This window comes from Corallococcus sp. AS-1-6, from assembly GCF_020037015.1.
Taxonomy (GTDB): Bacteria; Myxococcota; Myxococcia; order Myxococcales; family Myxococcaceae; genus Corallococcus.
This window is the reverse complement of sequence record NZ_JAIQDE010000023.1, coordinates 1-112,368: the sequence shown is the minus strand read 5'-3', so window position 1 is coordinate 112,368 and position 112,368 is coordinate 1. Positions and strand designations below refer to the sequence as shown.

Here is a 112,368-nt window from a genome sequence, read left to right as displayed (position 1 = left end):
GCAACTGTTGCCAGCGCAGCAGCCATTGCAGGTGGACGGGTCACAGCGGCACGCGCCATCGATGCACGCCAGTCCCGGGCCGCAGGCGTTGCTGCTGTTGCAGTAGCACCGGCCTGCGTCGCAGCGGTTGGCGTTGGTGCCGCAGGCGGGGCCGGTGCCGCAGCCGCAGGCGCCGCGGTCGGTGCAGGTGTCGGCCCGGGCCGTGTCGCAGGCCTCGCACGCGACGCCGCCCACGCCGCAGGTGCGCACGGTGCGGGACGTGCACACGCCGTCGCGGCAGCAGCCGTCCGGGCAGTCCACGCAGAAGGTGCCGCCGTGGGAGGCGGTCAGCCGCACGGTGACCTCCACCTCGTAGCCGTCGCGCACGGTGGCGGTGGCCTCGCCGGTGGCGACCATGGCGTCGTCGCGCAGGCCGTCCACGCGGACGGTGGCCCGGGTGCCGTGGGCCGCGCCGTCCAGGAGGACGCGGAACGTCTCGCCGTTCACGAGCGCGCGGCTGGAGTCCTCGGGCAGCAGGGTCGTGGGCACGGAGGCGCCGTCCGCGGTGGCGGCGACGCGCAGCCGGGTGAGGTTGAGGGAGGGCTCGAACTCGGCGGTGACGAAGAGCGCGGTGCCCGCGGCGGCGGCGGGGTCCCGGCAGGCGGCGAGGGACACCAGCGCGAGCAGGCCGCTGCACAGGAGGAGCCGGGCAGGTGTCCGGCCGGGGGTTGCTCCCACGGAAGTCATGATGGCGTGGGAGGGTAATGGTTCCTCCGTCGTGAAGTGGAAGTCATCTGGGACGCGGGGGTGATGGCGTTGGACAGCGGACGCTCACCTCCGGTGTGTCACCGGCCGTGCATCTCGCGTGGCACGCGGAGCGGGAAGGCCGCAGCATGAGGGAGCGCGCGAGACCCGAGGGAGGCGGCAACGGCATGGTGGTCATCGTCATGGGGGTGTCAGGCACCGGGAAGTCCACGGTGGGCCGGGCGCTCGCGGACCGGCTGGGGTGGACGTTCGTGGACGCGGACGACCTGCACTCGGTGGAGAACCGCCGGAAGATGGCCGCGGGCACGGCGCTGACGGACGTGGACCGGCAGCCCTGGCTGGAGCTGTTGCGCGCGAGGATGGAGAAGGCGCTGGAGGCGGACGAGGACCTGGTGCTGGCCTTCTCCGGCCTCAAGGCCCTCTACCGCGCCAGGCTCACCGTGGATGCGACGCGCGAGCGCTGGGTGTACCTGCACGCGCCCGCGTCCGTCATCCGCGAGCGGCTCCAGCGGCGCGAGGGCCACTTCATGCCGGCGTCGCTGCTCCAGAGCCAGTTGGAGACGCTGGAGGCGCCCGGCGACGCGTTCACCGTGGACGTGACGCCGCCGCCGGAGGACGTCGTGCAGCACGTCCTGGACGGGTTGGCGCTGAGGCCTGGGGTGGGTGTGCGCGCGGGAAAGTGACTTGGTTGCTGAATGTCAGCAGGGGAGTGCAGAATGGCCGCCTGCTTACGCTTGACCACATCCCGGTCGTAGGGGGTGCTGGTTGCCGCTACTGACGTTATATTGCACACGCCCATGTCGACTTCCGCAGCACTCCCTTCCGCTTTATCTCTGCCCAGTGGGCCCGGGCTTCTGGCGCTCGTGGAGCGGGTCATTGCTCTCGTGACGCGGGAGCGGATGACCGCACAGGAGCGGGCGTTCATCGAGCAGATGCGTGAACTTGGGGGCACCTTCGGTGCCTATGTCCTCGAAGCTGAAGACCGGGATGACCTGATCACCCGGATCGATGCAGTGGTTGGAGACCCCCGGTTTTACGTGGCACAGCAAAACATCAGGGAAGGCGACGCCTTTGGAGGGCTTCCTGAACTGGTGGGTGAGTTCGAAGAAATAGTGGCGGAGGATGAGATCCCAGACGCGATGGTGCAGGCCTTGGGCCCTGCATCGACTCCTTTTCTGCGCGACCTTCATCGGAACCTCTCGGAAACCTTCAGATGCTTGGTGCACCTGCTGGAAACCATGCCTCCGGACGCCGAGGCGCCTCCTGCTGTAGAGACGTTCGTTGATTTGAACGAGGATGGAGATCCGCTTGCGTTCATCAGCTCGCCAGATGTTCCAATCCCAGTAGCGGAGGCCCTGCTCGCATCAATGAGGCTCAACGCCCTCTTCTTGGCGTTGGTGGCTCTGTTGTTCAAACAGGGGGCGGCCGAGCCCTGGCTCAAGCTCGCTATTTCTGAATTGCTGGCCAGCTCAAGCAAGCAGGGGCTGGCGCTCGCAGCAGTCATGTCCGGCGCCGAGGTTTCGGTTGATCTCCTGCCGATGGATGAGCGGCTCGACCTGACGGGGCTCGAACAGCATTCGAAGGCCGTTCAGTCGGCCTATGCGCGATTCAACATGGCCGCGGAGCGCTCGGGTGAGCCGGTATTTCCCTCCTCCTCCTAAGCCTCAATTGCGCAACCGTGGAGTGGTGATGGTGGATGTGGGTGGCAAGCCCCATCCCGCCATTGTCGTCCAGATTTTTCCTGACGAGGAGCGTGTGGTCGTTCTGTGTGGCACCGGGACCAAGCGCTATGAATTGGCTGGCATTGAAGTGCAGAGCAGTTCTGCCGCAGGCAAGGCCTTGAGGCTTTCCAAGGACACGTTCTTCTACGCCACGAATCTGCGCAGCGTTCGTCTGGGACATGCCGAGGTCAAAGAGGGCTCTTGCCCTCCTTCGCTCTTCCTGCAGGTGAGGTACTTGGTCGAAGGCGCGCTGAGAATCCTCACCTCAGCCGAGAAGGAGAAAGATCTCTCCGAGGACGCACGTCCCCGTCCTGCCGCGACCTCCGAGCAGACCTGAGCGCGGCGGACAATCCTCTGCTTGCTTCAGCGCACGGGCTCGACGGTGGCGCCCAGGCGCTCCAGCAGCTCGCGGTACCAGGTGAAGGCGCGCTCGGCGTGGCCCTTCAACTCCTTCGTGCCCCACAGCAGCGTGAGGGTGCGGCGCGTGGTGCCGTCCGTCTTGGTGCGCTGCGCGTCCTTCACCGCGTTGGCGCACGGGCCCTGCGCGTCGAAGAGACACAGCAGGCCCTCCAGGTCGATGGTCTGCCCGGAGGCGTTGAAGACGTAGCGGTCGCCCTGGATGGCGGTGGAGACGCGGAACGGGGCCTGGGCCTTGTCCAGGTCCACCACGCTGATGGGCAGGCCGCTGTGCAGCGACACGGCGTTGCACGCGTCCACCGCGGCGTTGATGGTGCCCAGGGTGCCGTCGCCGGAGGCCCGCACCAGGTACTCGGACGCGGGCTTGCCCCGGCCCGTGGGCTTGTAGCCGCCGTGGCGGAGCAGGTCGCGCACGGCGCCCCGGACGGCGTCGTCACTCTGGAGGGGCGCGGTGGCGCCGGGCTTCAGCAGGGCCTGCAGCCAGTCGGGCGCGGGCAGGTCCCCCAGGGGAGCGGGGAAGGTGGAGGTGAAGGCGACGAGGTCGAGGAGGGGATGGGGGTCGACGGTCAGCACGGCTGCACTCTACGTCACGCGCTGATAGGGTAGGGATTGCTGCTTTTCCCTCCATCACGACCTGGAGCATGCGCATGCCCACGCTCATCCCGAAGCCCATCCGTGTGACGGCCGTGGGCAACAAGCCGAAGCTCATCGACGAGTACGTGGGCCGGGTGAACTCCAAGACGTCCAACATCAGCGTGGCCCACATGCGCAGCCCCGGCGGGTGGGAGGAGCCCGGCCAGACGCCCGAGTTCCGGGAGATCACCATGGTGCTCGCGGGCACGCTGCGGGTGGAGCACAAGGGCGGGGTGATGGACGTCCACGCCGGCCAGGCGGTGGTGTGCGAGCCCGGCGAGTGGGTCCGCTACAGCACCCCCGACGAGGAAGGCGCGGAGTACGTGGCCATCTGCACCCCGGCGTTCTCCCCGGGCACGGTGCACCGGGACGCCTGAGCCTCACGTTTCAAGCCGGGCGGAATCCCGGGCGGGGGCCTGCCTGCCCGGTTGCGTGGAAGGACCTGGGGCCGTTGGGGGTTCGGAAGCATCCCTCCGGCGGGCGGCTCGTGGCATAAGGGCGCGCCGCCTGATTCCCCGGGCCTTTTCGGTACGCACATGATCCGTCTCGACAACATCGGCAAGCAGCACGGTCAGCAGCTCCTCTTCGTGGAGGCGTCGGCCGCGCTCCACAAGGGCGAAAAGGTGGGCCTGGTGGGCCCGAACGGCGCGGGCAAGACGACGCTGTTCCGGATGATGACCGGCCAGGAGTACCCGGACGAGGGACAGGTCTCCATCGACCGGGGCGTCACCATTGGCTACTTCAGCCAGGACGTCGGTGAGATGAACGGCCGCAGCGCGGTGTCCGAGGTCATGGACGGCGCGGGCCCGGTGAGCACCGTGGCGGCGGAGATGAAGGCGCTGGAAGCCGCCATGGGGGACCCGGACCAGGCGGACAACATGGAGAAGCTCGTCGAGCGCTACGGCGTCGTGCAGGGCCGCTTCGAGGAGCTGGGCGGGTACGCGCTGGAGGGCCGCGCGCGCGAAATCCTCGCGGGCCTGGGCTTCAGCGAGGAGATGATGGACGGCGACGTGGGCAAGCTGTCCGGCGGTTGGAAGATGCGCGTGGCGCTGGCCCGCATCCTCCTGATGCGCCCGGACGCCATGTTCCTGGACGAGCCCTCCAACCACCTGGACATCGAATCGCTCATCTGGCTGGAGAGCTTCCTCAAGGGGTACGAGGGCGCGCTGCTGATGACGTCGCACGATCGCGAGTTCATGAACCGCATCGTGACGAAGGTGGTCGAAATCGACGGCGGTTCGCTGACGACGTACTCGGGCAACTACGACTTCTACGAGCAGCAGCGCGCGCAGAACGAGGCGCAGCAGCAGGCGCAGTACGAGCGCCAGCAGGCGATGCTCGCGAAGGAGATCAAGTTCATCGAGCGGTTCAAGGCCCGTGCGTCGCACGCGGCGCAGGTGCAGAGCCGGGTGAAGAAGCTGGAGAAGATTGAAAAGGTGGAGCCGCCCAAGCGCCGCTCCACGGTGCTCTTCGAGTTCCAGCCGCCGCCGCGTTCCGGTGACGACGTGGTGAACCTGAAGAACGTGAGCAAGGGTTACGGCAAGCGGACCATCTACGACGGCCTGGACTTCCTGGTGCGCCGCGCGGAGCGCTGGTGCGTGATGGGCGTGAACGGCGCGGGCAAGTCCACGTTGCTGAAGCTGGTGACGGGCACGACGCAGCCGGATGAAGGCACGGTGGCGCTGGGTGGCAGCGTGAAGATGGGCTACTTCGCGCAGCACGCCATGGACCTGCTGGACGGAGAGAAGACGGTCTTCGAGCAGTTGTCGGACGCGTTCCCGAGGGCGGGGCAGGGTTCGCTGAGGGCGCTGGCGGGCTGCTTCGGCTTCAGCGGCGACGAGGTGGAGAAGAAGTGCCGGGTGTTGTCGGGAGGAGAGAAGGCGCGTCTGGTGATGGCGCAGATGCTCTACGACCCGCCGAACTTCCTGGTGCTGGACGAGCCCACGAACCACCTGGACATGGGCACGAAGGAGATGCTGATCACGGCGCTGTCGCGCTACGAGGGCACGATGTTGTTCGTGTCCCACGACCGGCACTTCCTGGGAGCGCTGTCCAACCGCGTGCTGGAACTGACGCCGGACGGCATCCACAAGTACGGCGGCGGCTACACGGAGTACGTCGCGCGCACGGGCCAGGAAGCCCCGGGCCTGCGGAGCTGATGTACCGGGCGCCCAGGGCGTGGAGACGCTCTGGGCGTTTGTCTTTCAGTGGATTCCATTGCTGATGTCGAACTTCTCATGGGGAGAGAAGGACTTGATCGCCGTCAGGAGCATCCAGCCGGTTCCGCCGTCCACCGGGCTGGCTTGTCTGCAGCAGATGCGAATCGCTGAGTCACTGAGGGTCCAGTTCTCGCACTGCTTTCCTTCCACCTCACGATCGGTGGAGGTGGGAGAACCCAATGCAGAAACTACCTCATCGTGGAGGGCCTTGAACGCCGTTGCGCAGCGCGCTTCCCGGTGGAAGGCCGAGATCCTGAAGTTCTCAAGCTGCCCATTGGGGGAGAACCCGTAGGTCACCTTCCCCGGGTATCCGCCCAGTGTGGCGCCTTGTCCGAGCGCTTCCGCTTCGGCTCGTGTCATGCCCTGGCGGAGTCGAGCGAACAGGGATGCATCCGGTGCGGCTGGGCTCGCCGAGCTCATCCAAAACCATGCACCTGACCACATCAGCATGCAGTGCCAGGCCCATCGCCTGTCGGTCGTCAGCCGGCCAGGTCGCGGCGGTGCGTTGTCGGAGCTCATCGTGCCTCCCAGCCTATTCGAACAGCTTGCTCGCGAGTCGGGCTAGGCGCTGGGCCTTGCCCCGGTAGGGTGGGAAGAAGAGGTTCGTGAAGGCCGTACGGCCCTGCCGCACGACCGCGCGCTCGTGGCTGAAGGCCTTGAAGCCCGCTTCGCCGTGGTACGCGCCCAGGCCGCTCTGGCCCACGCCTCCGAATGGCAGGTGCGGGTTCACGTTGTGCAACACCACGTTGTTCACCACCGTGCCGCCCGCGCTCGTCTCCTTCAGCAGGCGCTCCACCGTGGCCTCTTCGTGGCTGAAGACATACAGGGCCAGCGGCTTGCCCCCCGCGCGCACCTGCGCCACCACTTCATCCAGGGACTCGAAGCGCAGCACCGGCAACAGCGGCCCGAAAATCTCTTCATCCATCACCGCGGACTCCGGCGTCACGTCCGCCAGCACCGTCGGCGCGATGTAGCGCGTCTCCGCGTGCACGCCGCCCCCCGCCACCACCCGCGCGCCTCCCGCCACGGATTCATCCAGCAGCCGGCACACGCGCTTGTACGCGCCGTCATCCACCATCCGGCAGAAGTCCGGCGTCGCCCGCCGCGCCTCCTCCGTCTTCCCGTAGAAGCGCTCCAGCGCGGACTTCATCCCGGACAGCAGCGCCTCCTCCTTCGACGCGTGCACCCAGACGTGGTCCGGCGCGATGCACGTCTGCCCCGCGTTCAGGAACTTGCCCCAGACAATCCGCTCCGCCGCCGCGTCCACGTCCGCTGACGCGTCCACGATGACCGGCGACTTGCCACCCAGCTCCAGCGTCACCCCCGCCAGGTGCCTCGCCGCCGCCTCCATCACCCTCCGCCCCACGCGCGGCCCGCCCGTGAAGAAGAAGTGGTCGAACGGCAGCCGCAGCAACGCCTCGCCCACCTCCGCGCCACCCTCCACCAGCGCCACCTCGTCCTGCGGAAACACGTCCCGCAGCAACTGCGCCAGGAAGCGCGCCGTGCCCGGCGTCTTCTCGCTCGGCTTGCACAGCACGGCGTTGCCCGCCGCCACCGCCGCCACCAGCGGCGACACCAGCAGGTGGAACGGGTAGTTCCACGGCGCCAGGATGAGCACCACGCCCCTGGGCTCCGGGTGCACCTCGCTCTTGGTTCCCGTGAGCAGCAGCGGCGCGCCCACCCTGCGCGGCTTCATCCACGCCTTCAGGTGCTTCTGCACGTGCGCCAGCTCCAGCAGCACGGGCAATATCTCCGTCGCCTCCACCTCCGCGGGCGGCTTGCGGAAGTCCTCGTGCAGCGCGTCCGCCAGCTCCTCACGCCGCTCCAGCAGCAGCGCCTTGAGCTTCTCCAGCCGCGCGAGGCGCTCCTTCGGCCCTGTCTTCGCCAGCTCCCAGCGGCGCGCCTGGAGGCGGTCGAACACCGCCTGCAGGTCTCCCGGGACCAGGGCCTCCTCCACTGACACCACGCGCATGCCGGTTCCTCTCTCCCAGCCCGGGACCTACTCCAGCATCCGGGTCGCCTTGGAAGCCCATTCCTGGGTCTTTCCCCGATACGGCGGGAAGAACACCGCGGCCAGCGACTTCATCCACTGGACCATCACGGCCCGCTCGTGGCTGAACGTCTTGAAGCCGTAGTGCCCGTGGTAGTTCCCCAGCCCGCTCATCCCCACCCCGCCAAACGGCAGGTTCGGGTTCGCCACGTGGATGAGCACGTTGTTCACCACCACCCCGCCGGACGTCGTGTGCTGGAGCACCTCCTCCACCACCTTCGAGTCCTGCGAGAACACGTACAGCGCCAGCGGCTTCCCGCCTTCGTTGATGTGCGCGTAGACCTCCTCGCGCCGCTCGTACGTCAGCACCGGCAACACCGGCCCGAAGATTTCGGCCTCCATGATGGGCATCTGCGTCGTCACCCCGGACAACACGGTGGGGGCCACGTACCGGGACGGCCCGTCCGCCGTGCCGCCCGCCTCCACCTTCGCCCCCGCGGCGACCGTGCGGTCGAGCACCTCCTTGAGCCGCCTCCACGCCGCCGGGTCCACCACCCGCGCGAAGTCCGGGCTGGCCTGCCGCTCGGCCTCCGTCGCGCCGTAGAAGCGCGTCAGCACCGCCTTGAACGCCTCCAGGAACGCCTGCTGCTTCGACGCCGGCACGTAGATGTAGTCCGGCGCCACGCACGTCTGGCCCGCGTTGACGAACTTGCCCCACGCCAGCGCCTCCGCCGCCGCCTTCAGGTTCGCGGACTCATCGATGATGACCGGCGACTTGCCGCCCAGCTCCAGCGTCACGCTGGACAGGAACTTCGTCGCCGCCGCCATCACCTTGCGGCCGATGTTCGGGTTGCCCGTGAAGAAGAAGTGGTCGAACGGGTGCTGGAGCAGCGCCTCCGCCACCTCCGCGCCGCCCTCGAACACCGCCACCTCGTTCTCCGGGTACACGTCCCGCACCAGCTTCGCCAGGAAGCGCGACGTGTGCGGCGTCTTCTCACTGGGCTTGAGCATCACCGCGTTGCCCGCGGCGATGGCCGCGATGAGCGGCGCCGCCAGCAACTGGAACGGGTAGTTCCACGGCGACAGGATGACCACCACGCCCTTCGCCTCGAAGCGCACGTGGCTGGACGCGCCCTTGAGCGTCAGCGGCGTCGCCACCCGCTTGGGCTTCATCCACGACTTCAGGTGCTTCACCGTGTGGTTCAGCTCCTCCAGCGTCGGGTGGATCTCCGTCAGCTCCACCTCCATCGCCGGCTTGCGGAAGTCCTGGTGGATGGCCTCCGCCAACTGCTCGCGCCGCGCGATGATGGCCTCGCGCAGCTTGCGCAGCCTCGCGATGCGCTCCGCTGGAGTGCTGCGCGACAGGTTCCAGCGGTTCGCGCGCTGCGACTCGAACACCGCGCGGATGCGGTCCACTTCGACCGAGGCCTGGGGAAGGAGGGACGCGACGGCTTCCAGCATGACAGGGCTCCGTTTCAGGAAATGCGCAAAGGGTCAGCGGGCCCCGAGCCCGCGAAGAAGGGTGGTGATGGCCGCCGTCAGCTCGGCGGTGAAGTCCACGCGCAGCGGCGCCATGTGCGGCAGCGTCAGCACCTCGCGCGCCACGGGCGCGATGTCCGCCATCTGCCGCAGGCCCGTCACCAGCGCGTGCACGTAGCGGATGAGCTGGCCCGCCGTCTCCGGCGTGAGGAAGGGCAGCCGCGCCTGGAGCAGCGCGGACGTCGTCCCCATGGACACGAGCACGCGCTCCTTGAAGGCCTGGGCCTGCGCCACCGTCACGTTCTGCTCCAGCACCGTCTGCGCCAGCGCCAGCAGCCGCGTGAAGGTCTCCTCGCCCTCCAGCGACCCGGCCACCGCGCGCGCCAACTGGTGGGCCGTCCACGTGCCGCCCTCCGCCAGGCACCCGTTCAGCTTCGCGAACCACGCGGTGAGCAGGTCGTCCAGGAGCGCCAGGAACAGCGCCTCCTTCGTCGGGAAGTAGAGGAACACCGTCCCCTTCGCCAGGCCCGTGCGCGCCGCGACGTCCGCCATCTTCACCTCGGCGAACGACGTGGCCTCGAACAGCGCGCGCGCCGCGTCCAGCAGCTCCCGCCGCCGCGCTTCCTTGTCCTCGTCCCGCCGCGCCCGCAGCGGCACGACCCGCTTCGCGGCCAGTGCTCCCGCCATGACCTGGAGTTAAATGACCGCCGGTCATCGGTCAAGCCGGTGTCCGGGGCTCCTTCCACCGCAGGACGTTCGCCAGGGGAGGGGGATGGAATCGTGTAATCCCGTGTGCGACGCTGGGTGACATGATGAGGCCCATCGACGCGGAGCTGCTGTCGGGGAGCGCGCTCTACCAGGAGGTGGTGCTGCGCAAGCTGGCCCACGCGCGCGAGTCGGTGTGGATGGCCACCGCCAACGTGAAGGCCATGTACGTGGAGCGCTCGAAGGGGGCGTTCGTGCCGCTCCTGGAGGTGCTGGACGGGCTGGCCGCGCGGGGCGTGGCGCTGCGGCTGTTGCACGCGGAGCTGCCCAGCCGGCCGTTCCGGGCCGCGTTCGACGCGCGCTCCCGGCTGGTGAAGGGCGGGCTGGAACTGAAGGTGTGCCCGCGCGTCCACTTCAAGGCGGTGGTGGTGGACGGCGCCTGGGTCTACCTGGGGAGTGCCAACCTCACCGGCGCGGGACTGGGCGCCAAGGGCGATGATGTCCGCAACTTCGAGCTGGGTTTCGTGACGGAGGACTTCGACACCATCGACCGGACCACCGCCCTCTTCGAGGCCGTGTGGAGTGGCGCCGAGTGCCGGGGGTGCCGGCTCCGCGCGGTGTGTCCTGACCCCATCTTGCCCTCCGGCGGCGGACAGGCGAAGAAACGGGGACGGGACGCGGTGCGTTTGGGGAAGTCCCGCCGGCTGCGACGTCCACGGGAGGACTCGACATGACGCTGTACCTCGCGCCGCGCAACGCGCCCGGGCGGACCGGTCCGGGGTGACGCCTCCAACCTCCAGCGCGTGGGATGACGCGAACGCGGATGTCCGGGCCCGCCGGCGGGTCCGGCGGCGCACGTATTGGTGGTGCGCGCTGCTCATCCTGCTGGGCTCGCTGGCGCACCCGCTGGTGCTGGGCGGCTTCCGCGCGGACTTCCTCGCGGTGCACTGGGTCTGGGCCGCGGCGTTCCTCGCGCTGGGGACCCTGGTGGGCGCGGGGTGGCTGCGCCCGCCCTTCAGCGGCATCGCGGCGGGCACCGTCAGCCTGTCGGCGCTCACCGTGTGCATCCAGCTCACCGGGGGCCCGGAGAGCCCGCTGTTCCCGTCGTTCTACACGGTGCCCCTCTTCGTCGCCGTCTTCATCCCCGGGCAGCGGCTGCCGGTGTGGTCCGCCATCGGCGGCACGCTGGTGGCGGTGGTGCTGATGATGTGGCTGGCGCACGTGCCGTCCACGGCGTTCGTCAGCCAGTGCTTCAGCCTCCTCTTCGTGTTCGCGGTGTCCGCGCACGGCGCGGAGACCTTCCGCAAGCTGCGCGCGGCCGAGCGCAGCGCGCACCTGGAGCGCGTGGAGGCCCTGCGCCAGTTGGCGGAGAGCGAGTCGCGCCGCGCGCGCGTGGAGCGCCAGCGCGCGGACGTGGAGCGGCTGGTGGTGGTGGGGCAGTTGGCCGCGGGCGTGGCCCACGAGGTGAACAACCCGCTCGCGTACGTGAAGTCGAACCTGCACTACCTCCAGGAGGAATGGGCGCACGGCGCGCCCGACGACCTGGAGGACGTGCGGCGCGTGCTGGAGGAGACGCAGCAGGGCGTGCTGCGCATCCATCAAATCGTCACCGACCTCCGCCAGTTCTCCCGCGAGGCCCCCGACGAGCAGGAGTCCTGTGACGTCGCGCAGGCGCTGGCCGAGGCCCAGCGGCTGGCCTCGGTGCGCCTGCGCAGCCTGGGCGTGGTGGAGCGCGACGTGGCGCAGGGGCTGTCCCCCGCGCGCGTCACGGCCCGCCACCTGGTGCAGGTGCTGGTGAACCTGCTGCTCAACGCCGCGGACGCGCTGGAGGCTGCCCGCTCCAGCAAGCCCGCGCACGTGACGCTGCGCGCGCGCATGGAGGACGGCCGCGTGCGGGTGGAGGTGGAGGACAACGGGCCGGGCATCCCCGAGGCCGCGCTGCCGCGCCTCTTCGAGCCCTTCTTCACCACGAAGCCGCCCGGCAAGGGCACCGGCCTGGGCCTGGCGCTCTGCCGCGACTACGTGGCGCGCGCGGGCGGCACCCTGGACGCGGAGAACCGCGCCGAAGGCGGTGCGCGCTTCATCCTCCGGCTGCCCGTCGCCGGAGCCGCCTCCCCCCCTGTGCACCGCGAAGCGCCGGCGCCCGTGGACGCGAACGCGGAGCCCGCGGCCGAGTAGCCCCTTCCGTCAGCGCTCCAGCCCGCGCCTCATCGCTCCAGCGCGTGCGCCACCTGCCCCAACAGCCGCAGGCGCGGGGAGTCCAGCTTGCGCACGGTGCGCATCAGCCGCCGCACCTCCGGACGCTCGCGGTACTCCGGCGGATCCTCCGCGAGCTGCGGCGCGCCGTCCTCCGTCACCGCCGCCGTCGCGCTCAACCCGAGCAGCACGTCCGACGAGCAGCTCAGCACGAGGCACAGCTTCCGCAATGTCCGCACGCTGGGCAGCATGTGCCCGCGCTCCAAACGGCCGTACACCTCGGTGGCGATGCCGACGCGCTCGGCGACATCGGCCTGCGTCAGCTCCAGCCGCTGCCGGGCCACTCGCACCGCGTTTCCAATGAGGGTTGCCAGTCGCTGTTCCATGGCGTGCAAAACCTGTCGAAAGAGGAGCTTCTCCCCCCGCTTTTCAGACGGAGAGGTACCGGGGAGAAGTCGCTGCCTTGCGTGACCTCGTGAGACACAGATTACGAGTGGGGTCTGACATCCCCGGGCGTGCGGACAGGGCCCGCAAACCCTCGACAATCCGCCGTTTCCGCCGTTCCCGCGCGCGCGTCTGGCAAGGCTTCCCGGGTGTTTTTTCGCGCGTGACACGCGCGCCGAACCGGGGTGGTAGGCGCTCGCGCCTCCGCCCCTCCCAAGACGTCACGGGAAGGCCGTGAGGGGTCGCCCGACGTGCCAGGTTGCTTCGTGCGCTTCGCGACGGCCGCGAGGGTCCGGGCAGACCGCGCGCTTCCGGCGACAGGTGCCGGAAGCGGGGCTCGATGCCCGGGGGGCTTCAGCGCTGCTTCAGGACTCGGACGGCAGCGCGGCGCGGGCTTCGGAGTACTCGCGCACCATGCGCTCGACGACGGTGGCGGCGGGCAGCACGTCCTTCACGAAGGCCACGCCCTGGCCCGCGCTCCAGGTGTCCTTCCACGCCTTGCCCTGGCCCGCGCGGAAGCGCTCCAGCGCGCTCTTGATGAAGTTGCCGTGCACGCCGGTGACTTCCTTCGTGTACTCCAGGTCCTCGGGCCCCGAGTCCACCAGCGCCTGCTTGTAGTCGGGCGCGGCGCCGGCCTCCTCCGTGGCCAGGAAGCGCGTGCCCACGTACGCGCCATCCATTCCCAGCGCGAGCGTGGCGGCCAGGTGGCGCCCCGTGGACAGCGCGCCCGCGAGCACCACCGGCACGCCCAGCTCCGCCTTCAGCCACGGGCCCAGCACCAGGGGGCTCAGGTTTCCCGCGTGGCCGCCCGCGCCGCTGCCCACCGCGACGAGCGCGTCCACGCCGGCCTTCACGGCCTTCTCCGCGTGGCGCAGCGAAATCACGTCGCTCCACACCTTGCCGCCGTACGCGTGCACGCGCTCCACGATGGGCGTGGGGTCGCCCAGGCTGGTGATGACCAGCGGCACCTTCCGCTCCACCGTCGCGGCCACGTCCTCCTCCAGGCGCTCGGCCCACTTGAGGATGAGGTTCACGCCGAAGGGCACGTCCTGGGGGAACGTGTTCAGGAAGTCCCGGTACGCCTGCGCGGTGCGGTAGTTGAGCGACGGCACCGCCCCGATGGCGCCCGCGCGGCCGGCGGCCTCCAGGAGCGCCGCGTTGGACACCAGGAACATGGGGGCGGCGATGATGGGATAGCGGATGCCCAACATCCGGGTCACTTCGGTGTCGATGCGCGTCGGGGCCATGCGCCGCATTGGAGCATGCGTGCACGCGAGCGCGAGGCCGAAAAATCGGCCCGGGCGGCGTTGTCAATCATGGCGTGCCCCGGCGGGGGAAAACCCCTGGTGTTTCCGTGGTTTACGTAGCACGTAGGGCTGACATAAGGTGCCCGCCCCGGCGGCGAGCCGGGATACCGGGGAGTCCCTTCGGTGAAGCGAACCGGGGAGCGCCGCCGAGCGCCTTCGCGGGGAGGCCAGAGCCAGTCGTGAGTGACGAGCGTCCGGACGCGCTGCTCAAGAGCGCACTCGAAAAGATCGTCTACTTCGAGGCCCGTGCGCAGCAGTTGCATGGCGAGCTGGCGTCCACGCGCGACGAGCTTTCGCACCTCAAGGAGGACCTGGCGGCGGGGCACCAGCGGGAGCTGGACCTGCGCCGGGAGGTGGCCTCGCTGGAGGTGAAGAGCGCCCGCGCGCAGGCCGAGCGCGAGGAGCTGTCCCGGCTCAACCACGCGCTGCGGCTGGAGCGCGACCAGTTGATGGCGAAGCTGCTGGACGCGAGCCGGATCCACTCCTCCGGGCAGGCGCGCGCGGTGGCCGAGGACGACGCCGACGAGCTGGGGTTCGACCTGGCGTCGTTCATCTCGCAGTTGCGCAGCGAGGTCATCCTGCGCGGGGACGTGCCGGCGGTGCGCACGCCGTACAGCGGGCCCGCGGTGCCGCTGAAGGCCTCCGAGCCGAGCGTGCCGTGGACGGAGCGTCCCGCGCCGGCCATTCCGCCCCGGGCTTCGGCGGTGGCGGCGGATTCAGGGCTGTCGCCGGTGGCGCGCGAGGCGCAGCGGCTGCAGAGCGAGGGCCGGCTGCGGGTGAGCGCGGAGCAGATGGCGGAGCTGTCCGGGCACTCGGGCAGCACCACGGACGAGACGCTGTTCGGGTTCTCCGTGCGGGAATTGTCGGCGGCGGACGCGGCGGCGCGGGTGCGGGCGGCGGAGCGGCTGAAGGCGCTGGCGCATCCGGCGGCGGCGCCCGCGTTGGCGGCGGCGCTGCACGCGGAGACGGACGCGACGGCGCAGGTGGCGCTGGTGCAGGCGTTCGCGGGGCTGTGCCGGGAGGAGGGCGCGTCGGTGGTGTCGCCGCTCCTGTCGTCGCCGGTGCCGGAGGTGCGCATCGCGGCGTTGAAGGCGCTGCTGGTGTTGGCGCCGAAGGACGCGGCGCCGCACCTGGCGCAGGCGATGAAGGATTCGGACCGGTCGGTGCGCCGGCGCGCGTCGCTCCTGGCCCTGGGGTTGGAGGGGGAGACGGCGCGGCGGCTGGGCGAGGACGCCATCCACGACACGGATCCGGAGGTCCGCGCGCTGGCGGCGCTGGCGCTGGGCGCGGGCCGGGGTGAGAACGCCCGGACGCTGCTCCTGGGCGCGCTGGACGACGGTGAGGCGCGCGTGCGCAAGGCGGCGGCGCAGAGCCTGTCGCGCATCCTGGGCCACGACGTGTCCGCGGTGGTCGCGCTGGATGATGCGCACCGGCGCCGGGAGATCCGCCGGCTGGCGACGCTGCCCGTGAAGCCCGTGCGCGCGACGCTGGAAGTGAAGCCCGCGCCCGTGGCCGCGGAGGTGGCGCAGCCCACGGCGGTGCAGGCCGCGCAGCCAGTGGCAGCGAGTGCCGCGCAGCCCGTCGCGATGAACGGTGCGCAGCCGGTGGCTCAGTTGCAGACGGTGGCCGCGATGGGCGCTCCGGCCTCCGCGCCGCAGGCCCTCCCTTCGATTCCCGATCACACCGCCGTGCCGGTGTCGCTCGCGGACGTCGCCGCGAACAGCTCGCAGTGGACCGCGACTCCGATGGCCGCCCCCGCGCTCGCGGTCGCCACCGTGGGCGCGGCCCGCTCCGCACCGGCCGTGATGCACGGCGCGGCTCCTGTGCCTGCCCGGGTCTCGAACGGTGGGCCGGTGTCCTTTGCTTCGGGTCCCGTCGCGCCGCCGTCCCGCCCGGTGGCCCCCGCCGCGCCCGCGCAGCCCGCCGTGCGGCGGACGCCGGTGCAGGCCGCGCTGGTCGCCATGGGCGCGCCTCCTCCCGCCCGGGCCCCCGCGCCTTCCGCCGCGCCTCCGGTTCCTCCCAAGCGCGGCCCGTCTCCCGTGGAGGCGCTGTGTGGGGCGATGTTGCAGGAGGTGCGGGTCGCGGTCCGGGGACGCTCGCTCGCCGAGCTGACGTCCGGGCTGTCCGCTCCCGCGGAGCTGGCCCAGGAGGCTGTTGCCCTGCTGGTGGCCCGAGGGGCCATCGTGCGAAGGGGGCACAAATACTTCGCCGCTTGAGGCAAGGTGGGACTCGCCCAGGCCTCACACGTCATCCGAAGGGTCGTTCATGGAAGCGCCGACGTACAGCTCGAAGCAGGTAGCCGAGATGCTCGGCGTGACTCCGAAGTCCATCCCCGCGGAGCTGCGCAAGGACGCCTACGGCCCGGAAGACGTGTGGGAGCTGCGCACGACGCTCAACAAGTTCCCGCCCACCGCGGGCCTGCGCAAACAGCTCTTCCTCAACTTCAAGGGCGGCACCGGCAAGACGTCCCTCTCCACGTCCTACGCATGGCGCCTGGCGGAGCTGGGCTACGCGGTCCTCCTCATCGACCTGGACAGCCAGGGCCACGCCACCAAGTGCCTGGGCTACGAGGGCGAGGACTTCGAGAAGACGCTCCTGGACGTGCTGGTGCGCAAGACGCCGCTCGCGCAGGTGGTGCAGAAGTCCACCCTGCCCAACCTGGACTTCATCCCGTCCAACCTGAGCATGTCCACGGTGGACCTGGCGCTGATGCCCATGGCCGGCCGTGAGTTCAAGCTGCGCAACGCGCTCAAGGACGTGGAGGCGCAGTACGACTTCATCGTCTTCGACGCGCCGCCGTCCTTCGGCCTGCTCAACCTCAACGCGCTGATGGCCGCGAACGACCTGTTCGTGCCGGTGCTCGCGGACTTCCTGTCCTTCCACGGCCTCAAGCTGCTGTTCGAAACGGTGCAGAGCCTGGAGGAGGACCTGAACCACGTGCTGGACCACGTGTTCATCGTGGTGAACTCCTTCAACGCGACGTTCAAGCTGGCGAAGGAGGCGCTGGAGGCGCTCCAGACGCACTACCCCGAGTACCTGCTGCCCACCATCATCCGGCAGTGCACCAAGTTCGCGCAGGCCTCCAGCGAGGGCCGCCCGGTGTTCGTGGCGGACCCCACGTCCAAGGGCGCCAACGACATCCAGGCCATGCTGGACAACGTGCTGCCGCGCCTGGTGGCCGCGCACGCCGCGGCGGTGAAGGCCGGCACCGCGACGAAAGCCGGCTGAGATTTCCCCATGAAGAAAGCCTTCGAACAGAACGTGTCCCGCGCGAAGCCGCGCCTCCGCCTGGGGGCGCTGACGGGTGCCCTCGACCCGGCCGACCCCACGGGGACCGCCGCCGCCACGCCGGAGCCCGCCGCGCCGGAAGCGCCCGCGCCCGTCGCGGAGTCGCCGGACCTGTCCTCCGAGGTGCGCTCGCGCATCGAGCGCCGCGCCGGCCCGCGTCCCACCGCCGCCGAGGCGATGGAGGCCGCGCTGAACGCCCCGCCCCGGCACGCCGCGCCGCCCCCCGCCGCGCACGGGCTGCCGGCGGTGACGGCGCCGTCGTTCTCGCCGGTGTCCCACGCGCTGTCCGCGCTGGTGTCCCCGGAGGCCGCGCGCGTGGAGGAGGAGGCGCCGCCCGCGCCCTGGCTGGACGCTGAAGCGCAGGAGACCGCGGCGGATTGGAACGTGGCGCAGGCGCCCGCGCCCGAGGAGTCCGTCTGGGACGCGGAAGCCGTGCCGCCGGTGTCGCACCGCGAGGTGGCGGAGGCCGTGGCCGCGTCCGCGTGGAACGTGTCCGTCGCGCAGCAGCGGGAGTCCGTGGTCGAGGCCTTCGGCCGGGAGCCCCTGGGCGCCGAGCCGACGCCCACGCACGTGGAGTCGCCCCCGCCCGCCGCCGCGCGCTGGGATTCGCTGACGGCGCGTCCGGAGGCCGCGACGCACGTGGACGCGACGCGCGTGGCGCCCCTGGCCCACGCCGGGACGCACACGGAAGCCGCCGCGCCGGTCACGTTCGCGTCTCCGCCCCCGGCGATGGCGCAGGCGGAGGCCCCCCGGGGGATGCCGGCCACCTTCGCGGGCCCGCCTCCCGGAGTACAGTTCGATGGACGGATGGGCGTTCAGGCCCTCCGCATGCCTTCCGAGGCCGAGCCCATGACGACGTACGCTGCCGTCCAGGCCTCCACCGTCACCACCACCGAGACGGTGGCCCGACAGGAAGCCGCGCCCGCCCCCGTCGAGGTGCAGACGCCCGCGCCTCCCCGCGAGGACGACTCCGAGTCCCGCCGGGAGAAGCTCAAGGCCCGCCTCAAGGCCGTGCGCGAGAACCCGCGCCCGGAGCCGCTGCCCGCCACCGTCGCGGAGGCCGGCCAGCGCGCCGTGGAGCGCATCACCCACCTCCAGGCGGAGCTCACCAAGCTCAAGGCGCTCAACCTCACGCTCACCCAGGACCTCGAGGTCGCCCGCCGTCAGGCGGAGAAGGCCACCGAGGAGGCCCGCCTGCGCATGGACGAGGCCCGCCGCCTGTCCGCGGAGATGGAGGGCCGCGTGAAGCTGCTCGCCGACCTGGAGCGCGAGCTGGCCTCCCTGGAAGGCGAGCGCGATGAGGCGCTCCTGTCCCTCCAGGAGTCCCGCCAGGCCCTCCAGGCCGCCGCGAAGGAGCATGAGGCGCTGGAGCAGGTCGTGACCAAGGGCAAGCAGGCCCTGGCCGACAGCCTGGCCGAAGAGGAGCGCCTCGCCGTGGAGCTGGAGGGCGCCAAGGACGAGTCCGCCTCCCTGCGCCGCGCCGTGGAGACGCTCCAGGGCGAGCGCGACGTGCTGGCCCAGCAGGTCGCGTCCCTCACCGCCGAGCGCGCCGAGCTGCTGGAGGCGCGCAAGGCCCTGGAGTCCGTGCACCGCGCCCTGAGCCAGGCCACGGTGCGCTGAAGGGCCCTCCCGCCTACTTCGCGTCCTTCGCCACGCCCGTGGCCTTCTTCACGGGCCCCACGACGGCGAAGGCCGCGGGCAGCGCCGGCCGGTGGAGCGACGCGACGTCCACCCGCGCGAGCGGATCCTCGGTGTTCCGCCGCGCCTGGAGCAGGTCGGCGATGCGCTCCTGGCGCTCCTCCTTCCTCGGGTGGTTCGCCAGGATTCCGCCGCCCCCGGTCGTCTGGCCGAGCAGCCGCGAGTACGCCTCCGGGTCGTAGCCCGCGGACAGCAGCAGCTCCACCGCGAGCGCGTCCGCCGCCAGCTCCTCGTCCCGGCGGTGGCCCTTGCCGGCCAGCTCCACGGTGCCTTCGACCATCTTCCCCATCAGCCCCGTGTCCGAGTCCAGGTCCAGCCGTCCGTCCGCACGGCTCGCGCCCACGACCTTCGAGGCCACCGTCGACACCACGGCGCCCGCCACCGCGGCGCCCTTGCACGTGCTCACCTTCACGTCGACGTACTGGTGCAGCGCGTGCTTGAGCACGACGTGGGCAATCTCATGCGCCAGCACGCCCGCGAGCTGCGCCTCGTCGTCCACGCCCTGGAGCAGCCGGCGCGTGACGAACACATAGCCACCGGGCGCGGACAGGGCGTTGAAGCTGTCCGCGTCCTTGAGCACGCCGAACGTCCAGCCCAGCTCCGGCCGCGGGGACTGCATCGCCAGGTTGCGGCCCACCGTGTTGACGTAGGTGCTCAGCTTCTCCTCCGCCGCGCCGGACAGCATCAGCCCGCCGCCCTGGCGCGCCCAGTGGATGGCCAGCGCGCTGCCCAGCGCGTACTCCTCCTGGATGGCCGGCTCCACCTTCAGCTTGTCGCAGGACTGCACCTTCTCCGCCGCGGCCGCCACCCGGTTCGCGTCCTCCCCCAGGTTCGCGGCCTTCAGTCCCTTGGCCATCTGGGCGCAGGACGTGAGGCACAGCCCCAGGCCCGCGGCCACCAGCATCCCCATGCGCGAGCGCATCACTTCACCGCCTTCTTCGCCTGGGGACCCAGCTTCGTGTGGGGCGCCACCACCGGGAACAGCCCGGCCTGCTTCACGTGCGCGTCGATCTCCACGGGCGTGACCTTGAGGGCCAGGCCCTCCAGCTTCTTGAGCTGGGTCACCGCGTCCGCGTAGCCGCCGCCCTTCTCCTTGCCGTACTTCTCCGCGCCCGGGCTCAGCGCCTTCACCGCCGCGCCGCTGGACACGAAGGCGGCGGGGTCGATGCCGCGCGCCTTGCCGTCCTTGGCGACCAGCTCCATGTCGGGCGGCTTCGTGGACAGGTTCGTCTGGAACACGTAGCCGGCCTTGCCTCCGGGCTCCGTCACCTGGTGCCACTGCGCGTTCTTCGGGTCCGCGCCCCTCCACGTCACCTGCTGCCCGGGCTGGAGCACGGCCACCACGTCCGCCGTGGGCACCGCGCTCTTGAGCACGCGCGTGTTGCGCGCCTTCACGTAGAGCTTCTCGTCCTTCTTCACCGCCCACGCGGCCGTCGCCGGCAGCCCCAGCGCCAGCAGCACGACGCCCCAGGTCCATCGTCTCATCGTCATCCTCCCCACCCTGATACGCCGTCACTTCTCCAGATTCGCGACGCCATCGAACTTCTCCGGAGGTGACGCCAGGTATTCGCGGCAGCGCTCCAGCAGCTTCGCCGTGGGCCCGTCCTCCGGCGACCGGGCGGCCTCCGCCTCCAGCACCGCCGCGGCCTCCGCGAAGCGCGCCTCGCGGTACAGCCCCAGGGCCTCGTGGTAGCGCGCCACCGTGTGCCGCGTGGACGCATCCCACTGGCCCTTGAGCGCGAGCAGCTCGTACACCGTGACGGCCTCCGTCTTGCCCGCCACCCGCACCCGGTCCAGCTCGCGCACCTCGATGTGCTCCTTCGCCAGCTCGTACGTGCGCGGGCCAATCATGATGACCGACCCGTAGGCCTTGTTCGCGCCCTCCAGGCGCGCGGCCAGGTTCATGCCGTCGCCAATGGCCGTGTAGCTGAAGAGTTGGTCACTGCCGAAGTTGCCCACGAAGTTCACCGCGCTGTTCACGCCGATGCGCGTGTACACGTCCGGGAACCCCTTCTCGCGGAAGTCCACGCGCAGCGCGTCCACCGCCGCCTTCGCCGCCAGGGCGCCCCGGCACGCGCGCACGGCGTGGTCCTGCTGGGCCATGGGCGCGCCGAACAGGCACACCACCGCGTCGCCGATGTACTTGTCCAGGCACCCGCCCTCGCGCAGGAGCGCCCCGCTCACCGCCGTGAGGTACGTGTTGAGGATGCGCACCAACTGGCGCGGGTCCTCCTTGAAGCGCTCGCTGAAGGTGGAGAAGCCGCGGATGTCGCTGAAGAACGCGGTGATCTCCTTGTTCTCCCCGTCCAGGCGCGGCAGTTGCCGCGAGCGGATCATCTGCTCCACCAGCTTCGGCTCCATGAAGCGGTGGAACGCCTGCCGGATGAACTGAGTCTCGCGGTTCGCCACCAGGTGGTTGAACGCCAGCGCCGCCACGCTCGCGCCCACGCCCGCCAGCGCGGGCATCGCCATCCGCACGTGCGTGTGCGCTGACTTCAGCAGCAGGCCCGTGAGCACGTGCAGCCCCAGCACCAGCGCCACCGGCCAGGCCACCTCCAGCGGCGTCCAGCGCGCCGTCATCAGCAGCACCGCGGACACCAGCGCCACGAGGAACGTCAGGCCCAGGTCCACGGCCAGGGGCGCGCGGGTGATGAACGTCCCCGCCAGCAGCGTGTCCACCACCGTGGCCTGCTTCACCAGCCCGGGCTGCGTGGCGGAGAAGGGCGTGGCCTTGATGTCGTTGAGGCCCACCGCCGTGCCGCCAATGACGACGACCTTGTCCCGGAAGAGGGCCGCGGGCAGCTCCGGCGCTTCCCCCCTGGAGCGGTGGATCCAGTCGTTCAGCACGGCGAAGAGGGTCACCATCTCGAAGCGCTCGGGCAGCGAGCCGCCGTAGTCCAGCGCGGCGCTGCCATCCGCGTCCACGGACCACGTGCGCTCGCCCAGGCGGAGCGTGCGGCCGGAGAGCGTGACCTCCTTCGCGCCCAGCAGGTCCGCCACCATGCGCACCGGCAGCGTCACGTAGGGGTTGATGCCGTCCGTGTACGCGAAGGACGTGCGGCGCATGGAGCCGTCCCCGTCCGCCTCCGTGTCCACCAACCCGAACCCGCTCACCGCGCCCACCAGCGCGGGTGTCGGAGGCACCGGGTGGTGCCCTCGCGGGAGCGCCGGCAGCGCCCCACGTGTCTGGCTCGCCGGGAAGGCCAGCGCCCGAGCCAGGGCCTCGCGCGTCAGCACGGGGGTGGCGGGGGCCGGCGCGTCCTCGAACGCCTCGGGGAAGGACTCGTCCCCGGGAGGGCTGGCGGCGGGAGCGGACTCGGGAGCCATCAGCGGCACGGAGGCCTGGAAGTCCGCGCGCGCCAGCGGCTTCGCGGAGGCGCTGCTCACCATGCCCACGTAGAAGGGGAGGCCGGTCTCCCGCAGCACCTGCGCGAAGCCCAGGTCGGCGGACGCGTCGGCCGTCCGCTCATCCATCACCGCGTCGAACAGCACGGCCCGGGCTCCCGCGGCCTTCAGCTCCTGCGCGACGCGCGCCCACAGCGTGCGCGTATACGGCCAGTTGCCGAAGTTGAGCTGGAGCTGCGCGTCCTGGCTGATTTCATCGAGGGTGCTCTGGTCGATGGCCACCACGACCACCTGCTGGGACTTCTCCCGGCCGCCGGTGAACCGGACCAGGGCCTCGTCGTAGGCGACGTGCTCCGTGCCTTCGAGGCCCCGCTCGCACGCCCACGCGGCGAGTGTGGCCACCAGCGCGATCCCCAGCATCACGCGTCCGTGATGGCGCCAGCGCTCCTGGAGCAACTTCCACGTCTCACCCGTCACGGCCCCTCCCCACGAGGTCGACGTCGCGACGCTACTCCGGGACCCGGCCCCCCGGCACGTGCGGGGCGTGACGGAAGTGGACCTTCATCCAGGAGGATCCCGAGAAACCCGCGCGCCCATGGACTCCGCGGCCGTCCCCGCGCAGCCCTGAGGATGGGCAGGCAGGCGGGCGGACATGGCAGGCCGTTGTGCGAGGACACAGCTTGTGGGCTCGCACGACGGCTTCGTCACGTCCGGGAGGAACGACATGCAGCTCAGCGAGCTGGGAGGCTCCGAGGGCCTGGAACACAACGCCACGCTCAACCGTGAATCGCTGGTGGCGCTGGGCGCCTTCGGCGCGCTCACGGCGGGCGCGGTCTACCTCGGCGCGCGCAGCACCCGCGAGGCCGTGGAGAGCCGCTGGTACAAGCACCTGGAGAAGCCGCCCTTCCAGCCGCCACGGCAGCTCTTCGGGCCGGTGTGGACGGCGCTCTACGGGCTCATCGCCGTCTCCGGCTGGCGCATCTGGGGCTCACCGGCGGGCGCCGAGCGCTCGCGCGCGCTGGGCCTGTGGTTCGTGCAACTGGGGCTCAACGCCGCGTGGTCGCACCTGTTCTTCCGCAAGCGCCAGCTCAAGGCCGCGGCGGTGGACAACTGGGCGCTGCTGGGCAGCATCGCGGCGTACACCGCCGCCGCCAGCCGCGTGGACCGCAAGGCGCCGTGGCTGATGGCCCCGTACCTGGGCTGGGTGTCCTTCGCCAACGTGCTGTCGACCGACATCGCCCGGCGCAATGCCTGACGCCGGGCGCTGCCTCCTCGCGCGCTAGTTGCGCAGGCGCGAGGGCGGGGCCGCGTTGAAGGCCAGCACGGCGGCGAAGTAGCGCGCCTGGTTCTCCGAGGTGCAGCGCACCTCCTGGATGCGTCCGCCGACCTTCACCCGGACCACCCACCCCTCGTTGTCCTGGCTGATGGGGGACTCGCTCGTCATCGTCATGTTCTCCATGGATCTGCTCCCTCCCGTGCGCCCGGGTAGAGCAGGGGGCGTGCCAGGGCGGGGAAGCGTGGGATTCCAGCCCTTTGCATGGAGCCTTTGTCGGGGGCGGAGAGGCGGGGGTGAAGTTCTTTCAGGCGGGGGCGGCCGGGGCTTCAGTGAAGGTGGCGATCCGGCCACACCTGCGGGAGGGCGGGCTGCACGGAGGCGAGCGTCGGCAGGGCGACGTAGAAGGTGGACCCCCGTCCCGGGACGCTCTCCACCCAGATGCGGCCGCCGTGGCGCTCCACGATGTCGCGGCTGATGTAGAGGCCCAGGCCCAGCCCGCCGTAGGAGCGGGTGGAGGCGTTGCGCGCGCGGAAGTAGCGGTCGAAGAGCTGCTGCTGCTGGTCCTCCGGGATGCCGATGCCCGGGTCCGTCACGGACAGCACCGCGACGTCGTCCGTCAGGGACAGCCGCACGCGGATGGTGCCGCCGTCCGGGCTGTACTTGAGCGCGTTCTCCAGCAGGTTGGAGACGACCTGCTCCAGCCGGAACGTGTCGCCGTGGACGGAGATGGGCTCCCGGGGGTGCTCGAACTCGAAGGTGTGGTTGCCCTTCTGTCCTTCCATGCCGGCGAGCGTGTGCTCCACCAGCAGGTCGAAGCGGGTGGACTCCGGGTGCAGGGCCAGCCGGCCGGCCTCGATGCGGGACGCGTCCAGCAGGTCGTTGATGAGGCCGGTGAGGCGCGTGAGCTGGTGGCGTGCGTGGCGCAGCACGCCGGGGTCCAGGTTCTCGCCGCGCTCCAGGCGGCGCTCCAGCGTGGCCAGGCGCAGGCTCAGGGGCGTCAGCGGCGTCTTCAGCTCGTGGCTCGCGATGGAGAGGAAGTCGTCGCGCACGCGGATGGCCTCCTGGGCCTCGCGGTACAGGCGCGCGCGCTCCTCCTCCGCGCGGCGGCGCTCGGTGATGTCCTCGATGAGGACGCCCAACCCCAGCACGCGGCCGTCGGGGGTGCGCACGGGGTAGATGTTGCTGCGGAACCAGCGCCGGGGGCCGGGGGCGCCCAGGTCCGTGTCGGAGAGGGTCTCCTGGTCTACCTGGGGCTCGCCGGTGCGCAGCACGGCCCGGGGCCCCTGCTCCGCGAGGGCGCCGGGCTCCCCGAGCAGCTCCGGCAGCGTGTGGCCCAGGTGGGCCTCCGCCGGGAGGCCGTTGATGCGCGCGAGCGTTTCGTTGACGCGCACGTAGCGCAGGTCCGTGTCCAGGAATCCGATGCCCACCGGCGCGCTGCGGACCAGCAGGTCCAGCCGGGCCAGGTTCTCCTCGCGATCGGCCTCCACGCGGCGGCGCTCGGTGATGTCCTCCACGATGCCGACGCCGCCCTCCACGGTGCCGTCCTCGGCGTAGCAGGGGGCGAAGCGCACGCGCACGGGCGTCACCTTGCCGGTGGTGAGCGCGCGGTAGTTGCCTTCGTAGTCGCAGGGGCGGCCCGCCAGCGACTCGCGCACGCAGGCCTTGATGCGCTCGTCGCGCAGCGTGAGCAGGTTCAGGCCCACCAGGTTGCGCTTCGACGTGCCGATGAGGTCGCAGAAGCGCTCGTTGCACGCGGTGACGACCGGGGTGAGGTCGAAGTGGAAGATGCCCAGGGGGGCGTTCTCCACGAGCAGCCGGTAGAGCCGGTCCGCCGTCTCCTGGTGCACGGCCACGCCGGGGCTGCCGGCCACGTGCTCCACCGGCTCCTCCAGCGAGTCGATGACCTCGTGCAGCCGGCGCAGCGTGAAGACGATGCGCTCATGCCCGTCCGGGCCGGTGGCGCCCACGGTGACCTCCACCTGAAGCTCCACGCCGTCGCGCCGCCGGGCGAAGACGCGCGTGGGCCGCCCGCCGAGCGCCTTGCGGCGTGACAGCAGGTAGCGCGGCAGGCTGAGGCCGTGGAAGTGGTGCAGGCGGGGCGGGAAGAGGTCGGTGACGGGCCTGCCCAGGAGCTGCTCGCGGTCCCAGCCCAGCAGCCGCTCCGTCGCCGCGTTGACGTGCAGGATGCGCTCATCCGGGCCGCACGCGATGAAGGGGTCCACCGCTGCGTCCAAGATGGTCTCCAGCTCCCGTGCGGCTCCTCCGGCCATGCCTCGCTCCTGGTGGAAACCGGCACGCGTCGTTCCTCCGCGTGGCGGCCCTGCCGGGCGGTGGGGGCTCCCCGGCGTTGGCGGGCGCGCGGCTTGGCGCCCGTGCGCGTTCCCTTTGCCTACAGGTACACACTGCGGGCCGGAGCGGCCCGGTGAAGCCGGAGGGCCGGGCGCTGACAGCCCCCCTGGAGGCCGGGCGGGCGGGCGGATACAGGAGGGAGCATGCGCGAACCCCGAACCGTCGCCGTGCTGCTCGCCGTGTCATTGCTGGGGATGGCCTGTGCGGGCACCCGGGGCGCGCCACCGGCGGCGCCCAGCCCGCTCGTCTACAAGAGCGAGGCGGTGGGCGCTCCGAAGCCCGAGGCGCTGCTCGTCGCCCTGCACTTCTCCGGCTCCACGCCCGCGTTCTGGGACGAACCCATCCAATCGCTGGGCATCCCGGTGCGCACGCTGCTGCCCCAGGGCCCCAGGCCCCGCCGTGACGGCTTCACGTGGTTCCAGGCCGACCACGAGCAGAAGACGTGGGAGGGGAAGACGGAGGACGTGGAGCGCATGGCGGAGCGGCTCGCGGCGTTGATCCGCGAGGTCCGCGCGGCGCATCCGGAGCTCCGCCGCGTCGTGGTGACGGGGTTCTCCTACGGAGGAGACCTGGCGTGGATGCTGGCCATCCGGCACCCGGAGCTGGTGGACGCGGCGGTGCCCATGGGGACACGGCTGCCAGGCGACCCGGCGCGGGGGCTGCCCGCGTCGCGGAGGGTGTGGGTGCTCCAGGGAGAGCAGGACGCCATCATCCCCGTGGAGCACACGCGTGAGCGGGTCGCGGAGCTGAAGGGCCGGGGCATCCCCATCGACGTGCGGACCTATAAGGACCTGGGCCACGACGTGTCGCCCGCGTTGCTCGAGGACTGGCGCGCGCTCCTGCGCCAGTCGTTGCAGGGACAGACCGACTGAAGCCGCGGCTCAGCGCCGGCGCTTGGGCGGCGTGCGGCCGCGCTTCGCCGCCTGCTTGCGCACGGGCTTTCGCGCGGGGGCGGCTGGCTGAGCGTTCAGCGTGAGCGTCTCCAGCTTCTCGCGCAGGGTGCGCGTCTCCTGCTTGAGCGCGTCCAGTTCCTCGCGCAGCGACGCGACCTCACGGGCCTGGGGCGCGCCTTCGCGCAGGGCGCGCACGGCCTCGCGGGCGTAGCGGCGGGTGCGCGGGTCGCTGAAGGTGGTGCCCTCCAGCGCGGGCAGCAGGCGGCGGTCGCCCAGCGTGGAGGCCGCGTCGCAGACCGCCAACTGCACGCGGAACTGCGGGTCGCGCAGGAGCTGCGCGAACAGGTCCACCGCTTCGCGCTTGCGGTTCGCGACCTCCGCCAGCTTCGCCACGGCGCTCACGGCCGCGCGGCGCAGGAACGCGGGCTGGCCGTACGCGGTGCGCGCCACGGCCACCGGGAACGCTGCGGGGTCCTGCGTCTCCGCGAGCCCGTCCATCGCGCCCGCGCCGATGACGTCCTGGAACGACGGCCTCGCGGCGGCGGCCTCCAGCAGGGGCAGCGCGTCCGGCGCGCGCACGCGGCCCAGCGCGCGGGCGGCCTCCGCCTCCACGAAGTAGCTGGCGTCTCCCGCCTCCAGCAGCGCGCGCAGGCTCCCGGCCGCCTCCACGTCGTGGCGGAACTCGCCCAGCGCGGCGACCACGGCGCGGCGCACGCGCGGGTGCGCGGTGGCGACCGCGTCCAGCAGCAGCCCGCGGGCCTCCGGCGTGCGGACGCGGCCCAGCGCCTTCGCGCACGCGGCGCGGGTGGCCCAGAACAGCTTCGCGTCCTTCAGCGCGCGGCCCAGCGCCTCCACCGACCGCAGGCCCCCGTCCTTGCCCAGCGCGTGCGCGGCCTCCGTGCGCGCGCGGGCCTCCGGGGCGTTCGCCAGCTCCTCGCGCCACAGCCCCACGGCCTTGTCCACGTCCAGCGTGCCCAGCACGTCGCGGCGTGGATCCACGCGCACCTGCGTGGGCGCGGCGGGGCAGGGCAGGTGGAAGCGGTGCTCCGCGTCCGTGAGCTCCAGCCGGTGGCGCGTGTCCTCGCCGTTCACCGTGACGGCCACCTCCAGCGGGAGGCGGAAGACGGGCGTGCCCGAGTCCGTGCGCTGCGTCTGGCGCACGGTGATGCGCAGGCGCGCGTCGTCCACCTCGTAGCGGACCTCCACCTTCAGCTCGGGGTGGCCGGGGGAGAAGACGTACTGGTCGAAGACGGGGTCCAGGTTGTGGCCGGTGGCCTCTTCAAAGGCGCGCGCCAGGTCCACCGTCTCCACCACGCCGTGGCGGTGGGACGCGACGTAGTGGCGCAGGGCGCGCAGGAAGAGGTCCTCCCCCACGCGGCGGCGCAGCTCGTGGAGCACCAGCCCGCCCTTCTCGTAGAGGTGCCGGTCGAACAGGTCCATGGGGGCCTGGAACTTCCGGGCGACGATGGGGCGCGCGTAGCGCTCGCGCGTCTCGGAGAGGTAGGCCTCCAGGTCGAGCGCCCGGTGATGGTCGGCCTCGTCCCGGTTGTCGCCGCGCTCCTTCCAGAGCACCTCGAAGTAGGTGGCGAAGCCCTCGTTGAGCCAGCCGTGGGGCCAGTCGCGGCAGGTGAGCAGGTCGCCGAACCACTGGTGCGCCAGCTCGTGGGAGATGAGCGGCTCGGCGGTGTAGTCCAGGTGCGCCCGCGCGTCGTGCAGCACGGTGTCCACCAGCGTGGTGGCCGTCGTGTGCTCCATGCCGCCCAGGATGAACTCCGTGACGAACACCTGCGCGTAGCCGCTCCACGGGTAGGGCTCGCCGGTGATGGACTCGTACGCGGCAATCATCTGCGGCGTGCGCGCCACGCACCGGAGCGCGTCCTCGCGGCGGCCCTTGGGGAACAGGTAGCGCAGGGGCGTGGTGCCGGCGGTGTCGGTGGCCTCGTCGAACTCGCCCACCACCAGCGTGACGAGGTAGGGCGCGTGCGGCTGCGCCATGCGGTGGTGCTGGGTGCGCCGCTCGCCGCTGGTGACGTCGCTGACGAGCACGCCGTTGGACAGCGACGTCATGTGCGCCGGGAAGGTGGCGATGACCTCCGACGTGGCCTTCTGCGCGGGCGTGTCCAGGCAGGGGAACCAGCACCGCGCGTCGATGTCCTGGCCCTGCGTCCACGCCTGGAGCGGGCGGTCGGGGTAGCCCGCGTCGGGGCCCCAGAAGTAGAGCCCGCGGCGGGGGCGGGCGCGGTAGGTGAGCGCGATGTCGCACGCCTGGCCCGCGTCGAGCGCGCGAGGCAGCTCCACGCGCACGTGCGCGCCGGAGTTGGAGAAGGGGACGGAGCGGCCGTCGACGCGGGCCTCCGTGACGTCCAGGTCCACGGCGTCGAAGGTGACGGTGGACACGGCGCGGACGGCGGACACGCGGGTGGTGCAGGTGCCGGCCAGGGCGCGCAGGGCGAAGTCCAGGTCCAGCTCGATGCGCACGTGCTCGGCGCGCACGGGGCGGGGCGCGGCGTAGTGCTCGGTGGCGCCGGGGAGGCTGAACGGATGCGGGTCGGAGGACCCGGCGGCGGCAGGGGCGTGGCGGTGGCAGCAGCGCATAGGAGGGGGGGACTCTTCCGCAAGGCCGCCCCGGGGTCGAGCCGCTTCGAACCGTGTCTTGTCGGAATTCCAGGTTCCGGACCCACCAGGTTGGGAGGGGAACGGATGGGGGCCCCGGGGCGCGAAGGCCCTAAGATGGGAGGACCGTGCAGGCTGTTCTCTACTTCTCCGACAAGCAGGTCCGCGAGAAGCTCTTCGCGTTCGTGGACGCGGCGCAGGGGCCGCTGCTGGTGGCGGGGGTGCGCCACGGCGCGGCGATGACGCGTGCACCGCAGGCGCGCGAGCCCTTCGCGGCGCTGGAGGACCTGTTCGGACACGTGCTGGCGCAGGTCATCGTGGCGGACGAGGGCACCACGGAGGGCATGTGGCGCGACCCGCTGGGGGACCTGGGCGACCGGCTCTATCCGGAGGACAAGAAGCGCGCCTACGCGGCGGCCACGGGCTACGTGCTGCTGGAGGGCGGCAAGCCGCGCGCGGTGGTGCGCAAGCACGCCAGCCCCGCGGAGGACCTGTGGTTCCTCCAGGAGGCCCTGAGCCGCCTCTCCTCGAGCATCCCCGCGCCCGACCCGGAGAAGCGCCCGGGCCACCGCCGCCCGGAGCCCGCGCCGAAAGCACCGCCCCGTTACGGCCCCGCGAGCGACAGCGGAGCGCCGGAGAAACCCGCCGACCCCTGGCGCCGCTCCAGCGCCCGCGAGGAGGCGTCCGCCCGCTCCAGGGCCCGGGACCCCGGAGCCTCGGGCAGCGCAGGCCGCCCGGGCGCGTCGAGGGCCCGCGCGTGGCAGGCCGACGAGGCCACGCCCCCGCGCGGCAGCCGCGCCGTCGCGGCCGAGCCCGAGCCGAAGGATCCGTGGACGGTGCTGGGCATCGAGCGGAGCACACCGAGGGATGAAGCGCGCAAGGCGTTCCGCGCGCTCATCGCGCAGTACCACCCGGACAAGGTGGCCCACCTGGCGCCGGAGTTCCACGCGCTCGCGGAGCGCCGCACGCGCGAAATCCTGGACGCGTGGGAGGCGCTGGAGCGCGACGCGGATTAGTGCACCGTGCGGCGCGGCTTCGTGCGCGCGGGGCGCTTCAGCCGGGCCTCCAGGTAGTCCTTCAACACCACGGCGTTGTTGTGCTCGGTGTCGCGGGCGCCGTAGAGCAGGGTGACGCGGCCCTGGCGCGCGGCCTCCAGCAGCGGCTCCCACGCGTCGTGGTGCGCGTCCAGCTCGCGGGTGTACCGGCGCCGGAACTCGTCCCAGCGCTCCACGTCGTGGGCGAACCACCGCCGCAGCTCCGTGCTGGGCCCTACCTCGCGGGGCCAGCCATCCAGGTGGAGGTCCGCCTTCTTGAGCCCCCGAGGCCACAGCCGGTCCACCAGGAAGCGGATCCCCGCATCAGGGGCCGGGCCGTGCTCGTCATAGACGCGCTGGAGTCGAATCATCGTCGTGAGCCTCCACGGTCACGCTGCCCACGCGGCGCGCGCGTGGGGAGCGCCCGGCGGGGACGCGGCGGCCCGCTGCTCAGGTCAGCAGCGCGGGCGCCGGAGCCTCCAGCCGGAAGCGCGCGATGAGCGGCACGTGGTCGGACAGGCCGTGGAAGCGGCTGGTCAGGTCTCCGAAGGGCCGCGTCTCCTCCGTGTCCAGCCAGCTCACGCCGCCCCCGGAGAACAGGTGGTCCAGGTGCATGCGCATGTGCATGAAGCCCGCGGTGGGGAAGGCGCGGGACAGGGCCGGGTTGATCTGCCCCACCGCCGCCTGCGCGCACGTCAGGTGCGCGTCCCCCGTGAGGTAGCGGAACACCGGCGACGACGGCGGCGAGTTGAAGTCCCCGCACACCACGAACGGCTCCTCCTTCGCGTGCAGCCCGATGAAGCCCGCGAGCTTCTTCGCCTCGTGGAGCTGGTTGACGCCGCAGCCCATCTTGTCGCGCGTGGCCCAGAACTCGCGGGCGAACGGCGTGGGCAGGCTCAGGTGCGTGTTGAAGACGTGGAACGCGCGCTGGTCCGAGCGGCGGAAGACGCGCATGTGCGCGCAGATGCGGCTCTGCTTGCGCTCCTTCAGGCCCTGCACGTGGTGGTGCGTGATGTGCTCCGGCGCCGCCACGTTGTGCCGGTCCACCTGGAGCGTGCGCGTGTTGACGAGCATCGCCAGCCCCGTCGTGTACAGCGACAGCTCCCCCACCTTGTAGTGGTGCGCGCGGAAGTAGAACGCCTCGTAGGGCATGTCCCTCCCCTGGAGGGCGAACGTCTCCTCCACGCGCGTCATGAAGGCCTCCAACTGCGTCTCACCCGGGCGGGTGGGCCGGTGCACGATGTTGCTGCGCAGCGAGGAGGTCTCCACCTCCTGGAGGCAGACGATGTCCGGCAGCGGATCCAGGGTGGCCAATGCGGCGGCCACCCGGCGCTTGGGGCCCACGGTGCTCGCGAGCCCCCTCAGCATGTGGCCGAAGTAGCGGACGTTGTAGGTGACGATGCGCAGCGCTGACGGCTCCATGGTCCGGTCGCTACCTCCCCATGCCTCGCGGTGAAAGTGGGAAGCCCTGGGACGAACGTCCAGGCCTCCCCGCCCTCTTCACCATGGGATGCGCTCGCGCCATCCGCGATGCGCTGACAGGCGGACGAAGCCCCCGCCCGCCCGCCTGCTCACCCGGCGGGCTTCACCCGCACCATCGTGTCCAGCAGGTGCTCCAGCGCGCGCTCCGGGTCGTCACACAGGCCCGCGTGCACCGGGCCCGTCTGGAGCATCGTGCTCCGCGGGGCCACCAGCCAGTGCCAGCGCTCCTTCTGCGGCAGCCGTCCAATGGGCCCCGCGTCCTTCCCGCCCACGCACACGCGGCGGAAGCTCTCCAGGTGCCCCGCGAGCAGCTCCACGTCCGCGTCCGGCGACAGCGCCTTCAGCCGCGCCACGTCCAGCTCCACGCGCGCCCCCAGGTAGCGGTGCTGCACGCAGAAGAGGACCACGCCCACGTTGATGAACTCCTCGCGCTCCACGCGAGGCACCAGCCGGATGATGGCGTAGTCAAACGAGCTGGGCGTGGGCACGCGTCGCCTCCTCGATGAACGCCGGCGCCGCTTCCAGCCGGCGCATCAGCCACGTGACGTACGCCGCGCGGTGCTCCGCCGTGGACGCGAACGCGGGCTCCCGGCCCAGCCACGCCTCCGGAATCGCTCCCACGATGCGCTCCACCACCTCCCGCGTCACCCGCGCCTGGAGCAGGTCCCGAGCCTCCGCCAGCCCGTGCGCCCACGGCAGCAGCACGTGGTCCTTGATGGGCGCGAAGCGCGTCTGGCTGCGCTCCTCCCAGCCGTCCCACGAGTGGTGGAAGTACAGCGCCGCCCCGTGGTCGATGAGCCAGAGGTTGCGGTGCCACACGAGCAGGTTCGGGTTCTTCGGCGTGCGGTCCACGTTCGTCACGAACGCGTCGAACGCGACGATGGCGGACGCCACCTGCGCCTCCGGCACCGGCACCGCCAGCGGGTCGAACGTCACCGAGCGCGGCAGGTAGTCCAGCGCCAGGTTCAACCCCGCGCTCGACTTGAGCAGCTCCCGGATTTCGCTGTCCGGCTCGTTGCGCCCCAGCGACACGTCCAGCTCCACGAACACCAGCTCCGGGACGCGCAGGCCCAGCACCCGCGCCAGCTCCCCCGCGAGCAACTCCGCGATGAGCGCCTTGGCCCCCTGGCCCGCCCCACGGAACTTCACGACATAGAGCCCCGCGTCGTTCGCCTCCACGATGGCGGGCAGCGAGCCCCCCTCGCGCAAGGGCGTCACGTAGCGCGTGGCGGTGACCGTCCTCAGCATCCCTCGTCCTCGACAGTTCCCGGGCACTCCGGGGGTGGCGGCTGTACCACGGCCCTGCCCGACGGGGGAAACACCCTACACCTGACGACGCTTCCCCTCGCGCATCGTTGATTCAGTTGCGCACAATTTAATTGCGCACTACATATTCCCCATGTCGACGGATGACTTCCTCCGGCTGGACCTGCAGTTGTGCTTCCCGCTCTACGCGGCGTCGCGCGCGATGGTGCAGGCCTACACGCCGCTCCTGGCGAAGCTGGGGCTCACCTATCCGCAGTACCTGGTGATGCTGGTGCTCTGGGAGACGGACGGGGTGTCCGTGAAGGAGCTGGGGGAGAAGCTGTACCTGGACTCGGGGACGCTCACGCCGCTGCTCAAGCGTCTGGAGACGCAGGGCTTCGTGCGCCGCGAGCGCTCCAAGGAAGACGCGCGGTCGGTGACGGTGTCGCTCACCGCGCAGGGAAGGGGCCTGCGCCGCAAGGCCGCGTCCATCCCGGAGGCCATCGTCTGCCGCACCGGTTTGACGCTGGAGGAGCTGGCGCGGCTGCGCCGGGACATCCAGCGGCTGTTCGAGAAGGTTTCCTCACGCAGCGCTTGAGACACACGCCGTATCCACTCACCAAGGAGCACCACCATGGCCCCGGTCCAGATCTCCCCCCTCTACTCCACCACCGCCATCACGCACGGCGGCCGCAACGGCAAGCTGCTCCTGGAGCACAGCCCGCTGAACGGCCTGGAGCTGGCCATGCCGAAGCAGTTGGGCGGCTCCGGCAAGGAGACGGCCACCAACCCCGAGCAGCTCTTCGCCGCGGGCTTCTCCTCCTGCTTCGAGAGCGCGCTGCGCCTGGTGGCGGGCAAGGCCGGCAAGAAGCTGGATGAGAAGGCCGGCGTGAAGGCCACCGTCACCATCGGCAAGACGCCCGAGGGCGGCTTCGGCCTGGCGGTGGAGCTCCAGGGCATCCTCCCCGGCGTCCCCCGCGAGGAGGCGCAGCAGCTCATGGAGGCGGCCCACCAGGTGTGCCCGTACTCCAACGCCACGCGCGGCAACATCGAGGTGAAGGTCTCCGTCGCGGAGTAGCCCTCCACCCGGTCCCTGTCGCGAGCTCAGGCGGCGGAGTCGTCGCGGGCGCTCGCGGCGGGGGCTGGCAGCAGCGCCAGCAGGTTGTTCTGGATGTTCTGGCAGATGGTGTCGAGCGGCAGGTCGTTGTCGTCCGTGCCGAAGGGGTCCTCAATCTCGACGCCAATCTCCTCGATGCCAAAGAAGACATACGCGACGACGAACGTGGCCAGGACTGTCACCCAGCCAAAGGTGTCCACCAGGGCGAAGGGCAGGGTGAAGCAGTAGAGGATGAGCGCGCGGCGCAGGTGCACCATGTACGCGAAGGGCATGGGTGTGCGGTGGATGCGCTCACAACCTCCCAGGTAGTCGATGAGCAGTTGGACGTTCTGGTCCAACTGCATCTGGACGTACTCGGGATAGAGCCCCTGGCGGCGGCCCTCGTCCAGCACGGCGGTCATCCGGCGGGCCACGCCGAGCGGCACGTGCTGGGCCTTGAGCACCTCCGTCACCTCCCCGGAGGGCAGGGTGTCCGTGTGGGGCCCCACATGCCGCTGCTGGCCGCGCAGCCACGCGGCGGTGGCGAAGGGGAACGCGGCCGTCCAGCGGATGAGCGCGGTGTAGAGCGCCGTGCGGCCCAGGAAGGGCTCCGAGGCGCGGACCAGGTTGCGCGTCTCGTTGACGATGCCGCCCCACAGCTTGCGGCCCTCCCAGAAGCGGTCATAGGAGGCGTTGGTGCGGAACACGAGCAGGAGGCTCAGCGAGATGCCCGCCAGCGTGTGCACCGTGGGGGGCACGCCCACGTTGCGCACGTTCACGTGGAAGCCCACCACGGCCGCGGCCCAGACGACGCACAGCAAGACTCGGCCGACGATCTCCTTCACCATCGAACCGCGCAGGTAGTGGAAGTAGCTCCACCAGCGATGCGGGTCATACTCAACCATGCAGGGGATACCCTCCGGGACGGGGGCGCATGCTAACCGCACCGCGTCGCGTCGCGAGGGGGGCTTTGCGAGATTGCGGATGCCGGACGTTTCGGGCGATGGCCGGGCGTCGGGGGCTTCAGCTAAGGAGGAAGGCGGTCCGCTTCATTCCTCGTCACGGAGGTGTCCTCCATGCGCCGTCACCTCAAGCCCCTGCTGATGTTCCTCGCCGCCACGGCGAGCGGTTGCAGCTTCATGCGCACGGACGTCCTGCTGGACACGCTCAACGCCCCGGACACCTCGAAGGCGGAGCCCCCGCCGGCCCGGGTGGCGGCGGTGGAGCGCGTGGCGGGGCTGACGCGCGCGCAGTTGACGGACTCCTACGTGGACCCCGCGCGAGCGGGCGCGTGGATGGAGGCGCTGGGCGCGTCCCCGGAGGCCGTGCTGGACATGGCGGCGTGCCTGGTCGAGCACGCGGGCAACAACTCGGCGTCCTGCTATGAGAACGACGCGCGCACGGGCTACGTCGACCGGACGGTGAAGGCGTCCATGTGGGGCGTGCCGCTGCCGGCGCAGTCCTTCTCCGCGGCGGCGTCGGCGGACGAGGAGGTGGACGCGGAGCGCTTCCTGTCGAACGCGATGGGGATCGGGCCGTCCATCGCGGCCGTGCAGCAGTCGCTGGAGGTGCCGCTGACGCGCGAGGTGCTCGCGCAGGGCATCCAGCGGGGCGCGGCGTCCGCGGCGGCGTACGTGCGGGCGCGCTCGTGGCGCCGGGACCTGCAGCGGCCCAGCAACGCGGTGGTGCTGAGCGGCGGCGGGGCCAACGGCGCGTTCAGCGCGGGGGCCATGTGGCGGCTCCTGGGCATCCTGGAGCAGTGCCGGGGCAAGCCCGCGCCGGAGGGGTGCGGGGACGCGCGAATCGACCTGGCGGCGGGCACGAGCACGGGCGCGCTCATCAGCACGCTGGTGGACCTGTTCCACACGCCGGGCCAGGAGGCGAACGCGCGGCGGCTCCTGCTGGGCAACTACACGTGCACGGTGGAGTCGGACCTGTACTGCGTGAACTCCACGTGGCTGTGGAACCTGGCGGACGACACGCGGGGCCTGGTGAAGTTCGACGGCATCTATTCGAAGCTGGAGCAGTTCATCCAGCCGGAGATGCTGCACAACGGCACGGAGCTGGTGTCGGTGTCGGTGGATTTCCAGACGGGCGACGTGTTCAGCGTGAGCGACCAGGACCCGGCGGACTTCAAGCCGGGCGCGTCGGACAAGCTGCGCAAGGGCGGGATGGCGCACGCCATCGTGGCGTCCATCGCGGAGCCGGTGCTGTCGAACCCGGCGGGCATGCTGCCGTCCGCGGCGGGGGACCGCACGGGGACGTACTACGACGGCGGCGTGCGCTCCGGGCTGCCGCTGCTCCAGGCGGTGCAGCGCGGGGCGGAGCGCGTGCTGGTGATTTCGACGGGGGGGATGCACCCGTCACCGGCGATGGATCCGAAGAACGCGATGAGCGTGCTGATGCGCACGATTGACCTGTTCGTGGCGCAGCCGCGCGTGGCGGAGGTGCAGCAGGCGGAGCTGCTCGCGGTGACGCGCCGGATGGGCGAGTACAACGTCTGCACGCTGCGCGGCGCGACGGAGGACTTCTGCCGCCGCAAGGGCATGGGCTTCCATCCGCGCCTGGCGGGGCCGGGGGCGGGGCAGGCGGTGTGGATGGGCTCGGCGCGCTTCGACCAGGTGGCGAGCAGTTGGCGCAGCGCGTGGATGTTCAAGCCGGAGACGGGGCTGGCTTCGGCGAGCGGCTACTCGTTCACGCCGGAGGTGATGCAGCCGCTCTTCGTGGCGGGCGTGGAGTCCATGCAGAAGCGCTGCAAGGAGGTGCTGTCCCTGTTCGACATCCAGGGCACGCTGGCGGCGAACGAGTGCGCGCGCCAGTTGGTGGAGGTGTCGGACGAGGCGCGCGCGGCGCTCCCGTCCCCGGCGCAGTGCCGCGAGGACAAGCCGGAGCGCCGCACGTGTGACTGAGGCGCGCTACCGGCCGCCGTCGATGACCCACTTGCCCCAGCCGGCGAGCGCGGTGCCGTCCTCGGGCACGCGCTTGCCCTTCGGCGGGGCGCGGTAGACGGCGTCTGCGAGCGGGAGGAAGCGGGCCTCGTCCGCGAGCCCGTTGAGCGCGGCGCCCCAGGGGTCGGCGGCGTAGGTGGTGACCTGCACGCGGCGCTCGGCGCCCTCGCCCGCGGGCGCTTCCAGGACGAAGGCGGGGACGGGGTGCTGGGCGACGGTGAACGTCTCCCGGCGCGGCGGCGCGGTGCCGGCGGTGACGGGGGGCCACTGCTGCGGCTGGCTGACGGCCTCGCTGACGGCGGCGAGCAGGGCCTCCTCCAGGGGCTGGGCTTCCGCGTCGTGGAAGTCCGAGCAGGGGGCGTCGCCGGTGGGGCCGGTCAGCTCCTTGCGCAGGACGAAGCCGCGCTCGGCGCCCAGGCAGACGCGGCGCACGGAGGACGTGCCGGACAGGTCCTGGCGCACGTCGTACCAGGTGCCCGGGCCCCAGGGCCGGTCGAGCACGGGCACGGCGCCCCCGGCGTCGGAGCCCTGGCGGAAGGACACGAGCGTGAGCTGCTGGCTGCCGCTGGCGCCGAAGCCGGAGAGCGTGGTGCTGGCGTCGAGCAGGCCGTGGGTGAGGTACAGCGGGCCGGGCTCGTTGGCGTAGAGGCGGTTCTGGAGGGGACCGTCGCTGGGGCGGCGGTCGTCCAGGAAGCGGCGGGCCTCCCAGGTGCGCCCGGCGGCGGTGGTCTGTTCGGCGGAGCGCTGGCCGCGGTGGTCTTCCTTCCAGGGCTGCGTCTCCTCCAAGCGCATGGGCAGCACGCGGGGCTGGGAGAGGCGGGGGTGGGCCAGGGGCCTGCCCTGATCATCCGTGAAGGTGACGGTGAGCCACGCCCACGGCGCCTGGAGGGCGACGACCTCCAGCACGACATGGCCCGCCACGCCCACGCCGGTGTCCGCGCCGGGGCGGCCCCGGTGGGCGGAGAAGGCGTACTCCACGCGGTCGCCCACGCGGGCGCGTTGCCACGGTGAGGGCGTGGCGGCGGTGTCCATGTCAGGAGTCCCGGCGTCCAGCACGGAGGCCTCGGCCGGGGCGGAGGCGTCGGGCTGTTCGGTGGCGGTGGGGGTGCCGTCGGAGGGGGAGACGGCACGGGGCTTCATGCTCTCGCAGCCGGTGCTCAAGAGGAGCGCGGAGCACAGCAGGAGGGGAGCGCGGAGGAGGGGGCGTCGCATGGGGCCGCTAGATACACGGAGCCCCGCGCGGAGCCGCGTGGGCGGTAGGGTCGCGCACCGGAGGAGCGTGTCCTTCTCGACAGGACCGGGCGTGTCGGGGCCGTCCCAGCAAGTCTCCCCAAGAACCGAACGCCTGACGGCCTGGTCCCTTGGGATTACCGGGCTCGATTGACACTGTCGGAAGTCAAGCCGATATTATCACCAGGAGATGGTGATGATTTCTGGCGCGCTTACAGAACTGCGTCCCTGGCGCAGATTGAGCGTCGAGGAACTGGCTGCTCTCGCGGAGGTTCCAAGTCGGCGTGTCTGGCAGGAACTGGAGGAGGGTATCCTGCCCGGCCGTGCGAAGGGTCGCACCCGGCACAGCTTCGGGCCCCGAGATGTCTTCTACCTTCGTCTGGTGCGGCACCTGGAGAGGGCGCTGACTCTGAATCAGAGCGCACGTCGTGAACTTCACGAAGCGATCTCCCGAGTGCATGACGACCGCAAGTCTCATCCATCGTCGTGGCGCAAGACCGACACCGGCTGGGAGTTCACCTCCGTCCAGGCGAGCTTCGACGCTCGGCAGCCGTTCGCTGAGTCGGTGAAGAAGGTCCGCCTGTTCATCCACGGCAAGCGGCGTATCGAATCACGCCCGGACATCCTGGGGGGGGAGCCTGTCTTCAAGGGCACGCGCATCGCGGTCCGGCACGTGGGAGACCTGCTGCTGAAGGGCGTGCCGCGCGCCGAAGTCAGGGAGGACTTTCCCCGGCTGGATGACGAGGACCTCACCTTCGCGGCGCTCTTCGCGCAGCTTCCCCGTCCGCCGGGGCGCCCGCGCAAATCACTCGTGTCTCGTCGAGAGGGCGCCTAGTCTGCCTTTTCGATGAAGTTGCTGGTCGATGAAAACCTCTCTCCCAGGCTCGCGGTGCGTCTCCATGCCAAGGGCCTGGAAGCCGCGCATATCGTCCACCTGGGGAGGGCCGGCCTGACGGACCCCGAGCTCTGGCGTCTGGCCTTTGAGCGCAGTGAGGTGGTTGTCACCACGAACGTGGGAGACTTCATCGTGCTCGCACGGGATTGCGAACTTCACGCGGGCATCATCGCCTTCCGTGTGGCCGGGCTCAGCGCCGATGAGCAGTGGATGCACCTGGAGCCAGTCGTGGACCATGTCCTCGAGCAGGGATTGGATCTCACCAACAAGCTGGTCGAGGTGTGGGCAGTCGGTGACTTCGTTGTGAGTGACCTTCCGGAGCCTTGAGCAGGCTGCATTCAGCGGGCATCCAGTAGAGTGGGCCTTCTCACTTCCGGAGCCCCGCGCATGCCTTCGCCCCTGTCCATCCGCCGCGTCGTCCTCTACAAGCACGGCGTCGGCTACTTCGAGCGCCGGGGCAAGGTGACCGGCAGCGAGACCGCGCACCTGGACTTCAAGGCGCGCGACATGAACGACGTGCTCAAGTCCATGACCGTGCTGGACCTGAACGGCGGCTCCGTGTCCGCCGTGAGCTACGACTCCACCAAGCCCCTGGAACAGCTCCTCTCCGAAGCCACCATCCGCATCCCCGAACACGGCAGCCTCACCGCGCTGCTCGGCCAGGTGAAGGGCGCTCGCGTCCGCGCCCGCGTCGGCGGCGCGCAGGTGGAAGGTGCCATCGTCGGCCTGGAGTCGCTGCCCGTCGTGCAGGGCGAGGCCAGCGTCGTGCGCCCCTTCCTCACGCTGCTCGTCGGCGCGTCGCTGCGCACCTTCGACGTGCTGGAGCTGGGCGAGCTCGAGTTCCTCGACGAGGCCGTGCGCAAGGACCTGGAGTTCTACCTGGCCACCGTCATGTCCTCGTACAAGAAGGACTCCAAGCGGCTGTCCATCCTCACCGCCGGAGAGGGCTCGCGCGAGCTGTTCGTCAGCTACGTGCTGGAGTCCCCCGTGTGGAAGACCAGCTACCGCATCCTCCTGGACGAAGGACAACCGCCGCTGCTCCAGGGCTGGGCCCTGGTGGACAACACCGGCGACGAGGACTGGGTGGACGTGGAGCTGTCCCTCATCGCCGGCCTGCCCGTGTCCTTCGTCCACGACCTCTACAACCCCCGCTACCTGCGCCGCCCCGTCGTGGAGGTCCGCTCGGAGACCGGCGTCGCGCCCGTCATCCCGGAGGAGGCCTACGAGCGCTCCGCCGAGCCCCTGATGGAGTCCGTGGACGAGTCCTTCGGCTCCTCCGCGGACATGGCATCCAACGTCATGCCCGCCATGGCCGCGCCCGCGCCGGCGCCCCGCATGCGCGCCAAGGGCGGCCCCATGATTGGCGGCTCCGGACGCGGCGGCCTGCGCGAGACGCTGGAGCAGAGCACCGCCGTGACGACGCTGACCAAGGAGGTGGGCGACCTCTTCGAGTACGGCGTGGACCGCCCCGTCACCGTGCACCGCAACCAGAGCGCGCTCGTCCCCATCCTGCACCGCCCCTTCGAGGGCCGCCGCGTGCTGCTCTACAACCGCGCCACGCGCGAGAAGAACCCGATGGCCTGCATCGAGTTCAAGAACACCACCGGCCTCACGCTGGAGGGCGGCCCCGTCACCATCACCGAGGACGAGACCTACGTGGGCGAGGCGATGCTCGACACCCTCAAGCCCGACGACACGCGCTTCGTCCCCTACGCCGTGGAGCTGTCCTGCGCCGTGTCCGTGGAGGAGGACCAGGAGGACGGCCCCGTGTTCCGCGCGCGGCTCAACCGGGGCACCCTGGTGGTGGAGTTCTTCCACCTGCGCCGCACGAAGATTCTGGCGCGCAACAAGGCGAAGCGCCCCCAGGTGCTCTTCGTGGAGCACCCGCGCACCGGCTGGGAGTTGAAGGACACGGTCGCCCCCGCGGAGACCACGGACGGCTTCTGGCGCTTCAAGCGCGAGCTGGCCCCGAGCACCTCCGACACGCTCGTCGTCACCGAGCGCACCAAGGGGCACCGCCAGTACTACCTGGGCAACCTGGGGCTGGAGGAGGTGACGTTCTTCCTCGACTCGCGCTACATCGACCCGCGCGTCGCCCAGGCCCTGCGGGACGTGGTGGCCATGCGCGAGAAGCAGTCGAACGTCGCCCGCGACCTCCAGCGCCTCAACGAGGAGCGCACCCAGCTCTTCAAGGACCAGGAGCGGATCCGCTCCAACATCGACTCGCTCAAGAGCGGCGCGTCCCAGCGCGAGCTGGTGGAGCGCTTCGTCACCAAGCTCAACGCGCAGGAGGACCGGCTGGAGGGCATCGGCCGGGAGCTGGAGCGACTCGAGCAGGAGCGCACCCGCCTGCAGGCGGAGGTCAACCAGCGCATCGAGTCGCTCTCCTACGAAGCGGACCTGTAGCTACTTCGCGTCCGCGCGGAACACCTCGCGGCCCGCGACCACCGTCAGCCGGACCTGCCCGGTGAGCAGGTCCGCCGGGGGCGCGTCCACCGGGTCCACCGACAGGGCCACGAAGTCCGCGTCCATGCCCGGCTTCAGCCGGCCGCGCTGCCCTTCCGCGAAGGAGGCATAGGCCGCGCCGGCCGTGAAGCCCTCCAGCGCCTCCTCACCGCTCAGGCGCTGGTCGGGGTGCCACCCGCCCGGGGGCTGGCCGCTGGCGTCCTGCCGCGTGCGCGCCGCGTACAGCCCCGCGAGCACGTCCGGCCGCTCCACCGGGAAGTCGCTGCCCAGCGCCAGCACGGCGCCCGCGGCCTTCAGCTTCTGCCACGCGTAGGCGTTCCGGATGCGCTCCGCGCCCACGCGCTTCTCCGCCCAGGGCATGTCGCTGGTGGCGTGCGTGGGCTGCACGCTCGCCACGAAGCCGTTGGCGCCCAGCCGCTGGATGTCCTCGGCCGTCATGATCTGCGCGTGCTCCACGCGGGGGCGCGCGTCCTTCGTCCCCGTGGCCGCCAGCTCGCGCGACAGCGTGTCCAGCAGCAGCGTGTTGGCGCGGTCGCCAATCGCATGCGTGGCCACCTGGAAGCCCCGGCCCACGAAGGCGTGCACGCGCGACGCGTACTCCTCCGGGGAGAGCAGCAGCAGGCCGCGGTGGCCGGGCTCGTCGCTGTAGGCCGCGCCCAGCGCCGCGCCCCGGCTGCCCAGCGCGCCGTCCAGGGTGAGCTTCACCGCGCGCATCGTCAGGAGCTTGCCCTGGAAGGGGCCGTCCTTCAGGTACTGCACGCGGTCGTCCGTCTGGCCATCCGCCATGGCGTAGACGCGCAGGGGCAGGGTGCCCGCCTGGTCCCAGGCCTGGAACAGGCGGAACGTCCGCAGGTCCATGCCCGCGTCGTGCACGCCGGTGAGCCCCACGCGCGCGCAGTGCTCCAGCGCCGCGCGCATGCGCGCCTCGTGCTGCTCCTTCGTGGGCTGCGGCAGCGCCTTCAGCGCCAGGTCCATGGCGTTGTCGATGAGCACGCCGCTCGGGTCGCCCCCCGGCAGCCGCAGGATGCTGCCGCCCTCCGGGTCCTTCGTGTCGCGGGTGATGTTCGCGCGCTGGAGCGCCGCGCCGTTGAGCCACAGCGCGTGCCCGTCGATGCGCCACAGCACCACGGGCGTGTCCTTCAGGGGCTCGCCCATGTCCGCGACGGTGGGGAAGCGCGGCGTGTCCCAGTCGTTCTGGTCCCACCCCTGACCCACCAGCCAGTCGCCCTGGTACGCGGTGGCCGGGGCCTTCTCCAGCCGCTGGCGCACCTCCGCCAGGGACGTGGTGCCCTCCAGCCGCACGCCCGCGAGCGCCTGGCCCAGGCCCGCCAGGTGGCCGTGCGCATCCGTGAGGCCGGGCACGACCGTCGCGTCGCCCAGCTCCACCACGCGCGCGGTGGCGCCCGCGGCGGCGAGCACCTCCTCGCGCGTGCCCACGGCCAGCACCTTGCCGTCCCGCACGGCGAGCGCCTGGGCCTCCGGCTTCGCGGCATCCAGCGTGCGGATGCGCTGGGCCACGTACACCGTGGGCGCGTGGGCGACCGCCTGCTCCGCGGGCGCTCCCTCCGGCACGCGCCGCGAACAGCCCGCGCCCGCACACAGGACCAGCGCCCCCAGCATCCAACCGAGACGTCCTCGCATCATCCGCGCACCCGCCATGACCGTTCGCCCGGGCAGGAAGGTCCCGGGACATCGCGCGCGGCACTCTGACGCACGCCCCGCGAGACGGCCAGTCCGGGATGCCTGCAAGGCGGGCGTGGACCGGACCGCGCCGCGACGCACAATCCGTGCACGCTCCGCGCGAAAGGGCGTATGGAACAGCGCGTGAGCACTGTGACCCCTCGCGGCATCTGCTTCGACCTGGACGGCACGCTGGTGGATTCACTGCCGGACATCATCGACAGCTTCCTCCACGGCTTCACGCACCACGGCCTGCCCGCGCCCTCCGTCGCGGAGGTGCGCGCGCTCATCGGTCAGCCGCTGGAGGCCATGTACGCGCGCTTCGCTCCGGAGCACGCCGCCGCGCTCTGCGTGGCCTACCGCGAGCACTACCCGCTCCACTTCCACCGGCGCTCGCGGCCCTTCCCTGGCGTGGAGCGCGTGCTGCGCACGCTGCGCGAGCGGGGCTACCTGCTCGCCGTCGCCACCACCAAGCGCGGCGACATGGCGCGGCGCTTCGTGGACGCGATGGGGCTGGGCGGCCTGCTGCACCACGTGCAGGGCACGGACGGCTTCCCGCACAAGCCCGCGCCGGACGTCATCCACCACGCCCTGGAGGCGCTGGGCACCGGCGGCCTGTGGATGGTGGGCGACACCACGCTGGACCTGCGCGCGGGCCAGGCCGCGGGCCTCAAGACCTACGCCGTCACCTGGGGCACGCACGCCCACGAGGAGCTGGCCACCGCCACCCCGGACGAGCTCCAGCCGGACCTGGAGCGGCTGCTGCACCACCTGCCGCCGCTCGCCTGAGCGGAGGCAGGGCTCAGTGCTGCGTGCGCGACTGGAGCGCCTGCACCTGGCGCACCTGCTGTCGGCTGTTGAGCGGCAGGGCCGGCAGCGTGAGCTGATCCAACTCCCGCGGGCCGATGACCTGCACCACGTCCTTGTGGAAGAACAGGTCCAGCGTCCAGCCCAGGGCCACGCGCACCTTCGTCTCCAGCTTCGGCAGCTTGAACAGGTAGATGGTGCGCCACAGCACCCACGCGAAGGTGCCGGAGAACTTCAGCCCCAGGATGCGCGCCACGCCCGAGCGCCGGCCAATCGTGGCCAACTGCCCCAGCATCTTGTAGCGGAACGGCGTCCCCGGCCGACCGTTCAGCGCCGCGCGCACGTTGCGCGCCACCGCCACGCCCTGGCGGAGCGCGTGCTGCGCGGTGGGCGGACAGGGCTTGCCTCCGTTGGTGACGTCCGGCACCGACGCGCAGTCGCCCAGCGCCCACACGCCCGGGAAGCCGGGCACCTCCATGCGCTCGTTCACCTTGAGCCGCCCGCGCTCCTTCTCGCACGGCAGCGTGGACAGCAGGGACGGCGGCGTGACGCCCGCGGTCCACACCACCGTCTTGGTGGGCACCACCGTGCCGTCCGGCAGCTCCACGCCCGCCTCCGTCACGTCCTTCACGTGGACGCCGGTGCGCACCTCCACGCCGTGCTCGATGAGCTTCTGGCGCGCGTACGCGCCCAGGTCCTCGCCCAGCTCCGGCAGCACCTCCTGGCCGCCGTGCACCAGCATCACGCGCACGTTGGCGTGCTGGATGTTGGGATAGAAGGGCAGGGCGCCGTGGATGAAGTCGTTGATGGCGCCCGCCGTCTCCACGCCGCCGAAGCCGCCGCCCACCACCACGAAGGTGACGATGGCGTTGCGCTGCCCCGTCGTCACGCAGTCCGCGTCCGCCTCCTCCAGCCGGTCGATGAGGCAGTTGCGCAGCAGCATCGCGTCGCCCAGCGTCTTCATGGTCAGGCTGTAGTCGCGCGGGCCCGGCTTGCCGAAGAAGTTCGTCTCCGAGCCCATGGCCAGCACCACGTAGTCGTACTCCAGCGTGTGGCTGTGGCCGTCCAGCCCGCCGTGCGCCACCGTGACCCGCTTCGACTCCAGGTCCAGCCCGCTGACGTCACCCTCCACGAACGTCAGGCGCGGCAGCAGCTTGCGCAGCGAGATGACGATGGCGGTCGCGTTCAGGTCGCTCGCCGCCACCTCGTGGAGCATGGGCGTGAAGAGGAAGAAGTTGTCGCGGCTGACGAGCGTCACCTCCACGTCGTCCCGCTTCCCCAACTGCCGCTCCAGGTGCAGCGCCGCGTACATGCCGGCGAAGCCGCCCCCCAGGATGAACACCCGCTTGCGCCGCGGCGTGTCCACGCAGAGTCCTCCCAACGTCTTGTCCGCTCCCATGCCCGCCTCCTCGCGGCGCGAAGAACACCCCCCTCCAATCTCGGGGCGCCCTGTCGCATCCGCACCCCGGGCCGGCGGGGGCCTGCCCGCCCGCTCGCCTCAGGGGTGGTCCGGGTGCATCCGGTGCCGCCACGTCGTGCGCTGCGACGTGTAGCGGGGGTTCTCGAAGAGTTTGATCAGCACCATGCCCGCCACGAACCCGCCGATGTGCGCCCACACGGCGACGCCGCCGGACACCTCCGGCCGCAGCGTCATCAACTGCGGCAGGCCGGTGATGACCTGGAGCACGAACCACCACACCAGCACGGCCCACGCGGGGACGGGGATGACGCGGATGAGGATGAAGATGATGAACAGCATGTTCACGCGCACGCGCGGGTAGAGCACCAGATACGCGCCCAGCACGCCCGCGATGGCGCCGGACGCGCCCACCGTGGGCACCGGCGACGTGGGGTCCACCGCCACGTGCGCCGCCGCCGCCACCAGCCCGCACACCAGGTAGAAGACGAGGAAGCGCAGGCGCCCCATGCTGTCCTCGATGTTGTTCCCGAAGACCCAGAAGAACAGCACGTTGCCCAGGAGGTGCCCCCAGCCGCCGTGCAGGAACATGGACGTGAGCGGCGTGAGGCGGTTGATGGACGCGTCGTCCACCACGCACGCGAGCCCGTCCCCCAGCGGCACCGCCTGCCCCAGCGGCGCGCGGCCGGTGAGCTCCCCGGGCACCATGCCCAGCTCGCAGATGCTGGTGGCGAGCCGCACCACGTCCAGGCCCGCGCCCTGGAAGAACACCCAGGTCAGCCCCAGGGCCGCGAGCAGGAGGTACGTCATCACCGGGGTGCGCAGGGTCGGGTTGTCGTCGCTGATGGGAATCATGTCCGCCCGCCAGCATGGCCCCGCCGCCGGCCCCCCGGAGAGCCTCGTGCGCACGGATGTGCGGCGCCGGACGCATCACCGGAAACCGGCCGGGCTCTAAGCCAAATGAAGGTTGCCTCTTGGAGGTGACCCTCTCCCGGAAGGGCCTGGACCTGGCTTCCAGGCCCGCGCCGGGCGACATTCCGCAACCGTCTTCCTTCTCATGGAGTCCGGAGCAATGAATCCCTCGAAATCGTCCCGCGCCTCGGCGCTGCTGGTGGTGTCCGTCCTCGCCCTCGCCTTCAGCGGCTGCGCCGCGCGCCGTCAGCAGGCGTACCTGGAGGACAAGGCCATGGGGCACGTCTACCGCAAGCCCATCGCGGAGGTGTGGCCGGAGGCCCTGGCCCTGCTCAAGGAGAAGGGCTTCTCCGTCACCAACGCGCAGACCGGCTTCGAGACCACGACGGAGTGGCTGATGACCAGCGCGCCCTCCTCGCTGGGCACCTCCTACGCCCGCTACCTGGTGCGCGGCTTCGAGCGCGGGCCCGGCCAGTGCGCCGTGGAGTTCCGCCGCCAGGACCGCTCCGAGTCCCGCGCCGCGGACGACACCGGTGGCCGCGGCAAGGACATGGGGGAGAGCGCGGTCGGCGCCGGCAACTCCCAGATGCGGCGCGACTCCGAGCTGGAGTGGGAGCTGCTCCAGAAGGTGGACCCCGACGCCGCCGCCGCCCTCAAGGCCGAGGCGACGAAGGTCGATTAGCCCGCCGCGCCGTGGCAGGGCCCGCCGCTCGCGCGACCCCGGACGTCAGTCGCGCAGCGGCAGCTCCACGGTGAGGCCGTCGAAGGCCACCTCCACCGGCCCCTTGAACGCCTCACGCGCCTGCGTGAGCAGCCGCCCGGGGTCGGTGTCGTGGCGGCTGGACAGGTGGGTGAGGATGAGCCGCTTCGCCCCCGCCTCCCGCGCCACCTGGGCCGCCTCCCGCGCGGTGGAGTGCCGCGTCTCCAGCGCGCGCGACTGCTCGTCGTCGGAGAAGGTGGACTCGTGCACCAGCAGGTCCGCGTCCTTCGCCGCCTGCACCAGCGCCGGGCAGGGCCGCGTGTCGCCGGAAATCACCAGCCTGCGCCCGGGCCGCGACTCGCCCAGCACGTCCTCCGGCCTCACCACGCGCCCGTCCGTCAGCGTGACGGGCTCGCCCTTCTGCAGCTTGCCGAAGGAGGGCCCCTCCGGCACGCCCAGCTCCCGCGCCTTCTCCAGGTGGAACCGCCCCGGACGCCCGTCCTCCACCAGCACGTAGCCCAGCGCGTGGATGCGGTGGTCCACGCCCACCGCCTGCACGGTGTAGCCATTGCGGCGCACCGTGTCCCCGTCCTTCAGCTCGTGGATTTCCACCGGGAAGGCCAGCGACTCCAGCCCCAGGTGCACGGCCTGGTGCAACAGCCGCCGCGCCGGGGGAGGCCCGTACAGGTGCATGGGCGCGGTGCGGCCCATCATCCCCAGCGTGCGCAGGAAGCCGATGATTCCCAGGTAGTGGTCGGCGTGGAAGTGCGTGAAGAACGCCGCGTCCACGGTGAAGCCCGTGCCAAAGCGCACCATCTGCCGCTGGGTGCCCTCGCCACAGTCGAACAGCAGCAGGTCCGCGTGCGCCTTCACCGCCAGGCCGGAGAGGCCGCGATGCAGCGTGGGCTGCGCGGCGGAGGTGCCGAGGAAGGTGAGCCTCAGTAGGGACATGCCAGCGCTTCCCACGTCGAGAGTGGCCTCCTCGCACGCGCGGAGTCTGCCTGCGCGCGCGTGCGTTCCCGGGGCATTTACCAGGGTGCGAGGGGGCGTGCTATGCAGCCGGCCCTTTCGGACCCGCCCCCATGCCTGATTCCCTGACGGTCGGCCCCACGGCCGACCCCCGCCGAGTGAAAGCCCAGGACGGCCGCCTGCTCACCGTCCCTGACGGCTGGGCCCTCCTCCCCCCCGGCGACGCCGGCCTCACCCGCCGCGTGAAGGCCGCCGGCCCCTCCTGGACCGTGGTGGAGAAGGTGGGCCGCAAGCTCTTCTCCCGCGGCGTGTGGGCGCCGGAGGCCCACATCCTCCACGCCCGGGCCGCCCTGGAGGACGAGCGCGCCACCCCCGCCTACGCGAAGAAGCTGGCCCAGGGCCGCGAGCGCCGCGCGAAGGAGCAGGCCGAGTACGAGGTCGACTTCGCCAACGCCGTCCTGCGCTTCCTCGCCTTCAGCCCCGCGTGGCTCCCCCACGCCAAGCGCCTGGCCGTGATGGTCGCCGGCCACGCCACGCCCGTGGGCAGCGGCACCGTCGCCCGCACGGAGCGCATCCCCATTGAGAGGCGCGCGGAGGCCGCCGTCATCGCCTGGATGCGCCACCAGACCACCGGCTACGACCACATGCGCATCGAGCGCGTGAAGGGCGCCCGCCGCGAGGTGCGCCGCGAGCTGGCGGAGGTCTCCCGCGCCATCCTGGACCTGCACCGCCGGGACGCCCCCCACGCACCGCCCGCGTGTCCGCTCTGCTCCGCCCTCCTGCGCCCTCCGCCGACACGCCCCTCGGATTCCTGACCCGGCGTTCAGCAACGACTGTTCTATTCCTGACCGGCGGGTTAGGAATGCGTCCGCCATGCCCCGCCCCGCCGACCCCAAAGCCCGCAGCGCGCTCGTCGCGTCCGCGCGGGCGGAGTTCGCCCGGCGGGGCGTGAAGGGCGCGCGCATCAGCGACATCACCGCCGCCAGCGGCCTGTCCAAGGGCGCCTTCTACCTGCACTTCCGCTCGAAGGAGGCCCTCTTCGCGGCGCTGGTGGAGGGCTTCCTGGCGGCGCTGGAGCGGCTGGCCACGAAGCGCCTGTCCTGCATGGAGCGCTTCCGCGCCGACCACGGCGGCCTGCCGGGCCCCGGGGACGTGGCCGCGCGCTCGGAGCGCTACCGCGACTTCCTGCGCATGGAGGCCGCGCTGGACGTGGAGATGCTGGAGCTCATGTGGGAGCAGCGTGAGCTCGTCACGGCGCTCATCGTGGGCAGCCAGGGCACCGCCTTCGAGTCCGTCATGTGGGACGTGGTGGACCGCGAGGTGGAGCGCATCGCCGGGGAGTTCCACCACCTGCGCGGCCAGCACCCGGACACCCCGGACGTGGACCCCAGCCTCTTCGGCTCCTTCATCGTGGGCACCTACCTGCTGCTGGCCCGGCGCATGGGGCGGCTGACAGAGAAGCCGGACCTGGCCACCTGGGCCGTGGGCCTGCAACGTCTCATGCACGAAGGCTCGCTGCCCCGCGAGGCCGTGCCCGCGACGCACGCGGCCCTCGCGCGTCCCTCTTCGCCTCCTTCCACGCGCCGGCGCCACGCCCGCGCGGCCCACCCGCACCGCCCGCCAAGGAAACGCCCGTGAAACCGTCCACGAAGCCCTCCGCCTCCCGCGCCCTCACCGCCCTGGGGATGGCCGCCGCGCTCGCGCTCTCCGGATGCGACAAGGCGGACGCGTCCGCGCCGCCCGCCGCCGCCGCGGCCCCCGGCCAGGACAAGCCCGCGCCGGCCGTGAAGGTCGTCGCCGCGCGCGGCGTGCAGGCCTCGCAGTCGGAGGAGGTGACGGGCACGCTGTACCCCGCCCAGGGCCTCCAGGTCGGCTTCGAGGTGGGCGGCCGGCTGGAGGCGGTGCGCGCCCACAAGGGCCAGGCCGTGAAGAAGGGCGACACGCTCGCCCAGCTCAACTCCGAAATCGTGGACGCGCAGGTGGCCGGCGCGGAGGCCGCCGTCGCCGCCGCGGAGGCCGGCGCCTCCATCGCGAAGGACGCCGCCGAGCGCACGGAGAAGCTCAGCACCGGCGGTGGCGTCAGCGACCAGCAGCACAAGAGCGCCGTGGCCGCCGCCGCGCAGGCCCAGGCGCAGGTGATGGCCGCGAAGGCGCAGTTCGCGCAGGCCCGCGCGGCGCGCCGCCGGCACGACCTGAAGGCGCCCTTCGCGGGCACGCTGATTGAGTCCCCGGACCAGACGGGCGCCACGGTGGGGCCGGGCGCGCCCCTCTTCACGCTGGAGCAGTTGGACACGCTCGTCTTCCGCACCACCGTGGCGGAGGGCGCGCGCGCGCTGCTCAAGCCCGGCACGAAGGTGCGCGTGGCGGCGCTGGGCAACGGCGCGTCCACCGACGAGGCCGTGGTGCGCACCATCCTGCCCTCCGCGGACCCCACCACCCGCCGCATCCCGGTGGAGATCGCCGTGCCCAACGCGGACGGCCGCTTCGTGGCCCACACCCTGGCGCGCGCCATGCTGAAGCTGGGCGAGACGCAGGACGCGCAGCTTCTGCCCACGACGGCGCTGTCCTCCTCCAACGGGGACCACGTCCTCGTCGTCAGCGACGGCACCCTCCAGCGCGTGGACGTGCAGGTGCTGGAGCGCCGCGACCGCGAGGTGGTGGTGCGCGCCGCGGCCGTCCTCCAGCAGGTGGTGGACTACCCCACGCCCACCCTGACCCCCGGCACCCGCGTCTCCGTGAAGTAGCCGCAAGCCGCCCCTTTTCGCCGAAGCCGTCCTTGAGGGCGGCCGCGGCGTGCGTGAGCTCTTCCCATGATTCTCAGTGACGTTTCCATCCGACGGCCGGTGTTCACGGCCATGGTGTCCCTGCTGCTCATCGTGCTGGGCGTGATGGGCCTCAAGCGCCTGGGCACCGACCTCTACCCGGACGTCAGCTTCCCCGTGGTGGTGGTCAACACCCTCTACAAGGGCGCGGGCCCGGGCGAAATCGAGACCCAGGTCATCAAGCCCCTGGAGGACGCGGTCGCCGGCATCAGCGGCGTGGACAAAATCCACTCCTTCAGCCGTGAGAACGTGGGCACCGTGGTGGTGTCCTTCACGCTGGGCACCGCGCTGGACACCGCCGTGCAGGACGTGCGCGACAAGGTGGGCCAGGCCGTCAACAAGCTGCCCACGGACGCGGACGCGCCCATCGTCAGCCGCGTGGACCTGTCCGCCGCGCCCATCCTCACCTACGCCATCTCCGCGGACATGAAGTCCCAGGCGCTGCGCAAGCTGCTGGATGACCGCATCAAGCCCGCGCTCGCGCAGTTGGCCGGCGTGGCGGAGGTGCGCATCACCGGCGGCGACACGCGTGAGATTCAAGTCGACATCGACCTGGACAAGGCCCGCGCGGTGGGCATCGCGCCGTCGCAGGTGTCCCAGCGCATCGCCATGGAGAACCTCAACCTGCCCGCGGGCCGTCTGCAGTTGGGGCCCAACGAGCTGACGGTGCGCGCCATGGGCGAGTTCCGCACCGTGGAGGAGTTGAAGAAGCTGCCCATCGCGCGCAGCGGCACCGGCGCGCAGGTGCGCCTGGAGGAGGTCGCCACCGTCACGGACGGCGTCGCCGAGCGCCGCACCACCGCGCGCCTCAACGCCCGCGACGCCGTGGTGCTCGAAATCGTGAAGCAGCCGGGCTCCAACACCGTGAGCGTCAGCGACGCGGTGAAGAAGACGCTCGCGGACATGACGCCGGTGGTGGGGCAGGGCTTCCAGGCCACGCTGCTCATCGACCAGTCGGACCTCATCCGCGCCAACACCCACGAGGTGTGGATCGCCCTCATCTTCGGCGGCCTGATGGCGGTCCTCATCATCCTGATGTTCCTGTTGGACCCGCGCGGCACGTTCATCTCCGCGCTCGCGCTGCCCACGTCCGTCATCGGCACGTTCTTCGTGATGTACGTGCTGGGCTACTCGCTCAACCAGATGACGCTCCTGTCGCTGTCGTTGGCCATCGGTCTGCTCATTGACGACGCGGTGGTGGTGCGTGAGGCCATCACCCACCGGCTGGAGCAGGGCGAGGACCCGATGAGCGCCGCGTACAACGGCACCAGGGACGTGGGCCTGGCGGTGCTCGCGACGACGCTGGCCCTGGTGGCGGTGTTCATCCCCGTGGCCTTCATGCCCGGCATCGTGGGTCAGTTCTTCAAGCAGTTCGGCATCACCATCTCCGTGGCGGTGCTCATCTCGCTGTTCATCTCCTTCACGCTGGACCCCATGCTGTCCGCGCGCTTCGCCAAGGCGCACACGCCGGGCGCGCAGCGCAACGAGCCCGCCGTCTTCCGCGCGCTGCGCCGCTTCCTGGAGGCCACGGAGTCCACCTACGCCCGCATCCTGGGCTGGGTGCTGCGCCACAAGTGGACCACCGCCGGCCTCACCGTGCTGGCGCTGTTCCTGTCCTTCGGCGCCGCCAGCCGCCTGGGCGTGGAGTTCATGAGCGCGGAGGACCGCTCGCAGCTCATCGTCGAGCTGCAACTGCCGGACTCCTCCAACCTGGCCCAAACGACGGAGCGCGCCGCGGAGGCGGAGGTGCTGCTCAAGAAGATCCCCGAAGTCACGGACATCTACACGACGGTCGGTCCCAACGGAGACGTCTACAAGGCGCGCCTGCGCGTGCTCACCGTGGGCAAGGACCAGCGCACCAAGAGCATCGCCGTGCTCAAGGACGAGGCCCGCGCGCTGCTGGTGCCCAACCTGGTCTCCACCGCCATCACCCTGTCGGACCCGCCGTCCATCGAAGGCCTGGGCGACTGGTTCCCCATCATGGTGCGCGTGGTGGGCCCGGACCTGAAGCGCGTCAACGAGGAGGCCGAGCGCGTGGCCAGCATCCTGCGCACGCTGGGCACCTCCGACGTGCGCGTGGACTCCAACCCGGCCAAGCCGGAGCTCCAGATCCAAATCGACCGCGCGCGCGCCGCGGACATGGACCTGTCCGCCGGGGCGCTCGCCTCGCAGTTGCGGCTGGCCATCGACGGTGACGTGACGGCCAAGCTGCGCGAGGGCACGGACGAGACGGACATCCGCGTGCGCCTGCGCGAGGAGGACCGCGCCACGCCGGAGCGCGTGCGCCAGTTGATGATCTCCACGCCCAAGGGCCTGCACCAGGTGACGGACGTGGCGGAGGTGTCGCTCAAGGACGGCCCCAGCGTCATCGAGCACGAGAACCGCGAGCGCCAGGTGGCCGTCGTGTCCCAGTTGGCCAAGGGCGCCGCGCTGGGTGACGTGGCCACGAAGCTCAAGGCCGCCATCGCGGAAAAGCCGCTGCCGCCCGGCTACGCCATCGTCTACGACGGCCAGATGAAGAGCCTGGATGAGCAGAACGACGCGTTCGGCATCGCGTTCCTGCTGGCCTTCGTCTTCATCTACATGGTGCTCGCCAGCCAGTTCGAGTCCTTCAAGCACCCCTTCACCATCATGGTGTCGCTGCCGCTGGCGCTCGTGGGCGCGCTGCTGGGGCTCGTCGTCACGAACTACCACGTCAGCATGGGCGCGATGATTGGCGTCATCCTGCTGATGGGCCTGGTGACGAAGAACGCCATCCTCCTCATCGACGGCGCGCTCCAGCACCTGCGCGAGGGTGACTCCGTGGACGAGGCCCTGCTCAAGGCCGGCCCCCGCCGCCTGCGCCCCATCCTCATGACGAGCGCGGCCATGGCCATTGGCATGGTGCCCACCGCCGTGGGCACGGGCATCGGCTCCGAGTTCCGCGCCCCCATGGCCATCTCCGTCATCGGCGGCGTCATCACCTCCACCTTCCTCACGCTGCTGGTGGTGCCGGTGGTGTTCGCGGCGATGGAGAAGCTGTCCTTCCGCAAGAAGCAGCCCCGCGCGCAGGGACCGCACTCCAAGCCCGCCGTGGACGCGTCCGCCGCGCACGACCGCGCGGCCTGAGGGCTGACGGCAGACACACAAAAGGCGCGGGTGACGGTGTCGTCACCCGCGCCTTTCATTTGAAACAAGGGGGATGAAACATTTCCCGGCCAGGCGTCCTTTCGCGGGGCCACCGGCTCCGGGCTTCGCCGGAGACGGGGCGTTCGCGGGCGTCCTGCCCGGAAGGAACAGCTCTAGCGAGCGGCCGAGAAGCCTTCGCCGTTGAGCAGGCGCACGCGCGCCTTGGCGAGCTGGTTCTGCGCTTCCTCCAGCGACACACAATCCACGGTGATGTCGTCGTTGGGGGATGCTTCCGACGCCACGCGGGCCGTCTGCAGCCGCGCGATGGTGGAGTCCGACACGTGCGCGCACATCGCGCAGCCGTTCTTGCGCCCGTGGTCGACGATCTCGGAGAACAGCTTCGCGGATTCCGGCTCCAGCGGGCGCAGGCCCCGCATGTCGGCCAGAACCAGGTGCCGCCCTCCGCCGTAGCTGTCCGTGGCCTTCTTGTAGACGGCCACGTACTCCTTCATTTCGTTGGGCCGCATGAAACCGCTCATGCGGGCAGTGATGGTCCGACGGCTGACATCGTTGGTGACTTCGAACATAGGTGCGCCCTCCCTCGCAGGATCAAAGCCTAACAGACGTCTTTCGGACTTTCACCAGCCCCCCCGTGATTCCCGGTGGGATGGAAGGTTTGAAAGGGATTGCGTGTTTTTCCTTCCCGGCAGGTTGTAAAAATGAAGAAGCCCGGCCCGCGCGAGCGGGACCGGGCTTCCGTGCTCTGGGGTTGACCCGGAGCGGGTTGTTATCCACCCACTGCGCGAACGTTCTGCGCCTGGAGGCCCTTGGGGCCGCGCGTCACCTCGAACTCCACCTTCTGGCCTTCGGCCAGGGTGCGGAAGCCGTCCATGTTGATGGCGCTGTGGTGGCAGAACACGTCCTCACCACCGCCGTCCTGCGTGATGAAGCCAAAGCCCTTCGCATCGTTGAACCACTTCACCGTACCAGTAGCCATGAATCGTCTTCTCTTTGTTGGGTGGGGCGCGGCACCCACCGCGTTCGGAGCGGTCGGCCCTCTCGAAATGTGAGGGCCTGAGTGCGAACGACAGTCTGCCCGGCGGAGCGGGGTGGGTGGAAGCCCCCTTGCTGAGCAGCCAACAGTTCGCGGGGTGGTCGCACTCCCCACCCATGGCGGGCGCAGGCAGGCGGGCGTGGGGCAGGGGCCGCCCTGGCGCCCGGCTCTGGGGGCGTGGCTACCGTTCCTTCGCGAGGCCACGACGGCCCGCGGAGGAGTCACGTCATGTACGAGGTCCGAGGCCCCGAGCGCCTGCTGCCCCCAGTCCCTCCGCGCCCGGAGGGCGCCGTGCGCCGCGAGTGGCGCCGGCTGCGGGACCACAGCGCGGCGGCGGGCATCCTGTCGCGTCCGCTGTTCGGCCGGCTGCCCTTGCGCCGTTGGGTGTCGCAGGACCTGCACTCGGTGCTGGACTACGTGGGAGGCGCGGCGCTGGTGGCGGTGGGGAACGCGTCCGGGGACAGCAGGGCGAAGGCGGCCGGCTGGGCGCTGGGCGGGGCCGCGGTGGGCGTGTCGCTGTTCACGGACTACCGGCTGAGCCTCACGAAGCTCATCCCCATCGAGGCGCACGAGCTGGCGGACTACGCCTATGGCCTGGGCGCGGTGCTGGCGCCCTTCGTGCTGGGGTACGCGAAGCGCTCGCCGGTAGCGGCGGCGCTGCACGTGCTGCTGGGCGTGAAGGTGCTGGCCGCGTCGCTCGTCACGGACTACCGCTGCCAGACGGGCATGCACCTGGGCGGAGAGCTGGCCACGGACCCCGAGGGCATCGGGGCCTGACGTCAGGGGTGGAGCCTGAGCAGGAAGCCGTCCTGCAGCGGCCGTGACGGTCCGTCCTCCGGCACGGGCCGGTTGAATCCACCGGCGAGCAGCACGCCGCCGGTGGCGTCCACGCTCACGCTGCGGGCCTGGGCCACGGTGCCGGGGCTCGCGAACCCGCGCACCCAGAGCGACGTGCCCTCTTCCGGCAACAGCTTCGCGACATACAGGCCCGGAGGCAGGGCGCCGCCGCCCAGGGCGAGGCCGCCGTCATGGCCGCCCGCCACCGTCAACTGGCCCGCGTCGTCGGTGGCCACCATCGGCGCGCCGGTGGGGAAGGTGCGCGCCCACCGCTGGCTCCCGTTCGCGTCGTAGGCCAGCAGGAAGCCGTCGCGCGAGTCCGCGCGGTGGAAGGTCTTCTGGAAGTACAGCCGGCCGCTGAAGCCTCCGCCCACGAAGACGCGGTCCGCCCCCACGGCCACGGACACCGCCGTGCCGTCCGTGCCGCGCACGTCGTGGCTCCAGACGGGGTCGCCGTCCCGGGTGAGCTTCACCACGAAGGGCGTGTGCTGGCGCACGGTGACGAAGGTCGCGTCGCCGAACGACACCGCTCCCGCGTAGCCGCCCACCACGTGCACGTCGCCAAAGACATCCACCGCCACCGCCCGCGCGGAGACCTCGCCCTCGCCTGAAGGCATCCACACGCGGCTCCAGCGCTGCTCACCCCCGGGCCCCACGCTCAGCGCGAAGCCCGCGTGCCTGCCCTGGGGCGTGCGCTGCAATCCCTCTCCCAGGTCGCGCGCGCCGGCGAAGTCCCCCACCAGCACCGCGCCCCCATGGTGGTCGGACGTGACGCCGTTCACCGCCACCGGCCCCTCTCCCGGCAGCGAGCGCACCCAGTCCAGCGCGCCGCGGCCGTCCAGCCGGGCCAGGAACGGCCCCTCCGGCAGCGCGGCGCCTTCGCGGGTGAAGCCCGCGGACATGCCCGTGAGGAAGATGTTGTCGTGGGCGTCCACCGCCAGGCCGCCCACGCGGGCCCGCGCCTCGTGGTCGGGCGTCCAGCCCCGCGCCCACCTCAGCGTGCCCTCCGGCGAATACCGCGCCACCAGCAGGTGTGGCGCCACGACGTTGCGATTGAAGGGCAGGGGACCCGCCCCCAGGTCGATGGGTTCTTGGTAGGTCGCCGCCACCAGGACGTCCCCGTTGGAGGTCACCACCGCGTGCGGAGCCTGAGGGTCCCCAACCCTCAGCGTCCGCGACCACACGTGGCCCTCCACGCCCTCTGGCGCTCCCTGTCCACCCACCTCACCGAGTACCGGGATGCGCGGTGCCGTGGCTCGGGCTTCCTCGCACCCCACGAGGAAGAGCCCCCCCACGAACACCGCCATCCGAATCCACGCCACCGCCGCCCCCCGTCCCGGACCCGCCCCACCCAACCCCGACTCCCCCGCCCTTCAACCGCGCCCTGGCCCTACTGCAAGGGCGCGGCCAAAGGGGGATGGCAAGGATGTCCCCTCGGGGGCGCCCGTGGGGAGCCGGATGCGAGGGCGGGGGCGGTGTCCGTCAGCCGGTAATTCCTGCCGACCGCGGGGAGGGGAGCCGGTAAAGAAAGACGCCCGCGCGGGTCTCCCCGGCGGGCGTCGATGGATGTGTCGTGTCCTGGACGGGCTGAAGGACTACAGCGCCTTCACCTGCACTTCCTTGAGCACCTGGTCGCCGCGCATGACGGACACGGTCCACGCACCAGGCTTGGCCAAGCGCACGCCGGTCCACTGACGCGAGCGCCAGCCCTCGCCCTTCACCTTCACGTCCTTCGTCTCGCGCACGGTGGCGCCCTGCTTCACCTGCACCGTGATGTCGTCGATGGAGTCGCCCTGGGGCACCAGGTAGCTCTGCCACATGTAGAGGGGCGTGCCCGCCTTGACGCCCTCGGGGCCCACCTCGGCGGTGCACTCGAACTTGTTGGGGCCTTCCTTGGGCACCTCCGTGCACAACTTGGCGTCCACCAGCACGGGGCCCTGGCCCTTGGCCTTGTAGAAGTAGTTCCAGGTGTCGCGCACCGCGTCCGCGCTGGGGGCCTTCACCGGCTCCGCGGCCGGCGCCGCCGCCTCCTGCGCCCCCGCCACCGCCGCCACACCCAGCACCGCGCACAGCACGCTTCCGTTGAACAGGCTCTTCATGACTTGGGGTCCCCTCGTTGTTGTTGAAGGCGGCCGGCCCACGTCCGGCCGCTCGGTGTGCGTGTCTACCATGAAACATCCCGCGCCATTCCCCGAGTCCCGGATACCGGGGTTTCACACCGGGGACGCCGCGCCGCGCTACCCGAACAGGAAGAAGCCCAGCGTCACCAGCGGCAGGTACGCGAGGAAGGCCACCAGGAGGAAGCCGAGGATGTCCTTGAACTCCAGGCGGGCCACGGCCAGCAGCGGCAGCGCCCAGAAGGGCTGGATGAGGTCCGTGGCCATGTCGCCCCACGCGTACGCGAGCACCACCTTCTCCGGCGCCACGCCCAGCCGCCCCGCCGCGTCCAGCAGGTAGGGCGCTTCGATGGCCCACTTGGAGCCGCCAGAAGGCACGAAGTAGTTCACCACGCCGCTGTACAGGTACACGATGGCGGGGAAGGTCTTCTGCGTGGACAGCGACACGAAGAGCTCCCCGATGCGGTCCGTGAGCCCCGTGGCCTTGAAGATGCCGTAGATGCCCGCGTACAGCGGGAACTGCAGCACGATGCCGTGCAGCACGCTCGCGGCCTCCTCGCTCGCCTTGAGCAGCCGGGCGGGCGTGCCGTGCAGCAGCACCGCCAGCGTGAGGAAGGTGAAGTTCACCCCGTTGAGGTTGAGCGCCTTCCAGCCGCCGTTGAGCCACAGGTGCCGCGCGAACCACGCCAGGCCCAGCACGCCGAAGAGGACGTTGAGCAGCCACGCGTGATCCAACCACTCCGCGGGGCTCAAGCGCCCTCGCGGCTTCCCTGGCGGGACGAAGTCGCCCAGCTTCTCCAGCACCGCGGGCTCCACGCGCACCGTGCGCTCCGGTGAGGGATGCAGCGCCCACGCCAGCGCCGTGAGCAGCGCCACCGCGGCCAGCGTGAGGCCCACGTTGAAGGGGGAGAAGAGCGTCCGGTCGATGGGGATGACCCCCAACTGCTTCTCCAGGAAGTGCCCCGGCGTCGCCACCAGCAGCGGCGCGGAGGCGGACAGGCCCGCGTGCCACGTGGCGCCCAGGCCGAAGTAGGCGCACGCCACCAGCAGCCGGTAGTCCACGTCCGGGCGCCTGCGCGCGATGAAGCGCACCAGCATGGCGCTGGCGACGAGCGACAGGCCCCAGTTGAAGTACGCGAGCGCCATGGACACCGCCGCCATCAGCGCGGTGGCGCTCCGGGGGCTTCGGGGCAGGCGGGCCACCCCTTCCAGCAGCGCCTTCACCGGCGCGGTGAGCGCGAGCAGGTAGCCGGTGAACATCACCAGGGCCATCTGCATGGAGAAGGTGAGCAGCTCCCAGAAGCCCCCGCCCCACGCGTCCAGCACCACCGGCGGCGCGGCGCCCACCCAGCCCAGGGCCAGCGCCATGGTGAGCAGCGTGAGCAGCACCGCGATGGCGAAGGCGCTGGGGACGAAGCGCGCGGAGAAGCGGCCCAGGCCTTCGGCGAACCGGACGAGGGTTTCCACGGTGAGGGCTCCAGGGGGCAGGGGGCCCCGGCGCGAAACTCCCAGGGCGACACCCCGGGTTTTACGGTATGAGCGGTCGTCATGTCCCCTAGCGAGCAGCACCCCCCCGTCTTCGAGCGCATCGCGACAGGCGTTCCCGGACTGGATCCCATCCTGGGCGGTGGCCTGGTGGCCTCAGGCGTCTACATCGTGGTGGGGGAGCCCGGCGCGGGGAAGACCATCTTCGCCAACCAGCTTTGCTACTCGCAGGCGCGCCAGGGCACGCGCTGTCTGTACGTGACGCTGCTCGCCGAGTCGCACTCGCGCATGCTGGCGAACCTGCGCAGCATGGCGTTCTTCGACGCCTCCCAACTGCCCCAGCGCATCTACTACGTCAGCGGCTTCCGCATGCTGGAGGAGCAGGGGCTGCCGGGCCTGCTGGAGCTCCTGCGCCGGGAGATGCGCAACCACGGCGCGGGCATCCTGGTGCTGGACGGCCTGGTGCAGGCGCAGGAGGCCGCGGGCAGCAGCCGCGACTTCAAGAAGTTCATCCACGAGCTCCAGGTGTCCGCCGGCCTGTCGCGCTTCACCGCGCTCCTGCTCACCAGCAGCGTGGGCCCCACCGTGCACCCGGAGTACACCATGGTGGACGGCATCCTGGAGCTGCGCGAGCGCACGGCGGCCATGCGCTCGTGGCGCGAGCTGCAGGTGCGCAAGTTCCGCGGCAGCGCCAGCCTCAACGGCGCGCACCACTTCCGCATCTCCGAGGCGGGCCTGGAGGTCTTCCCCCGCCTGGAGACCATGGTCAGCCGCACGCAGCCCCCGGACTGGGGCACCCAGCGCGTGCGCTTCGGCGTGCCCACGCTGGACGCCATGATTCCGGAGGGCATCGCCGCGGCCTCCACCACGCTGGTGATGGGGCCTCCGGGCTGCGGGAAGACAATCCTCGGCGTCAGCCACCTGGCGGAGGGGCTGCGCCTGGGCGAGCCCTGCCTGATGGTGAGCTTCTACGAGGGGCCGGACCGGCTGATGCACAAGGCGGCCAACGTGGGGCTGTCGCTGGGCAGCGCGGTGAAGGACGGCCGGCTGGTGCTCCAGTGGAACATGCCCGCGGAGTGCAACCTGGACCTGGTGGCGCACACGCTGGTGGAGGACGTGCGCAGACGCGGCGTGAAGCGCCTGTTCGTGGACGGGCTGAGCGCCATGGTGGAGACCACCCACGAGCCGGCGCGCATCAGCCCCTTCTTCGCCGCGCTCACGCAGGAATTGCGACGCCACGGGGTGACGACCGTCTTCACGCTGGAGACGCCGCGCCTCTTCGGCCCGGACATGGACGTCCCCCTGGGGACCGGCCTGTCCGGCGTGGCGGAGAACCTGCTGTTCATGCGCCACCTGGAGCTCAACGGCCGCCTGCGGCGGCTGCTGTCCATCTTCAAGCTGCGCGACGCGGACTACGACCCGACGCTGCGCGAGTTCGTCATCACCTCCCAGGGAATCGAGATCCAGCCGCCCTTCCAGCCGTCGCCCGAGTTGCTGCTCACCGGCATCGCCCGCTTCCCGGGCAACCACTCCTGACCTCAGAGGCTCCGTGGTTCCCGCGACCGAGACCGTGCTGGTGGTGGACGACGAACAGGGCATCCTGGAAGCGCTCGCGGACCTTCTGAGGGAGGAGGGCTACCGCGTGCTCACGGCGTCCCATGGCCGCGAGGCCCTGGAGCGCATGGCGGAGGTGAAGCCGGACCTGGTGCTGACGGACTGGATGATGCCCGTGCTGGACGGCCCCGCGCTCATCGCGCGCATCCAGGAGGACCCGCTCCTGCGCCACATCCCCGTGCTGGGCATGAGCGCCGTGGACGTCAACGGCCTCAAGCGCCTGCACCCGGGCATGGAGTTCCTCCAGAAGCCGTTCGACATCCGGGCCCTGATGAAGCAGGTCCGCAGGTCCCTGGACGCGAATCCCCGCGCCCGGGGAGGGTGAGGCGCACCGCCCGCGTGCCCGGAGGGTCCGCCATGTTCCACCTGCTCAAGCTGGGTCCCGTGCCCCTCTCCGTGGGCACCACCGGCGTCTACCTGCGCATCGGCGAGTCGGGGGACCCGTCCCCTCCCGTCTTCGAACAGACGGACCTCGCCGGCGTGCGCGCCCTCATGTCTGGCCTGGAGCCCTCTCAGGTCGCGTGCGAGCCCGCCCTGGCGGACGCCGCCGCCGAGCTGGGCCTGTCCGTGGCGCCCCCGTCCCTGGCGGCGCTCTCCGCCCGGGCGGCCATCGCCACCTTCCTCGCGTGGGGCCAGTTGGGCGTGTCCGGGCTGGGCAGCGACAAGGCGCTGCTCTTCGTCCAGGCCGCCACCGAGTTCTGGGACGCGAAGCCCTGGATGCACTGGGATGACAGCCAGGCCTTCACCGTGGACGTGACGGGCGCGCACGAGCACACCTACGAGGGCTGCGTCTTCCACGGCGAGGACGAGGGCCCCTCGGGGCTGGCCCTCTACCTGTCCCCCGGCTCGCTGGGGCGGCTCCTGGAGCTCCAGGTGCACGGCGCCGACAGGGAGGCGCAGGCCCTGCCCGCCATCACCGTGTCGCTGGAGTCCCGCCCCGCCTACGCCGTGGACGCGCTGTCCGCCGCCGGCCGCGCGCCCCGGCTGCCCCTGCCCGTGAAGGCCGGCCCCCAGGGGCTGTCCGTGCCCTCCAGCCTGGAGTCCCTCATCCTGGTGGCCGCCCTGCGCGCCGTGGCCCGCCTGTCGCCGTCCCAGCCGGAGGCCCTGAGCAGCATGGTGGCCGGCGACGCCCGCATGGACGTCCGCGTCCGCGCCCCCGCCCCGCGCGTGCGCAACTAGGCGGAATCAGGCGCCCCCTGGCGTGACGCACCCAGAGCAGGCAGGCCACCAGGCTCGTGTGGGACTGTGAACAACCGCCCCTACCGAAAAGGTTGATTCACAAAGTATCTGGGTTCATAGGTGGAGACGTGACTGACGCCGGCCTCGCACCACGGGTCCAGCGCTTCCTCACGACGCACATCGATTCCATCGAGAAGCTGGAGGTGCTCCTCCTGCTTCGCGCCCGGACGGAGCGGGCGTGGACGGCGCCGGCGGTGGCCCTGGAACTGCGCATCACCGAAGCCTCCGCGGCCCGCCGTATGGCGGAGCTGAAGACGGGAGGGCTCCTTCTCCAGGATGGGGTGGAGGCGGACGCCTACCGCTTCAGCCCCGGCCGCTCGGAGGACGTGCAGGCCACGGCGGAGCTGGCGGCGGCGTACGCGGCGCGGCGGGTGAGCGTGATTTCGTTCATCTTCTCACGCCCCATGGACCGGGTGAGGGGCTTCGCGGATGCGTTCGTGATCAAACAGGACAAGGACGGCGACGGACATGGCTGAGGCGGTCTACATCCTGTGCGCGTTGACGAGCGCGGCGTGCGCGGTGCTGCTGCTGCGGGCGTGGCGGCGCACGCGGATGAAGCTGCTGCTCTACAGCGGCCTGTGCTTCTCGCTCTTCACCGTGAACAACATGCTGCTCTTCGTGGACCTGGTGTTGGTTCCGGCGGGCGACCTGTCGCTGGCGCGCACCGTCACGTCGCTGGCGGGAGCCAGCGTGTTGCTCTTCGGCCTCATCTGGGACGTGTCCTAGGGGGGGACACCATGTTCAAGATCCTGCTCGATGGCGCGGTGTTGATGGCGTACCTGGCGTGCGCCCTGTTCTTCCTGCGCTTCTACCTCCAGTCGAAGGACCGGCTGTTCGCGCTGTTCTCCCTGGCCTTCACGCTGATGGGGGTCCACAGCCTGCTGGGCACGCTGGTGGCGCCGGACCTGGACACCGAGCGCCTCCACTACCTGTATGTCGTCCGCCTGATGGCCTACCTGCTCATCCTGGGGGCCATCTGGGACAAGAACCGCGCGGGGCGTGGCGCGCGGTGAGATGCTGTGCGCCTCCTTGTCCCACGGGAGGACTCCTGCATGAGCACGACACCGCTTCCCCGCTTCACCCCGCGCCGCGCGCTCGGGCGCACGGGCTTCACCGCGACGGCGGTGGGCATTGGCGACCTGGCGGACCGCACGGTGCCGCGCGAGGAGCTGGTCGCCACGCTCGCGCGGGCGCTGGACGCGGGGCTCAACGTCATCGACACGGCGCCCGGCTACGAGGACGGCCTGAGCGAAGAGGTGGTGGGCGAGGCGCTGCGCGGCCGGCGTGAGGGCGTGTTCGTCATCGACAAGGTGGACGAGCTGGACGCGCCGGTGGCGCCGCAGGTGGAGGCGTCCCTGCGGCGGCTGGGCCTGCCGTCGGTGGACCTGTTCGCGCTGCACGCGGTGAAGTCGCTGGCGCAGTGGGAGGAACTGGCCCGGCCGGGCGGCGCGCTGGCGCAGTTGGAGGCGTGCGTGGCGAAGGGGCAGGCGCGCTTCAAGGGCATCTCCTGCCACCACCCGGACGCGCTGGTGGCGGCGGTGCGCTCCGGGCGGTGCGACGTGGTGATGTTCCCGCTGGGGCCGTTCGTGGACGCGCGCTACGTGGAACAGGTGCTGCCCCTGGCCAGGGCCCACGGCGTGGGCGTGGTGTCCTTCAAGACGTTCGGCGCGGGCAAGCTGCTGGGGGACACGGAGGGCTACGGCCGGCCGCTCCAGGCGCGCCCGCGCGGCAAGGTCGGCTCCGGCGGAGCGGCGCCGGGCACGCCGCTGCTGCCGCACCTGTCGGTGGCGGAGTGTGTGCGCTACACGCTGACGTTGGAGCCGGACGTGATGTTGATGGGGATGGGCTTCCCGAACGAACAGGACGCCGCGCTGCACGCGGCCTCCGCCTTCCAGCCCCTGGACGCCGCGGGGATGCGGGCGGTGCGGGAGCGGGCGCACGCCGCCATCCAGGGGAAGGGGGCGGTGTGGTGGAACCCGCCTTCACCGGACGTGGCGGCGGGCTGAGCCGCCGCGCACGGGCGGGCCGGGCGGGTTGCCTGCCGGACACTCGCCAGGAGTCAAGCGGCCCTGAAGGCTTGTCGCCCGCCGGGGACCGTCATTATCGGAGCGTCCCTTTGGTGGGGCGTCATCCCCGTGACGCCATGACCCGCGCTCCATGCCCGAACCATCTCACGAGTCTTCGACCGAACCTCCCGGTGAGCCCCCGCCGCCGTCCGCCGTGACGGCGAACGGCGCGGCGGTGTCCGTGTCCGGGGAGGGCGTGCCGCCGGGAGCGCCGGCCATCACGCGCGAAGGCAACACGGCGGAGGCGGTCGCGTCCCTGGCCGGTGCTCAAGAGGCCCCGGCCCCCGCGGAGGAGGGCCGCTTCGCGTTCCTGGCCCGCGCGGGCGAGGTGTTGTCGTCGTCGCTGGATGAGCCCACGGTGCTGCGCCAGTTGGCGGAGCTGGTGGTGCCGGCGCTGGCGGACTGGTGCACGGTGGACGTCGTCACGCCGTCCCTCGCGGTGGTGCGCCGGGCCGCGGCGCACCGCGACCCCTCGCTCGTGCCCACCGTGTATGCCATTGCCGAGCGCTGGGCCCTGCGGGACAACGGCTCCCAGGGCGTGGCCCAGGTGCTGGGCACCGGCCAGCCCCGCCTCATCCGGGAGGTGCCCGAGCAGGACTTCCTGGCGCTGGCCCGGGGCAACGAGGCCCTGGAGGAGACGTGGCGCCTGGGCTGCCGCTCCGTGATGCTGGTGCCGCTGGTGGCGCGGGGGCGGGTGCTGGGATGTCTGTCATTGATGTCTGGCACGGCCGGCCGCTTCGGTGAATGCGACCTGGAGCTGGCGCGCGAGCTGGCGCGCCGGGCCGCGCTGTCGCTGGACAACGCGCTCCTGTATGGCGAGGCCCGTCAGGCCCAGGCGCGCACGGCGCGGCTGCAGGCGGTGACGGCGGCCCTGTCCCGCGCGGCCACGGAGGACGCGGTGGCGCAGGTGCTGGCGCGCGAGGTGTGGGAGGCGAGCGGCGCCACGCGCGTCGCGGTGCTGGCGCTGGAGGAGGACGGCCTCGTGCGCCCGCTGCGCGTGCTGGGGTACCCCGAGGACGCGCTGGCCGCCTTCGAGCGCCCGCCGAGCGGCGCCGCCCGGAGGGGGCTCCAGGACCTGCGGCGCGAGGCGGGGTGGTTCGGTTCGCTGGAGGAGTTCCTCGCGCGCTACCCGGACAACGCGGAGCTCGCGCGCCGCCTGGGGCCGGGGGCCCGCGCGGTGGTGCCGCTGTGGGGAGACACCCGGGCGCGGGGCCTGCTGCTGCTCGCGTGGCCGGAGCCGCGCGTCTTCCCGGTCGCGGAGCGCGCGTTCCTGGAGGCGCTGGCGCACCAGTGCGCGCAGGCGCTGGAGCGGACCGCGCTCTACGAGGCGCTGCGCGAGCGCACGGAGCGGCTGCGGCAGGCGCTGGTGACGGGCGACATGGGCACCTGGCGCCTGGACCTAGTGCGCGGCAAGGAGCTGCGAGACGCGGCGCTCAACCACATGCTGGGCCTGCCGGCGGTGGACTCCTCGGTGCGGGTGGGGGACATGCTGGAGCACCTGCACCCGGAGGACCGGCCGCACGTGGAGGCGGAGTTCCGCCGCCACCAGCGCGGGTCGCCGGGCTTCTTCGAGCTGGAGTTCCGCGTGATGCGCCGCGGTGGCGGCGTGCGCTGGCTGCACAGCGTGGGGCAGTCCTTCGCCGGACCGGACGGGAAGGTGACGGAGCTCACCGGCGCCATGGCGGACATCACCCGGCGCAAGGAGGCCGAGGAGCGGCTGCAACTGCTCCTGGACGCGAGCCGCGTGCTGGCGCTGCGCCTGGACGACGTGGAGGCCGCGCTGCCGGAGGTGGCGCGGCTGGTGGTGGACCACGTGGCCACCGGCTGCCTGGTGGACCTGGCCGCGCCGGACGGCACCCTGCGGCGGGTGACGGCGGCCCACCGCGTGCCCGAGCACGACGAGCGGCTGCACGCCGCCCTGGCCGGAATGGACCGGGGACCGGCGCACCCGGCGCTCCAGTGCTTCCGCACGGGCGAGGTCTGCTTCCTGTCGCGCCTGGACTTCAAGTGGTGCGGCGCCGTCTCCGCCAGCGACGCGCACCGGGCGCTGGTGGACAGCCTGGAGCCCACGTCCGTGCTGGCGGTGCCGCTGCGCGCGCGGGGCCGCACGCTGGGCGTCATCACGCTGTTCACCGCCGAGCCCCAGCGCACGCTGGTGGCCGCGGACGTGACGATGGCGGAGGAGCTGGCGCTGCGCTTGAGCGTGGCGCTGGAGAACGCGCGCCTCTTCCACGATGCCCAGTCCGCGGTGCGGCTGCGCGACGAGTTCCTCTCCGTGGCGAGCCACGAGTTGAAGACGCCGCTCACCAGCCTCATCCTCCAGCACAACCTCATCGGCCGGGCGCTGGAGACGGCGGGCACGCCCGGGCCCGTGACGGGGAGGCTGAACACCGCGCGGCGTCAGGTGCTCCGGCTGACGGCGCTGGTGGACAACCTGCTGGACGTGAGCCGGATGTCCCTGGGCAAGCTGGCGCTGGAGCGCGCGGAGGTGGACCTGGCGGAGCTGACGCGCGACGCGCTGGAGCGGCTGGGGGACGTGTTCACCCAGGCGGGGTGTTCCCTCCGGCTGGAGCTGCCGCGCACGCTGACGGGCCAGTGGGACGCGCTGCGCCTGGACCAGGTGCTGGTGAACCTGCTCTCCAACGCGGCGAAGTACGGCGCGGGCCACCCGGTGTCGGTGCGCGCGGGCGTGGACGCGCGCGACGAGGCCTGGGTGGAGGTGCGCGACGAGGGCATCGGCATCGAAGCGGACGCGCTGCCGCGCCTCTTCGGCCGCTTCGAGCGCGCCGTGAGCGAGCGGCACTACGGCGGCATGGGGCTGGGGCTCTACATCAGCCGCCAGATCGTCGAGGCGCTGGGCGGCCGCATCGACGTGGACAGCCAGCCGGGGCGGGGCGCCACCTTCACGCTGCGGCTGCCCCGGAACGCGGTGGAGGCGCGGCCCCCGCCTCCCCTGGAGCCGTGAGGGGGGCGGAGGGCGCGGCCTTCAGTGCTGGGGGCCCTGGAGCGGGGGCCCCGCTTGTTCGAGCGCGCGGTGCTCGTCGTCCGTGAAGAGGCGTGAGCGGATGAGGAAGCGCACGCCCTCGGGGGCCTCGACGGAGAAGCCGCTGCCGCGGCCGGGCACCACGTCCACGGTGAGGTGGGTGTGGCGCCAGAGCTGGAACTGCGGGCCGGACATGTAGAAGGGCGTGCCGGCGATTTCACCCAGGTACACGTCCTCCTGTCCCACGCGGAAGTCGCCGCGCGGGAAGCACATGGGCGCGCTGCCGTCGCAGCAGCCGCCGGACTGGTGGAAGAGGAGCGGACCGTGAAGGCCCTGCATCTTGTGGATGAGGGCCTCGGCGGCCGGCGTGGCCTCGACGCGCGGCACGGACATGGGCGGCCTAGAAGAAGCCCATGGGCTTCGGGTCGTAGCTGACGAGCAGGTTCTTCGTCTGCTGGTAGTGATTGAGCATCATCTTGTGCGTCTCGCGGCCGATGCCGGACTGCTTGTAGCCGCCGAACGCCGCGTGCGCCGGGTACAGGTGGTAGCAGTTCACCCAGACGCGGCCCGCCTGGATGCCGCGCCCCATGCGGTACGCGGTGTTGGTGTCGCGCGTCCACACGCCCGCGCCCAGGCCGTAGAGCGTGTCATTGGCCATGGCGAGCGCGTCCGCCGCGTCCTTGAACTTCGTCACCGCGACGACGGGGCCGAAGATCTCCTCCTGGAACACGCGCATCTTGTTGTTGCCCTCGAAGATGGTGGGCTCCACGTAGAAGCCCTCCGCCAGCGCGCCGGGCAGGGCCTTGCGCCCGCCGCCGGTGAGCACCTTCGCGCCCTCCTTCCGGCCGATGTCCAGGTAGCTGAGGATCTTCTCCAGTTGGTCATTGGACGCCTGCGCGCCAATCTGCGTGGCGGTGTCCAGGGGGTTGCCCTGCACGATGCGCTTCGTGCGCTCCACCGCCCTGGCGATGAACGCGTCGTAGAAGCGCTCGGCGACGAGCGAGCGGGACGGGCAGGTGCAGACCTCGCCCTGGTTGAGGGCGAACATGGCGAAGCCCTCCAGCGCCTTCTGGGCGAAGTCGTCGTCCTGGGCGAAGACGTCCTCGAAGAAGATGTTGGGGGACTTGCCGCCCAGCTCCAGGGTGACCGGGATGATGTTCTCGGAGGCGTACTGCATGATGAGGCGGCCGGTGGTCGTCTCACCCGTGAAGGCAATCTTGGCGATGCGCTTGTTGCTGGCGAGCGGCTTGCCGGCCTCGATGCCGAAGCCGTTCACGATGTTGAGCACGCCGGGGGGCAACAGGTCGCCCACCAGCTCCGCGAACTTGAGGATGGTGACGGGGGTCTGCTCCGCGGGCTTGAGCACCACGCAGTTGCCCGCCGCCAGCGCGGGGGCCAGCTTCCACGCGGCCATGAGCAGGGGGAAGTTCCAGGGGATGATCTGCCCCACGACGCCGAGCGGCTCCGTGAAGTGGTAGGCGACCGTGTTGTCATCCAACTGGCTGAGCGAGCCCTCCTGCGCGCGGATGCAGCCGGCGAAGTAGCGGAAGTGGTCGATGGCGAGCGGCAGGTCCGCGGCGAGCGTCTCGCGGATGGGCTTGCCGTTGTCCCACGTCTCGGAGACGGCGAGCATCTCCAGGTTCTGCTCCATGCGGTCGGCGATCTTCAGCAGGATGTTGGCCCGCTCGCCGGGGGCGGTGCGGCCCCACGCGTCCTTCGCCCTGTGCGCGGCGTCGAGCGCCTTCTCGATGTCCTCCGCCGTGGAGCGGGGAATCTCGCAGAAGGGGCGGCCCGTGACGGGGCTGGGGTTCTCGAAGTACTGGCCCTTCACGGGCGGGACGAACTCACCGCCGATGTAGTTGCCGTAACGGCTCTTGTACTCGACCTTGCTGCCCTTCTGACCCGGAGCTTCATAGACCTTCGACATGAGGACTCCCTGCGTTGGGTTTTGACGCACTCCCGTGGGGTTTGACGCGGGACAGACCATAGGCCGGTGACGCTCCGCGTCGCGCGCGCGGGGCTGGAGGCAAATGTTTGTTAATGGTTGATGGCTGAATCGGGTGCCCGGTGACTCGGGTGTGATGGGAGCGGGCGGGCAGGGTGCCCTTGCTGCCATCCGGCACGTCTTCCACCTCAAGGAGGAGGACGTCACTGGGGGCACGTCATGCAATTGTTCAGAGACCGCGTCGAGGCGGGCCGCGCGTTGGGCCAACGGCTCCGCGACCTGCTTGGTGGAGGCGGGGACCTGTTGGTGTTGGCGCTGCCGCGCGGCGGGGTGCCGGTGGGCTTCGAGGTCGCTCGAATCCTCGGGGTGCCGCTGGACGTGTTCGTGGTGCGCAAGCTGGGCACGCCGGGGCACGAGGAGCTGGCCATGGGGGCCATCGCCACGGGGGGCGTCACGGTCCTCAACGAGAGCGTCGTGCGGAGGCTGGGGATTCCCCGGTCGGCCATCGCGGCGGCGGCCGAGCGTGAGGCGCGGGAGCTGGTCCGGCGGGAGCAGCTCTTCCGCGACGGCAGGCCGCCCGCGCCCGTGGAAGGGCGGACGGTGGTCCTGGTGGATGACGGGCTGGCCACGGGCTCCACCATGCGGGCGGCGCTCCGGGCGCTGCGTCAACATCAGCCCGCGCGCATCGTGGTGGGAGTGCCGGTGGGCGCGCCGGAGACGTGCGCGGACCTGGAGCGCGAGGCGGACCTGCTCGTCTGCCTCCAGACCCCGGAGCCGTTCTACGCGGTGGGGCAGTGGTTCGAGGACTTCACGCAGACCACCGACGACGAGGTGCGCGAGCTGCTGGCGCGCGCGGCGCACGGTGAGGGGATGGCCCCGGAGGCGCCGTGAAACCAATGGAGGGTTGAGACATGGCGGAGCGACGAATCTCGGAGCACGCGGTGCGGGTGGAGGGGGAGCCCGGCGTGTGGTTGGACGGAACGCTGAGCGTCCCGGAGGCGGTCTCGGGCGTGGTGTTGTTCGCGCACGGCAGCGGCAGCAGCCGCTTCAGCCCGCGCAACCGGTACGTCGCGGGAGTGATGCAGCGGGCGGGGCTGGCGACGCTGCTCATGGACCTGCTCACGCCGGAGGAGGAGGAGGCCGAGCGGTGGACGCGGCACCTGCGCTTCGACATCGAGCTGCTGGCGCGGCGGCTCGTGGGGGCCACGCGGTGGCTGGCGCGGGTGCCGGGGCTGGAGGGGCAGCCGCTCGGGTTGATTGGTTCGAGCACGGGGGCGGGAGCGGCGCTGGTGGCCGCGGGGCGAATGCCCGAAGCGGTCCAGGCGGTGGTGTCCCGGGGCGGGCGTCCGGACCTCGCGGGCGCGGTGCTGCCGGCGGTGCGGGCGCCCACCCTGCTCATCGTGGGGGGGGATGACACCGAGGTGATTGCACTCAACCGGCAGGCAATGGAGGCGCTGCGGACGCACAAGTGGCTGGAGATCGTGCCCGGGGCGACGCACCTCTTCGAGGAGCCGGGGACGTTGGAGCAGGCGGCGCGGTTGGCCCGGGACTGGTTCCTCGAGCACCTGGCCACGGCCGCGCGGGAGCGCCCGTCCGGCGAGGCTCCGCCATGAAACCGCGCATCGTGGTGGTGGGGGGCGTGGCCACGGACTACCTGGTGCGCGGGCCGTCACTGCCGGAGCCGGGAGGCAGCGCCGAGGGCGACGTCTTCCAGGAGGCGCTCGGAGGGAAGGGGGCGAACGGCGCGGTGGCCGCCGTGAGGTTGGGCGCGCGGGCCTCGCTGGTGGCGCGGGTGGGGACGGATGGGCGCGGCCTGAGGCAGGTGGCGGGGCTGGAGCGGGAGGGCGTCGCGCTGGAGGGGGTGGTGCCGGATCCAGCCGCGCCTTCGGGCGCGGTGCTGGTGATGGTGGATGGACGTGGGAGGAAGCAGACCCTCTTTTCGCCGGGCGCCAATCACAGACTTTCCATCCGGGATGTGTTGCGGAGCGCGGAGCGGATCGCCACCGCGAAGGTGTTGCTCGTGCAGTTGGAGGTGCCGTTGGACGCGGTCCAGGCGGCGGTCCGTCTGGCGCGAGCGGCGGGTGTCCGGGTGGTGATGGATCCCGCGCCGGCGATGCCGTTGCCGGAGGTGTTGCTGGAGGACGTGCACGTGCTCCGGCCCAACGCCTTCGAGGCGAGGGCGCTGACAGGCATCCGGGTGCATGACCGTGCGTCCGCGCGGAGAGCCGCCAGCAACCTGCTGATGCGTGGAGTGGGGGCGGCCATCATCGCGGCGCCCGGGGGCAGTCTGCTGGTGTCGAGGGAGGAGGAGGCGTGGCTGCCCGAGCTGCCGGTGGACACGGTGGATACGACCGGAGCAGGGGACGCGTTCTCCGCGGCGCTCAGTGTCGCCCTGGCGGAAGGCCAGCCGCTGCTCTCCGCCGCGCGCTTCGCGCACGCCGCCGCCGCCATCGCGACGACGCGGCTGGGAGCACAGGCGGGGCTGCCGTACCGGGATGAGGTGCTCGGGTTGCTCACGGACGTAAAGCCAGACGTCCAGCTCGCGCCGTGAGAAGGGCGCCGTCAATCCGTCACTTCTGGGGCCGCCGTCGCAGCTTCTGCTGGACCTTGTTCTCAAGCGTGAGTTGCTCCGACAGCGCGTGCAGTTCCTGCCGCGACAGGACCGGGCACTTCCAGTCCAGGTCCCGCATGTGTCGCAGGAGCGCATCCGGAAGCGCCACGCCGTAACGCAGAACGTAGTACGCAAGGTCCGCCCGCCAGTGCCAGACGCCATCCGTCTGCGTGTGGTGGGGCGCGATGTTCTTCTCGCCCGTGAACCAGTCACTCAGCGGCCCCGAACTGACCGCGAAGACGGCGCCCGTCGCGAGATAGCGCCCGATCCGGCTGCGCTCCGCCTCCGGAATCTTCCCGCACGCTTCCACGATGGATGGACCCTCGTCGGATCCCGGATTGAGCTCGCGGAAGTTCCCTGCGGACCGGAGCGGCATGCTTCCTTCCTATCAGCAGTCGTGCTGCCATTGGCGCGTGTGCTCGCACAGTAGGGTGCACCCATGATCATCAAATGCAATGAGCTCACGTGTCGGTTCACGGTTCTGGTGAGCGCCTTGCTCCTCTCTGCATGTGCCGAAGGGCCAACGCCCAACCCCACCCCCAGTGCCCGGAAATGGGTGGGCCCGTTGGTGAATGTCCCTGGTGGAGGCCAGTTCCGCACCGTCATCCACTACGGCCCCTGGCAGTGCAGCGCTCAACTCATGGACTACTGCCGCGAGAAGTGTTCTGGCTCCGGCCATGTCCTTCAGGGCTGCATGTGGCTCGCGGATGTGAAGATGGACTTCGAGGGTTCAATCGTGCGAGCGGGAAGCCGGTTCGGCATGACGCACTGCTGCTGCAACTACGGCACGCTCTCCGTGGCCCAGAACGCCGCGGCCCGCGACCGTTGGGACAACATCCGCGACGGATTCCGAGGCCGCTGGGCCGAACGCTTCGGTGCATGGCCCACCGAGGCCAACGGGAAGCCCTACCAGGGCCACCACATCCGGGACCTCAGCCATGGTGGCAATCCCACGGACTGGGACAACATCCTCCCGTTCCCCAAGGACATCCACCAGACGCTGAACGGGCTGTATGCCCAGTGCTACGCGAACCAGCCCCCGTGGACCGGCGTGGGCCCGAGCTATCCCTATGGCGAATGATCCCATGTCGATGAGCGCCCTGCTCGAAGAGGTCTCGCGCCTCCACCACGCACGCTTTCCCGCGACGCCCGCGCAGATTGACGCCTTCGAGCAACGCGCCGGCTGGCGCCTGGACCCGGACCTCCGCGCCTTCTACCTGCACTGCGACGGCGCGGACCTGTTCGACCGCGCCGACCCCGCGTTCTCCTTCGCCCCACTGTCCGAACTCCGCCGCGCGCGGATCGTCATGAGCCAGGACGACACGGACCGGTCCGGGCCCGCGTCCTGGTACGCCCTCTGCGAGGTCCGCGACGGCAACTACATCCTGCTCGACGTCAGCGAGCAGCACGACGGCCGCTATCCCCTGCGCGACGGCTTCCGCGAAGGCTTCCCGGATCCATCCCAGTGCCCCCGGATCGCCCGCTCCTTCTCCGAGTTCCTGGCGGGCGCGCTCCGCTCCAAGGGACGCTGGTTCTGGCTGAAGGAGCTGATGCAGGACGGGTGACGGACCCCGCGTCCCCACCGCACGCAGCCGCGTCCCGCCAGAAGCCCGGAAACCCCCGCCATCCGTGCAGGACTCTTCATCCCGGGCCGATTTGTCGGCCTCACGACACCGTTGGATCCGTACGTTCCTCGTGCGCCACAGGGCCTTCCCGGCTCCCGCCGCCAGACACGCAATCACGGCTTACTTCGAGACTGAACGAGATGTTTTCCAGTCTGGATGTTCGTGTCGCTGCGCACTGGAAACCCGCACGGCGTGCTGTCATCTTGAAGGGACTTTCGCGGCGCGGCAGGACGGTTGAAGGGAAGGCAGGGCGGAAGTCGTCCAAGGTCTTGCGGACTGAACGTATTGGGATGTGCAGGACGGAAAACGGTTCCGTCCCGGGGCTGTAAAAACTCCCCGAAAGCGAGGGGTGTCTGTCCATGAGCTGGGACCCAGGCCGCATCCGAGTATCGCAAAGGCGAAGCGGATCAACCGGTTGGCGCACCCGTCCGCGCGAACCGGAAAGCCCCGGTTCCTGGCACACCGCTCGCATCGGCCGCTGACGCTGTCCGCATCCCCACACCGCATTCCCCTGGTTACCGGTCCCTCGTGCTCGCCCCGTCGCCTGTCATCTGCTCTTGCGGTCAGCCCCACTCGGACGCGGAGGCGTGTCCCACGCTGATGCGCGGGCTGGACCTCAACGGCGGCACGATGCTCTACGCCGGCACGCCGCCTCCCGGGCCCGCGTCGGCGCTGCCGTCGCCGCCCACGCCCATGTCGTCTCCCACGCCCGTGGTGCCGTCGCTCGTGGGCCAGGAGTTCGGCCGCTTCCGCGTCGTGCGCGAGCTGGGCCGCGGCGGCATGGGCACCGTGTTCCTGGCGGAGCACACGCTCATCCAGAAGCGCGTGGCCATCAAGGTGCTCCACGCGCACCTGGCCCAGGCCCCGGAGCTGGTCGCGCGCTTCCTGTCCGAGGCCCGCACGCTCACGCTCGTGCAGCACGAGAACGTCGTCACCCTCTACGACCTGGACTCGCGCGACGGGCGCCCGTACCTCGTCATGGAGTACCTGGAGGGGGACAGCCTGGCCAGCTTCGCCCGCGGCCCCATGGCCCCGGCGCTGGTGGTGGAGCTGATGGCGCAGGTGTGTGACGCCCTGGGCGCCGCGCACGCGCACGGCATCGTCCACCGCGACCTGAAGCCCGCCAACGTCTTCCTCGTCCCCAGCCCCAGCGGCAAGCAGCGCGTGAAGCTGCTCGACTTCGGCATCGCCAAGCTCCTGTCGCGCCCCGCCGGGGAGATGACCACCGAGGTGGGCGTCCTGCTGGGCACGCCGGAGTTCATGGCCCCCGAGCAGTGCGGCGACGGCATCGTGGACGCGCGCAGCGACCTGTACGCGGCCGGCGTGCTCGCGTACCTGCTGCTCACCGGCCAGGTGCCCTTCCACGGCCGCACCGCCGCCGAAATCCTGGTGGGCCACCTGCAGAAGGACCCCGTCCCGCCGCACGAGCTGAACCCCACCGTGCCGGAGGCCCTGTCGCGGGTGCTGCTGCGCGCGCTGGCCAAGCGGCCCGAACACCGCTTCGCCTCCGCCGCGGAGCTGAGGGCGGCCCTGGAGGCGTCGCTCGCGCCGCCGCCCGCGCCCACCGCGCCGCCGCTCACCGCGCTCCTGCGCGGCCCGGGCGCGCAGGCCCCCGTGGAGCTCAAGGGCGAGTGGGTGGGCCGCTCCGGCCTCTTCTTCCAGTCGCTCGCGCCGCCGCCCGCGCTCCTGTCGGAGGTGTCGCTGGTGCTGCGGCTGCCCGGCGGCGAGCTGCCGTGCACCGCGCAGGTGGTGCGCCACGTCACCGCCGAGCAGGCCCAGGCGTGGAACATGCCCCCGGGCTTCGGCGTGCAACTGCGCGACGCCAGCCCCGCCTTCCAGGCCCAACTGGCCCAGCTCCGCAACGCCGCGCGCGCGACGTCCGCGCGGAGCGCCGCCACCGCCGCCATCCCCACGCCCGAGGACGCGCAGGCGGAGGCCGTCCTCCAGGGGTTCCGCCGGCGGCTCGCCGGGGACCCGTACGCCGTGCTGGAGCTGCCGCGCGACGCCACGCTGGAGTCCGTGCGCACCGCGGCCCAGCGCGCCCGCGGGGCGCTGGAGCTGCTCAAGGCCCGCCCGCTGTCGGAGGGCCAGCGCGCCCAGGTGGAGCGCGCGCTGGAGCGCGTGGCCGGGGCGCTCCACACGCTGGGCCACGTGGAGCGGCGCGTGGAGTACGACGCCACGCTGGGCAACGTGGAGGGCATCGAGCGGTGCCTGGCCGCGGGCCTCACCGCCACCATGCTGGAGCAGTGCCGCCGCCGCTTCCTCGCGGGCAACACCGGCCGCGAGGGCCGCGCCGCCGTCCACCGCCTGTCCGGTGACGCGCTCGCGTCCGTGGGCAGGCTGGAGGAGGCGCTCGCCGCCTACGAGCTGGCGGTCCGCGCGGACCCGCTGGACCTGGAGGGGCTCAAGCGCTGGCGCTTCCTCCGGGCCCGGGTGCGGGGCTCGGCCGCCCCCCGGTAGGGGTGCCGGGCTCGCATCCACCCTGGGGGCGTCTTGCGTATGGGAGGGGAGTCTTCGTTAATCCTCTGCTCTCCCATGGCTTCCGAACCCGACGACAAGCTGCCGCCCCAGGGGCGCTTCAACCGCCTGCGCAAGCTGGCGGGCCTCTCCATGCACGTGGGCTCGGAGGTGCTCAAGGCGGGCGCCAAACAGCTCTCCGGCGGCAGCCCCTCGGACCTGCTCAGCCTGGGCACCGCGGAGAAGCTGGTGGCCACGCTGGGGGAGATGAAGGGCGCGGCCATGAAGCTGGGCCAGGCGCTCTCCATGGACCCGGACCTGCTCACGCCGGAGGTGCGGCAGATGCTGGCCCGGCTGCAGAACCAGGCCCCGGCCATGTCCTACGCGCAGGTGTCGCGCGTGATTCAGCAGGAGCTGGGCGCGCCGCCGGAGGCGCTGTTCAAGGAGTTCTCCCCGGACGCGCTCGCCGCCGCGTCGCTGGGCCAGGTGCACCGCGCGGTGCTGCATGACGGCCGCGCCGTCGCCGTGAAGGTGCAGTATCCCGGCATCGACGCGTCCATGGGCCACGACATGGACAACCTGGGGCTCGTCGTGAAGACGGTGTCCAAGACGTCGCGGGTGATGGACGGCACCGCCTACTTCCAGGAGTTCCGCGACGAGCTGATGCTGGAGCTGGACTACCGCCGCGAGGCGAAGCTCGCCCAGGGCTTCGCGAAGAGCGTGGCGCGGCTGCCGGACCTCTACGTGCCCCAGGTCATCGAGGAGCGCAGCGCCCACCGCGTGCTCACGCTGGAGCTGCTGGAGGGCCAGACGCTCAAGGACTGGGTGACGACGTCGCCGGACCCCGCCGAGCGCTTCCGCGTCGCGCGCCAGCTCATCCGCGCCACCTACGGGCCCTTCCTGGACGCGGGTGAAATCCACGCGGACCCGCACCCCGGCAACTTCATGGTGATGCCGGACGGGCGCATGGGCCTCTTGGACTTCGGCTCCATCAAGCGCTTCAGCCCGGGCTTCGTCGCGGCCAACCGCCGCATGTTCCAGCAGGCGCTGCGGCTGGAGACGCTGGACGTGCTGGGCCTGTGCCGGGAGGTGGGCTTCTCCGTGGAGCTGCCGGAGGCGGAGGCGGAGCTGCTGCTGCGCGAGGTGCTCCACATCGCCGGGCGGCCCATGCGCGCGGCGCCGTATGACTACGGCACCTGCGACATCAACCGCGACATGCGCAACCACTTCACGCGCAACGCCGCGCGCATGATGCGCATCCGGCCTCCCCCGGAGGCGATGATGTTCTTCCGCGCCACCGGGGGGCTGGCCCAGAACCTGCGCCTCGTGGGCGCGCAGGGCGACTTCCGGCAGGTGTTCCTGGAGGTCGGCGCGCTCGTGGGCGAATAGCCCGCGTCCCGTCAGGTGCCGGCGGCGACGCGCGGGCGCTTGTGCAGCCGCTCCAGCTTGCGCGCCAGGTCCGCGCCCTGCGTGCTCTTGGACAGGTAGCCGTCCGCGCCCGCCGCCAGCGCCAGCGCGCGCAGCTTCGACTCGTCGGAGGCGGAGTAGAGGACGAAGCGGGTGTTCTCCGGCGCCTGCTGCCGGGCCAGCGCCAGCACCTTGTCGCCGCTCAGCGCGGGGATGTTCACGTCCAGGAGCACCAGGTCCGGCGCCGTGGTGCGCACCAGGTTGGAGACCCCCAGGGACGAGCGGTGCGTCCGCACCTCGAAGTTGTACGAGGACAACGAGCGCTCCGTCAGCGCGAGCTGGTCCGGGTCATCGTCCACGATGAGGACGCGAATCTTGGTCTCCGACATGGTGGCTCCCCCTGGAACCGACAGTTGGGTGCCCCGGTCGGCAGGATGCCGCCCCAAGGAAGACAGTGACCCGGGCACTTCCCGAGTATCACCCACCCCTCTCCCTCCTGGCCAGCTTCCCTGGAATTTTCTGGAGACTTCCGATGGGAACCACACGTCTCGCCCTGGCGGGTGGGCAGCCTGGAGGCTCGTCCCCAGCCTTGGGGTGAACACACGTCGTGCGGCAGGTGGGTGGCCGCCCGACCTGGAGGACCCCGATGGCATCCCAGCGGAAGGCGGAGGAGGCGGACTCGCGGGAGCGCGCCCTGGAGGTCCGCGCGGACGCCCGGCGGCGGGAGTCCCTGGCGGCCCTGGAGCAGGCGGAGGCCTACGCCGCGCTCTCCCGGGCCTGCGCGCGGCGGGCCCGGGCGCTGAAGGCGGTGTGCCTGGCGGATCAATCCGTGGCCCGGCTGGGCGGGAGCGAAAACGAGCGGACCTGGGCCTGGCATGACGGCCGGCGGGCCGGGACCCACGCGGAGCTGATGGACCGGGAGGCCTCCCTCCACGCGGCGCAGGCCCGCCGGGCACAGGCGGAGGCGGGGCGGGCGGAGGCCGAGGCGCAGGTGTCCTCGCGGAAGGCGCGCCTGGCCTCCATCGAGGGGCCCCCCCATCCGGCGCGCACAGGGAGATGAGCCACATGCAACGTCGCGACATCATCGTCATCGGCGCGTCCATGGGGGGGCGTGGAGGCGCTGACCGCGCTCGCGAAGCAGCTTCCCCGGGACCTGGCCGCCTGCGTGCTGCTGGTGCTGCACGTGCCGGCCCAGCACCGCGGCTACCTGCCGGACATCCTCTCCCGCTCCGGTCCGCTGCCGGCCCACCATCCCCGGGACGGGGAGGAGCCCCTGGAGCCGGGCCGCATCTACGTGGCGCCCAATGACAGACACCTGCTGGTGGAGCCGGGCCGCGTGAGGGTGCTGAAGGGCCCCAGGGAGAACGGGCACCGGCCGGCGGTGGATCCGCTGCTCCGCTCGGCGGCGAGCACCCATGGCCCGCGCGTGGTGGGCGTGGTGCTGACGGGCGCGCTGGACTGCGGCACCAGCGGCCTCATGGCGGTGAAGCGCGAGGGCGGGCTGGCGGTGGTGCAGGACCCGCGCGACGCGCTCTGCCCGGACATGCCGCGCAGCGCGCTGGAGTACGTGGCGGTGGACCACTGCGTGCCCCTGGAGGCCATGGGGACGCTGCTGACGCGGCTGGTGGACACGCCCGTCGCACCGCGCTCGCGCAAGCGGTCGCGGCAGTTGGAGACGGAGGTGAAGGTGATGAAGGTGGACATCCCCTCCATGGACGACCCGCCCTCGCCCATGGAGTACGCGAAGCCGTCCTATTACGGCTGCCCCGACTGCGGCGGCGTGCTCTTCGAGCTGGAGGAGGGCACCCTCCTGCGCTTCCGCTGCCGCACGGGCCACGCGTACACGGCGGAGGCGCTGGCCGGCTCGCAGCAGAACCCGTTGGATGGCGCGCTGTGGGCCGCGCTGCGCTTCGAGGAGCGCGCCCGCACGGCCGAGGCCCAGGTGGAGCTGCTGCGCCAGGCGGTGCTCGCGGCGCCTCCGCCCGATGCGCCGTCCGCGGGCTCCGAGGGCTCCTCGGGCTCGGGAGACTCCGGCGGGCCCGACGGGTCGGAGCAGACGGGCTGAGGGGGCCCTGCTTCAGCGCGCCACGCTGCGCGCCGGGGCGGCAGGGGCCTTCAGCGCGGGGAAGGTGAGCGTGAACACCGCGCCCCCTTGCGTGCGGTTGGCCGCGGTGAGCGTGCCGCCCGCCTGCGTCACCACGCCGTGGGCCATGGACAGCCCCAGGCCGGTGCCCTTGTCGCCCTTGGTGGTGAAGAAGGGCTTGAAGATGTTCTGGAGGTGCTCCTCCGGGATGCCGGTGCCCTCGTCCTCCACCGTGACCCGCACCGCCTTGCCGAACCGGAAGGCCCTGAGGCGGATGGCGCCGCCCCGGGGCATGGCGTCGCGCGCGTTGATGATCAGGTTGATGATGACGTAGCGCAGCTCCATGGCCGAACCGGACACCTGGGGGAGCCCGTTGGGAAGCTCCACGTCCAGGCGCATGGGATGGCCGCCCTGGCGCGCCTGGTGCTCGATGCCGCCCCGGACGACCTCCACCGCGTCGCGGACCACGTCCATCAACTGGACGCGCTCCTGGGCGGTGTCGGGCTTGCGGCGGGAGAAGTCCTGGAGCCGGTCCACGCGCGCCTCCGCGTCGGACACGATGCGCGTGAGCGCGTCCAGGTGCTGCTGGCCCTGGCCGGCGGGGTCCAGGCCGGGCTGGAGCAGCTCCAGCCGCAGCCGCATGGCGTTGAGCGTGGCGCGCAGGTCGTGCGCGATGCCCGCCGCCAGCTCCCCCAGGGCGCGCACCTTCTCGCGCTCCAACAGGGTGGCGCGCGCGTTCGCCAGCTCCTCCTCGGCGCGCGCCTGCTCCGTGATGTCCCGCGCGAGCACCAGCACCTGCCCCTGCATGTGGCCGGTGACGCGCTCGGCGCGCACCTCCAGCACCCGGGGCTGGGGCTCGCGCGCCTGCCGGTAGCGGGTGACGCGCGCGCCGCCTTCGGGGAGCGCGAGCACCGCCGCGGCCTCCGCCTGGCCCACGTCGCGCAGGGCCATCCGCTCCGAGCCGTCGTCCCCGCGCCGCCAGGGGCCGCGCAGCCGCCCCAGCACGTGCCAGCGGCTGTTGGCCAGCACCACGCTGGTGGTGTTCATCACCGCGAGCGCGCTGTCGCTGGTCTCCAGCGTCCAGCGCGACAGCTTGGAGGTGATGGCCTGCTGCCGGGTGTGCTCCCCCAGCTTGCGCACCAGGGCGGTGTGCTTCTTCATGAGCTCGCGGTACTTGCGCAGCAGCCCCTGGGACTCCCGGACGCTGGGGCCGGGGACCGCGGCGGGCGGTGGCTCGCGGCGCGGGCTCATGCCTTGAGCTTCTTCTGCAAGAGCCGGTTCTCCTCCAGGAGTGCGCTGGCCCGGGTGGTGTCCTCGAAGAGGATGATGGAGCCCAGCACCTGCGTGTCGGTGATGAGCGGCGTGGCCACGAGCGTGGCGCTGCCCTTGCCCCCGTGGGGAAGCTGGTAGGGGATGCCCTCCAGGCGCAGCGAGCGCTTCTCCTGCAGGTGGCGGCGCAGTTTGAGCAGCAGCGTGCGCTGCAGCGCGGGCACGTGCAGGGACCACAGGAGCTGGCCCACCGCCTCGCGCTCGGTGAGGCCCAGCAGCCGCTCCGCGGCCAGGTTCCACGTGGTGATGCGGCCTTCGCCGTCCAGCACCAGCACCGCGGCGGAGAGGGTACGGATGATGGTGCGCTGGCAGAAGGTGAGCGCGTCCATCTCCAGCGTGCGGTGCGCCAGCTCGCGGTTGATGGCGTCCAGCTCCGAGTTGGCGGACTGGAGCTCCTCGTTGGTCGTCTCCAGCTCCTCGTTGGTGGACTGCAGCTCCTCGTTGGTCGTCTGCAGCTCCTCGTTGGCGGACTGGAGCTCCTCGTTGGTCGTCTCCAGCTCCTCGTTGGAGGCGCGCAGCTCCTCCGTGGAGGACTGCATGCGCAGTTGCATGGCCTGCAGCTCCTCCTGCGCCGCGCGCAGGTTCTGCTCCACGCCGCGCAGGGGGGAGATGTCGTGGACGACGTACAACAGGCCCTGCCGGCCTCCCGCCGCCTCGCGCAGGGCCACCACCTGGAAGCGCAGGATGATGGGGTCTCCGCTGGACAGCTCCATCACCCCGTCGGCCACCTCCCGCTCGGAGGTGCCGGAGCGCACGCGCTGGCTCTGTTCGATGAGCAGGTCACCGCCGAGCCCGGGCAGCGCCAGCGCCGAAAGCTTCTTGCCCAGCATCTCGCTCTCGTTGCGGTTCCACATCCGCGCCGCCGCGCGGCTCCACAGCGTCACCGTGCCGTCGTTGTCTGTCGCGATGTGTGGGCAGGGGTGCGAGTCCAGCAGGTTGCGCATGAAGGAGCGCTCGACGTCCGAACCCGGTTCAAGGATGCGCGGGAGGTTCATGGGCTCCGAGGGCAGGCGGTCCAGGGTCGTGCTCGTCACTTCCACCTGACCGTCCTTACGGTAGATGCGCCGGGCCAGATCCATGGGCCGGAAGAGCCGGGCCGCGAAGGGGATGAGCTCCGAGCGGCCCAGCACCATCAGGCCGTTGCGGCGCAGCGCGAACTGGAAGCGCGCCAGCACCCGCTTCTGCAGCTCCGAGTCCAGGTAGATGAAGACGTTGCGGCACAGGATGAGGTCGATGCGCGACACCGGCGCGTCCGACACCAGGTTGTTCACGCCGAACACCACCGCGCGGCGGATCTCCTTGCGCACCGTGTAGCTGTTGCCGGTGCGCACGAAGAAGCGCGCCAGCCGCTCCGGGGAGACGTTCTCCAACTGCTCGGGCGTATAGACGCCCCGGCGCGCGGTGGCGATGGCGGCCTCGTCCACGTCCGTGCCGAACACCTTCAAGTCCGCGCTGGGGTTGCCCGGGCCCAGCGCCTCCGCCGCGAGGATGGCCAGCGAGTACGCCTCCTCGCCGGTGGCGCAGCCCGCGCTCCAGATGCGCAGCTCCGCGTCCGGGCGCTGGCGCACGAACTCCGCCAGGTTCTGCTCCAGCGCCTGCCAGACGTCCGGGTCCCGGAAGAACGTCGTCAGCTTGATGAGCATGGAGGAGACCAGCGTGCTCACCTCGGTGGGGTCCCGCTCCAGCAGCGCCAGGTAGGCCGCCCGGCTCCGGCAACGCGTGGCCTGCATCCGCCGCTCGATGCGCCGCTGCAGCGTGGCCCGCTTGTAGTTGCGGAAGTCGAAGTTCCGCACCTGACGGATCTTCTCCAGGATGGCTTCGAGCTCGCTGTCGCGTGGGGAACGGGTCGCCATGCGACGGACGTAGCCCGGAGGGCTTGAACGGGCAAGAACCGGATCTCCTGCTCGCCAGCGCACTGTTGGCGGCCCTCCGCGTCAGGGTCGCGGACGACGCAACGTTCGCTGCGCTTCGTCCGCGCCGTACCCGTACTGGGAGCGGTTTCACGAGGCAGGGCGGGATGGCGTACGGTGAATGTCTCTTCCCAGGGGGTGCTGACCAAACGATGGGAAGATGAGGTGTCATCCATGGATCTGAACTCAACGGAGCGCGCGATCCGCGTCGCGCTGCTCGAGGATCAGCAGGTGTTCCGTGAGAGCCTGGTGGCCCTGCTGGAGGGGGCGGGGATGAAGGTGGTGGCCCGGTGCGCGGAGACAGGCTCGTTCCTGTCCAACGTGCGCGCGGCCGCGCCGGACGTGGCGGTGGTGGACCTGCGGCTGGAGCACGTGGGCCGCGAGGGCGCGGAGGACGGCTTCAACGCGCTGAGGTACCTGCATGACTTCCATCCGCAGGTGCGCGCGCTGGTGCTGTCCGGGCACCGGGAGCCGGACGTGGTGGAGCGCTGCTTCCAGGCGGGCGCGGCGGGCTACCTGTGCAAGCTGAACGCGGGCGTCGATGACGTGGTGCGGGCCGTGCAACGCGTGGCCCGGGGCGAGCGGCTGCTGCCCGTGGACATGCTCCACGCCAGTGCCATGCACCTGGACGACCTCCAGATGCCGGCCTCCGCGCTGTCACGGCTGACGCTGCGCGAGCGCGAGGTGCTGGGTTACGTGGCGGCCGGCGCGGACAACCTGAAGATCGCCGCGCACCTGGGCATCACCGAGCGCACGGTGAAGGCCCACCTGACGAGCATCTACCGCAAGCTGGGGCCGGAGAACCGCGCCCAGCTCGCGGTGCTGGCGTGCGAGCTGGGCGTGACCCGCCCCGTGCTGGCCTGAGCCATTCCCCTCAGGGCGGCGCGGCTTCCCGTGCGCCGTCCCGGGGGTCGCCCAGGTGCTGGAGGAACCACTCCCCGGCGAGCTCGGCCACCTGCTCCAGCTCCGCGTCCTCCTGGAAGTGGTGGGTGGCGCCCGGGATGATGTCCATGCGCTTGTCGGCGCGGAGCGCCTCGTAGGCCCGGCGGTTGATGTCCAGGCCCAGCGTGTCCGCGCCGCCCACCAGCAGCAGGGTGGGGGCCTGCACCTTGGGGAGCACCGCGCCGGCCAGGTCCGGGCGGCCGCCGCGCGACACGACGGCCTCCACCTGGTCGGGCCGGAAGGCCGCGGCCGACAGCGCCGCGCCCGCGCCGGTGTGCGCGCCGAAGTAGCCCACGTTGAGGCCCGCGGTGGGGCCCTCGCGCTTGAGCCACCGGGCCGCGCCCGCCATGCGCATGCCCAACAGGCCCACGTTGAAGCGCAACTGCCGCGTCCTGCGCTCCTCCATCTCCTCGCGGGTGAGCAGGTCCATCAGCAGGGTGCCCAGCCCCATCGCCTGGAACAGGCGCGCGGTCTGCGCGAGCCGTGGACTCTGGAGGCTGCTGTCGCTGCCGCGCGCCAGCACCACCACGCCCCGGGCCCCCGGGGGCACCGCCAGCCGCCCCCGGACGAGGACGGCGTCATCCACCGGCACCATCACCTCGCGCTCCAGGTGCGTGCGCGCCGCCGGTCTTCCACCCCGTGGCGCTTCAGGCTCCCGCGCCTCTTCCCACCGGTGGTCCTGCCCTACCGCATTCAACCCCGTTCGTGACCGGGGACCTGGCATACAGGCTCCTCCCGTCTGCGTGTGGCTGGTTACCGCGTCTGGCCAGGACACAGTCTGAACATCCCCCCTCCCGTTGTGACCTGGAGGAGGGGGTCAGGTGTCCAGCGTAGGACAGGGCCCGCGGGGCAGGCCAGGACGTCCCGGGGAGGCTCAGGGCTTCGTGGCCACCACCAGCTCGAAGGGGCCGGGGAGCACGTGCGCGAGCGTGAAGCCCGCGGCGGTGAGCGCCTCCAGGTAGAACTCCACCTCGCGCAGCCGGCTCACGCACGTGTCCACGCCGATGAGGAAGTAGGACCAGAAGAACTGGGCCGCCAGCCGCTCCGGGGTGCGGAACTCCTCGCAGATGAGCACGCGTCCGCCGGAGGGCAGGGCGGTGAAGGCGGCCTGCATCAGCGACCGCGCCACCTCCGCGGGCCAGTCATGCAGCACGCGCACGAACGACAGCGCGTCGTAGCCCGTGGGCAGGGGCTCCTTCAGGAAGTCTCCGCCCACGAAGCCCATGCGCTGCGCGGACAGGCCCGCGCGCTCGCGCGTGCGCGCGACGAGCGCCTCCGTGGCGGGCAGGTTGTAGACGTCCACGGCGAGCGCCGGGTGCTGGCGCAGCAGGGCTTCCGCGAGCGTGCCGTCCCCGCCGCCCACGTCGAGCAGCCGGGACTCGGAGGGCCACAGGGTGCCCGCGTGCGCGCGGAACGTCTCCAGGATGGGGCCCAGGCCCGCGGCCATGCTGGCCTCGAAGCCCTCCACCTGCTCGGGCGTGCGCGGAGGCCAGTCGAACGACGCGGCGGACATGGAGTGCTGGCCGCGCAGCGTCTCCGGCAGCCGGCCGTGCAGCGCCTTCCAGTCGTACTTCTCCCGGTCGCGCTCCAGGGACTTCGGGCCCAGCACGGCCTCCGCCGCCGCGCGCAGGCCGGGCACGCCGCGGTAGCGCGCCGCCTCCAGCGCGTCGCTGGGCTGCTCGCGCTGCACCAGGCCCAGGCTCTCCAGGCAGTCGAGGAACTTGTAGAGCCGCTTGGGGACCAGGCCGTGCTTCGCCGACAGCTCGCCCAGCGTCACCGGGCCGGGCTCCAGCGCGTCCAGCAGGCCCAGGCTGAGGGCCGTCTCCACGACGTCCAGCGCGCGGGCGCCGTTGAACAGCAGGTGCAGGAGGGCGCGGGGCGAGGGCGCCTCGCGGGTGAGGGGAGGCATCTGGCTCATGCGACCTCCTTGCGCTGCTCCTCGAGGAGCGCGTCCATGAAGGCGTCCACTTCCTCGGGCGTATTGTAGAAGTGCGGCGCGGCGCGCAGGAAGCCCCGGTGGCTGCAGATGAAGCCGCGCGCCACCAGCCGCTGGGTCACCCGGGCGTCGCCGGGGAAGCTCAACGCCACCACGCCGCCGCGCTGGTGCGGCTCGCGCGGCGTCACCACGCGCAGGCCCGCGGCGTCCGCGCGGGCCATCAGCCGGCCGGTGAGCTTCAGCGAGTGCTCGCGCACGGCGTGGATGCCCACGCCCTTGAGCAGCTCCAGGCCGGGCTGGGACAGCAGGACCATCAGCGGCGCGGGCGTGCCGCCCATCATCCGGCGCGCGTCCGGGGCGTAGTCCGTCGTCTGCTGGAAGCCGAGCGGTGAAGCTCCGGCCAGCCACCCGGTGGCCGCGGGCCGGAGCGTGGGCAGGAGTCCCGGGCGCACGTACAGGAAGGCGGCCTCGGAGCCGCCCAGCCACTTGTGCGCGCCGCCCATGAGGAAGTCCACGTCCAGTTGGCGCACGTCCACGGGGACGGTGCCCACGGTCTGGTACGCGTCCGTGGCGATGAGGGCCCCGGCCGCGTGCGCGGCCCTGGCGATGCGCGCGACGTCCAGCACGGCGCCGGTGGCGAAGGCGCCGTGCGCGACGCAGACGATGCGCGTGCGCGCGTCGATGGCCGCCTCCAGCGCGGCTTCGTCCACGCGGCCGTCCTTCGACGGGACGACGACCAGCTCCGCCCTGTAGCGCGCGAAGCCCTTCCAGATGAAGGGCACGGTGGGGAACTCCAGGTCGGTGACGACGACGCGGCGGCGCTCTCCGGAGAAGTCCAGGCACGAGGCCAGGCGCGACAGGTGCGCGCTCAGGTTGGTGTCCAGCGCGACGGAGCCGGCGGGCGCGCCGATGAGGTCCGCCACGCCGTCCGCGTAGGCCTGCATCTGGGACAGCCAGGTGTCCCAGGTGTCATCGCGCCACGCGCGCATCGTGTTCCAGTACTGCGCCAGCACGCCCTCCACGGCCCGGGGCAGCGCCCCGGTGGAGTTGCTGTTGAGGTACGTGCAGGTCTGGAGCAGCGGGTACTCCGCGCGCAGGGCTCCCGGGAGTGCCGCCACGGTCACGACTGGCTCCGCAGCTCCTGGGCGTGGGCGTACGCCGACACATGCGCGGCATGCGAGTGCGCGTGAGGCCCGTGAGGTGCCGGAGCGTGGGGCACCGCCGCATGCGGCCCGTGAGCCACCGGCGCATGGGGAGCGGGCGCGTGCGGGGCGTGGGCCACCGGAGCATGCGCCGCCGCGTGCGGAGCATGGGGCACGTGCGGGGCCGGAGCCGGCTGCGCGTGCGCGGCCGGAGCATGGGGCGCCGCGTGCGGCGCATGGGCAACGTGAGAGGCCGGAGCCGGCTGTGCGTGGGCGGCCGGAGCATGGGCCACCGGCGCGTGCACCGCGTGGACCGCCGCCGCATGGGCCACCGGCGCGTGGACCGCGGACGCGTGCGCCGCCGGAGCGTGCATGGCGTGCATCGGGCAGCCGCCGCCGGTGCGTGCCTCGTGCGCGTGGGCCGGGGCCGCGTGGGCCACGGGCGCGTGGTGCGCGTGCGCCGCCGGGGCGTGGGCGTGCGCCACGGGGGCGTGCGCCTGGGCCACCGGCGCGTGCACCGCCGTGTCCTTCATCGCGTTCATCGCGGCCATCGGGCAGCCGCCGCCGGTGCGCGACTCGCCGGGCGCGTAGCCACCCTCGCGCTTCCAGCCCGCGGTCAGCTCCACGCGCACGTCCCACAGCGCGCGGAACAGCGGCAGCGTCATCCGCGCCTGCAACACCTGCGAGGGCAGCCCGTCCAGCGCCTTCACCGTGCGGTCGATGCCAATCGTCCGGCGCACCAACTGGTAGTGCGCGTACAGCCACCCCTGGAAGCTCTCATCCACCGTCAGCAACTGCTCGCAGACGTGCTGCAGGTCCTTCGGCCCCCCAGCCGAATAGACCTGGAACAGCGTCAGCCCGCGGCGCGCCAGCATGCGCTCCATCGCGGCCTCCAGCCCGTCCGCCGCGTGGCGGAGCGTGTTGTAGCCCGGCGACTCCTGGCCGCTGCCGTTGCCCAGGCTGCGGCGGATGACCTGGTACTCCGCCGGCGTCATCGTCTCCAGGATGGCCATCTCCGCGCTGATGCCGGCGATGATCTTCTGCACGCGCGCCAGCCGGGCCACCACCGCCCACAGCGCGTCGCGGTCCATCTCCGCCACCACCTCCACCATCTCCCGCGACGCCAGCTTCAGGTACAGCTCCTGGGACTGGTGGACGATCTGGAACATCAGCTCGTCATGCGAAACCAGCTCCCCCTCCGGCGACTGCAGCGACAGCAGGGTGTCCGTGTGCAGGTAGCGCTCGTAGTCCAGCTCGCCCTTGCCCACCCACTTCTTCAACATCACGTTGAACATGGGTTGAGTCAGCTCCTGCTTCAGCTTTTCCGCATGGCTGTAATCAGTCGACGTATGCAAGGTGCCTCCGGGGGGACGCAGGCAGTACATGGTGGGTGAGGCGCGCCCCAGTCAGGAGGAACAGTGAGCGCGTAAATCTCTAGAAGCGACTACCTTACAGCCCTTTTGGTGAACTTCAAGTCATACAGGGCTTGCGGGTTATCGATTTTTGAGATTCCCATCCGTCCGGAGTACGGGGTGGCCCGAGGGGTCGGGCTCACCCAGGGGGCGGGTCAGCTCTCAACCGGTGAGGGATTCCGGTTGGGCGACGCCGGGCGAGGCTTGAGGCGCATGGCGTTGAGCTTCTGCGCCAGCTCCGCGCCCTGGACGCTCTTGGAGATGTAGCCGTCCGCGCCGGAGGCGATGGCCAGCGAGCGCAGCTTGGCCTCGTCCGAGGCGGAGTAGAGGATGAAGCGGGTGCCGGGGGGCGCGTACTGGCGCGCCAGGCCCACGACCTTGTCCCCCTTGAGGGCGGGGAAGTTGACGTCGATGAGCACGAAGTCCGGCTCGGAGGCGCGCACGATGTTGGACACGCCCAGGGCGGACGTGTGGGTCTGCACATCGAACCCGTACGCGCTCAGCGAGCGCTGCACGAGGTCGAGCAGGTCCGGATCGTCGTCCACGACAAGGACGCGCGGTTTTGCTTCAGCCATGGCTTCTCCCTAGGTACTGACGAATCGTCTCGATGAGCTGATCGCGGTCCAGGGGCTTGGTCATGTAGGCCGTGCAACCGGCCGCCTGCGCCTTGTCCTGGTATTCGCGACCCGCGTGCGCCGTGACGGCGATGACGGGCACGTTCTGCCCATCCGGCAACGCGCGGAGCCTGCGGGTGACTTCCCAGCCGTCGAGCCGCGGCAGGGACAGGTCCATGAGGATGAGGTCCGGCGCGTCGTTGCGGGCCCGCTCCAGCCCCTGCTCGCCGTCCTCCGCCTCGATGAGGTCATACAGTCCGCCAAGATACCTGCGGACGATGTCGCGGTTCTGCTCGCTGTCCTCCACGTACAGCACGCGGGGCAGCTTGCCCGCGGACGCCGCCCGCTGGGACATCAGCAGGCCCTTCGCCTGCGCGATGACGTCCTCCAGCGCGTGGCCGCCCTTGCGCACGAAGCCCGCGAAGCCGTCGCGCAGGAGCGTCTCCTCTTCCTTGGACAGCGTCTTGCCGGTGAGCACCACCACCGGCACGGACAGCTTCTCCGCGCGCAGCCGGCGCAGCACCTCGAAGCCGTCCAGGTTCGGCATCATCAGGTCCAGCACCACCAGCGACGGCGGAGACACGCGCGCCTTGAGCAGCGCGTCCTCGCCGTTGCGCGCCTCGTTGGTGGAGAAGCCCGCGCGGCGCAGGTTGCGGCTGACCAGCTCGCGCGTGGCCGCGTCGTCGTCCACCACCAGCACGTCGCCCGTGGCGGCGGAGGCGCCCGCGGAGGCCAGGCTCTTCTGCACCACGTCCACCAGGCGCTCCGGCTCCACCGGCTTCACCAGGTACTCGCACGCCCCCAGGCTGAAGCCGCGCGCGCGCTGCTCCTCCACGGAGACCAGGATGACCGGGATGGCCGCCAGCGCCGGGTCGCTCTTGAGCTGGCTCAGCACGGACCAGCCGTCCATGCGCGGCAGGTGGATGTCCAGCAGGATGGCCTGCGGCTTCACCTCGCGGGCCAGCTTCATGGCCGCGATGCCGTCATTGGCCGTCACCACCCGGAAGCCCGCGGGCTCCAACTGGCCGGTGACGAGCTGCTGGATGAGCACGTCGTCGTCCACCACCATCACCGTGCTGCCAGGGCGCGCCATGGGCGCGAGCTTCTGGGCCACGTCGTGGAAGGGGACCAGGCGCTCCGTGGCGTGCGGGCTGTCCGCGCCCACCGTGGTCGCCAGCACGTCCGGCAGCCGCACCGTGAAGGTGGAGCCGCGGCCCAGCGTGCTCTTCACGTCCACCGTGCCGCCCAGCACGCGGGTCAGCTCGCGCACGATGGCGAGCCCCAGCCCCGTGCCGCCCACCTTGCGCGTGGTGGTGCCGTCCACCTGGCGGAACTTCTCGAAGATGAAGGGGAGCTGATCCGACGGGATGCCCACGCCGGTGTCCTCCACCGTCATCAAGAGCTCGCCGCCGCCCGCGGGCACCACCGTGAGCGCCACCTCGCCGGTGTCCGTGAACTTGGCCGCGTTGCTCAAGAGGTTGAGCATGATCTGCCGCAGCTTCAGCGCGTCGGTGCGGATCTCCTTCGCCTCGGTGTCCACGTTCACCGTGAGGGCCACGTCCTTGCCCTTCAGGTACTCCTTCACGGTGGCCATGCACTCGTCGGCCAGCTCCTGCACGTCCACCGGCTCGGTGACGACCTCCACGCGGCCCGCTTCGATCTTGGACAGGTCCAGGATGTCGTTGATGAGCGCCAGCAGCGTCTTGGCGTTCGTCTTCACCACGTTGAGGTCGCGCCGGCCGTGCGGCGTCAGGCGGCTGCCCTCCTCGCGCATGAGCAGGTCGCAGTAGCCGATGATGCCGTTGAGCGGCGTGCGGATTTCGTGGCTGAAGTTCGCCAGGAACTCGCTCTTGAGGCGCACGGCGCCCTCCGCCTCGCGGGCGCGCTCCTCTTCGTTGCGCTTGGCCACGGAGAGCTCCTGGGCCAGCCGGTCCAGGTCCTCGTTCTGCTGGCGGATGATCTCCATCTGGAGCGCGCGCTGCTGGTAGCTCGCCAGGGAGCGGGCGGACACCGCGCGCGTCTTCTTGATCTCCTCCAGGCTGGCGGCGAGCTGCTTGTTGGCGGCCTCCAGCTCATCGCGGGAGGCGCGCAGGGCCGCCTCGTTCTGCTTGCGGTCGGAGATGTCCTCCGTGACGCCCATCACGAAGCGCGCGACGCCCTGGTCATCCAGCAGCGGAATCTTGCGCGTGGCGAAGATGCGGTCCACGCCGCCCGCGCGGGCCACCTCCTCGAACGTCTTCATCTTGCGCGTCTCGAGGATCTCCGTGTCGATGGCGATGAACGAGTCCGCCTGCTCCTTGGGGAAGTAGTCGTGGTCCAGCTTCCCCAGCAGCCACTCCTTGGTGACCTTGAAGGCGTCCGCGAACGTCTTGTTCACCACCACCAGGCGGCGCGTCTCCGCGTCCTTCACGAACAGCACGAAGGGCAGCGCGTCGATGATGTTGCTGAGCAGGTAGTTGGTGCGCTTGAGCTCCACGCCCGTCATCTGGTGCTGGGCGCGCTCGGCGTGCAGGCGCAGCTCCCGCGCCACCACGAAGGGCAGGTGGCCGTAGCGGTCCTCGCAGACGTAGTCGCGCGCGCCGGCGCGCATGACGGCGGCCAGCGTGTCCGCGCTCCAGGTGGGCGCGCTCACCACGAAGGCCGTCTCCCGGCCGCGCTTCACCCAGGTGGCCTGGACGTCCTCCCAGCCCATGCCCGGCAGCTCGGAGCCCACCAGCACCAGGGCCCAGGGGCGCTCCAGCGCCTGCTCCAGGGCCTCCGGCGTGTTGGCGGGCTCCAGCGTGAGCATGGAGAGGATGTCCTCCCGCTCCAGCGCGTCGCGCATGGCGCGCGTCTCACGCTCGCTGCCCACCAGGAGCAGGGACAGGGTGTAACCGAGGGGCGCCTCGGCGTGGGCCACGTCGAACGGGTGCTGGGCCATGGTCTGGTGACTTAGTTGGAGCCGAACGCGAGCACGGTCAGCGTGGTGTTGATGTGGAACCCCGAGTAGATCTCGAAGTGCACGTTCATCCCAGCGGCGGAAGGCGCGAGCTTCATGGCCTCGGAGAGCTTCGGCACCGTGCCAGTGGCTCCCGCGTACCACATGCGTCCGCTGCAGTGGAACAGGAGGGCGGCCTGGGGGTTCTGTACCCGCCTGGGCAGCTCCTCCTGGAAGAAGTCCCGCGTCATGGCCGCCAGGTCGCCGGCCTTCATCAGGTCCAGCTCGCTGCCCTCCTCCAGGAGGTTGGCGAACAGGATGGAGCCGTCCTCCAGGGGACGCCAGGCGGCGCGGATGAAGTACTCGCGGCCCACCTTCAGCGCGGTGGGGCGTGACGCGAAGCCGCCCGGCCGCCCGAACTCCAGGTCCGCGATGTTCTCCACGCCCAGGATGTCCGCGTAGCGCCGCGCCGCGGGCTTGCCGTCAATCTCCAGCGCGCGCGTGTGCGTCTCGTCCACCTTGGTGATGGTGAGCCGCTCGCCGGTGGGCACGTACCAGTGCGAGCGCAGCGCGGCCCAGGGGGCGTTCGTCTTGAACAGGGCCACCAGCACGCCGTCGCCGGCCACCTCGCCATCCACGTGGATGAGCGCGGACTGGCGCGCGGGGTCCGTCTCCGAATCGCTGGCGCCGCCGCCCACGAGCACCAGGGTCTGGTTCTTCTCCAGGATGCCCAGCAGCAGCTCTTCCTTTTTGTAGCGGAAGCCGTCGTCAATCACGAGGCCCACGTACCGGCGCGCGTCCAGGTCCTGCTGGCGCACGCCCAATTCCTCGCACGCGCGCTTGATGGCCATGGCGCCCGCGGCGATGGCGTCCCCGGCCAGGCCGCTGCCCAGGCCCAGGCCCACCTCGAAGTCGCCGGACAGCGCGCCCATCACCACGCTGTTCTCGTGGATGCCGTTGTTGTCCAGCTCCCCGGCGGTGGTGGCGCCCACCAGCCGGGTGTCCTTGGGCAGCCGCTCCCGCAGCGCGCGGTTGAGCGCGCGCTGGTCCCGCTGGCGGGCCGCGAACAGCGTCACCAGCTTCGGCGGGGGGCCGTGCAACTGGCGCAGGAGGTCCTCGGCGACGGCGACCGGATCCGTGAGGGTGGAACGAGCCGTCTGCATCTTCACGTGCGCCATGAGGACCTCCGTGCGAACCGGCGGCGGCTAGAAGCCGCTGCCGGGGTGTGTCTTGTGACAACTGCCGGTGCACTGCTGGAACGACTCGCGGCCCCCGCCGACGTACATGGACTCGATGGGGCCGAACTTGGCCACGTGGCTCTCCGGGTAGCTCTTGTGGCACGACAGGCACGCGGCCTTGCTGGTGCGCTGCGTGGTCTCCTGCTTCAGGTGGCAGGACGAGCACTTCTCCAGGGGCGCGTCGAAGCGGTTGGAGCGCGAGTGGATGAAGTGCGTGCGCACGAAGATGGGACCTTCCAGTTCGAAGCCCAGCGGAGCATGGCACGACGAGCACGCCGCGCGGTTGTCGTTCGCATGGAGGACTTCACCCAGCTCGCCGCCCTTGCTGTGGCAGGTGTTGCACGGACCCGTGGTCAGCACCGCGCTGGTGTGCGTCTTCGTCCCCACCTGGATTTCGATGGTGCGCGACGCCGGCACGTCCTCGCCCATGTACACGCGGCGCGCCTTGGCGGTCACCAGGTAGGTGCCGGGCTTCACGTCCGCGGGCAGGGTGTAGGTCCAGGTGTCGCTCACGGGCGCGTCCCAGCGGCCGTCGTTGGGGAAGAAGGCGCCGCCGAACAGCTTGTTGGACGGGGGGAAGGTCATGAACTGCGCATAGACGCCGTCGCGCGCCGGGGTGGCGATGGTCTGCACGTCCTGCGAGTCATCCAGGAAGGCCTCCAGGTCCACGATGGTCCGGATGGGCTGGATGTCCTGCGCCGGCCCGATGAGCTGCGTCATCATCATCCGTTCCTGGTGCTTGCGGCGATAGTAGGTCGTCGTGGGGTTGAAGAAGGCCTGATAGTACTGGATCCCCGCCGGGCTGCCGGGAGCGCCCGGAGGTGCGACCTCATTGTAGGTTGGGAGGCTCCCGGCCGGGTGCAGGCGCTTGCCCTTGCCGTCCTTCAAGGTCATCTGGAAGGTGACCTGTGACCCGGGGGCGTACGTGCCGTCCTTGCGGGGCGCCGTCAGGGGCTTGATGTCGATGCCGAACCCGTAGCTGAACTCCGGCTTGGACACCTGGGTGACCGGGATGAAGTAGGGGGCGAACGGGCGCAGGCTCCAGCGCAGGCGCAGCCCCACCGTGCGGGCGTTGAACGTGAGGGTCTGCTTCTTCGCGTGCTCGTACGCGTTGCGCAGCTCCACCAGGGCCTCTTCCTCATAGGCCGTGGCGCCGGTGCAGTCCGTGAGCGAGCGGCAGTCGCGCGTCCACTGGATGGCGCGCATGCGGCGGATGAAGAAGTCGTCACGCTCCGTGCGGCGGGTGTCGTCGCTGCCGATGTTCAGCAGCACCGGCGCGCCCGTCAGCACGCCGCGCGCGTCCACCGGCTCCACCGTGAAGAGGCTGGTCGCCTTCATCCACGCCGCGTCCCGGTAGAAGCGGCGGCGGGTGAACGTGCCGTCCGGGTTCGACAGGCCCACGAACTCCTGGTCCGCCAGGCGCACACCCGCCCATCCAATGGCCAGGAAGTCGCTGTTCTGGCGCAGGCCGTCCACGCCCTCGTCCCGGGTGGCGTTGATGGAGGCGCGCAGGTCAATCTGGTTCACCCAGAAGGTCTGCCCGGCCTTCACCTTCAGCGGCACGCCCTGGCCGTTGTCCACCTCCAGCGCCAGGCCCACGGGGGCCTCGCGGTTGCCGCCGCCCATGAGGTCGCCCAGCGACAGGTCCTGGCCCTGCGTCGCGAGCTGGGGCTCGGCACCGGACTCCACGAGGGCGGAAGGCGCCAGCTCCGTGGACTCCGGACCACCGCACGCCACCGTCAGGCTGGCGAGCGCCGCCAGCAGGCTCGCGCGGCCCGCCGTGAACAGGCGGGAGGAAGTGCGAGGACACAGCTCCCGAATCGTGACAGCTCCACCCATGAGGGGACTCCTCCGAACGCGTATGTGCGGACGGCTGCCGGAGCAGCGTCGCGGCCAGTGGACCCGGGTGCCCTGGCGTCGGGGGGACGCTGGCGGAGGGTCGCGCTCAAATCCGGCTTTTGCCGGAAACAAGCAGTTCTAGCCGTACGGAGAATATCCACAATCAACAGACCGATTCAACTTCTGAGAATAATTCTACTCAGAGGAGAATCCGAACTGTTCGTGACTGGATGGGAAGGGGTCGTGGGGCGCAACCCACCCAGGAGGGTCAGGCTCGAATCACGTTTCCCGTTTCCTCCTGTGCTTCCTGGGTGAACGGGAGTTCGACGGTGAACTCCGAGCCCTCTCCGGGCCGCGAGTGGACGCGGATGGTGCCGCCGTGGGCCTCGACGAGCTGGCGGACGATGTAGAGGCCCAGGCCGAAGCCCGGCGCGCGGCTGTCCGTCGTGACCCGCTCGAAGCGGGTGAACAGGCGCTGCTGGGCCTCCGCGGGGATGCCGGCGCCGTGGTCCCGCACCGACATCTGGACCCGGTGTGAGTGCTCATCCACGTTCACATGCACCTCCACCGGCTGACCCCGGCCGAACTTGAGGGCGTTGCTGACCAGGTTGGTGAGGACGCGGTCCAGGCGCTGGCGGTCCCAGCGGCCGCGGGCCGCGCTCCGGGCGTGGACGGTGAGGGCGCAGCCGGCGGCGGCGGCCTGGTCCTCGTGGCGGGCGGCCACCTCGTGGGCCAGCTCCGCCAGGTCCATGGGGCGGGCCTCCAGCACCAGCCGGCCGCCGGACAGGCGCGACAGGTCCAGCAGGTTGTGCACCAACTGGCCCAGGCGCTTCGTCTCGTCCTCGGCCAGCAGCAGCCCCTCGCGCAGGCGCGGGTCCTGAGCGTCCGCGGGCGCGCACTGCAGGCGCACGCGGCGCAGGCGCAGTTGCAGGGAGCTGAGCGGGGTGCCCAGGTCGTGCGCCGCCACGCCGATGAGCTCCAGCGCGTTCTGCGTCGCCGCGAGCAGGCGGGCGTTGTCCAGCGCCAGCGCGGCGCGGGCGGACAGCTCTTCGATGAAGGCCTGGTCCACCGCGCCGTAGTGGCGGTGCGGCCGGGTGGACAAGAGGCACAGCGCGCCCAGCACGCGGTTGTCCACGACGAGCGGCACGCTCAGCGCGGAGCGCACGCCCAGCGCGCGCCACAGCTCCGCGCAGGTGCTGTCGCTGACGGAGGAGGGCAGCCGGTCCGGGTCCACCTCCGCGAAGCGCTCGGCGCGGCCGGTGTGCATGACGCGCGCGGGGCCGGGCTCGTCCTGGGACGGCCTGCGCATCAGCGGCTCCCACAGCCGCGCCTGGGTGGCCGCGTCCGCGCACGCCACCGCGCCGGGGCGCACGCCCTGGCCGTCCGGCAGGTAGAGCACGCACGCGTCCGCGATCTCCGGCACGCACAGGCGGGTGAGCGCGTTTCCCAGCTCCTTGGCGCCGGCCTGCGGCTGAAGGACGCGGCCGGCCTCCGCCAGCAGCGCCTGCATGCGCTCGGTGCGCTTGCGCTCGGTGATGTCGCGCGTCACCTCCGCGAAGCCCTGCAGCGTGCCCCCTTCCGCGTAGAGCGCGGTGAGCAGCGTCTCCGCCCAGAAGCGCGAGCCGTCCTTGCGCAGCCGCCAGCCCTCCGACTGGAGGCGCCGCTCGCGCGCGGCCCGCTCGCGGTGGGAGGCGGGCAGCTCGTGCGCCACCGCGTCCGGCACGTGCAGCACCTCCACGCGCTGGCCCACGATGTCGGAGGACGTCCACCCGGTGAGCCGCTCCGCGCCCGTGCTCCAGCAGGACACCGTCCCATCCGGCTCCAGGAAGCACAGCGCGTAGTCGCTCACGCCATCCATGAACAGGTGCAGCCGCTGTTCGCTCTGCACGGCCTCCGCGTGCATGGGGCCCAGCGCGTTGCGCAGCACCATCACCAGCGCGACCAGGGCGCCCAGGCCCAGCAGGCCCGCGAGGATGTCCGCGACGTGATGGAAGAGGGCCCCGTCGTCCACCGTCAGCGTGTGGGCCGCGAACACCAGGGTGGCAAGCAGGATGAGTCCGGCCAGAAGGCACACGGACAGACCCGCTCCGACCCGCTGAGCGAAGGTCCAACGTCGCAGCATGTGGCACTCCCCCCCGACGGCACCGAGCGCTTCTGTGCAGAAGGACGCTCAACATCACCGAAAAGGTGGGGTGAGCGACATCGCACTGTCGGGCAGGGTATCCTATAACCCTGTTTTTACCTGTTTGTCATGAAATCATGGACCCTACCCGCGAGGATGGGAAATTCCTGGCGGGCAGGACGCGGCGGGGCTGTCGGATGCTGGACGGTGCGCGGCGCTCCTTCCGGGAACTCGGGCCTGGAATCAAGGGGTTGGAAGGGATGGAGGTGCCTGCGAAATGGCCTTCCGGGCGCCGGGACGTTATGAGCGCCCCCCTCCTCGTCACCCGGGTGTTGCACGGCATATGGCGTCTCTCGTCGAAGGTCTGAAGGTCCGCTACCTCCCGCAGCCCGAATGGGGCGTGGGGCATCTGGTGTCGCTGCAGGAGCAGGGGGCCAAGGCCCTCATCGCCTTCCCGTCCCGCGAGGATGCGCCGGTGCTGGTGTCCACGCGCGGCGGTGCGCTGGTGCCCTATCCGTTGCCCCGGGGTGAGCCCATCCAGACGCCGAAGGGACGCAAGGCCACCATCCTGGGCGAGGAGCCGGGCGCGCGCGGGCTGCGCCGCTACGTGGTGCGCTTCGAGGACACGGGCGAGGAGGACGAGCTGCCGGAGTCCGAGGTCCGCGCGCTGGCGCCGCGCTCCGACCTGTTGTCCACGCTGCGCGACGGGCGGGTGGGGGACGCGAAGGCGTTCATGCTGCGCAAGCAGGCGCTGGTGCTGGACGACGAGCGCCGGGGAGACGCGCTGGGCGCGCTGCTGGCCAGCCGGGTGATGGTGAAGCCGCACCAGGTGGGCGTGGTGCAGCGCGTGCTGTCCGCGCGCCGGCCGCGCTTCGTGCTGGCGGACGAAGTGGGCCTGGGCAAGACGATTGAAGCGGGCATGGTGTTCAGCGCGCTGCGGCTGGTGGGCCTGGCGCGGCGGTGCATCGTCGTGGCGCCCAGCCACCTCACGGTGCAGTGGCTGGTGGAGCTGTTCCACAAGTTCAACCAGCTCTTCACGCTGATGGACTCGGACCGCTACGAGCAGTCGCTGAAGGAGGCGCCGGACGTCTCCCCGTGGGCGCGCTTCCCGCTGGTGGTGACCAGCCTGGAGCTGCTCAGCCGCACCCGCGAGCACCGCGAGGAGGTGGCCGCCGAGGACGCCTTCTGGGACCTGGTCATCATCGACGAGGCGCACCACCTCAAGGGCGAGAAGGCCTTCGCCGCCGCGAAGGGGCTGGCCGCGAACTCGTGGGGCCTGCTCCTGCTCACCGCCACGCCCATGCAGTTGGACCCGGCGGAGTACCACGGCCTGCTCACCCTCATCGACGCGGCCACGGCGCCGTCCGTGAAGGGCTTCGAGGCGCGGCTCCAGCGCCAGGAGGAGCTGTCCGCCGCGGTGCGCGCGCTCATGGAGGGCAAGGGCGACGGCCAGGACGCGAAGGCCGCCGTGGCCGCGCTGGCGAAGCGCTTCCCGGAGGACGCGCGGCTCCAGACGCTGAAGGACAGGGAGGCGCTGCTCGCGCACCTGGCGGAGACGTACAGCCTGTCGGACCGGCTGGTGCGCAACCGGCGCGCGGTGGTGGGCGGCTTCTCCACGCGCAGGCTCCACCGGCACCCGGTGCGGCTCACGCCGGAGGAGCTGAAGGCGCGCGATGCGGCCCTGGCCACGCTGGCGAAGGGCACGCTCCGCGGCGCGCCGCTGGCCAACGTGCTGCGCCGGCTGGAGTCCAGCCCCGCGGCGTTCGCGGGCGCGGTGAGGTCCAACCCGGCGCTCAAGGGCGCGGACCTGAAGCTGACCGGCCGGGACGCGAAGCTGCTCGCGTTCGTGGACGTGCTGCGCGGCGTCTGGAAGGCGGAGCCGCGCGCCAAGGTGCTCGTGTTCACGGAGAGCCGCGACACGCTGGAGTCGCTCCAGTCGGAGCTGTCGCGCGAGGGCGTGGAGGCGCTGGGCTACCACGGCGACCTGCCGCTCGTGGAGCGTGACCGGCAGGTGGCGCGCTTCCGCGACCCGGAGGGGCCCCGCGTGCTCCTGTGCACGGAGGTGGGCGGCGAGGGCCGCAACTTCCAGTTCGCGCACCACCTGGTGCACTACGACCTGCCGTGGAGCCCCTCCACGGTGGAGCAGCGCATCGGCCGCCTGGACCGAATCGGCCAGGCGCACCCGGTGGAGATCCACGTCTTCGACCCCGCGGGCACGCTCGCGTCGGACGTGCTGATGCTGCTGGCGGACGCCGTGGGCGTCTTCGGTGAGACGGTGGGCGGCCTGGACGCGGTGCTGGAGGAGGTGGAGGACCGCATCGCGGACCTGGCCCTGCTGCCCCGCGAGGCGCGCGTGGAGTACGCCGCGGAGCTGAAGGCCCGCGTGGAGGCGGCGCGCGAGCAGGTGAAGCGCGCGTACGACCCGCTGCTGGACGTGCGCAGCTTCGACAGGCCCGCCGTGGCCCGGCTGGTGGCGCGCGCGCAGGAGCGCATGGGCGAGGAGCCCGAGGAGGACTCCGACGAGGAGGCCGCGCCTCTGGAGGACGGGCTGTGGAGCGTGGCGCGCGACCTGGACGAGCGCCTGGAGGAGACCGTCACGGAGCTGGCGCGCCGCGTGGGCATTGGCGTGGACACCGACGAGCAGGTGGAGGCCTTCCAGGTGGCCTTCCAGTTCGGCCACGCGCTCAACGTCGAGGGACTGCCCGGCATCGACGTGATGCAGGACCGCACCGTGCTGGGCACCTTCTGGCGCGACACCGCCGTGGAGGCGGAGGAGCTGGAGTACTTCGCCACCGGCCACCCGCTGGTGGAGGCGCTGTTCGGCTTCCTCAAGGACGGCCCCTACGGCCGCAGCGGCTTCCGCCACATCGAGAAGCGCGGCGTGAAGAAGCCCGCGCGCGGCCTGGAGCTGCTCTTCCACGTCCAGCTCCCGGAGCCCCAGGACACCTCGCCCGGCGCCCGCGTGCCCAGCCGCCAACTGGCGCGCTTCCTCGCCCGCACCCTGCTGCCCGTCGCCGTGGTGGACGGCCCGCAGGGCCCCGTGGCCGACCCCTCCGTGCTCGCCGCCCTGGAGTCGGAGGGCAAGGCCCTGAAGGGGGACGAGGTCCACCAGGCCTTCCCCGGCTTCGGCGCCTTCGTGGACGCCGCGCTGCCCGTGGCCCTGGCCGCCGCCGAGGCGGAGCTCGGCCGGTCCGCGAAGAAGGCCCGGGCCGCCATCGAGGCGGAGCGGGACGCGGCCGCCGCCCGCCTGCGCCTGTCCCTCTCCCACCAGGGCCTGCCCCCGGAAGCGGTGGACGCCCAGGTTGACGCGGAGCGCCATCACTACGAGCGCCTGCTCCAGGCGCTCGCGGGGGCGAAGGTGGTGCTGGACGCGGCCTGCGGGTTCACCCTCAATCGCTGAGTAAACAGTTGTGTCACAATGGAATCGTCACGGCCGGCGTTCCGGCCATTTGACCGATTCCCCAATCATCGAGAATCTAGGAGGAAGGCAGCCTCCCCCATGGCCCTTCCCCCTTCCCTCCGTCGGCAGCACCAGTCCGGTCAGGCCGCCGTGGAGGCGGCGCTGTGCATGCCGCTCGTGGTGTTCATGGTGCTGGGCACGCTGCAGCTCTTCATGCTGCTGCAGGGCCGCATCCTGGCGCAGGTGGCGGTGTACCGCGCGGTGCGCGCGGGCAGCTTGAACCACGGAAGCTGCGAGGCGATGACGCACGCGGCCCTGGTGACGATGCTGCCCACGGTGGAGCACACGCGCACACCCGCGCAGTTGGCCAACGCCTTCGACGCGCGCAAGCGCAACTTCCTGCGCGTGCGCGGCTCCAAGGGGACGCTCTTCACCGAGGGGCCCATGGTCGAAATCGTCCGCGAGTCCCCGAGCGTCGCGTGGGTGCGCGGCCATGGGGAGGAGGACCTGCTCTTCGACGTGCCCACGGACGACGCGGCGCTGATGCGCCAGCGCACGCTCGAGATCCGCATGGTGGCCTGGTACTACATGCGCATCCCGTTCGCGGACTGGGTGATGAGCCGCATGTTCCTGGCCCAGTTCCACCTCAAGAACTACACGGACGCGAACCCGCTCAACCCGGCGCAGAAGAAGTCGGACTGGTGGGCGGACACGGACGTGGAGCTGGGGCCGGATGACTGGCCCGGCGGCGACCTGGGGGACCGGATGGTGCGCTGGAACGCGCAGGGGCACTACCTGTTCCCCATCCAGGTGCACGCGGCCATGCGGATGATGACGCCCGTGAAGGCGGCGAACTTCCAGGGAGGTGCCGGATGCAGCCTGCACGGCTTCTGAGGCACGGACGCGGCCAGGCGCTGGTGCTGTTCTCGCTGACGCTCCTGCTGCTGACGTTGATGGTGCTGGGGACGCTGGGCTTCGGCATGCGCGCCAAGGAGCGCGTCGAAATCCAGATGGCGGCGGACGCGGCGGCCTACAGCCAGGCGGTGTCCACGGCGCGCACGTTCAACGCCATCGCGGTGATGAACCGCGCCCAGATTGCCCACATGGTGGCCATGGCGGGCACGCAGTCGATGATCAGCTACGGCAGCCAGCACTACGCCGCGCGGCAGGCGTCCCCTTGCGCCATGCCGTCCACCGTCTGGTCCGGCCTGGACGAGGCGGCGGCCACGCAGGTGGCGCAGTTGCAGGGGCGCGCGAGCACCATGTTCCGCGCGGAGCTGGCCATGTACAACACGCTGGTGGGCACGCACCTGGCGGGCCAGAAGCTCACGAAGCACATCGCCCGGGAGGTCAACGGCGAGCTGGACGCCCCGCCCGCGGGCGCCAACAAGTCGCTGGCGGAGGTGTCGGGCGGGTCGTCCACCGGCACCAGCTTCGAGCAGTTCCAGGAGCAGGAGCGCACCGGCGGCGTGCCGGACAGCTCCGGCGCGGTGGCGCTCGCCGGAGGGCAGAGCACCGTCAACCTGAACGCCACCATGGGCAGCCTGGGCTGGACGTGGGTGCACAACCGGGCGTCCGGCAGCGCGGGCTTCGGCTCGGGCGCCGCGGCGCACAACCCCGGCTTCAAGCGCTACGGCAGCGCCTCCTCGATGGACTCCTCCACGTACGAGACCATCTCCGGCCGCAACTCGTGGGCGCACGACCACGGGCGCGCGGTGGTGGTCACCTGCCCGGACGGCACCGTCGTCCCCGGCGCCGCGACGGACGCGTGGGTGATGTCCGACGAGCTCCAGTCCAAGCAGGACCAGCACGTCTACGGCGCGGGCAAGCCGCCCCCGGGGCAGGGCGCGGAGAACAACACCACCGTGGACGAGCGCCACACGCTGGGCGCCTGCAACGTGTGCCCCGGCATCTGGCCGCACGCGGTGGGCTTCAACGCGGGGCACCTGAACGGCGCCCGCCCGGATGAGAACGACTTCGGCCAGCCCAAGCTGTACGCCATGCTCCACCGCGACTACGCCAGCGCGTCGCGCCGGGCGAAGCCGGACCCGTGGAACCTGCTGTTCACCTTCAAGTTCGCGAACCAGGAGACGGAGTTCGACAACGCCGCGCCGCTGGGGCGCATCCAGCCCACCGGCCTGGAGGACGTGCAGCGCAACCAGGTGGCCCTGTCCGCGGGGCTCGCCTACTACCACCGGCCCCGGCCGGCGGCGGCGGGCGGCGGCTGGGAGGAGCCCCCCAACTTCCTCAACCCCTTCTGGCGCGCCACGCTGGTGAGCACCGAGGGCGCCCGCGACGACAAGCCCGCGCGCAGCCTGCAGCAGGCGGGCTTCACCGAGCACGCGGACGCGCTGCGCCGGCTGGACGCCGCGGGCTACCGGGGCGGCAGCAAGACGGGCGGGCGGTACTGATGGACGCGAGGGCTTCCAGGTCGCGCCGCGGACAGGCGCTCGTCGAGACGGCGCTGGGGTCGCTGGTGTTCGTCACCGTGCTGATGTTCGGCATCTACTTCGCGGAGGTGAGCGCGCTGACGCTCAAGGTGCAGGAGGCCGCCAACTTCGCGCTGTGGGAGGCCACCGGGCACGTGATGCACAACCCTCAGAACGGCGTCTTCCAGCGCTCCCACGCCGAAGCGCTGGCGTCCGCGGAGGCCGCCGGGCGCTACCAGGACTTCGACGGGCGCGCGGGCCGCACCAGCGGCGCCATGACGTTCCAACTGGCCCTGGCGCGCGCCACGCGCATCCAGGTGGACTGCGAGCCGACGCGGCCCGCGGGCAGCGACATCCAAATCCTGGGCACCCGCCCACAGGACGCGGATCCGGTCACGACGGCGCTGAGCCAGGCCATGGACGTGCAGTCGGACGGCATCTCGTGCACCGCCTCCACCCGGATGCGCGCGGAGCGGCTGGGCACGTTCATGGAGCCGGAGTTCTTCAAGGTGTCGCACCGGCGCGCCACCGACCCGTTCGTGGTGTGCGCGGCGGGGCGCGCGTCCAACGGGCGCTGCACCCGGCGCTTCTTCATGCTGCTGGACGACTGGGGCCTGTCCACCGTGGCTCAGGGCCAGGAGTGCCCGCTCCAGATCGACAGCGGCGGCGCCTGCGGGAACCTGGACTACTACAACTGGGCGCAGCGCGTGTACCGCGAGAACGGCGGCGGCGGGAACGCGGGCAGCGCGCTGATGGCCGGCGTGGGCGCGGAGGGCGGCGTGAACGAGGACCAGTTCTTCATGAGCTTCCGCGGCCAGGAGAGCCACTACGAGCAGAGCATCGGCGGCTCGCACGCGGGCAACCAGACCGTCTGGGAGACGACGCCCTTCAAGGCCACCAACATCAGCCCCAAGTACGACGTCCACCGCGAGGGCAAGTGGCTGGGAGGCGTGCCGCATTGAGCCGGGCCGGGCGCGTGGCGGGCGCGGCGCTCTGCCTGATGCTGGGCCTGTCCGCCCGGGCCCATGCGTCCCCCGACGCGGGCGTGCCGGACGCGGGCCCACCGGCCGGGCCTCGCTTCGCGTGGCCCCAGCTCCAGGTGCTCGCCCACGTGGAGTCCAGCGACATCGTGGAGGCGGGGGGCATCCCGGTGGCGCTGCGCGCGGTGCACGTGAAGGAGAACATCCGCGACCTGGTGCAGCGCTTCGCGGACGCGTTCCGCGACGGCGGCCTCTACGTGCCGCCCGGCAAGGAGCAGGCGCAGTACGCGAACAACGCCGCCATGCTCACCGCGTTGGACCCGAAGCGGCGCATCACCTACACCGTGGTGATGATGCCGCAGCCGGACGGCACCACCACGCTCTACCTGGGCGAGGCCAACCACGCGCTGGCGCGTCCGCAGGACGCATCCGGGGACTTCGCGCCGCTGCCGCCACAGGCGAGCGGCGTGCTGCGCGTCAACGCGGAGGGGTCGCGCACGCTCACCTTCCAGGCGCCGCTCACGGGGCCGCAGGTGGAGGCCTTCTACGAAGCCGCCCTGACGAAGGCCGGGTGGAAGCGCGGCGACGAGCCCGGCGTGTACTCGCGGCCCGGCGCGGAGCTGCGGCTCACGCACCAGCCTTCCAAGGACGGCCAGCGCGACGTGGTGCTCATCCAGCAGCAGCGCGCGCGCTGATCAGGCGCGCAGCTTCTCGCGCAGCGCCTTGGCGCGGCCCTGCATGTCGGGGTCCAGGCCGGTGAGCTCGATGGACTTCAGCCGCTGGTCCAGGCTCTTGGGCAGCTTCTTCTGGAGCGTGCCCGCCTCCTGGAGCGCCTCCAGCTTCGCCAGCGCCTTGTCCACGATGCGCTCGCGCGGGTGGTCCAGGAGGCTGTCGAGGAAGTACGCGTCCTCGGGCATGTCCGGATACTTCTCCAGGTAGTCCACCACGCCCTTCACCCAGTCCGCGCGCGTCTCCGACTCCTGCACCTTGCGCAGCGCGTCCTTCTGGGCCTTGCGCTTGCCCTCGGGGTCGAACGTCTTGGCCAGCCCTTCGGGCAGCTCGCCGCCGGTGAAGAGGGCGTCCGCGGCCGTCTTGTATTTCTGGTAGCTGGCGCTGCGCTCCAGCTTCTGCTGCGCCGGGTCGTCCTGGCGCGAGTGGTACTTGCTCTTGCCGCGCTGCGCGTCCAGCTCGCGGTAGGACTTGTTGCGCTTGCCGGTGAAGCCACCACCGTCGTTGTCGTCTCGGGCCATCTTCATCTCCCCTTGCGGGCGCGCCACAGCGCCGCCAGTCCCCGCCGGACGAGGGTGCGCACCTGCGCCAGCTCCTCGGGAGCGAGGGGGTGCTCCTCGTCCTGCTCCGCCTCGAACAGCGCTTCCTTCACGTATTCCTGGAGGGCGTCCGGCGCGGGCGGCGCGTCCGGTTCCCTGTCCAGGGCCCTGGCATCCACGGCCGAGAGCCCCGGTGGCCAGCCCAGCTCCAGCATGGCGTGCAGATCGAAGAGCAGGTGGCGGGCGACCCCGTAACCTTCGTCCGTGAGGCCAGCGGCGTCAAGCGCACCCAGCAGGCTGTCCTGCCGGTTCTCGTACGCATGCATCAGCCGCGTGCGCGCCTTGTCGTCGTCCTCCAGGTAACGCCAGGCGGCCTCCACGAATTCGCCGGAGGGCTCGTGCGGATGGAAGGGCGCGGGCGCCTGCAGCCGCTCCTTCTTCGGGCGCGGCGGGCGGGGGCCGTCCTCCAGCCGCACCGCCTTCCCCTCCAGCACCACGTCCCAGAGGCCCAGCAGGTTCTGGTACAGGCGGCGCGCCAGCTCCGCGTCCGGGAAGCGGGGCTCCCCGTCGAAGAGGGTGGGAATCACCTGGCTGGCATCGGCGCCTTCCGCGCGCGCCTCGCGCATGCGCTCGAGCACGTCGGCGGTGTCGCAGGGACTGCCAGCCAGCTCCAGCAGTCCGTCGAGCGTCTGTGCACCCTCGAACTGGCGGACGAAGTCGGGGGCTCGGTTCTTGGAACGGCTCATCGTGGAATGGACGGTAGGCACAAGGCGGGCATCCGCGCACGGGGCAATCACGCCGGGGAAGGGCGCGGCTTCCGTTTCGGGCGCCGCGCCCCTACTGTGCGGCAGTCATGGCCGTGGAAACCTCGTCCGACCCCTTGAAGTCCGCGATGCAGGAGCTCTACCGCGCTCGCGCGGTGGAAGGCCCGCTGGGGGAGAACGGCCTGCGCACCGTCTGGCACCTGTCTCCCCAGGGCGCGGAGTTGATGTCCCTGGTGGACGAGGACGGCCGGGTGCGCCGCCAGGAGCTCACGCTGCTGGATGAACACTGCATCTGGGCCAGCGGCCAGGGCGTGCGCACCGGCCGGGTGGAGGCGGGCGAGGCGCGGCCCGTGTCCACGGAGGTGCGCGCGGACCCGGAGCTGGTGCCGCAGCGGCTGGTGCGCGCCGCGCAGGCGCTCGCCACCTACGAGGGCCAGGACCGTTACATCCTGCACATGCAGCGCGTGCTGGCGCTGGCGCGCGAGGGGCTGGAGATGTCCAGCGTCACGTCGCCAGGGCCCCTGTCCCCGGGCCGCGACCCCGGCGCGCGGGAGACCGTCGCCACGCGGACCGTGACCTTCACGCCGGTGGCGCCGCCCGCGCGCGAGGACGGCCCGGCCGCCGCTTCAACGCCCGCGCCCCAGGTGGCCCCGGAGCCGGAGCCCGTGCTGCTGCGGTACGGTGAGCCGCTGCCCAACGAGGTCCTGCCCCCGGTGGTGCGCAAGTCGGAGGGGCTGGTGATGGTGGCCGTCTTCGGCGTCGCCGTCGTGGTGGGGCTCCTCATGCTGTTCTTGCTGCTGCGGGGAAGCTGAGCCGCAGGGGCGAGCGCTCGCCCATCAGGTGCGTCACGTCCGCGTCGGTGGGGACCGGGCCGGACGTCCTGCGGCCGGTGGTGACGCGCTCCGGGCCCAGCGTGGTGTGCAGCGGGTGCGCGTCCAGCACCAGCAGGACGGCCACCGCGGCGGTGAGCACCAGGCCGCCCACCCAGTCCAGCGCGCGCGCCCGCCGGGCCTCCGCCGCGCGGTACGTCATCAGCCAGGCGAAGCCCAGCACCAGCAGGCAGGAGAAGCAGCTCCAGCGCACCGTGCGCAGCCGCGCCGCCTGCGCCATGCCCTCCGCCATCAGGTCCGGGCGGAGCGCGCCGGGGGCCCGCGACAGGCGCGACAGCAGCGTGAAGAGCTGGTGCGCCTCCAGCGTGCCCACCACCGCCATGCCCGCCAGCGCCGCGGACACCAGGCTGCCCAGAAGCAGGCTGCGGCGCGTGTGGTCCTTCACCGCCCGCGACGTGTTGAGGCGCGCCACGCCCAGCGCCACCGACAGCGCGCCCAGCAGCACCGCGCTCGTCCAGGCGCCCAGCAGCCGGGGGGCCATCGCCTTGCCCAGCCCCGCCGTCAGCGCGAGGCCCGCGTCCGTGGCCGAGGCGGACACCATGGGCAGCGCCGCCTGCATCCGCTCCAGCGACACCTCCGTGCCCAGCAGCCCCAGCGTCCACGGCACCGTCGCCATGCCCACCATCACCGCCAGCGGCACCGCGCGGCCCAGCAGCGTGGAGCCCGCCGCCAGCATGAGCAGCGGCACCTCCACCAGCAGCGCCAGCCCCAGCAGGAGGGAGAAGCCCCCCGCGGAGCTCACCACGCTCATCAGCGTGGCGGGACTGCCCAGGAGCACCGGCAGCGTGCCCCCCAGCACGCACACCGTGGCGGGGACGGCGAACGCCACGACGAACAGCCCGGGCGCGACGTGAGGTCTGACTGGAACAAGCATTTCCAGTGAGGATAGGGGGTCCGTGATTCCTTGTAATTCAGACGGGGGGACGCCCCACGAGCCAGTACACGACAGAGCAGACGGCGCCGGCCAGGGGCGCCAGCACGATGCTCCAGAGCAGCGTCTGTCCGCAGTCCGCGCCCTCGCAGCCGATGCGCCCGTAGGCGAGCACGCCGCCCGCGAGCATGGGCACGTGCATGCCGGCGATGAAGAGCCCCAGGCCGCGCAGCACGAGCCCCCGGTACCAGGGCCGCGTCCACAGCCGGAAGACGAACGGGACGAGCACCAGGGTGCCGGTGAACGCGGCGGCCAGCGCGAAGTGCCGGGCGGCCACCGCGACGCACGCGCCCGCGGCCAGCAGCAGGGCGGGCACCAGCAGGAGCGCGTTGAGCGACAGGGGCTCTCGTTCGCGGGGCGGCGTCGGAGGCATGGACCGGGGCGGAAGGCTCGCAGGGCGTGCCCGGTCGCGCAAGCTCGGCGGTGGCGTGGGACGGATGGGCACGGGGGCCCATGAACACCCCTTCGGAAGCGAAGGCCATGGCCCCGCGGGGCGGCGTTCAGGCGGCGACGGCGCCCTCGCCCAACAGGCGCGCGTAGCGGCCCCGCAGCGCGAGCAACTGCTCGTGCGTGCCTGCCTCCACCACCTGTCCGCCCTCCACCACGGCGATGAGGTCCGCGTCGCGCACGGTGCTGAGCCGGTGCGCGATGACCAGCACCGTGCGGCCCTTCATCAGCGCCTGGAGCCCCGCGCCCACCGCCGCCTCGCTGGTGGCGTCCAGGGCGCTCGTGGGCTCATCCAGCAGCAGCAGGGACGGGCGGCGCAGGAAGGCGCGCGCCAGGGCCAGCCGCTGCCGTTGTCCGCCGGACAGGCGGCTGCCCCGCTCGCCCACGGGCTCATCCAGGCCGCCGGGCAGCGCCCGCACGAAGTCCTCCGCGTGCGCCAGCCGCAGCGCCTCCCACAGCGCGTCGTCCGGCGCGTCCGGCTGGCCCAGGCGCAGGTTGTGGCGCACGGTGCCGGAGAAGAGGACCGGCTCCTGCGGCACCCACGCGAGCTGCGCGCGCACGCTGGACGCCTTGAGCGAGGACAGCGGCAGGCCGTCCCACTTCACCTCGCCGCCGCTCGGCGGCAGGAAGCCCAGCAGCACGGAGAACAGCGTCGTCTTGCCCGCGCCGGACGGGCCCACCAGCGCCACGCGCGCGCCCGCGGGAATCGTCAGGTCCACGCCCTTGAGGGCCTCGCGTCCGTCCGAGTAGGTGGCGCGCACGCCGGACAGCTCCAGGGCGCGCGACAGGGGCGGCGCCTCCGCGCCCACGTCCGGCGGCACCGGCGAGTCCGCGAGCGCGAACAGGCGCTCCGCCGCCGCCAGCCCCGTGAGCACCTGGGACAGCGTGCCGCTCAGCGACTTCACCGGCTGGTAGAGCAGCAGGGCCGCCGCCATGAAGGACAGCAGCCGGCCGGCCAGCGTCGGGTCCATGGACACCGCGCGGGCGCCCCACGCCACCGCCGCCGCCACGCCGACGATGCCCAAGAGCTCCACCGTGGGGCTGAAGGCGCCGCGGATGAAGAGCGAGCGGCGCATCTCCGCCAGGTAGGCCTCGGCCTCCGCGTCGAACGACTCCAGCGCGCGGGGCACCGTGCCGTAGGCCTGCACCACGGGGAGGTTCTGCAACTGCTCGGCGGTGATGGCGCTGAGCGCGCCCAGGTTCGCCTGCGAGCGGGTGGCCACCTTCTTGAGCGACCGCGCGAAGCGGCTCACCGGCACCACCGTCACGGGCACGACGACGAACGTGAAGAGAAAGAGTTTCGCGTCGATGAGGAAGCAGGTCGCCAGCAGTGCGCAAATCTGCAGCCCATCCCTCACGTACGATGACAGCGCCTGGGTGACGGAGAACTCCACCAGGGGTACGTCCGAGGTGAACCGGGAGACAAGCTCTCCTGAGTGCCGCTGCTCGAAGAACGTCGGCGGCTGGGCGAGCAGCCGGCCGTAGAGAAAGCCCCTCAGGTCGGCCATCACCCGCTGGCCCAACCGCTGCATCAGGCCGCCCTGGAGGAACTGGGCGGTGGCCTTCACCAGCGCCACCGCGACCACCAGCAGGGGCAGCCGGGACAGCAGGGCCTCCGGCGCCAGGGTCATCCCCGCGACGGTGACGGGGGCGCCGGTGAGGATGGCGCGCAGCAGGGGCCCGACGATCCAGGCGTACGCGGCCGTGGCGGCCGCGGCGGTGAGCGAGGCCAGCGTGCCCGCCAGGAGCAACCGGCGGTACGGGCGCAGGTAGCCCAGGAGCCGGCGATAGACGTGCGCGGAGGGACGGGGTGCCACGGAGGGGGCGCACTCTGTCACCGAGGCGACGGTGCCGTCCAAGCCAAAGGGAAGTGGGAAGCGCGCGTGCATGGCCGCCCGCCCCACGGCCGGTCAGGGAGCGCTCGCGCCCGCCTGCGTTGCCGCATCCCACACACGCGGACAGCTTGAGATGCGCCATGGAAACCAACTCCGAGAAAGAAGTCCTGTTCAATCCCGGCTGCGAGTCCGTCGTGGATGATGAAGAGCGCCGCCGTCTGCTCTGGCTGATGGCCGAGTACTTCCGCACCATCGGCTACTCGGACATCAAGGCGCGGCTCCCTGGCTTCATGCCGCCGCCCGTGCTCTCCGGCACCATTGAAGACCACCGGCCGGACTTCACCTGCCGCCAGTCCGACTCCGCCCGCACGCCCATCATCCTGGAGATCGTCACCCCGGGCATGGTGGATGATCCGACCGCGGAGAACCGCTGGAGCCTGCTGGCGAGCGCCGCGAAGCTCTACAACGCGGAGCTGCACTTCGTGGTCCCCAAGTGGTCCATGAACGGCCCCGTGGACCCGGCCCTCAAGCGCCGCCTCGCTCGCATGGAGCTGACGGTCAACCGCGTCTGGACCGTGTAGCGCACGACCCCTGCTTCACGAAGGGTTGGACCCGGGCCTGGATTGCTGGCGTGTTTCGCTGCGTTATAGTGACTCCGATTCTCTACGCAGCTTGAAAACGCCAGCAAATTCCAGGGGTTCGATTCAATGGCAGGGGCCGCAGGGCAGAAGCGCGACTACTACGAGGTCCTGGGCGTCCAGAAGAATGTCTCGGCGCAGGACCTGAAAAGCGCGTTCCGGAAGGTCGCGTTGCAGTACCACCCGGACCGCAACCCCGGGAACCACGAGGCCGAGGAGAAGTTCAAGGAGGCCTCGGAGGCCTACGAGGTCCTGAGCGATCCAGACCGGCGCACGAAGTACGACCGCTTCGGACACGCGGGCAACCCCTTCGGGGACGCGGGCGGCGGCTTCCAGGGCGTCAACATCAACGACATCTTCGGGGAGATCTTCGGCGACATCTTCGGGGGTGGCGGCGGGCGTGGCCGGCAGCGTCAGAGCCGGGGCGCGGACCTGCGCTACAACCTGGAGATCAGCTTCGAGGAGGCGGCGTTCGGCTGCCGCCCGAAGGTGACCATCCCCCGTCCGAAGAAGTGCGAGACCTGCTCCGGCTCCGGCAGCAAGAGCGGCGCGGCGCCCCGGCAGTGCGCGGCGTGCGGCGGCAGCGGGGAGCTGCGCTACTCGCAGGGCTTCTTCGCGGTGTCCCGGCCGTGCGGTGACTGCGGCGGCTCGGGCGCCACCATCCCGGATCCGTGCGCGAAGTGCCGGGGCTCCGGCAAGACGCCGTCGGAGGAGGTCATCGAGGTCGCCATCCCGGGCGGCGTGGACAACGGCACGCGCGTGCGGCTGGGCGGCATGGGCGAGCCGGGGGACCGGGGCGCGCCCGCGGGCGACCTGTACGTGACGGTCATCGTGCGCGAGCACCCGCTGTTCCAGCGCGAGGAGTACGAGGTCTTCTGCGAGGTGCCGGTGTCCTTCACGCAGGCGGCGCTGGGCGCGAAGATCGACGTGCCCACGCTGGACGGCAAGGTGAAGATGACCATCCCGGCCGGCACGCAGTCCGGCAAGGTGTTCCGCCTGCGCGGCAAGGGCATCCCGCACCTGCACAGCCAGCAGCGCGGGGATCAGCACGTGCGCGTCATCATCGAAACGCCCACGGAGCTGTCCTCCAAGCAGCGCGAGCTGCTGGAGCGCTTCGCGGAGGTGTCCGGCGAGGAGACCCATCCCCAGTCGAAGACCTTCTTCGACAAGGTGAAGGAGCTCTTCGGCTGATTCACCTGGGGCTCTTTCCTTCGCAGGGAGAAGGAAAGAGCCATCCATGGTGGCGAGTCACCCCACTGGGACGACGACGACACGAACAGGCATTATTGACGCGGTACGCTCCAAATCCCGGATGAAGCCCGCAACATTGGGAATCCGGTGGTCTGGGTCGTAAACGAAGCAGACCAGTGTCTTGCAGTCAGGGTGTGCTTGATAGCGGGCGATGTCCGCAATGAGTTCGTCGTTCAGGTCCCTGATGCTCAGGTTTTGACGAGTCTTTTTGACTTCGATGACGATCTGCTCCTCTTTGAGGAGGAAATCGAAGCGTGGCCGACCTCCGGCGTGGCTTGGCCCGGTTTCTTCATCACGCACATCAGAGAAAGACACGAGTAGTAACGCGTGAAGGAGATCCTGAACGTCGTACTCATCTGTGATGTTAAGCGTCGGCCGGTCATCATGACGTTGCCGCAGTCGAAGGGCATCCGCTTCCGGTTTAGCCGCCGCTCCCGAGAGAAGCCTCACGCTTCCGTCGTTCGCGCTCTCGGCGCTGCTGGC

General features: G+C 71.4%; 102 protein-coding genes (1 of these 102 only partly in view). 52 read left to right on the top strand and 50 right to left on the bottom strand.

Going from position 1 to position 112,368, the window contains the following annotated elements; translation table 11 throughout:
- Positions 1–717: the 5' portion of a hypothetical protein gene (locus K8612_RS27610; RefSeq protein ID WP_223764478.1), read on the bottom strand. Its footprint begins 93 nt before the window's first position; 717 of the gene's 810 nt are visible here — the first part of the coding sequence; its start codon is at positions 715–717; the stop codon falls past the left edge of the window.
- A 194-nt stretch (positions 718–911) separates the two neighbouring features.
- Between K8612_RS27610 and K8612_RS27605 the strand changes: the two genes are divergently transcribed.
- The 3 genes from K8612_RS27605 (at position 912) to K8612_RS27595 (ending at position 2,802) form a co-directional block, all read left to right on the top strand.
- A complete protein-coding gene (locus K8612_RS27605) occupies positions 912–1,427 on the top strand; it encodes a gluconokinase (RefSeq protein ID WP_223739739.1) in 516 nt (171 codons plus the stop codon).
- A 114-nt stretch (positions 1,428–1,541) separates the two neighbouring features.
- A complete protein-coding gene (locus K8612_RS27600) occupies positions 1,542–2,405 on the top strand; it encodes a hypothetical protein (RefSeq protein WP_223764477.1) in 864 nt (287 codons plus the stop codon).
- Positions 2,406–2,433: 28 nt separating this feature from the next.
- Positions 2,434–2,802, top strand: coding sequence for a hypothetical protein (locus tag K8612_RS27595; protein ID WP_223739456.1), 369 nt, complete (start codon positions 2,434–2,436; stop codon positions 2,800–2,802).
- 26 nt (positions 2,803–2,828) lie between these two features.
- Here the strand turns inward: K8612_RS27595 and K8612_RS27590 are convergent, their stop codons facing one another.
- Positions 2,829–3,455 (bottom strand): phenylalanine--tRNA ligase beta subunit-related protein, encoded by a 627-nt coding sequence (locus K8612_RS27590; RefSeq protein ID WP_223764476.1) that lies wholly within the window; start codon positions 3,453–3,455, stop codon positions 2,829–2,831.
- A 74-nt stretch (positions 3,456–3,529) separates the two neighbouring features.
- Here K8612_RS27590 and K8612_RS27585 point away from each other — a divergent pair, with 74 nt between their 5' ends.
- Both K8612_RS27585 and K8612_RS27580 read left to right on the top strand, forming a co-directional pair.
- On the top strand, positions 3,530–3,892 hold the full coding sequence (locus K8612_RS27585; RefSeq protein WP_223739454.1) for a cupin domain-containing protein: 363 nt from the start codon (positions 3,530–3,532) through the stop codon (positions 3,890–3,892).
- A 159-nt stretch (positions 3,893–4,051) separates the two neighbouring features.
- On the top strand, positions 4,052–5,674 hold the full coding sequence (locus K8612_RS27580) for an ABC-F family ATP-binding cassette domain-containing protein (RefSeq protein WP_223764475.1): 1,623 nt from the start codon (positions 4,052–4,054) through the stop codon (positions 5,672–5,674).
- Between the two features lie 45 nt (positions 5,675–5,719).
- Here the strand turns inward: K8612_RS27580 and K8612_RS27575 are convergent, their stop codons facing one another.
- Genes K8612_RS27575 through K8612_RS27560 form a run of 4 tightly spaced genes read right to left on the bottom strand, consistent with a single transcriptional unit; the run spans position 5,720 to position 9,890 of the window.
- A complete protein-coding gene (locus tag K8612_RS27575) occupies positions 5,720–6,253 on the bottom strand; it encodes a hypothetical protein (RefSeq protein ID WP_223764474.1) in 534 nt (177 codons plus the stop codon).
- Between the two features lie 13 nt (positions 6,254–6,266).
- Positions 6,267–7,706, bottom strand: coding sequence for an aldehyde dehydrogenase family protein (locus K8612_RS27570; protein WP_223764473.1), 1,440 nt, complete (start codon positions 7,704–7,706; stop codon positions 6,267–6,269).
- 27 nt (positions 7,707–7,733) lie between these two features.
- Positions 7,734–9,185 carry an aldehyde dehydrogenase family protein gene (locus K8612_RS27565; RefSeq protein ID WP_223764472.1) on the bottom strand — a complete coding sequence of 484 codons (1,452 nt, stop codon included), beginning with the start codon at positions 9,183–9,185 and terminating at the stop codon, positions 7,734–7,736.
- 33 nt (positions 9,186–9,218) lie between these two features.
- Positions 9,219–9,890 carry a TetR/AcrR family transcriptional regulator gene (locus K8612_RS27560; RefSeq protein WP_223764471.1) on the bottom strand — a complete coding sequence of 224 codons (672 nt, stop codon included), beginning with the start codon at positions 9,888–9,890 and terminating at the stop codon, positions 9,219–9,221.
- Between the two features lie 125 nt (positions 9,891–10,015).
- Here K8612_RS27560 and K8612_RS27555 point away from each other — a divergent pair, with 125 nt between their 5' ends.
- Both K8612_RS27555 and K8612_RS27550 read left to right on the top strand, forming a co-directional pair.
- Positions 10,016–10,642, top strand: coding sequence for a phospholipase D-like domain-containing protein (locus K8612_RS27555; RefSeq protein ID WP_043322562.1), 627 nt, complete (start codon positions 10,016–10,018; stop codon positions 10,640–10,642).
- Positions 10,643–10,688: 46 nt separating this feature from the next.
- Positions 10,689–12,086, top strand: a complete 1,398-nt coding sequence (locus K8612_RS27550; RefSeq protein ID WP_223739448.1) for a HAMP domain-containing sensor histidine kinase — start codon at positions 10,689–10,691, stop codon at positions 12,084–12,086.
- A 29-nt stretch (positions 12,087–12,115) separates the two neighbouring features.
- Here the strand turns inward: K8612_RS27550 and K8612_RS27545 are convergent, their stop codons facing one another.
- Entirely contained in the window at positions 12,116–12,490 is a 375-nt protein-coding gene (locus K8612_RS27545) for a helix-turn-helix transcriptional regulator (RefSeq protein ID WP_014393392.1), read from the bottom strand.
- A gap of 423 nt (positions 12,491–12,913) precedes the next feature.
- The gene (locus tag K8612_RS27540) at positions 12,914–13,795 is read right to left on the bottom strand and encodes a nitronate monooxygenase family protein (RefSeq protein ID WP_223764470.1); all 882 of its coding nucleotides are present in this window, start codon (positions 13,793–13,795) and stop codon (positions 12,914–12,916) included.
- Positions 13,796–14,034: 239 nt separating this feature from the next.
- Here K8612_RS27540 and K8612_RS27535 point away from each other — a divergent pair, with 239 nt between their 5' ends.
- The 3 genes from K8612_RS27535 to K8612_RS39370 are packed head-to-tail and all read left to right on the top strand — an operon-like array spanning position 14,035 to position 18,763.
- Positions 14,035–16,071, top strand: a complete 2,037-nt coding sequence (locus K8612_RS27535; protein WP_223764469.1) for a HEAT repeat domain-containing protein — start codon at positions 14,035–14,037, stop codon at positions 16,069–16,071.
- 49 nt (positions 16,072–16,120) lie between these two features.
- Positions 16,121–17,083 (top strand): ParA family protein, encoded by a 963-nt coding sequence (locus tag K8612_RS27530; RefSeq protein ID WP_014393395.1) that lies wholly within the window; start codon positions 16,121–16,123, stop codon positions 17,081–17,083.
- A 9-nt stretch (positions 17,084–17,092) separates the two neighbouring features.
- Positions 17,093–18,763, top strand: coding sequence for an extensin-like protein (locus K8612_RS39370; RefSeq protein ID WP_306799731.1), 1,671 nt, complete (start codon positions 17,093–17,095; stop codon positions 18,761–18,763).
- A gap of 13 nt (positions 18,764–18,776) precedes the next feature.
- On the opposite strand, the gene K8612_RS27520 is transcribed toward K8612_RS39370, so the two are convergent.
- From K8612_RS27520 to K8612_RS27510, 3 genes are read right to left on the bottom strand one after another with little or no spacing between them, the layout of a single operon-like run.
- Complete coding sequence (locus tag K8612_RS27520) at positions 18,777–19,763, bottom strand: M48 family metallopeptidase (RefSeq protein ID WP_306799730.1); 987 nt, start codon at positions 19,761–19,763, stop codon at positions 18,777–18,779.
- Positions 19,763–20,326 carry an SH3 domain-containing protein gene (locus tag K8612_RS27515; protein ID WP_223739443.1) on the bottom strand — a complete coding sequence of 188 codons (564 nt, stop codon included), beginning with the start codon at positions 20,324–20,326 and terminating at the stop codon, positions 19,763–19,765. The genes K8612_RS27520 and K8612_RS27515 overlap by 1 nt, the downstream gene beginning before the upstream one ends.
- A gap of 27 nt (positions 20,327–20,353) precedes the next feature.
- Positions 20,354–22,663 carry an adenylate/guanylate cyclase domain-containing protein gene (locus tag K8612_RS27510; RefSeq protein WP_223764468.1) on the bottom strand — a complete coding sequence of 770 codons (2,310 nt, stop codon included), beginning with the start codon at positions 22,661–22,663 and terminating at the stop codon, positions 20,354–20,356.
- Positions 22,664–22,838: 175 nt separating this feature from the next.
- Between K8612_RS27510 and K8612_RS27505 the strand changes: the two genes are divergently transcribed.
- A complete protein-coding gene (locus tag K8612_RS27505; protein WP_306799729.1) occupies positions 22,839–23,441 on the top strand; it encodes a TspO/MBR family protein in 603 nt (200 codons plus the stop codon).
- Between the two features lie 24 nt (positions 23,442–23,465).
- Here K8612_RS27505 and K8612_RS27500 read toward each other — a convergent pair whose 3' ends face one another.
- Positions 23,466–23,645 carry a hypothetical protein gene (locus K8612_RS27500; RefSeq protein ID WP_223739441.1) on the bottom strand — a complete coding sequence of 60 codons (180 nt, stop codon included), beginning with the start codon at positions 23,643–23,645 and terminating at the stop codon, positions 23,466–23,468.
- A gap of 143 nt (positions 23,646–23,788) precedes the next feature.
- Entirely contained in the window at positions 23,789–25,732 is a 1,944-nt protein-coding gene (locus K8612_RS27495; RefSeq protein WP_223764467.1) for a PAS domain S-box protein, read from the bottom strand.
- A 222-nt stretch (positions 25,733–25,954) separates the two neighbouring features.
- On the opposite strand from K8612_RS27495, the gene K8612_RS27490 reads away from it, so the two are divergent.
- Entirely contained in the window at positions 25,955–26,683 is a 729-nt protein-coding gene (locus K8612_RS27490) for an alpha/beta hydrolase (RefSeq protein ID WP_223764466.1), read from the top strand.
- 9 nt (positions 26,684–26,692) lie between these two features.
- Here the strand turns inward: K8612_RS27490 and K8612_RS27485 are convergent, their stop codons facing one another.
- Positions 26,693–29,299 (bottom strand): M1 family aminopeptidase, encoded by a 2,607-nt coding sequence (locus tag K8612_RS27485; protein ID WP_223764465.1) that lies wholly within the window; start codon positions 29,297–29,299, stop codon positions 26,693–26,695.
- Between the two features lie 146 nt (positions 29,300–29,445).
- Here K8612_RS27485 and K8612_RS27480 point away from each other — a divergent pair, with 146 nt between their 5' ends.
- The gene (locus K8612_RS27480; RefSeq protein ID WP_223764464.1) at positions 29,446–30,333 is read left to right on the top strand and encodes a J domain-containing protein; all 888 of its coding nucleotides are present in this window, start codon (positions 29,446–29,448) and stop codon (positions 30,331–30,333) included.
- On the opposite strand, the gene K8612_RS27475 is transcribed toward K8612_RS27480, so the two are convergent.
- The 4 genes from K8612_RS27475 to K8612_RS27460 all read right to left on the bottom strand — a co-directional run bounded on the left by K8612_RS27475 (position 30,330) and on the right by K8612_RS27460 (position 33,081).
- On the bottom strand, positions 30,330–30,722 hold the full coding sequence (locus K8612_RS27475; RefSeq protein WP_223739434.1) for a DUF488 domain-containing protein: 393 nt from the start codon (positions 30,720–30,722) through the stop codon (positions 30,330–30,332). The two genes, K8612_RS27480 and K8612_RS27475, sit on opposite strands and share 4 nt — an antisense overlap.
- 79 nt (positions 30,723–30,801) lie before the next feature.
- Positions 30,802–31,773 (bottom strand): endonuclease/exonuclease/phosphatase family protein, encoded by a 972-nt coding sequence (locus K8612_RS27470; protein WP_223764463.1) that lies wholly within the window; start codon positions 31,771–31,773, stop codon positions 30,802–30,804.
- Between the two features lie 149 nt (positions 31,774–31,922).
- On the bottom strand, positions 31,923–32,321 hold the full coding sequence (locus K8612_RS27465) for a DUF3037 domain-containing protein (RefSeq protein WP_223739432.1): 399 nt from the start codon (positions 32,319–32,321) through the stop codon (positions 31,923–31,925).
- Positions 32,299–33,081, bottom strand: a complete 783-nt coding sequence (locus K8612_RS27460; RefSeq protein ID WP_223764462.1) for a HipA family kinase — start codon at positions 33,079–33,081, stop codon at positions 32,299–32,301. The genes K8612_RS27465 and K8612_RS27460 overlap by 23 nt, the downstream gene beginning before the upstream one ends.
- A 151-nt stretch (positions 33,082–33,232) precedes the next feature.
- Here K8612_RS27460 and K8612_RS27455 point away from each other — a divergent pair, with 151 nt between their 5' ends.
- Positions 33,233–33,676: a MarR family winged helix-turn-helix transcriptional regulator gene (locus K8612_RS27455; protein ID WP_223764461.1), complete on the top strand. Its 444-nt coding sequence runs from the start codon at positions 33,233–33,235 to the stop codon at positions 33,674–33,676.
- Between the two features lie 36 nt (positions 33,677–33,712).
- Positions 33,713–34,156: an organic hydroperoxide resistance protein gene (locus tag K8612_RS27450; protein WP_223764460.1), complete on the top strand. Its 444-nt coding sequence runs from the start codon at positions 33,713–33,715 to the stop codon at positions 34,154–34,156.
- 26 nt (positions 34,157–34,182) lie between these two features.
- On the opposite strand, the gene K8612_RS27445 is transcribed toward K8612_RS27450, so the two are convergent.
- On the bottom strand, positions 34,183–35,079 hold the full coding sequence (locus tag K8612_RS27445) for a bestrophin family protein (protein ID WP_223739428.1): 897 nt from the start codon (positions 35,077–35,079) through the stop codon (positions 34,183–34,185).
- A gap of 171 nt (positions 35,080–35,250) precedes the next feature.
- On the opposite strand from K8612_RS27445, the gene K8612_RS27440 reads away from it, so the two are divergent.
- Positions 35,251–37,083: a patatin-like phospholipase family protein gene (locus K8612_RS27440; RefSeq protein ID WP_223764459.1), complete on the top strand. Its 1,833-nt coding sequence runs from the start codon at positions 35,251–35,253 to the stop codon at positions 37,081–37,083.
- Positions 37,084–37,089: 6 nt separating this feature from the next.
- Here the strand turns inward: K8612_RS27440 and K8612_RS27435 are convergent, their stop codons facing one another.
- Positions 37,090–38,334, bottom strand: a complete 1,245-nt coding sequence (locus K8612_RS27435; protein WP_223764458.1) for a DUF6068 family protein — start codon at positions 38,332–38,334, stop codon at positions 37,090–37,092.
- Positions 38,335–38,548: 214 nt separating this feature from the next.
- Here K8612_RS27435 and K8612_RS27430 point away from each other — a divergent pair, with 214 nt between their 5' ends.
- The 3 genes from K8612_RS27430 to K8612_RS27420 are packed head-to-tail and all read left to right on the top strand — an operon-like array spanning position 38,549 to position 41,653.
- On the top strand, positions 38,549–39,187 hold the full coding sequence (locus tag K8612_RS27430) for a DUF433 domain-containing protein (RefSeq protein ID WP_223764457.1): 639 nt from the start codon (positions 38,549–38,551) through the stop codon (positions 39,185–39,187).
- 12 nt (positions 39,188–39,199) lie between these two features.
- Positions 39,200–39,574: a DUF5615 family PIN-like protein gene (locus K8612_RS27425; protein WP_223764456.1), complete on the top strand. Its 375-nt coding sequence runs from the start codon at positions 39,200–39,202 to the stop codon at positions 39,572–39,574.
- Positions 39,575–39,634: 60 nt separating this feature from the next.
- Entirely contained in the window at positions 39,635–41,653 is a 2,019-nt protein-coding gene (locus K8612_RS27420; protein WP_223764455.1) for a hypothetical protein, read from the top strand.
- Here K8612_RS27420 and K8612_RS27415 read toward each other — a convergent pair whose 3' ends face one another.
- Positions 41,654–43,357: an amidohydrolase gene (locus tag K8612_RS27415; protein ID WP_373692142.1), complete on the bottom strand. Its 1,704-nt coding sequence runs from the start codon at positions 43,355–43,357 to the stop codon at positions 41,654–41,656.
- A gap of 168 nt (positions 43,358–43,525) precedes the next feature.
- On the opposite strand from K8612_RS27415, the gene K8612_RS27410 reads away from it, so the two are divergent.
- Positions 43,526–44,182 carry an HAD family hydrolase gene (locus K8612_RS27410; protein ID WP_255672259.1) on the top strand — a complete coding sequence of 219 codons (657 nt, stop codon included), beginning with the start codon at positions 43,526–43,528 and terminating at the stop codon, positions 44,180–44,182.
- A 13-nt stretch (positions 44,183–44,195) separates the two neighbouring features.
- Here the strand turns inward: K8612_RS27410 and K8612_RS27405 are convergent, their stop codons facing one another.
- Positions 44,196–45,599, bottom strand: coding sequence for an NAD(P)/FAD-dependent oxidoreductase (locus tag K8612_RS27405; RefSeq protein WP_223764454.1), 1,404 nt, complete (start codon positions 45,597–45,599; stop codon positions 44,196–44,198).
- A 99-nt stretch (positions 45,600–45,698) separates the two neighbouring features.
- Positions 45,699–46,472 carry a rhomboid family intramembrane serine protease gene (locus K8612_RS27400; protein ID WP_223764453.1) on the bottom strand — a complete coding sequence of 258 codons (774 nt, stop codon included), beginning with the start codon at positions 46,470–46,472 and terminating at the stop codon, positions 45,699–45,701.
- Between the two features lie 217 nt (positions 46,473–46,689).
- Here K8612_RS27400 and K8612_RS27395 point away from each other — a divergent pair, with 217 nt between their 5' ends.
- Positions 46,690–47,211 carry a hypothetical protein gene (locus K8612_RS27395; protein ID WP_223739417.1) on the top strand — a complete coding sequence of 174 codons (522 nt, stop codon included), beginning with the start codon at positions 46,690–46,692 and terminating at the stop codon, positions 47,209–47,211.
- 45 nt (positions 47,212–47,256) lie between these two features.
- Here the strand turns inward: K8612_RS27395 and rnz are convergent, their stop codons facing one another.
- A complete protein-coding gene (gene rnz, locus K8612_RS27390) occupies positions 47,257–48,180 on the bottom strand; it encodes a ribonuclease Z (RefSeq protein WP_223764452.1) in 924 nt (307 codons plus the stop codon).
- Positions 48,181–48,311: 131 nt separating this feature from the next.
- On the opposite strand from rnz, the gene K8612_RS27385 reads away from it, so the two are divergent.
- The 4 genes from K8612_RS27385 (at position 48,312) to K8612_RS27370 (ending at position 54,128) form a co-directional block, all read left to right on the top strand.
- Positions 48,312–49,013: a DUF2293 domain-containing protein gene (locus K8612_RS27385; protein ID WP_223739415.1), complete on the top strand. Its 702-nt coding sequence runs from the start codon at positions 48,312–48,314 to the stop codon at positions 49,011–49,013.
- A gap of 58 nt (positions 49,014–49,071) precedes the next feature.
- Positions 49,072–49,836, top strand: coding sequence for a TetR/AcrR family transcriptional regulator (locus K8612_RS27380; RefSeq protein ID WP_223764451.1), 765 nt, complete (start codon positions 49,072–49,074; stop codon positions 49,834–49,836).
- Positions 49,833–50,942 (top strand): efflux RND transporter periplasmic adaptor subunit, encoded by a 1,110-nt coding sequence (locus K8612_RS27375; RefSeq protein ID WP_223764450.1) that lies wholly within the window; start codon positions 49,833–49,835, stop codon positions 50,940–50,942. The genes K8612_RS27380 and K8612_RS27375 overlap by 4 nt, the downstream gene beginning before the upstream one ends.
- A 66-nt stretch (positions 50,943–51,008) precedes the next feature.
- Entirely contained in the window at positions 51,009–54,128 is a 3,120-nt protein-coding gene (locus K8612_RS27370; RefSeq protein WP_223764449.1) for an efflux RND transporter permease subunit, read from the top strand.
- Positions 54,129–54,301: 173 nt separating this feature from the next.
- Here K8612_RS27370 and K8612_RS27365 read toward each other — a convergent pair whose 3' ends face one another.
- Together K8612_RS27365 and K8612_RS27360 are read right to left on the bottom strand one after the other, a co-directional pair.
- On the bottom strand, positions 54,302–54,655 hold the full coding sequence (locus K8612_RS27365) for a hypothetical protein (protein ID WP_223739411.1): 354 nt from the start codon (positions 54,653–54,655) through the stop codon (positions 54,302–54,304).
- A gap of 260 nt (positions 54,656–54,915) precedes the next feature.
- Positions 54,916–55,125 (bottom strand): cold-shock protein, encoded by a 210-nt coding sequence (locus K8612_RS27360; RefSeq protein ID WP_223739410.1) that lies wholly within the window; start codon positions 55,123–55,125, stop codon positions 54,916–54,918.
- 285 nt (positions 55,126–55,410) lie between these two features.
- Here K8612_RS27360 and K8612_RS27355 point away from each other — a divergent pair, with 285 nt between their 5' ends.
- Positions 55,411–55,959 (top strand): hypothetical protein, encoded by a 549-nt coding sequence (locus tag K8612_RS27355; RefSeq protein WP_223739409.1) that lies wholly within the window; start codon positions 55,411–55,413, stop codon positions 55,957–55,959.
- Positions 55,960–55,961: 2 nt separating this feature from the next.
- On the opposite strand, the gene K8612_RS27350 is transcribed toward K8612_RS27355, so the two are convergent.
- The 3 genes from K8612_RS27350 to K8612_RS27340 all read right to left on the bottom strand — a co-directional run bounded on the left by K8612_RS27350 (position 55,962) and on the right by K8612_RS27340 (position 59,603).
- On the bottom strand, positions 55,962–57,155 hold the full coding sequence (locus tag K8612_RS27350) for a hypothetical protein (RefSeq protein WP_223764448.1): 1,194 nt from the start codon (positions 57,153–57,155) through the stop codon (positions 55,962–55,964).
- A gap of 459 nt (positions 57,156–57,614) precedes the next feature.
- Positions 57,615–58,118: a hypothetical protein gene (locus K8612_RS27345; protein ID WP_223764447.1), complete on the bottom strand. Its 504-nt coding sequence runs from the start codon at positions 58,116–58,118 to the stop codon at positions 57,615–57,617.
- A gap of 138 nt (positions 58,119–58,256) precedes the next feature.
- Positions 58,257–59,603, bottom strand: a complete 1,347-nt coding sequence (locus K8612_RS27340) for a TIGR00366 family protein (protein ID WP_223764446.1) — start codon at positions 59,601–59,603, stop codon at positions 58,257–58,259.
- Between the two features lie 81 nt (positions 59,604–59,684).
- On the opposite strand from K8612_RS27340, the gene K8612_RS27335 reads away from it, so the two are divergent.
- The 8 genes from K8612_RS27335 to K8612_RS27300 all read left to right on the top strand — a co-directional run bounded on the left by K8612_RS27335 (position 59,685) and on the right by K8612_RS27300 (position 67,505).
- Positions 59,685–61,157 (top strand): ATPase domain-containing protein, encoded by a 1,473-nt coding sequence (locus tag K8612_RS27335; RefSeq protein ID WP_223764445.1) that lies wholly within the window; start codon positions 59,685–59,687, stop codon positions 61,155–61,157.
- 13 nt (positions 61,158–61,170) lie between these two features.
- A complete protein-coding gene (locus K8612_RS27330) occupies positions 61,171–61,560 on the top strand; it encodes a response regulator (RefSeq protein WP_223739404.1) in 390 nt (129 codons plus the stop codon).
- A gap of 32 nt (positions 61,561–61,592) precedes the next feature.
- Entirely contained in the window at positions 61,593–62,414 is an 822-nt protein-coding gene (locus K8612_RS27325; protein ID WP_223764444.1) for a hypothetical protein, read from the top strand.
- A 128-nt stretch (positions 62,415–62,542) separates the two neighbouring features.
- Positions 62,543–62,950, top strand: coding sequence for a hypothetical protein (locus tag K8612_RS27320; protein WP_223764443.1), 408 nt, complete (start codon positions 62,543–62,545; stop codon positions 62,948–62,950).
- Positions 62,943–63,200, top strand: a complete 258-nt coding sequence (locus K8612_RS27315) for a DUF5985 family protein (protein WP_223764442.1) — start codon at positions 62,943–62,945, stop codon at positions 63,198–63,200. The genes K8612_RS27320 and K8612_RS27315 overlap by 8 nt, the downstream gene beginning before the upstream one ends.
- Positions 63,201–63,211: 11 nt before the next feature.
- Positions 63,212–63,487, top strand: a complete 276-nt coding sequence (locus tag K8612_RS27310; protein WP_223739400.1) for a DUF5985 family protein — start codon at positions 63,212–63,214, stop codon at positions 63,485–63,487.
- A 39-nt stretch (positions 63,488–63,526) separates the two neighbouring features.
- A complete protein-coding gene (locus tag K8612_RS27305; RefSeq protein WP_223764441.1) occupies positions 63,527–64,480 on the top strand; it encodes an aldo/keto reductase in 954 nt (317 codons plus the stop codon).
- A 151-nt stretch (positions 64,481–64,631) separates the two neighbouring features.
- Positions 64,632–67,505 carry an ATP-binding protein gene (locus K8612_RS27300; protein WP_223764440.1) on the top strand — a complete coding sequence of 958 codons (2,874 nt, stop codon included), beginning with the start codon at positions 64,632–64,634 and terminating at the stop codon, positions 67,503–67,505.
- A 21-nt stretch (positions 67,506–67,526) separates the two neighbouring features.
- Here K8612_RS27300 and K8612_RS27295 read toward each other — a convergent pair whose 3' ends face one another.
- Positions 67,527–67,916: a DUF779 domain-containing protein gene (locus K8612_RS27295; protein WP_223739397.1), complete on the bottom strand. Its 390-nt coding sequence runs from the start codon at positions 67,914–67,916 to the stop codon at positions 67,527–67,529.
- Positions 67,917–67,923: 7 nt separating this feature from the next.
- On the bottom strand, positions 67,924–69,450 hold the full coding sequence (gene adh / locus K8612_RS27290) for an aldehyde dehydrogenase (protein ID WP_223764439.1): 1,527 nt from the start codon (positions 69,448–69,450) through the stop codon (positions 67,924–67,926).
- Between the two features lie 237 nt (positions 69,451–69,687).
- On the opposite strand from adh, the gene K8612_RS27285 reads away from it, so the two are divergent.
- From K8612_RS27285 to K8612_RS27275, 3 genes are read left to right on the top strand one after another with little or no spacing between them, the layout of a single operon-like run.
- A complete protein-coding gene (locus tag K8612_RS27285) occupies positions 69,688–70,359 on the top strand; it encodes a phosphoribosyltransferase (protein ID WP_223764438.1) in 672 nt (223 codons plus the stop codon).
- Positions 70,360–70,379: 20 nt separating this feature from the next.
- Complete coding sequence (locus K8612_RS27280) at positions 70,380–71,081, top strand: dienelactone hydrolase family protein (protein WP_223764437.1); 702 nt, start codon at positions 70,380–70,382, stop codon at positions 71,079–71,081.
- On the top strand, positions 71,078–72,019 hold the full coding sequence (locus K8612_RS27275; RefSeq protein ID WP_223764436.1) for a ribokinase: 942 nt from the start codon (positions 71,078–71,080) through the stop codon (positions 72,017–72,019). The genes K8612_RS27280 and K8612_RS27275 overlap by 4 nt, the downstream gene beginning before the upstream one ends.
- Positions 72,020–72,038: 19 nt before the next feature.
- On the opposite strand, the gene K8612_RS27270 is transcribed toward K8612_RS27275, so the two are convergent.
- Positions 72,039–72,455 (bottom strand): hypothetical protein, encoded by a 417-nt coding sequence (locus tag K8612_RS27270; RefSeq protein ID WP_223764435.1) that lies wholly within the window; start codon positions 72,453–72,455, stop codon positions 72,039–72,041.
- 192 nt (positions 72,456–72,647) lie between these two features.
- Here K8612_RS27270 and K8612_RS27265 point away from each other — a divergent pair, with 192 nt between their 5' ends.
- The 4 genes from K8612_RS27265 to K8612_RS27250 all read left to right on the top strand — a co-directional run bounded on the left by K8612_RS27265 (position 72,648) and on the right by K8612_RS27250 (position 77,550).
- Positions 72,648–73,160 (top strand): hypothetical protein, encoded by a 513-nt coding sequence (locus K8612_RS27265; protein ID WP_223764434.1) that lies wholly within the window; start codon positions 72,648–72,650, stop codon positions 73,158–73,160.
- A gap of 4 nt (positions 73,161–73,164) precedes the next feature.
- Positions 73,165–73,644 carry an SMI1/KNR4 family protein gene (locus tag K8612_RS27260; protein ID WP_223764433.1) on the top strand — a complete coding sequence of 160 codons (480 nt, stop codon included), beginning with the start codon at positions 73,165–73,167 and terminating at the stop codon, positions 73,642–73,644.
- A gap of 660 nt (positions 73,645–74,304) precedes the next feature.
- Entirely contained in the window at positions 74,305–76,164 is a 1,860-nt protein-coding gene (locus K8612_RS27255) for a serine/threonine-protein kinase (RefSeq protein ID WP_223764432.1), read from the top strand.
- A 75-nt stretch (positions 76,165–76,239) separates the two neighbouring features.
- Positions 76,240–77,550 carry an AarF/ABC1/UbiB kinase family protein gene (locus K8612_RS27250; RefSeq protein WP_223739391.1) on the top strand — a complete coding sequence of 437 codons (1,311 nt, stop codon included), beginning with the start codon at positions 76,240–76,242 and terminating at the stop codon, positions 77,548–77,550.
- A gap of 11 nt (positions 77,551–77,561) precedes the next feature.
- On the opposite strand, the gene K8612_RS27245 is transcribed toward K8612_RS27250, so the two are convergent.
- Positions 77,562–77,957 carry a response regulator gene (locus K8612_RS27245; RefSeq protein ID WP_120548103.1) on the bottom strand — a complete coding sequence of 132 codons (396 nt, stop codon included), beginning with the start codon at positions 77,955–77,957 and terminating at the stop codon, positions 77,562–77,564.
- A gap of 257 nt (positions 77,958–78,214) precedes the next feature.
- Between K8612_RS27245 and K8612_RS27240 the strand changes: the two genes are divergently transcribed.
- Complete coding sequence (locus K8612_RS27240; RefSeq protein ID WP_223739390.1) at positions 78,215–78,628, top strand: hypothetical protein; 414 nt, start codon at positions 78,215–78,217, stop codon at positions 78,626–78,628.
- A 51-nt stretch (positions 78,629–78,679) separates the two neighbouring features.
- Positions 78,680–79,633 (top strand): chemotaxis protein CheB, encoded by a 954-nt coding sequence (locus K8612_RS27235; protein WP_223764431.1) that lies wholly within the window; start codon positions 78,680–78,682, stop codon positions 79,631–79,633.
- 12 nt (positions 79,634–79,645) lie between these two features.
- On the opposite strand, the gene K8612_RS27230 is transcribed toward K8612_RS27235, so the two are convergent.
- Together K8612_RS27230 and K8612_RS27225 are read right to left on the bottom strand one after the other, a co-directional pair.
- On the bottom strand, positions 79,646–80,902 hold the full coding sequence (locus tag K8612_RS27230; RefSeq protein WP_223764430.1) for a sensor histidine kinase: 1,257 nt from the start codon (positions 80,900–80,902) through the stop codon (positions 79,646–79,648).
- Positions 80,899–82,833, bottom strand: coding sequence for a CheR family methyltransferase (locus tag K8612_RS27225; protein ID WP_223764429.1), 1,935 nt, complete (start codon positions 82,831–82,833; stop codon positions 80,899–80,901). Before K8612_RS27225 ends, K8612_RS27230 begins: the two co-directional genes overlap by 4 nt.
- 231 nt (positions 82,834–83,064) lie before the next feature.
- Here K8612_RS27225 and K8612_RS27220 point away from each other — a divergent pair, with 231 nt between their 5' ends.
- Entirely contained in the window at positions 83,065–83,754 is a 690-nt protein-coding gene (locus tag K8612_RS27220) for a response regulator transcription factor (protein ID WP_223764428.1), read from the top strand.
- A 10-nt stretch (positions 83,755–83,764) separates the two neighbouring features.
- Here the strand turns inward: K8612_RS27220 and K8612_RS27215 are convergent, their stop codons facing one another.
- The 9 genes from K8612_RS27215 to K8612_RS27175 all read right to left on the bottom strand — a co-directional run bounded on the left by K8612_RS27215 (position 83,765) and on the right by K8612_RS27175 (position 97,052).
- On the bottom strand, positions 83,765–84,529 hold the full coding sequence (locus tag K8612_RS27215) for a dienelactone hydrolase family protein (RefSeq protein WP_223764427.1): 765 nt from the start codon (positions 84,527–84,529) through the stop codon (positions 83,765–83,767).
- Between the two features lie 177 nt (positions 84,530–84,706).
- Entirely contained in the window at positions 84,707–85,750 is a 1,044-nt protein-coding gene (locus K8612_RS27210) for a methyltransferase (RefSeq protein ID WP_223764426.1), read from the bottom strand.
- The gene (locus K8612_RS27205) at positions 85,747–86,886 is read right to left on the bottom strand and encodes an aminotransferase class V-fold PLP-dependent enzyme (RefSeq protein ID WP_223764425.1); all 1,140 of its coding nucleotides are present in this window, start codon (positions 86,884–86,886) and stop codon (positions 85,747–85,749) included. Before K8612_RS27205 ends, K8612_RS27210 begins: the two co-directional genes overlap by 4 nt.
- 2 nt (positions 86,887–86,888) lie before the next feature.
- The gene (locus K8612_RS27200) at positions 86,889–88,205 is read right to left on the bottom strand and encodes a tryptophan 2,3-dioxygenase family protein (protein ID WP_223764424.1); all 1,317 of its coding nucleotides are present in this window, start codon (positions 88,203–88,205) and stop codon (positions 86,889–86,891) included.
- A 272-nt stretch (positions 88,206–88,477) separates the two neighbouring features.
- On the bottom strand, positions 88,478–88,897 hold the full coding sequence (locus K8612_RS27195; protein ID WP_014393466.1) for a response regulator: 420 nt from the start codon (positions 88,895–88,897) through the stop codon (positions 88,478–88,480).
- A complete protein-coding gene (locus K8612_RS27190; RefSeq protein ID WP_223764423.1) occupies positions 88,890–91,856 on the bottom strand; it encodes a response regulator in 2,967 nt (988 codons plus the stop codon). Before K8612_RS27190 ends, K8612_RS27195 begins: the two co-directional genes overlap by 8 nt.
- Before the next feature lie 11 nt (positions 91,857–91,867).
- Entirely contained in the window at positions 91,868–93,031 is a 1,164-nt protein-coding gene (locus K8612_RS27185) for an FIST signal transduction protein (RefSeq protein WP_223739381.1), read from the bottom strand.
- Between the two features lie 27 nt (positions 93,032–93,058).
- Entirely contained in the window at positions 93,059–94,930 is a 1,872-nt protein-coding gene (locus K8612_RS27180; RefSeq protein WP_223764422.1) for a cytochrome C, read from the bottom strand.
- Between the two features lie 268 nt (positions 94,931–95,198).
- Complete coding sequence (locus K8612_RS27175; RefSeq protein ID WP_223764421.1) at positions 95,199–97,052, bottom strand: ATP-binding protein; 1,854 nt, start codon at positions 97,050–97,052, stop codon at positions 95,199–95,201.
- Between the two features lie 343 nt (positions 97,053–97,395).
- On the opposite strand from K8612_RS27175, the gene K8612_RS27170 reads away from it, so the two are divergent.
- The 5 genes from K8612_RS27170 to K8612_RS27150 all read left to right on the top strand — a co-directional run bounded on the left by K8612_RS27170 (position 97,396) and on the right by K8612_RS27150 (position 104,556).
- Positions 97,396–100,452, top strand: coding sequence for a helicase-related protein (locus K8612_RS27170; RefSeq protein ID WP_223764420.1), 3,057 nt, complete (start codon positions 97,396–97,398; stop codon positions 100,450–100,452).
- Positions 100,453–100,551: 99 nt separating this feature from the next.
- The gene (locus tag K8612_RS27165) at positions 100,552–101,346 is read left to right on the top strand and encodes a TadE/TadG family type IV pilus assembly protein (RefSeq protein WP_223739377.1); all 795 of its coding nucleotides are present in this window, start codon (positions 100,552–100,554) and stop codon (positions 101,344–101,346) included.
- Positions 101,325–102,863, top strand: a complete 1,539-nt coding sequence (locus K8612_RS27160) for a pilus assembly protein (RefSeq protein ID WP_223764419.1) — start codon at positions 101,325–101,327, stop codon at positions 102,861–102,863. Before K8612_RS27165 ends, K8612_RS27160 begins: the two co-directional genes overlap by 22 nt.
- Complete coding sequence (locus K8612_RS27155; protein WP_223739375.1) at positions 102,863–103,843, top strand: TadE/TadG family type IV pilus assembly protein; 981 nt, start codon at positions 102,863–102,865, stop codon at positions 103,841–103,843. Before K8612_RS27160 ends, K8612_RS27155 begins: the two co-directional genes overlap by 1 nt.
- Positions 103,840–104,556, top strand: coding sequence for a hypothetical protein (locus tag K8612_RS27150; RefSeq protein WP_223764418.1), 717 nt, complete (start codon positions 103,840–103,842; stop codon positions 104,554–104,556). Before K8612_RS27155 ends, K8612_RS27150 begins: the two co-directional genes overlap by 4 nt.
- On the opposite strand, the gene K8612_RS27145 is transcribed toward K8612_RS27150, so the two are convergent.
- Complete coding sequence (locus K8612_RS27145; protein ID WP_171435580.1) at positions 104,557–105,111, bottom strand: hypothetical protein; 555 nt, start codon at positions 105,109–105,111, stop codon at positions 104,557–104,559.
- 2 nt (positions 105,112–105,113) lie between these two features.
- Positions 105,114–105,875, bottom strand: coding sequence for a hypothetical protein (locus K8612_RS27140; RefSeq protein WP_223764417.1), 762 nt, complete (start codon positions 105,873–105,875; stop codon positions 105,114–105,116).
- A 107-nt stretch (positions 105,876–105,982) separates the two neighbouring features.
- Between K8612_RS27140 and K8612_RS27135 the strand changes: the two genes are divergently transcribed.
- Positions 105,983–106,705, top strand: a complete 723-nt coding sequence (locus K8612_RS27135; RefSeq protein ID WP_223739372.1) for a hypothetical protein — start codon at positions 105,983–105,985, stop codon at positions 106,703–106,705.
- On the opposite strand, the gene K8612_RS27130 is transcribed toward K8612_RS27135, so the two are convergent.
- From K8612_RS27130 to K8612_RS27120, 3 genes are all read right to left on the bottom strand, one after another.
- A complete protein-coding gene (locus K8612_RS27130; protein WP_223764416.1) occupies positions 106,674–107,612 on the bottom strand; it encodes a hypothetical protein in 939 nt (312 codons plus the stop codon). The genes K8612_RS27135 and K8612_RS27130 overlap by 32 nt on opposite strands.
- 82 nt (positions 107,613–107,694) lie before the next feature.
- Positions 107,695–108,087, bottom strand: a complete 393-nt coding sequence (locus K8612_RS27125; RefSeq protein WP_223739370.1) for a hypothetical protein — start codon at positions 108,085–108,087, stop codon at positions 107,695–107,697.
- A 127-nt stretch (positions 108,088–108,214) separates the two neighbouring features.
- Positions 108,215–109,978 carry an ABC transporter ATP-binding protein gene (locus K8612_RS27120; protein WP_223764415.1) on the bottom strand — a complete coding sequence of 588 codons (1,764 nt, stop codon included), beginning with the start codon at positions 109,976–109,978 and terminating at the stop codon, positions 108,215–108,217.
- A gap of 158 nt (positions 109,979–110,136) precedes the next feature.
- Here K8612_RS27120 and K8612_RS27115 point away from each other — a divergent pair, with 158 nt between their 5' ends.
- Both K8612_RS27115 and dnaJ read left to right on the top strand, forming a co-directional pair.
- Positions 110,137–110,577: a hypothetical protein gene (locus K8612_RS27115; protein WP_014393482.1), complete on the top strand. Its 441-nt coding sequence runs from the start codon at positions 110,137–110,139 to the stop codon at positions 110,575–110,577.
- Between the two features lie 126 nt (positions 110,578–110,703).
- Positions 110,704–111,825, top strand: a complete 1,122-nt coding sequence (dnaJ, locus tag K8612_RS27110; protein ID WP_223739368.1) for a molecular chaperone DnaJ — start codon at positions 110,704–110,706, stop codon at positions 111,823–111,825.
- Between the two features lie 57 nt (positions 111,826–111,882).
- Here the strand turns inward: dnaJ and K8612_RS27105 are convergent.
- On the bottom strand, positions 111,883–112,368 hold a 486-nt coding region (locus K8612_RS27105; protein ID WP_223764414.1), incomplete at its 5' end, for a hypothetical protein.

Coding starts and splice junctions, on each gene's coding strand:
- K8612_RS27185 (WP_223739381.1), bottom strand. CDS start 93,031: ATGGCGCACGTGAAGATGCAGACGGCTCGTTCCACCCTCACGGATCCG.
- K8612_RS27455 (WP_223764461.1), top strand. CDS start 33,233: ATGTCGACGGATGACTTCCTCCGGCTGGACCTGCAGTTGTGCTTCCCG.
- K8612_RS27435 (WP_223764458.1), bottom strand. CDS start 38,334: ATGCGACGCCCCCTCCTCCGCGCTCCCCTCCTGCTGTGCTCCGCGCTC.
- K8612_RS27585 (WP_223739454.1), top strand. CDS start 3,530: ATGCCCACGCTCATCCCGAAGCCCATCCGTGTGACGGCCGTGGGCAAC.
- K8612_RS27470 (WP_223764463.1), bottom strand. CDS start 31,773: ATGGAGCCGTCAGCGCTGCGCATCGTCACCTACAACGTCCGCTACTTC.
- K8612_RS27565 (WP_223764472.1), bottom strand. CDS start 9,185: ATGCTGGAAGCCGTCGCGTCCCTCCTTCCCCAGGCCTCGGTCGAAGTG.
- K8612_RS27450 (WP_223764460.1), top strand. CDS start 33,713: ATGGCCCCGGTCCAGATCTCCCCCCTCTACTCCACCACCGCCATCACG.
- K8612_RS27155 (WP_223739375.1), top strand. CDS start 102,863: ATGGACGCGAGGGCTTCCAGGTCGCGCCGCGGACAGGCGCTCGTCGAG.
- K8612_RS27360 (WP_223739410.1), bottom strand. CDS start 55,125: ATGGCTACTGGTACGGTGAAGTGGTTCAACGATGCGAAGGGCTTTGGC.
- K8612_RS27260 (WP_223764433.1), top strand. CDS start 73,165: ATGTCGATGAGCGCCCTGCTCGAAGAGGTCTCGCGCCTCCACCACGCA.
- K8612_RS27125 (WP_223739370.1), bottom strand. CDS start 108,087: ATGCCTCCGACGCCGCCCCGCGAACGAGAGCCCCTGTCGCTCAACGCG.
- K8612_RS27310 (WP_223739400.1), top strand. CDS start 63,212: ATGTTCAAGATCCTGCTCGATGGCGCGGTGTTGATGGCGTACCTGGCG.
- K8612_RS27345 (WP_223764447.1), bottom strand. CDS start 58,118: ATGAAGAGCCTGTTCAACGGAAGCGTGCTGTGCGCGGTGCTGGGTGTG.
- K8612_RS27365 (WP_223739411.1), bottom strand. CDS start 54,655: ATGCGGCCCAACGAAATGAAGGAGTACGTGGCCGTCTACAAGAAGGCC.
- K8612_RS27315 (WP_223764442.1), top strand. CDS start 62,943: ATGGCTGAGGCGGTCTACATCCTGTGCGCGTTGACGAGCGCGGCGTGC.
- dnaJ (WP_223739368.1), top strand. CDS start 110,704: ATGGCAGGGGCCGCAGGGCAGAAGCGCGACTACTACGAGGTCCTGGGC.
- K8612_RS27570 (WP_223764473.1), bottom strand. CDS start 7,706: ATGCGCGTGGTGTCAGTGGAGGAGGCCCTGGTCCCGGGAGACCTGCAG.
- K8612_RS27580 (WP_223764475.1), top strand. CDS start 4,052: ATGATCCGTCTCGACAACATCGGCAAGCAGCACGGTCAGCAGCTCCTC.
- K8612_RS27575 (WP_223764474.1), bottom strand. CDS start 6,253: ATGAGCTCCGACAACGCACCGCCGCGACCTGGCCGGCTGACGACCGAC.
- K8612_RS27415 (WP_373692142.1), bottom strand. CDS start 43,357: ATGATGCGAGGACGTCTCGGTTGGATGCTGGGGGCGCTGGTCCTGTGT.
- K8612_RS27400 (WP_223764453.1), bottom strand. CDS start 46,472: ATGATTCCCATCAGCGACGACAACCCGACCCTGCGCACCCCGGTGATG.
- K8612_RS27305 (WP_223764441.1), top strand. CDS start 63,527: ATGAGCACGACACCGCTTCCCCGCTTCACCCCGCGCCGCGCGCTCGGG.
- rnz (WP_223764452.1), bottom strand. CDS start 48,180: ATGTCCCTACTGAGGCTCACCTTCCTCGGCACCTCCGCCGCGCAGCCC.
- K8612_RS27520 (WP_306799730.1), bottom strand. CDS start 19,763: ATGCGCTCGCGCATGGGGATGCTGGTGGCCGCGGGCCTGGGGCTGTGC.
- K8612_RS27220 (WP_223764428.1), top strand. CDS start 83,065: ATGGATCTGAACTCAACGGAGCGCGCGATCCGCGTCGCGCTGCTCGAG.
- K8612_RS27445 (WP_223739428.1), bottom strand. CDS start 35,079: ATGGTTGAGTATGACCCGCATCGCTGGTGGAGCTACTTCCACTACCTG.
- K8612_RS27275 (WP_223764436.1), top strand. CDS start 71,078: ATGAAACCGCGCATCGTGGTGGTGGGGGGCGTGGCCACGGACTACCTG.
- K8612_RS27505 (WP_306799729.1), top strand. CDS start 22,839: ATGGCAGGCCGTTGTGCGAGGACACAGCTTGTGGGCTCGCACGACGGC.
- K8612_RS27485 (WP_223764465.1), bottom strand. CDS start 29,299: ATGCGCTGCTGCCACCGCCACGCCCCTGCCGCCGCCGGGTCCTCCGAC.
- K8612_RS39370 (WP_306799731.1), top strand. CDS start 17,093: ATGAAGAAAGCCTTCGAACAGAACGTGTCCCGCGCGAAGCCGCGCCTC.
- K8612_RS27115 (WP_014393482.1), top strand. CDS start 110,137: ATGGAAACCAACTCCGAGAAAGAAGTCCTGTTCAATCCCGGCTGCGAG.
- K8612_RS27560 (WP_223764471.1), bottom strand. CDS start 9,890: ATGGCGGGAGCACTGGCCGCGAAGCGGGTCGTGCCGCTGCGGGCGCGG.
- K8612_RS27165 (WP_223739377.1), top strand. CDS start 100,552: ATGGCCCTTCCCCCTTCCCTCCGTCGGCAGCACCAGTCCGGTCAGGCC.
- K8612_RS27405 (WP_223764454.1), bottom strand. CDS start 45,599: ATGGGAGCGGACAAGACGTTGGGAGGACTCTGCGTGGACACGCCGCGG.
- K8612_RS27395 (WP_223739417.1), top strand. CDS start 46,690: ATGAATCCCTCGAAATCGTCCCGCGCCTCGGCGCTGCTGGTGGTGTCC.
- K8612_RS27210 (WP_223764426.1), bottom strand. CDS start 85,750: ATGAGCCAGATGCCTCCCCTCACCCGCGAGGCGCCCTCGCCCCGCGCC.
- K8612_RS27195 (WP_014393466.1), bottom strand. CDS start 88,897: ATGGCTGAAGCAAAACCGCGCGTCCTTGTCGTGGACGACGATCCGGAC.
- K8612_RS27175 (WP_223764421.1), bottom strand. CDS start 97,052: ATGCTGCGACGTTGGACCTTCGCTCAGCGGGTCGGAGCGGGTCTGTCC.
- K8612_RS27300 (WP_223764440.1), top strand. CDS start 64,632: ATGCCCGAACCATCTCACGAGTCTTCGACCGAACCTCCCGGTGAGCCC.
- K8612_RS27475 (WP_223739434.1), bottom strand. CDS start 30,722: ATGATTCGACTCCAGCGCGTCTATGACGAGCACGGCCCGGCCCCTGAT.
- K8612_RS27515 (WP_223739443.1), bottom strand. CDS start 20,326: ATGAGACGATGGACCTGGGGCGTCGTGCTGCTGGCGCTGGGGCTGCCG.
- K8612_RS27425 (WP_223764456.1), top strand. CDS start 39,200: ATGAAGTTGCTGGTCGATGAAAACCTCTCTCCCAGGCTCGCGGTGCGT.
- K8612_RS27270 (WP_223764435.1), bottom strand. CDS start 72,455: ATGCCGCTCCGGTCCGCAGGGAACTTCCGCGAGCTCAATCCGGGATCC.
- K8612_RS27255 (WP_223764432.1), top strand. CDS start 74,305: ATGCGCGGGCTGGACCTCAACGGCGGCACGATGCTCTACGCCGGCACG.
- K8612_RS27280 (WP_223764437.1), top strand. CDS start 70,380: ATGGCGGAGCGACGAATCTCGGAGCACGCGGTGCGGGTGGAGGGGGAG.
- K8612_RS27180 (WP_223764422.1), bottom strand. CDS start 94,930: ATGGGTGGAGCTGTCACGATTCGGGAGCTGTGTCCTCGCACTTCCTCC.
- K8612_RS27500 (WP_223739441.1), bottom strand. CDS start 23,645: ATGGAGAACATGACGATGACGAGCGAGTCCCCCATCAGCCAGGACAAC.
- K8612_RS27605 (WP_223739739.1), top strand. CDS start 912: ATGGTGGTCATCGTCATGGGGGTGTCAGGCACCGGGAAGTCCACGGTG.
- K8612_RS27190 (WP_223764423.1), bottom strand. CDS start 91,856: ATGGCCCAGCACCCGTTCGACGTGGCCCACGCCGAGGCGCCCCTCGGT.
- K8612_RS27540 (WP_223764470.1), bottom strand. CDS start 13,795: ATGGCCCCGACGCGCATCGACACCGAAGTGACCCGGATGTTGGGCATC.
- K8612_RS27145 (WP_171435580.1), bottom strand. CDS start 105,111: ATGGCCCGAGACGACAACGACGGTGGTGGCTTCACCGGCAAGCGCAAC.
- K8612_RS27295 (WP_223739397.1), bottom strand. CDS start 67,916: ATGTCCGTGCCGCGCGTCGAGGCCACGCCGGCCGCCGAGGCCCTCATC.
- K8612_RS27370 (WP_223764449.1), top strand. CDS start 51,009: ATGATTCTCAGTGACGTTTCCATCCGACGGCCGGTGTTCACGGCCATG.
- K8612_RS27230 (WP_223764430.1), bottom strand. CDS start 80,902: ATGAGCCCGCGCCGCGAGCCACCGCCCGCCGCGGTCCCCGGCCCCAGC.
- K8612_RS27240 (WP_223739390.1), top strand. CDS start 78,215: ATGGCATCCCAGCGGAAGGCGGAGGAGGCGGACTCGCGGGAGCGCGCC.
- K8612_RS27545 (WP_014393392.1), bottom strand. CDS start 12,490: ATGGAACAGCGACTGGCAACCCTCATTGGAAACGCGGTGCGAGTGGCC.
- K8612_RS27140 (WP_223764417.1), bottom strand. CDS start 105,875: ATGAGCCGTTCCAAGAACCGAGCCCCCGACTTCGTCCGCCAGTTCGAG.
- K8612_RS27600 (WP_223764477.1), top strand. CDS start 1,542: ATGTCGACTTCCGCAGCACTCCCTTCCGCTTTATCTCTGCCCAGTGGG.
- K8612_RS27135 (WP_223739372.1), top strand. CDS start 105,983: ATGGCCGTGGAAACCTCGTCCGACCCCTTGAAGTCCGCGATGCAGGAG.
- K8612_RS27200 (WP_223764424.1), bottom strand. CDS start 88,205: ATGTTCAACGTGATGTTGAAGAAGTGGGTGGGCAAGGGCGAGCTGGAC.
- K8612_RS27285 (WP_223764438.1), top strand. CDS start 69,688: ATGCAATTGTTCAGAGACCGCGTCGAGGCGGGCCGCGCGTTGGGCCAA.
- K8612_RS27380 (WP_223764451.1), top strand. CDS start 49,072: ATGCCCCGCCCCGCCGACCCCAAAGCCCGCAGCGCGCTCGTCGCGTCC.
- K8612_RS27530 (WP_014393395.1), top strand. CDS start 16,121: ATGGAAGCGCCGACGTACAGCTCGAAGCAGGTAGCCGAGATGCTCGGC.
- K8612_RS27250 (WP_223739391.1), top strand. CDS start 76,240: ATGGCTTCCGAACCCGACGACAAGCTGCCGCCCCAGGGGCGCTTCAAC.
- K8612_RS27595 (WP_223739456.1), top strand. CDS start 2,434: ATGGTGGATGTGGGTGGCAAGCCCCATCCCGCCATTGTCGTCCAGATT.
- K8612_RS27355 (WP_223739409.1), top strand. CDS start 55,411: ATGTACGAGGTCCGAGGCCCCGAGCGCCTGCTGCCCCCAGTCCCTCCG.
- K8612_RS27555 (WP_043322562.1), top strand. CDS start 10,016: ATGAGGCCCATCGACGCGGAGCTGCTGTCGGGGAGCGCGCTCTACCAG.
- K8612_RS27325 (WP_223764444.1), top strand. CDS start 61,593: ATGTTCCACCTGCTCAAGCTGGGTCCCGTGCCCCTCTCCGTGGGCACC.
- K8612_RS27440 (WP_223764459.1), top strand. CDS start 35,251: ATGCGCCGTCACCTCAAGCCCCTGCTGATGTTCCTCGCCGCCACGGCG.
- adh (WP_223764439.1), bottom strand. CDS start 69,450: ATGTCGAAGGTCTATGAAGCTCCGGGTCAGAAGGGCAGCAAGGTCGAG.
- K8612_RS27420 (WP_223764455.1), top strand. CDS start 39,635: ATGCCTTCGCCCCTGTCCATCCGCCGCGTCGTCCTCTACAAGCACGGC.
- K8612_RS27430 (WP_223764457.1), top strand. CDS start 38,549: ATGATTTCTGGCGCGCTTACAGAACTGCGTCCCTGGCGCAGATTGAGC.
- K8612_RS27225 (WP_223764429.1), bottom strand. CDS start 82,833: ATGGCGACCCGTTCCCCACGCGACAGCGAGCTCGAAGCCATCCTGGAG.
- K8612_RS27160 (WP_223764419.1), top strand. CDS start 101,325: ATGCAGCCTGCACGGCTTCTGAGGCACGGACGCGGCCAGGCGCTGGTG.
- K8612_RS27490 (WP_223764466.1), top strand. CDS start 25,955: ATGCGCGAACCCCGAACCGTCGCCGTGCTGCTCGCCGTGTCATTGCTG.
- K8612_RS27385 (WP_223739415.1), top strand. CDS start 48,312: ATGCCTGATTCCCTGACGGTCGGCCCCACGGCCGACCCCCGCCGAGTG.
- K8612_RS27410 (WP_255672259.1), top strand. CDS start 43,526: ATGGAACAGCGCGTGAGCACTGTGACCCCTCGCGGCATCTGCTTCGAC.
- K8612_RS27245 (WP_120548103.1), bottom strand. CDS start 77,957: ATGTCGGAGACCAAGATTCGCGTCCTCATCGTGGACGATGACCCGGAC.
- K8612_RS27170 (WP_223764420.1), top strand. CDS start 97,396: ATGGCGTCTCTCGTCGAAGGTCTGAAGGTCCGCTACCTCCCGCAGCCC.
- K8612_RS27495 (WP_223764467.1), bottom strand. CDS start 25,732: ATGGCCGGAGGAGCCGCACGGGAGCTGGAGACCATCTTGGACGCAGCG.
- K8612_RS27335 (WP_223764445.1), top strand. CDS start 59,685: ATGTCCCCTAGCGAGCAGCACCCCCCCGTCTTCGAGCGCATCGCGACA.
- K8612_RS27460 (WP_223764462.1), bottom strand. CDS start 33,081: ATGCTGAGGACGGTCACCGCCACGCGCTACGTGACGCCCTTGCGCGAG.